Below are 115,343 nucleotides of genomic sequence, written 5' to 3' on the forward strand. Positions count from 1 at the left end.
GCTGGTCACCGATGCCATGCCATTGGTAGGTACGAACGACCGGCAATTCGTGCTGCAGGGAAGGCAGATCACGTTGCACGAAAATCGCCTGACCGGTCCCGATGGCACACTCGCGGGCGCGCACCTCACCATGATCGAGGCGGTGCGCAACGCTGTTGCGCTGCTCGGAATCTCCCTTGCAGATGCCCTCATCATGGCCTCGCGGACTTCAGCGGCATTCCTGGGCCTTGAGTCCGAGCTTGGACGGATCGCGCCCGGATACCGCGCCGACCTTGTCGCCTTCAATCCGAACTTTGAAGTCGTCGGCACGTGGATAGGCGGTGTCGGTTCGATGGACGACGCGAGCGAAGCTTCTCAAGGAGGCTAGATGCGAAACCATCCCATCATCGTGCAAAAATATGGCGGTGTCTGCCTTGAAACACCGGCGAAAATTCGCGCGGTTGCGCGCAGTCTCGCTGATCTGCATGGCCGTGGTCATCGTGTCGTGGCGATCGTCTCGGCCATGGGCAAGACCACCGACCAATTGATCCAGATGGCTTATCAGGTCAGCCCTGCTCCCAATCGCCGTGAACTCGACATGCTGCTAACGACCGGTGAGCGCATCAGCATGTCACTGATGAGCATGGCACTTGCCGATCTCGGCGTGCCCGCGATCAGCTTCACCGGCAGCCAGGCCGGCGTGATGACCGACGACTCCCATTCCTCCGCGCGCATTCTGGATGTACGGCCCATTCGCGTGCGCGAGGAACTTGATCGTGGGCGCGTTGTGGTGTTGGCAGGATTTCAGGGCGTGAACCCGGCGACCCGGGAGATCACCACGCTGGGCCGGGGCGGCAGCGATACCACGGCCGTTGCGATGGCCGCAGCATTGAAGGCCGAACGCTGTGAAATCATCAAGGAGGTCGACGGAATTTGTTCGGCCGATCCGCGCATCGTGCCGGACGCAAAACCCCTGCGGCAAGTGGACTTCGCATCCCTGTCGGAGATGTGCTTCTGGGGTGCAAAGGTCCTGCATTTTCGCAGCGTAGAGCTGGCGCAAAGTCAGGATGTACCTCTGGTTCTCAAGCGGTGGGGTGGCGTTGAACACAGTACGCAAGTGATGAAAGAGGTTGCAGGCATGGAAAATGGAAAAGCTCTGGCCGTCAATTCGATCGCGCGCATTGAGCATGTGGAAATCGATTCCAAAGATCTCAATCATGGTTTCGAGAAGTTCGCGCAGCATCTCAAGCAGAACAGTCTGTCCTGGCCGCAACTCCTCGACTCCGGCTTCACCGCTGGAAAAACCAGCATAACCGTGGCCTGCGATTCAGAGTGGCTTGATGCGCTGTTGCGCACGCTGGAGCAGAGCCAGGATCTGCGCAAGCAGCGCGAGGCTTCAAGCGCGGTGACTCTCACCTGCTTCGGTGCCATTTTGCCGGAATTGCCGTTCACCGCGTTGCAGGTTCTCGCACATCACGGGATTGTCTCCGACAAGTACGCGATGTCGCCAAATTCGGTCAGCCTGTTTGTCCCCGTGGAGACTCGGGAAGCCGCGGTTAAGGCGTTGCATTCGCTTGTCCAGCAAACATAGGTTCAGCGGCGAGAGCAGCCAGCCAAGTCCGGCCGATAGCCGAGTGTCCCTGGCACAAGTCTGGTCGTGGCTCCCCCCCGTCGACGCGACCATCGCACAGGCACGCACGTCGTAAGCCTCGCTTAGTTCGAGCAAATGTGAACGTCGGCTCCTTGCGGACATTGAGGCCGCCCCAGCGAACGAAACCAACGCTCCTCAACCCTAACCTTCGTGGAGACCGCGGCGTGGGCGGTCCATCCGCCCACGCCGCCAATGCGCCCTCGTTATGTGATCGCGATCGGGCAGCCGTTGCTTCCCGTTGCGCCCTTTATCGGGGCAGGAGTGAAGCTGTAGACGAACTGGTACTTCCTGTCGGCGATGAGCTCGTCGAAGATCAGGTTCTCATGGTTGAGTATCCCGTGCTTCGTCTGCAACTCGCTATGGACCGCGAAGGCGAGCGACTTGTCTGGATTGGGCACCACTTCGACCGCCCAGGTGTCAGCCGCGGTCAGCGCGAGGTCCTTTTCGATCACCCATCTGGCGGCGTCGAGACCGATGCCCGGCTCTCCGCTATTGTAGCGATCATTGTTCTTCATCCACAGCGAACCCCAGCCGGTGTGGAACATGATCGCGTCGCCCGGCTTGATGTCGCTTTCGGGAATGTTCTGCTTCTGCAGCGCCGCCTTGATATCGGCTGTGGTAATCTCCTGGCCGGCGTCCATCATCCCGCCCTTGAGCGCGACCATGTCGATCAGATGAGCGCGGGTGAAGAGCGGCTTGAGCTTCTCGGTGCCGAGCTTCTTGAGACCGTACGCGTCGCCGATCTCTGCGGCGGTGAAGCCGTTGTAGAAACGCATCTCGCTCTTGTCGCCGTCCTTGCCCATCTGGATGCCGATGTGGCCGAGACCATCGAACTGCGTGCCGGTCTGGCCGATCTCAGTGGCGAGAAACTCGTCATGATACACAAGCTTGTTGTCGCCGAACGGGCCGCCGGTCGGCCCCCCGGGAATGCGCAGCGAGAACGCGCGCGCGCCGAACAGCGGCATGCCCTGTTCGTAGACACGACCGATCTTGTAGATCTTGCCATCCTTGATCCATTTCACCGCGTCGAGGACCTTCGCCGGGGTGATGTGGTTGGATGCGCCGGCCTCGTCGTCCTTGCCCCATTTTGAGGGCCACCAGGGCCTGTCTACTCCCTTGGGCATGGAGGTGGCGGTCTGCGCCTGCGCTGCGGTGACCGGCGCGAGCGAGAACTTGCCATGCATCGCGCCTGCGAGCGCCGCTCCCGCAGCGCCGGCCAGGCCGGCTGTGCGGAGCAACGTGCGGCGATCGGTTGCCATCTCGCCTTTCTGCTCTTCGCCCCTGACTTCATCGTCCATCGTTCCCTCCCAGATTGTGCCCAGGAAGCTGGGCTTAAAGATTTATTTTCGACAATGCTCCTCCTCCGCTAGGCTGTTGTCCAGCGACAAAAATAAGACGGTTGAGATGAGGGCGCCGATGAGCCTGTTCGAGAACGACAAGTCAGCCGAGCGGCTGCCGGTATCGCTGATCACCGGCTTTCTTGGCAGCGGCAAGACCACGCTGCTCAATCGGCTGCTGCGCCACGACGCCATGGGGGACAGCGCCGTCATCATCAACGAATACGGCGAAACCGCTCTCGACCATCTCCTGGTCGAGAGCATCGACGGCGAGGTGGCTGTGCTCGCGAGCGGTTGTATTTGCTGCACAATCCGCAGCGACCTCGAAGAGACGCTGCGCGCGCTCCTGGTGAAGCGCGACCGCGGCGAGGTGCCGCCATTTCGCCGTATTCTCATCGAGACCACAGGTCTGGCAGATCCTGCCCCGATCGTTCAGCTTCTTCTGAACAATCCATTGGTCTCGCATTTCCTGCGGCTCGATACAGTCGTGACCACAGTCGATGCGGTCAACGCCGTTCATCAGCTCGATCGTCAATACGAGGCGGTGAAACAGGTAGCGCTTGCAGACCGCCTGCTGATCACCAAGTCTGATTTGGTCAGCAACACTGCCGCATTGTATCAGCGTCTCGGCCGGCTCAATCCCGGCGCCAGGATCGAACGCGTAATGCATGGCGAGATCGATCCGGCGGCGCTATTCGGCGCCGGCCTGGTCGATCCCGAGAAGAAAGCGATCGACGTTGCGCGCTGGCTCAGCGAGCAGGCATTCGCAGGATCCTGCGAGGCGGTGCACGAGCACACAGGTCACGACCATCACAGCCACGATGCATCGATCACCAGCTTCTTGCTTGCCTTCGACGAACCGCTCGACTGGATGGCCGTTTCGCGCTGGCTCGCATATCTGCGCAGTGCGCGCGGGGAGGACCTGCTGCGGGTCAAAGGGATTCTCAATCTTCTCGGGGAGCCGACGCCGATCGTGATCCACGGCGTGCACCATGTCTTCCATCCGCCGGTGGCGCTCCCCGCATGGCCCGATGCCGACCGCCGCTCTCGTATCGTGTTCATCACCCGCGGCATCGCGCGCCAAGAGGCGCTCGATCTGTGGGAGGCGGGCCGAGCGGCTGCCAGCGGTTAGTTACAGCGCGGCCGACGTAGTCAAAAGCTGATTGCAAGATCGTAGCCGTTTGATGCGACAAGCTACGGCCGCGCGGCGATCGATTTCACCAAGAAGTACCTGCCTCGCTTTCAAGAGCCAGATTCTGACGGAAGACTACCACCGGTACGCCTGTAACCTCTGACGAACTGCCGTTTTGGCTTGAGCGCGGCGTGCGTTACTTCTATGTCCATTCCGATCCGTTCCTTCGCGTCGGTCTGGCAAATGTCAGAAAAATGCTGGGACGGTAATTCCGCACGCATGGAGAAGGTCCGGCCGTGGCATTTGAACTTTTCAATCTCGCAGGCAAGCGCGCCCTCGTCACCGGATCGTCGCAAGGGATCGGGCTTGCGCTGGCGCGCGGGCTCGCCGAACACGGCGCTTCCGTCATCCTGAATGGCCGCGATCGCAGCAAGCTTGACGCCGCGGTAGCGAGCCTGACGGCCGGCGGGCACAAGGTTGCCGTGGCCGGTTTCGACGTGACCGTCGCCGAGGCCGTTCGTGAAGGCGTTGCCAGCATCGAACAAACGGTCGGACCGATCGACATCCTCGTCAACAATGCCGGCATGCAGTTTCGCTCGCCGCTGGAGGATTTTCCGGCGGAGAAATGGGAGCTACTGCTCAGGACCAATGTCTCCAGCGCTTTCTACGTCGGTCAGGCCGTGGCGCGCCATATGATCCCGCGCGGAAAGGGCAAGATCATCAACATCGCTTCGGTGCAGAGCGAACTGGCTCGCCCCGGCATTGCGCCGTATACGGCGACCAAGGGCGCGATCAAGAACCTGACGCGCGGCATGTGCACCGATTGGGCGAAGTACGGCCTCCAGGTCAATGCGATCGCGCCGGGCTACTTCAAGACTCCCCTGAATCAGGCGCTGGTCGACGATCCCGCCTTCACGGCCTGGCTGGAAAAGCGGACGCCGGCCTCACGCTGGGGCAATGTGGACGAACTGATCGGCGCCGCCGTCTTTTTGTCGGGAGATGCATCGTCCTTCGTCAATGGGCATACGCTCTATGTCGATGGCGGCATCACCACCAGTCTGTGATCAAAGATGCGCGGTTAAGGCGCGCGCTGTGCCGGCGCCGCAGTGATCGCGTCCATCGTCTGAGGAGAAAGCCATGAAAGCCGTCGTCATTCACGCTGCGCGCGATCTGCGGGTCGAGGAGCGCGAGCCAGAGAAAGTGGGGCCGGGTCAGGTCGAGGTCGCCATCGAGGCGGGCGGCATTTGCGGCTCTGATCTGCATTACTTCAACCACGGCGGTTTCGGCACGGTGCGGATTCGCGAGCCGATGATCCTGGGTCACGAGATCGCCGGCACGATCAAGGCGACCGGCGCCGGCGTATCTCAATTCGCGGTCGGCGACCGCGTGGCCATTTCGCCAAGCAGGCCCTGCAATGCCTGCCAGTACTGTCTGCAGGGTTTGCAAAATCAGTGCCTGAACATGCGCTTCTATGGCAGCGCCATGCCGATGCCGCACATTCAAGGCGCATTTCGCCAGCGTCTCGTCGCCGAGGAATGGCAATGCCACCGGGTGGGCGAGGGCGTTTCGATCAACGAAGCCGCCTTTGCCGAGCCGTTCGCCGTTACCCTGCATGCGGTCGCTCGCGCAGGCTCGCTGCTGGGTAAACGCGTTCTCGTCACCGGCTGCGGTCCAATCGGCGCGCTGACCATCATTGCCGCGCGTGCGCACGGCGCGCGGGAAATCGTGGCGACCGACGTGATGGATGCGGTGTTGAAAAAGGCAGAGCAGATCGGAGCCGACAGCGCCATCAATGTGGCGAAGGAGCCGGAGCGGCTGGGTGCCTTTGCTGCCAACAAGGGCTATTTCGACGTGCACTTCGAAGCATCAGGCAATGAGCGGGCGATCCGCTCGGGCCTCGATGTGTTGAAGCCGCGCGGCGTGCTGCTGCAGCTCGGGCTCGGCGGCGACATATCCATTCCCCAGAACACGGTGGTCGCCAAGGAGATCGAGGTCCGCGGCACCTTCAGGTTCCACGAAGAGTTCGGCTTGGCCGTCGACCTCATCAACCGGCGGGCCGTCGACATGAAGCCGCTGCTGACGGGTTGCTATGGGCTCGAGGAGGTGCAAACGGCCTTTGAATTGGCAGGTGACCGCAGCCGGTCCATGAAGGTGCAGTTGAGCTTCTGACGGTTGGCCGCACCGGCCCGCTAGCCACGCCGGCGCTCGCGTAGTTTGCGGAAGTCGTCTCCGGCGTGGTGCGAGGAACGCGTCAGCGGCGTGGCGGAGACCAGCAGAAAGCCCTTGGCGTAGGCGACCTTCTCATAGGCCTCGAATTCGTCAGGGGGCACGAAGCGCATGACAGCGTGGTGCTTGCGCGTGGGCTGGAGATACTGGCCGATGGTCAGGAAATCGACGTCGGCGGAACGAAGGTCGTCCATCAACTGCAGGACTTCGCTGCGCTCTTCGCCGAGGCCGGCCATGATCCCGGACTTGGTGAAGATCTGCGCGTCGAGTTCCTTCACGCGCTGCAGCAGCCGCACCGAATGGAAATAGCGCGCGCCAGGCCGCACCGTCAGATATTTCGATGGCACCGTCTCCAGATTGTGGTTGAACACATCGGGTTTCGCCGCAACGACGGTTTCGAGCGCGCCCTTCTTGCGGAGAAAATCCGGAGTCAGGATTTCGACGGTCGTACCCGGGCTTGTAGCGCGGATGGCGGCAATCGTCGCAGCGAAATGCGCGGCACCGCCGTCGGCAAGGTCGTCACGATCGACCGAGGTAACGACGACATGCTCCAGTCCCAGCTTGGCCACCGCTTCGGCGACCTTGTTCGGCTCATCGGCGTCGAGCGGACCGGGCAGACCGGTGCGGACGTTGCAGAACGCGCAGGCGCGCGTGCACGTATCGCCCATGATCATGAAGGTCGCGTGCTTCTTCGCCCAGCACTCGCCAATATTGGGACAACTGGCTTCCTCGCAGACGGTGACGAGTTTGTTCTCGCGCACGATGCGCTTCGTCTCGGCCCATTCGGCGGAGCCGGGTGCTTTCACGCGGATCCACGCAGGCTTGCTCTGTATGGGCGTGTCGGGGCGGTTGGCCTTTTCAGGGTGGCGTTGCCTCTCGGGCCGCATCTTCTCTCGCGGATCGTTATTGAGGAGGTCGAGCACGACAGTCATTTGGTCAGCCCTGTGAATGCACCGTCGCGGACATTCAGCTATCCAAGCGAACTTCGTCAATTCGATTCTTCGTCCTCTCATCAGCACCCCTCTCACGACCGGTCGCCGCGTTGTGCGGGCACTCTCGGTTCGTGCGCGCGGGCCGGTTTCCGATTTCGAGCCTTGCATTTGGAACCCGTCGCCACGCCTGTCCGACATTTCGGGTGATCCTTCCGGCCCGTTTTCCGGAGCTTCGGACAGATCCGGACCGATCGCATCGGAGGGCGCGACGGCTTGCATCGCAATCTCAAGCAAAATGAAAGGCATGCGCGCGATTGGCTGCGCATTGCGTGGTCTGGCACGAATGCTGCTTGGGTATGCAAAAGAAGCAAAAGCTCAAGAACAAACGATGCGAGGGGACGTTCAGATGCCAGCCAGTATTCAACTGATCACCTAGAGCGACAGGCGGTACCGCCTGTGTGGCATTGCGCTTCCGCACGCCCGCGGAACGCAATGAGCGTTGACGCTTGACTTCGGCTTGGCATGCAAAGGGAGAAGGTAATGAAGGTCGCGGACGCGCAAGATCTGGATCCGCAGGAAACCCGGGAGTGGCTGGATGCCTTGTCGGCAGTCCGGGGCCATCGCGGCAATGACCGGGCCGAGTTCGTCGTCAACGCGGTGCTGGACGCCGCACGGCGTGGCGGCCTTCAGGTAGAGCAGTCGCTGACGACGCCCTACTGCAACACGATCCCGCCGGATCGGCAGCCGGCACTGCCGGGCGATCGCGCGATCGAGCACAAGCTTCGCTCGATCATCCGGTGGAACGCCCTTGCGATCGTTCTGCGCGCCAACAAGGAGAGCTCGGAGCTTGGCGGCCATATCGCGAGCTTTCAGTCGGCTGCGACGCTCTACGATATCGGCTACGGCCACTTCTGGCACGCGCCGACAGACAGCCATGGCGGCGATCTGATCTTCGTGCAGGGGCACTGCTCGCCTGGCATCTACGCGCGCGCCTTTCTCGAAGGGCGGCTGAGCGAGGAACAGCTTCTCAGCTTCAGGCAGGAGACCGGCGGCGAGGGCTTGTCGAGCTATCCGCACCCTTGGCTCATGCCGGATTTCTGGCAGTTCCCGACGGTGTCGATGGGACTGGGGCCCTTGATGGCGATCTATCAGGCCCGGTTCCTGAAGTATCTCCAGAACCACAAGCTGGCCGAGACATCGAATCGCAAGGTCTGGGCCTTCATGGGCGACGGCGAAACCGACGAGCCGGAATCGCTCGGCGCGATTTCGCTCGCCGGCCGCGAAAATCTCGACAATCTGATCTTCGTCATCAACTGCAACCTCCAGCGGCTCGACGGGCCCGTCCGTGGCAACGGCAAGATCGTCCAGGAGCTCGAGAGTGTTTTCCGCGGCGCCGGCTGGAACGTCATCAAGGTGCTGTGGGGCTCGGGCTGGGATCGTCTGCTCGAAAAGGACACGAGCGGATTGCTGCTGAAGCGCATGGAGGAGTGCGTCGACGGCGAGTATCAGGATTTCAAGAGCAAGAGCGGCGCCTATATCCGCGAGCACTTCTTCGGCAAGTACGATGAACTGAAACAGCTTGTCGCCGACATGAGCGACGATGAGATCTGGAAGCTCGCGCGCGGCGGCCATGATCCGGAAAAGGTCTTCGCGGCCTACGCAGCAGCGGTAAACCACAAGGGCCAGCCGACGGTGATCCTGCCGAAAACCGTCAAGGGCTACGGCATGGGCGAATCCGGCGAAGGCCAGATGATCGCGCATCAGGCTAAGAAGATGACGCAGGACGCGCTGCGCGGCTTCCGCGACCGCTTCCAGGTGCCGGTTGCCGACAATGACCTGGCGAAGGTCCCTTTCCTCCGCCTGCCGGAAGACAGCCCGGAGATGAAGTATTTCCGCGCACAGCGCGAAAAGCTCGGCGGCAGCCTGCCGCAGCGCCGGCGCAAGTCTGCCTCCCTGCAAATTCCGCCGCTGTCGACGTTCCAGCGGCTGCTCGACGCTACCGGCGACCGCGAGATCTCGACCACGATGGCCTTCGTGCAGATGCTCGGCACCCTCGTGCGCGACAAGGCGATCGGCAAGCACATCGTGCCGATCGTGCCGGACGAATCCCGTACCTTCGGCATGGAGGGCATGTTCCGCCAGCTCGGCATCTATTCGTCGGTCGGCCAGCTCTACCGGCCGCAGGATGCCGATCAGCTGATGTACTACCGCGAGGACAAGAGCGGGCAGGTTCTGCAGGAGGGCATCAACGAAGGCGGCGCCATGTCGAGCTGGATCGTCGCCGCGACGTCCTACAGCACGAACAACGTGCCGATGATTCCGTTCTATATCTACTATTCGATGTTCGGTCTGCAGCGCGTCGGCGACCTCGCCTGGCTCGCCGGCGACATGCGTGCACGCGGGTTCCTGCTCGGCGGTACCGCCGGGCGCACCACGCTCAACGGCGAAGGGCTGCAGCATGAGGACGGCCACAGCCACGTCCTCGCCAGCACTATCCCGAACTGCATCTCCTACGATCCGACCTTTGCCTATGAGGTCGTGACGATCGTCCGCGAAGGCATGCGCCGCATGTACGAAGCGCAGGAGGATGTCTACTACTACATCACGCTGATGAACGAGAACTATCCGCATCCCTCGCTCGCCGACGCCGGCAAGAGGGCGGAGGAGGGAATTCTCAAGGGACTCTATCTCCTGAAGAGCGGCGGCGAGACGCCGAAGAAGGGGCTTCGCGTCCAGCTCGTCGGCTCGGGAACGATCCTGCGCGAGGTGATCGCGGCCGCCGGTCTGCTGAAGGCGGACTTCGGCGTCACCGCTGACGTCTGGAGCGCGACCAGCTTCAACGAACTGCGCCGTGACGGTATGGCGTCAGAGCGCTGGAACCTGCTGCACCCGACCGAGCCGCGCCGCAAGAGCTGGGTGGAAACGCAGCTTGATGGACATCCCGGGCCGGTCGTGGCCTCCACCGACTACATGCGCAACTACCCCGATCAGATTCGGGAATATGTGCAAGCGGCCGGGCGTCGATACGTCGTGCTCGGCACGGACGGTTTTGGCCGCAGCGACTATCGCGTAAAGCTGCGAAAATTCTTCGAGGTCGACCGGCATTACGTCGCCGTCGCTGCGCTCAAGGCGCTCGCCGACGACGGAGCGATCAAGCCGGCAGTCGTGGCCGACGCCATCGCCAAATACAAAATCGACGCCGGGCGTGCTGCGCCCTGGACCGTGTGAGCCAGCGGAGCCGAGGACAGAGCGATGAGTGGTCTGATCGACATCAAGGTTCCCGACATCGGTGACTTCAAGGACGTCCCGGTAATCGAGGTCTTCGTCAAGCCGGGCGACAGGGTGAAGGCCGAGGATCCGCTGGTTGCGCTGGAGTCGGACAAGGCGACCATGGAGGTGCCGTCGCCGCGCGAGGGCGTGGTGAAGTCGGTGATCGCCAAGGTTGGCGACAAGGTAAGCGAAGGCGCTGTGATCGTGCAGTTCGAGGGCGCCGGCGCGGAGCAGGCCGAGGCTCGCCCTGTCGTCAGCGCTCCGCCGTCGCCGGTCAGCGCACCGGCTGGAGTCGCCGAGGTGCGCGTCCCCGATATCGGCGACTTCAAGGACGTTCCGGTCATCGAAATCTTCGTCAAACCCGGCGATAGCGTGAAAGCGGAGGATCCGCTGATCGCGCTCGAGTCGGACAAAGCGACGATGGAAGTGCCGGCGCCTCTCTCGGGCACCGTGCGCGAGATCAAGGTCAAGACCGGCGACAAGGTCAGCGAAGGCTCGATCATCCTGTCGCTCGCAACTGGGGCAGCACCTTTGCAGGCCGACATCCCTCCCGTGTCACCGCCTGCGTCCTCGTCGGCCACCGCCGCTGGAACGGCGGTGGTCGGCGCCTTTGACGAAAAAAGCTTCGCGCTCGCCTATGCCGGTCCGGCGGTGCGCAAGCTGGCGCGCGAACTGGGCGTCGATCTCGGCAAGGTGAAGGGCTCGGGCAATCACGGCCGTACTCTGCGTGAAGACGTCGAGGCCTTCGGTAAGGGCGGCGCGGCGCCGGCCAAGCCGCAAGCAGCGACCGCAAGCGGAGGCGGCGTTGGCGGCATTGACCTTCTGCCCTGGCCCAAGGTCGATTTCGCAAAATTCGGGCCGGTCGAGCGCAAGGAGCTCGGCCGCATCAAGAAGATTTCCGCGGCCAATCTGCACCGCAACTGGGTCGTCATCCCGCACGTCACGACCCACGACGAGGCTGATATCACCGATCTCGAACAATTCCGTGTTCAGATGAACAAGGAGCTGGAGAAGAGCGGCGTAAAGCTCTCGCTCCTGCCGTTCATGGTCAAAGCCGCTGTAGCGACGCTGCAGAAGTTCCCGGAATTCAATGCGAGCCTCGATGGCGACGCGCTCGTCTACAAGAACTACTGGCACATCGGCTTTGCCGCTGATACGCCGAATGGCCTGATGGTGCCGGTCATCCGCGATGCCGACAAGAAATCGGTGCCGGAAATCGCCAAGGAGATGAACGCCCTCGCCAAGCTCGCGCGCGAAGGCAAGATCAAGCCCGACCAGATGCAGGGCGGGACTTTCTCGATCTCCTCGCTCGGCGGCATCGGCGGCATCTATTTCACGCCGATCATCAACGCGCCCGAGGTCGCGATCATGGGCGTCTGCAAGGGCTACTGGAAGCAGCACTCCTCCGACGGCAAGACATCGGACTGGCGGCTGACGCTACCGCTGTCACTGTCCTGGGATCACCGCGTCATCGACGGCGCCGCGGCGGCGCGCTTCAACGTGTACTTCGCCAGCGTGCTCGCCGATTTGCGGCGCGTGCTGTTCTGAGATCGGGGGAAGCAGCATGGCTCAGCAGATCGAAGTGAAGGTCCCCGATATCGGCGACTTCAAGGACGTTGCGGTGATCGAGGTCATGGTGAAGCCCGGCGAGACCGTCGCGGTCGACACCAGCCTCATCATGGTCGAGTCCGACAAGGCGTCGATGGAGATTCCGTCCTCGCATGCCGGCGTCGTCAAGGAGGTCAGGGTCAAGGTTGACGACAAAGTCAGCGAAGGCTCGACAATCCTCGTGCTGGAGGCGGAGAGCGCGGCGGCCGCGCCCAAACCCGCGCCAGCAGCGCAGCCGGCGGCGACCGCCAGCCCGCCGCCGGCTGCACCTTCCGCCGCGTCCTATTCCGGCAAGGCGGATATCGAATGCGACATGCTGGTGCTGGGTGCCGGTCCCGGCGGTTACTCGGCTGCCTTCCGCGCCGCCGATCTCGGCATGAAGACCGTGCTGGTAGAGCGTTACGATACGCTCGGAGGCGTGTGTCTCAATGTCGGCTGTATCCCGAGCAAGGCGCTGCTGCATACGGCGTCCGTGATCGACGAGGTCAGGCATCTCCCCGACCATGGCATTTCTTTTGGAGCACCGCAGATTGAGCTTGGCAAGCTGCGCGCGTTCAAGGACGGCGTGATCAAGAAACTGACGGGCGGCCTCGCCGGCATGGCGAAGGCACGCAAGGTCGAGGTTGCGACCGGCGTCGGCGCCTTCCTCGACCCGCATCATCTCGAGATTGTCTCGGCCGGAGGCAAGAAGACGGTCAAGTTCGCCCACGCCATCATCGCTGCCGGCAGCCAGGCCGTGAAACTGCCGTTTCTGCCTGAGGATCCGCGCATCGTCGATTCGACCGGCGCGCTGGAGCTGAAATCGATCCCTAAGCGCATGCTGGTGATCGGCGGCGGCATCATCGGACTCGAAATGGCGACGGTCTATTCGACGCTCGGCGCGCGCATCGACGTTGTCGAAATGCTCGACGGCCTGATGCAGGGGGCCGACCGTGACCTGGTCAAGGTCTGGGAGAAGATGAACGCGGGCCGTTTCGAGAAGGTCATGCTGAAGACCAGGACGGTGGGCGCGAAGGCGACCGAGGCCGGAATCGAGGTGAGCTTCGAGGGCGAGCAGGCGCCCGCCGGATCGCAGGTCTACGACCTCGTTCTCGTGTCGATCGGCCGCAGCCCGAACGGCAAGAAGATCGGCGCTGAAAAGGCCGGAATCGCGGTGACCGAGCGCGGCTTCATCGATGTCGACAAGCAGATGCGCACCAACGTGGCGCACATCTTCGCGATCGGAGACATCGTCGGGCAACCCATGCTGGCGCACAAGGCTGTGCATGAAGCCCACGTGGCCGCCGAAGTCGCCCACGGCGAAAAGTCGTATTTCGACGCGCGACAGATTCCCTCCGTCGCCTACACCGACCCTGAAGTTGCCTGGGCCGGCAGGACCGAGGAGCAGTGCAAGGCCGAGGGCATCAAGATCGGCAAGGCGGTCTTTCCATGGGCGGCCTCCGGCCGCGCCATCGCCAACGGTCGCGACGAGGGTTTTACCAAGCTGCTGTTCGACACCACGACACACCGCGTCATCGGCGGCGGCATCGTCGGGACGCATGCCGGCGACCTGATCAGCGAAATCTGCCTTGCGATCGAGATGGGCTGCGAGCCGGCCGATATCGGCAAGACCATTCACCCGCATCCGACGCTTGGAGAGTCCATCGGCATGGCGGCCGAAGTGTTCGAGGGTCATTGCACGGACCTGCCGCCGCAGACGAAAAAGTGACTGTGAAGTAAAACGGCGTACAGTCAGGGCGCGGTTGAATGAAGGAGACAGTCATGGCTTCAAGAACGTGGCGAGTTCTTATCCTTCTCGCATTTGTTCTGCTTTCGCCCAAATTGGCGTCGGCGCGGGAGGCGCATTGGCCCCAAGTGCTTACGCTCGGCACCGCGTCGGAAGGCGGCACTTATTACGTCTATGGCGAAGGGCTGGCTCGATTGCTCTCGCAAGAACTCGGCATCGCGGTGGTGGCGCGACCAACTGGCGGCCCGGTCGATAATATCAAGCTGCTTGAGACCGGTGAAATTCAGCTGGCCTTCGTCACACAAGGCGTGGCGCTGCAAGCCTGGAACGCCAACGCTGCCTGGACCGATGGGCGGCAGTACCGGAACATGCGCGCCATGTTCGCGATGTACGATACGCCGTTTCAGTTTCAGGTGCTCAGTGACTCGCCGATTCAATCGTTTGCCGAGTTCGCCGGCAAACGTATCGGTGTCGGCCCCGAGGGCGGCACCACTGCTGCCTACTTTCCCGAGTTCCTCAAAGCCCTGAAACTCGAGGCCACCCTGGTTCACGGCGATTGGGCGGAGCTCGCGGAGAAGTCGGTGGCGCGAAGCATCGACGCGCTCGCGGTAGGCGCCGGCGTGCCGGCTCCGATGCTTATCGACATCGAGCGAAAGGCGAAGGTGCGCTACCTGCCTCTCACGCGGCAGGAGATCGCAACGCTGCGCCTGACGATGCCGGAACTCTCGGCATCCGTTGTCGCGGCAGGTACGTACCCTACCTTGCGGCGCCGTTACGACACGGTCGGCCTGTTCAATTTTGCCGTCGCGCACAAGGATTTGCCGGACGATCTGGTCACAGCCATCGTCAACACAGTGTTCGCCAATAACGATCGGATGATCGAATTTCATCCGGCGGCGGCGGAAACGATCCCCTCGAACATCACGCGCAACAATTTCATCCCGCTGCATGGCGGCGCGGTCAGTTGGTATCGCAGCAGGCTTACGCCCGGAGTTGTGAATGCGGACTGAGAAAAAACTTAGGGAGGAATGAGATATGGCAACGGCAGCAGCAACGACAGGCGGTCACCATTCCGTAAAATGGTATCAGCACCTCTATGTGCAGGTTTTGGCTGCAATCACGGCCGGCATATTACTGGGCCATTTTTATCCTCAGCTTGGCGAGCAGATGAAGCCGCTTGGCGATGCGTTTATCAAATGTATCAAGATGATTATCGCCCCGATCATCTTCTTCACGGTTGTGCATGGTATCGCCAGCATGCGCGACATGAAGAAGGTCGGACGCGTTGGTTTGAAGGCATTGATCTATTTCGAAGTGCTGACGACGGCTGCGCTGATCATCGGGCTTATCGTTATCAATTTGTGGAAGCCTGGCGTCGGCATGAACGTCGATCTGTCGACCGTTGACACAAAATCGATCGCGGCCTTCACCGCAAAAGCGAAGGAGCAGGGCACGGTCCAGTTTCTGATGGACATTATCCCGTCGACAGTCGTCGGCGCTTTTGCCCAAGGCGAAATCCTCCAGGTGTTGTTCTTTGCAATCCTGTTTGCATTTGGGTTGCAAGCTCTCGGTCAACACGGTGAGGGCGTGTTGCGGCTGATTGATGTGGTGAGCCACGTGTTCTTCAAGATCGTGGGCTACATCATGAAAGTTGCGCCGATCGGAGCGTTCGGCGCAATGGCGTTCACGATCGGCAAGTATGGGGTGGCGACGCTGGTTTCGTTGGCCAACTTCATGTTGGCGTTCTACGTAACATGCTTGTTGTTCATCTTCGTCGTGCTCGGCGCCGTTGCTGCCCTTTGCGGCTTTTCGATCTTCAAGTTCATCCGCTACATCAAGGAAGAACTCCTGATCGTGCTTGGCACTTCGTCGTCGGAATCGGTGCTGCCGCGTATGATCGCCAAGACTGAAAATCTTGGCTGCGAAAAGTCGGTTGTCGGCCTGGTCATTCCTACCGGCTATTCGTTCAACCTCGATGGCACTTGTATTTACCTGACAATGGCGGCGATCTTCCTGGCGCAGGCGACCAATACGCCCCTAACGATCTGGCAAGAGCTCGGCATCATTGGCGTTCTGCTCCTTACATCCAAGGGCGCCGCTGGTGTCACGGGATCCGGCTTCATCGTCCTGGCCGCAACACTTGCATCCGTCGGGACGATTCCGGTCGCGAGCATCGCCTTGATCCTTGGCATTGACCGCTTCATGTCGGAGGCGCGCGCGCTCACCAACCTTATCGGAAATGGCGTTGCGACAGTCGTTGTCGCCAAATGGGAAGGGGCGCTCGATGAAAGAATGCTCCATCAACGTCTGAACCAGGAGAGCGATGTCGAAGCTGATGATCCGGAGTCCGTAAAGATTGCGGATGACGAGATAGAGGCCGGCGCGCCTCGGCCAGTCGTCGCTTGACCTTGAAAACGGAAGCGCAGGGAACACCGAACGAGGAGCTGATCATGACTGAAGTAGTAATTGTGTCTGCCGCGCGGACGCCGGTTGGCTCCTTCAATGGGGCATTCGGATCGCTGACCGCGCATGAACTTGGGGCTGTGGCGATCAAGGGGGCGCTCGAGCGCGCCAAAGTCTCGCCGGAAGAAGTCGATGAAGTGATCCTTGGCCAGGTCCTTGCCGGCGGCGAGGGACAAAATCCGGCGCGGCAGGCTGCCATGGCGGCCGGCATTCCGCAGGAGAAGACGGCGTGGGGGATGAACCAGCTCTGCGGTTCTGGCCTGCGGTCGGTGGCCCTCGGCCTGCAGCAGATCGCCAACGGCGATGCGAAAGTCATCGTCGCCGGCGGCATGGAATCCATGTCGATGGCGCCGCACCTGTCGCACATGCGGAACGGCACCAAGATGGGTGATACCAAGTTCATCGACTCCATGCTGAAGGACGGCCTGCTGGATGCATTCCACGGCTATCACATGGGAGTCACAGCGGAGAACATCGCCGCCAAATGGCAGATCACCCGGGAGGAGCAGGATGCGTTTGCCACCAGCTCGCAGAACAAGGCCGAGGACGCGCAGAAGGCCGGCAGGTTCAAGGACGAGATCGTTCCCGTTACCGTCAAGACCAGAAAGGGCGACGTCATCGTCGACCAGGATGAGTATATCCGCCCCGGCACGACACTGGACGCGCTGGCAAAGCTGAAGCCCGCCTTTAACAAGGAAGGCTCGGTGACCGCCGGCAACGCCTCGGGTCTCAACGACGGCGCGGCCGCGATGGTGTTGATGAGCGCTGACGAGGCCAGCAAGCGTGGTCTCACGCCGCTTGCCAGGATCGTGTCCTGGGCGACCGCGGGCGTCGATCCCGCGGTGATGGGATCGGGGCCTATTCCGGCATCGCGTAAGGCGCTCGAAAAGGCCGGCTGGAAGGTCAAAGACCTCGATCTCGTCGAGGCCAACGAAGCCTTCGCGGCGCAGGCGATCGCCGTCAACAAGGACATGGGCTGGGATCCCTCGATCGTGAACGTGAACGGCGGCGCCATCGCCATCGGTCATCCGATCGGTGCGTCCGGCGCGCGCGTTCTGACGACGCTTCTGTTCGAGATGCAGAAGCGCGGCGCGAAGAAAGGCCTTGCCACGCTGTGCATTGGCGGCGGCATGGGCGTCGCCCTGACAGTCGAGCGCTAGACCAGCGGACCGGCTCCGGGCGTCGTGACCGGCGCCAGATGCGGACGGCGCCAAGCCGTCCGCGAACGACAACGGCTCCCCAAGAGCCGGCCAATACAAGATCAACCGATCAAGATCAGGAGGAGACGATGTCCAGAGTTGCGGTTGTGACCGGCGGAACGCGAGGCATAGGTGAGGCGATCTCGATTGCGCTCAAGGCGGCCGGCTACAAAGTCGCTGCAAGCTATGCCGGCAATGACGAAGCGGCCACGAAGTTCAAGAGCGAGACCGGCATCAACGCCTACAAATGGGACGTGTCGAACTACGAGGCCTGCGTCGCAGGTCTGAAGCAGGTAGAGGCGGACCTCGGCCCCGTGGAGGTGCTGGTCAACAATGCCGGCATCACCAAGGACGGCATGTTCCACAAGATGACGCCGGACCAATGGTACGCGGTCATCAACACCAACCTGAACTCGCTGTTCAACATGACGAGGCCGGTGTGGGAAGGAATGCGTGAGCGCAAGTTCGGCCGCGTGATCTGTATCTCCTCGATCAACGGCCAGAAGGGCCAGATGGGCCAGGTCAACTACTCCGCCGCCAAGGCGGGCGACATGGGCTTCGTGAAGGCGCTGGCCCAGGAGGGAGCTCGCTCCGGCATTACCGTCAACACGATCTGCCCCGGTTATATCGCGACCGAAATGGTCAAGGCGATCAACCCGGAAGTCGTGGCCAAGAACATCCTTCCCCAGATCCCGGTCGGTCGTCTGGGCGAACCGCACGAGATCGCGCGCACCGTCGTGTTCCTGGCATCTGATGATGCCGGTTTCATCACGGGCTCGACGATATCCGCAAACGGCGGCCAGAGCATGGTCTGAGCCCCGCCATGTCGATGCAGCCACGAGGGGATCTGACGACACGAACGCTCGCCATGCCTGCGGATGCGAATCCGAGCGGTGACATTTTTGGCGGCTGGGTGCTTTCGCAGATGGATATCGCGGGTGGCAACCATGCAGGCCAGCGTGCGCAGGGGCGTGTCGCAACGGTTGCGATCGAGGCGATGCATTTCATCAAGCCGGTGCACATCGGCGATGTTCTCTGCGTCTATGCCGCGGCCGAGCGTGTCGGGCGTACGTCGGTGGCGATTCGCCTGGAGGCCTGGGCACTGCGCAGCCGGTTAGGGGACCGTGTCAAGGTGACGGAGGGTATCTTTACATTCGTCGCGCTCGACGGCGAGGGACGTCCTGCGCCGATCACGCCTGATCGACAAGAGGAAGCATCTCAACCGACAACGCCGCTTCAAACCCGGGACTGCACCAACAACCGATGAAGGAGAGGGAAATGTCCGACAACAAATCGAAGACAAACGACGCCGACTGGGGCTTTGCGGGGCTCGATTTCGCCAAGCTGGTCGAGTCTTGCCAGATCAGCGGTGTCGACATGATGGCGTTGATCGACACGGAGAAGAAGAACATCGACGCGCTCATAGAGGTCAATCGTTCGGCATATGACAGCTGGCGAAACCTGATGACCCGGCAGGCCGAGGTTTTTCAGGAAACCATGAAAGCGATCGTTGCCGAGGCAAGCGACGAATCTGTCGCGGGACGCCGCACTGAATTGGCCAGGCAGGGATTCGAGAAGGCTCTGGCCAACATGCGCCAGCTTGCCGAGACGGCGGCCGAGTCCCAGAAGCAAACGATGGAAATATTGCACCGGCGTTTCGAGGACGGCATGGCGCCCATGCGCAATGCCGGGCGGAGACCGTGAGGTCCTTCAAAGCAGGAGAGAGGTCGCTCGCACGGCCTCTCGAACAACGGAATCAAGCTGAGGAAACACGATGAACCAGGATCTGAGGGAAGCCGCACTCGAATATCATCGCCTGCCGAGGCCGGGAAAGATTTCCGTGGTGCCGACCACGGCCATGGCGACACAGCGCGATCTGTCGCTGGCGTATTCGCCGGGCGTGGCGGAGCCTTGCCTGGTCATCGCCAAGGACCCGTTGCAGGCCGATGAGCTGACCGCGCGCAGCAATCTCGTGGCTGTCGTTACCAACGGCACGGCCGTCCTTGGCCTTGGTAATATCGGTCCGCTGGCGGGCAAGCCGGTCATGGAAGGCAAGGCGTGCCTGTTCAAGAAGTTCGCCGGGATCGACGTGTTTGATATCGAACTTGCGGAGGAGGATCCTGACGCACTGATCGAGACCATCGCCAGGATGGAGCCGACCTTCGGCGGCATCAACCTCGAGGATATCAAGGCGCCGGAATGCTTCTACATCGAACAGAAGCTCCGCACTCGCATGAAGATTCCGGTCTTTCACGATGACCAGCATGGCACTGCGATCATCGCCGCCGCGGCAATCCTCAACGGCCTGAAGCTGGTCAAGAAGGACATTGCCGACGTCAAGCTGGTGTGCTCCGGCGCCGGCGCAGCGGCGCTTGCATGTCTCGATCTCATAGTCAGTCTTGGATTGCGGCATGATCGTATCATCGTGACCGACGCAAAAGGTGTGGTGTATGCGGGCCGCACCGAGGGCATGGATGACAACAAGGCGCGCTATGCCGTAAAGACGGACGCGCGAAAGCTGGACGAGATCATCCAGGACGCGGATATCTTCCTCGGCTTGTCGGCCGGCAACGTGCTGACATCAGGTATGGTCAAGAAGATGGCGCGAGATCCCCTGATCTTCGCCATGGCCAACCCGATCCCGGAAATCATGCCGGAGGACGCGCTGGCGGTTCGTCCCGATGCGATCATTGGAACGGGGCGGTCGGACTACCCCAACCAGATCAACAATGTTCTATGCTTCCCGTTCATCTTCAGGGGCGCGCTGGACTGCGGGGCGACCACGATCAATGAGGAGATGAAGCTTGCGACCGTCCGCGCGCTGGCGGACCTGGCCATGACGGAAGTGCCCGAGGTGGTGGCCGCCGCGTACAAGGGGGAGAAGCTTCGCTTCGGCCGCGACTATCTCATTCCAAAGCCGCTCGACCCGCGGCTCATCGAGGTCGTCGCGCCGGCGGTGGCCAGGGCTGCGGCCGACAGCGGTGTCGCCAAGCGTCCGATCGCGGACATGGAAGCCTATCGCCAGCAGCTGAGCCGGTTCGTTTATCAGTCCGGCAACGCGATGCAGCCGGTCTTCTCGGTGGCGAAGGGCAGCGGCAAATCCCTGCTTCTGGCGGAGGGTGAGGACGAGCGCGTGCTGCGCGCTGCGCAGGTGGTCGTTGACGAGAGGATCGCAAGGCCCTTGTTGGTCGGCCGGCCGTCGACGATCGAGGATCGGATCAAGTCGTTCGATCTCCGGCTGAGGCCGGGCATGGACTGCGACATCATCGATCCACATGATGCGGAGATCTATTCCAAATGCGCGGAAGTGTACCACTCGCGCAGAAAGCGCGACGGCGTATCGGCCGGCCTCGCTCTCTCGGAGACCCGAAGCAATGCGACCGTGCTCGCCTCGCTCCTTCTCGCAAGAGGCGTCGGTGACGCGATGCTGTGCGGGGTCATCGGCAGGACATCTGATCATCTGGCCGCCATTCGCAACGTGATCGGCACCCGCGACGATGTGCGGACGCTCGCCGTGATGCAGATGCTGATTCTGCCGCAGCATCAGCTGTTCATTTGCGACACCCATTGCCATCTTAATCCGACCGCCGATCAGGTCGCCGACATCGCCTTGCTGGCGGCGGCGGAGGTCAGGCGCTTCGGCATCACGCCGCGGGTGGCCTTGTTGTCGCATTCGAGCTTCGGCAGCTCCGCCGTTCCGGAAGCCAACAAGATGCGGGAAGCACGGGCGCTCATTCGCCAGCGGGCTCCCGATCTGGCGGTCGAGGGCGAAATGCGCGGGGACGCCGCACTGTCGCCATCCGTGCTTCACCACGAGTTTCCCGATTCAGGTTTCGAGGGACCGGCGAACGTGCTGGTGATGCCGAATCTCGACGCCGCCAACATCTCCTACAATCTGCTCAGGATGGCGGCGGGCCAGGGACTGACGGTCGGCGGCATCCTGCTGGGGGCGGCAAAGCCGGCCCACATTCTCACGCCATCGTCCACGGTCCGGCGAATCGTGAACATGGCCGCCGTCGCGGTGGCAGACGCAGTCTCCGATAGAGCCTGATCCGGAGGACGCGTTTGGACGAGCTGTGAACTGATCGGTTGAGGCCATCATGAGCAAGCCGCAGTTGGGAAAATCCCGGATTGTCATCGTCGGAGGCGGAGCCGGCGGATTGGAGCTTGCGACGCGCCTGGGCGACAAACACGGACGCAAGGGAAAGCTCGACATCACACTGGTCGAGCGAAAACGCACGCATGTGTGGAAGCCGAAGCTCCACGAGATTGCCGCCGGGAGCATGGATATCTCAGCTCACGAGGTCGATTATCTCGCGCAATCCTACTGGCACGGCTTTCGCTACCGGATCGGGGAGATGATCGGGATCGATCGGGATCGCCGTCAGGTGCAGGTGGCGCCCTATTTCGATGCTGAAGGCCGCGAGGTCACGCCGAAGCGGACCTTCGACTATGACGTCCTCGTCGTTGCCGTCGGAAGCCAGAACAACGACTTTGGCACGCCTGGAGTCGTGGACCATGCGATCAAGCTCGAATCGCAGTCGGATGCACGGCGGTTCCACGAAAGAATGGTCAATGCGTGTATCCGCGCGCATGCCCAATCGTCACCTCTGGGAGCGCATCAATTGAAGGTCGCAATCATCGGGGCCGGTGCGACCGGCGTCGAACTTGCGGCCGAGCTCCACAGAACGACGCGTGAAGTGGTGGCGTACGGCCTCGATCAGGTCGATCCTCAGAAGGACATCAGGATTACGCTGATTGAAGCCGCCGAACGGGTGCTTCCCGCCCTGCCGGAACGAGTCTCGAAAGAGACGGAGAAGTTGCTTGGCAAGCTTGGAGTCGATGTGCTGGTCGGCGCCAAGGTCTCCGAGGTCGGGTCCGACCATGTGAGCCTGACGGACGGCCGGATGATTCCCGCTGAATTGATCGTCTGGGCCGCGGGCGTCAAGGCGCCCGATTTCCTCAAGGACATCGCGGGTCTCGAAACCAACCGCATCAATCAGCTCGTCGTCCGGCCGACACTGCAAACAAGCCGCGACGACGGCATCTTTGCCATCGGCGACTGCGCGGCCTGCTCGTGGGGTGAGCGCGGCAACGTACCGCCGCGCGCGCAGGCGGCCCACCAGCAGGCCTCGCATCTCTATTCCCAGATTCCGCGTTATCTGCGGGGCGAGCCGATCAAGGACTACAAGTATAAAGACTTCGGATCTCTGGTGTCGCTCGGCGAATTCAGCACGGTCGGCTCGATGATGGGAGCGCTTGTGGGCGGCAACCTTGTCTTCGCGGGCATCTTCGCAAGGATGATGTACCTGTCTCTCTACAAGATGCACGAACACGCGCTGCACGGCTCGGTGAAAGTTGCGCTCGACACGTTGGCCCGCCTGATCACCCGGCGGACCGAGCCGCACGTGAAGCTTCATTGATGGCAGGTCGCAAACGGGATGAGCATCGCATCGACTGTTGCGTGTTCGACCGACCTCGATGCGCTGCGTCGAGAACGTAGGGGAAGCTGATGGAGGCCGTGTTTCTCGCGCGCATACAGTTTGCCGCCAACATCACGTTCCACATTCTGTTTCCGTCGATCTCGATCGCGTTGGGCTGGGTACTGCTGTTCTTCAGGTTGAAGCATCTGCGCGCAACCGATCCGCAGCAGAAGCTCGATTGGCTCCGTGCCTACCGCTTGTGGACCAAGGTGTTCGCCCTGACATTCGCGCTCGGGGTCGTCAGCGGCGTCACCATGAGCTTCCAGTTCGGCACCAACTGGCCGGGCTACATGGAGCGCGTCGGCAATATCGCCGGCCCGTTGCTCGGCTATGAAGTGCTGACCGCATTCTTTCTGGAAGCGGGTTTTCTCGGCGTGATGCTGTTCGGTCACCGCCGCGTCGGAGAGATGGTTCACCTGGGAGCGACCTTCCTCGTCGCGCTCGGGACGCTGATGAGTGCGTTCTGGATCCTGGGCCTTAATTCCTGGATGCAGACGCCGGCGGGATACGAAGTCATCGATGGGGTGTTTCACGCCAAGAACTGGCTGGAGATCATCTTCAATCCGTCCTTTCCGTATCGTTTGGTTCATATGACGCTGGCATCCGCGCTGACCTGCGCGTTCCTGCTTATCGGGATCAGCGCCTGGCAGCTCCTGAAAGGCGTAGCGACGGCCAGTGCCTCTCGCGTGCTGCGGACCGGGCTCATTTTCGCTGCCCTGATCGCGCCCGCACAAATGTTGGCGGGTGACCTTCATGGGCTCAATACACTCAAGCATCAGCCGCAGAAGATCGCGGCCATGGAGGGTATCTGGGAGACGACGCGCGGTGCTCCATTGCTGCTGTTCGCGATCCCGGATGATGCGGCGAGAACGAACCGTTTCGAATTGCCTGTGCCGAAGCTCGCGAGCCTGATCCTCCGCCATGATGCAAATGGCGAAATCAAGGGGCTGAACGAGTTTCCATCGGCCCATCCGCCGGTCTTTCCGGTGTTCTGGTGCTTCCGGATCATGGTGGGGACCGGCATCCTGATGTTGCTGGTCAGCTGGATCGGTCTGTGGAGGCACTGGCGCGATGGCTGGGATTTCGCCCGGATGCCGCGACCAATGCTCAAGCTGTTTGCTGGAATGACCTTTGCCGGTTGGGTTGCAACCATTGCCGGATGGTATGTCACGGAAATCGGACGCCAGCCTTTCATTGTGTCGGGTCTCATTAGGACGGCCGATGTCGCCTCACGGGTCCCGTCGTCAAGCATTGCCTTGACGCTCGCAATCTACACTGCGCTCTATCTGGCCTTGCTCGCCGCGTATGTCGGCGTGCTGAAATACATGTCGGAAGCTGCGGAAAAGCCCACCGGCCCTATCACATCGAAAGACCTCGCGGAGAGCACGCACCAGTATCAGCGCCGGGGAGAATTCGCATGAGTTCGATGTCGTTCGACGAACTACTCCCGCTCATCTTCATCGGGTTGATGGGGGTCTCGCTGCTCGTCTATGTCGTGAGCGACGGATACGATCTCGGGGTCGGCATGTTGATGCATCGAGCGACTCCCGAAGAGCGGGATACCATGGTCGCATCCATTGGCCCGTTCTGGGATGCCAACGAAACGTGGCTGGTCCTTGGCGTCGGCCTGCTCCTGGTTGCCTTCCCCAAGGCGCACGGACTGGTCCTGTCGGAATTGTACCTGCCGACCGCTCTCATGCTGGTCGGGCTGATCTTGCGCGGCGCTGCCTTTGATTTCAGGGTCAAGGCCAAGGCCGACCGGAAGGCGATGTGGGACCGCCTGTTCATCGCCGGGTCAATGCTCGCGTCCGTATGTCAGGGCTGGATGCTCGGCCGCTATATCAGCGGCTTCGGCGAGGGCTGGAACTATCCGATCTTTGCTGGCGCAATTGCGATAGCGCTGCCGATGGCATACGCGCTGCTCGGTGCGACATGGCTGGTGATGAAGACAGACGGGCAACTCCAGGACAAGGCGATCGAATGGAGCAAGATCGCCTGGCCACCGATGGTCCTTGGCTTGATCCTGATCTCGATGGCAACGCCGTGGATCAGCGAGACCGTTCGTGTCAGGTGGTTTACCTTGCCCGCGATGATTGCGGTGGCGTCGATCCCAATCACAACGGGCGTTGCGCTGCTGGCGGCGCGCCTCCTGCTCGGTTCGCCAGCCGTGCGTGGCAGCCTGTGCTGGCTGCCCTTCGCGTTGCTGGTGCTCGTCTTCTTCCTGAGTTTCCTCGGCCTCAGCTACAGCATCTATCCCTTCGTGGTGATCGACAGGCTTACCGTCTGGCAGGCCGCCAGCAGCCCCGAGTCGCTCAAAATCATCCTGATCGGGGTTTGTGTCACGTTGCCCGTCATTATCGCCTACACAGGATTTTCCTATCGCGTATTCCGGGGCAAGACCATAGAGTTGGACTATGCGTGAGTGGTCGTCTGGGGTGGCCGACGCTCCTCGGTTTGTCCTGGTTCACAAGATGACGGAGCTTCCATCCCTGGTGAACATCAAGAGGAGTCCCGAAGTCAGTTCAGTGGTATCGGGCTCCATACGTTGGCTTGTTCGTGGAACAGCTGCCCTTGCCCTGGTCGCTGCCGCTTCGTGGCTTGGATATGCCGTGTCATTCCAGCGCGGACTGGACCATTTGCACGTCGCTGCTCAGCAGCGGCTAGCGGTGGAAGCGGCCAGGCTCGACGGTCATCTCTCCAGATTTGAATATTTGCCGTCACTGCTTGAGACGTCCCCGAGCGTTTTACGACTGCTTGGCGATCCTGCTGATGCCGCGCTGCAGCAATCGGTTAGCCTGTACCTGAAGTCGATCAATCTGCTTGCGGGAGCTGACAACCTCTACGTCCTGGGCGTCTCCGGCGAGACGCTGGCCGCAGCCGATTTCGACAAACCGGGTACGCCGTTTGGCGAGAACCTGTCCTATCGCCCATATGTGAGCGAGGCTCTCTCGAAAGGCCGAGGAGCGTTTTTCGGTGTCGGCATTACCAGCGCCCGCGCTGGCTACTATCTCTCCTATGCCCTGAAGGAGGGCGGAGTGACGAGGGGCATCGCCACCGTCAAGGTCAACCTCGATTCGTTTGAGCGCGCGTGGCGCGACATTGACAGCGATATTCTTCTGCTCGACGAGCGCCGGGTCGCGATACTTTCCTCTCGCGACGAGTGGCGCTTTCGTCCAATGGAGCCGCTGTCGCTTCAGATGCACGACGAGATTTCGCGATCCAAGCCATACGGAAACCACGAGCTCAGGCCGCTTCGATGGACTTTTGTTGCTCAGTTCTCGGACGGCGCTGCACGCGTCACCGTAGAAAACGGCGCGGCCTACACCGTCAGCGAACGGCCAATCAACCACGGTCAGTGGAAGCTGATCCTTCTCGATGACGAGGCGCCAACACGGCAGACCGCGCTTATCATTGGCGCGATGTCGGGTCTCGCCGCCATTGTTGCGTTGCTGGTGGCCGGTCTCGTTGAGCAGCGCGGGCGAGCGATCAAGCAACGATTGGCCAACCAGGCGGCATTGCAGGCCGCAAACGACATGCTTGAGATCAGGGTGCAGGAACGAACCGCCGAACTGCGGGCTGCGCAGGATGAGCTTGTCCATGCCGGCAAGCTGGCCGCCCTCGGCCAGATGTCGGCCGGAATGGTGCACGAATTGAACCAGCCGTTGGCTGCGCTGCAGACCGCTGCCGACAATGCGATCTTGCTCGTTGATCGTGGGTCGATCGGCGATGCCCGTGGAAATCTCACCCGGATTGGCGAATTGATACGCCGGCTTGGGCGCCTGACCGGTCAGCTGCGGATTTTCGCGTACAAGTCGAGCAGCCCGCTTGACGTGGTCTCCGTTGAACAAGCCGTGGCTGAATCCCTCAAGATACTCGCCGCGCGCATCAAGGAGGGGCGAGTCGACGTCGTGACGGACATCGATGCGAATCTCTGCGTCGTTGCCGATCAGACGCGGTTGGAGCAGCTGTTGTGCAACATCGTGGCGAATGCGCTGGACGCTGTAGAGAGCGTGGAACAGAAGTCCGTCCTGATTCGAGCGACCAGGGAAGACGGGCAGATCCCTCGTTGCCGCATCGCCATCAGCAACAGCGGTCCGGCCATCGCGCCCGACGTTCTCCAGCGCATGTTCGAGCCGTTTGTGACGACCAAGCCTGCAGGAAAAGGGCTCGGCCTTGGTCTGATGCTCTCCAATCACATTGCGCGCTCTTTTGGTGGTGAGTTGCGTGCGCGAAACCTGATGCCGCGTGGTGCCGAATTTGTCGTGTTCCTTCCATTGGCCGACCCAACAGAGGCTTCGAATGAGCGATGACCAATCAATCGGAGTGATCTACGTCGAGGACGATGACGATGTCCGGATCGGCGGCGTTCAGGCGCTCGAGCTTGCAGGATTTTCCGTTTCGGGATTCGTCTCGGTTGAATCCGCTAATGGAGCCGTTCGCTCCGAAATGCCGTTTGTCGTGGTCTGCGACGTGCGCCTGCGCGGCAAGAGCGGCCTTGACTGGCTGTCCGATCTGCGCCGACTGGACCATGATCTGCCGGTGATCCTGATCACCGGGCATGGCGATATTTCCATGGCCGTGCAGGCAATGCGGAACGGTGCCTACGATTTCATCGAGAAGCCATGCTCCTCGGAGCAGCTCGTCTCGGTGGTGCGTAGAGCGGCCGAAAAGCGACGGCTCACCCTGGAAGTACGCTCGTTGCGATCTGTCCTGGCGGACCGCCAGGGCATCGAGGCGAGCTTGCTGGGACGGTCGCCGCAGATACAGGAAGTGCGCAGGCTCGTATCCACATTGGCCGCGACCAATGTTGACGTCACGATCTATGGCGAAACCGGAACCGGCAAGGATGTAGTTGCGCGCTGCCTCCACAATCACAGCGGCCGACGCCGCGGCAATTATGTTGCGGTGAACTGCGGCGGCCTCCCCGAATCGCTGGTCGAGAGCGAGTTGTTCGGCCATGAGGTGGGAGCATTTACCGGCGCCACCCGTCAGCGTATCGGAAAGATCGAATATGCGAATAGCGGAACGCTGTTCCTCGACGAAATCGAAAGCATGCCGCTGAGCGTGCAGGTGAAGTTGCTGAGGTCGCTGCAGGACCGATCGATCGAGCGCGTCGGCTCGAACAAGCCAATTTCCGTGGATTGCCGTGTCGTTGCGGCGAGCAAGGCGAATTTGCTCGAGCTGAGCGAGAAAAAGCTGTTTCGCGCCGATCTCTACTATCGCCTCGGCGTCGCATTCGTCGAACTGCCGCCGCTCCGAGAACGGCGCGAGGATATTCCCTTGCTGTTCGAGCACTTCACGCTGGATGCCGCCAGACGGTTCGAGCGCGACGCGCCGCTATTGGACGAGCAGACGCTGTCCGTCTTGCTGGCCTATTCGTGGCCGGGAAACGTACGGGAGCTTCGCAACGTCGCCGATCGCTTCGTGGTTGGCGTGCTCGACGGCAAGGCCATCAACAAGTCCGGACTTGGCGCGTCGGATGTGTCGTTGCCTCGACAATTGGAAAACATCGAGCGGTCGATCATCGAGGACGCGTTGCGGCGCAAGCAGGGCGACGTTCAGGCGACTGCAATGCTTTTGGGTATCCCGAAGCAGACGTTATACGACAAGATCAAGCGTCTTTCCGTCAACGTTGACGGGATCAGAGAGGGGACAGTTGTTCGCTCCAGCTCCTGACGACAAAGAGCGGCCATTGCGAAGCCCCGGACCGGCTTGACGGCAGAAGCCATGGGACCGTCGAACAGCAGACAAGCTCTCGGCGCGTACGAGAGAAGGGCGCCAGACAGAAGCTGCCCGAACAGGAAACGAACGAGATCTTCAATCTGAGTGAGGGGTAAGTGATGAACCGACCATTCAACGTTCCTGACGAATTCGTCGATGGGTTCATGAAGGCGGGTGCGAGCCTGTGGCGATCGCTGGGGTGGGTGCCGAATGCCGATCGCGACGGCACGGCGTTCAGCTCAACCCTGAGTTCGTCAGGGCGTATCGCCGAGTTGCAGGCCGACCATTTGATGCGTCTTTACCAGCTCACGGAAAACGTCTTCAAATCGGCTGCAGGAATGCAGACCGATGCGACGCTCGAACCCGTGCGCGGCGATCGCCGGTTCAACGGTGCGGAATGGCGGGACAATTCGCTCTACAGTCTGTTGAAGCAATGCTATCTCTTGAATTCGCGCTATTGCACTGACTTCGTCGAAGCGCTGGATCTGGACGAAAAGGAAAAGCATCGGCTGCGCTTCTTCACGCGCCAACTCGTCGAGGCGATGAGTCCGACCAATTTTGTCACCACCAATCCCGACGTCATCAAGCTCGCGAAGGATACCGAAGGCCAAAGCCTCAAGGCAGGCCTGGACAATTTGATGTCAGATCTTGGCAGGGGCAGTCTGACGATCACGGACGAGGGCGCTTTCGAGGTCGGAAAGGATGTCGCGGCATCCAGGGGCGCGGTGGTATTCGAGAACGACCTGTTTCAACTCATTCAATATGAACCGGCGACGGAGCAGGTGGCTGTGCGGCCCTTGTTGATCGTGCCGCCCTGTATCAACAAGTTCTACATTCTTGACCTTCAGCCAGCCAATTCCTTCGTGCGGTTTGCGGTCGAGCACGGCATGACGGTCTTCATCGTTTCCTGGCGCAACCCGGATGCCTCTTGCGGGCATTTTGGGTGGGATGATTACGTCGAGCATGGCGCAATGCGCGCTATCGAGATCGCCCGTTCGATTTCCGGCGCCGACAAGGTCAACGTCGTCGGCTGGTGCGTCGGCGGCACGATCCTGTCGTCTGCGCTCGCTATCCTGCGGACGCAAGGCGACGAATCGGTCGCCAGCGTGACACTGCTGACGACCATGCTCGATTTCCGCGAACCGGGTGATCTCGGCGTATTCGTGGACGAGGAGAGTGTGTGGCAGCGTGAGCAGACCATCGGGAATGGAGGCATCTACCGCGGCGCCGAGCTCGGATTCGTCTTCCAGACCCTGCGCTCGAAAGAGCTGATATGGCCGAACGTGATCAATAATTACCTGAAGGGGAAGTCGCCCGAGCGTTTCGATCTTCTGTTCTGGAATGCCGACGTAACCAATCTGCCGGGACCGATGTATTGCTGGTACATCAGGAACATGTACCTGGAGAACAATCTCCGGGAACCGAACAGACTGACGATGTGCAACACGTCAGTCGATTTGGGGCGGGTCGATCTGCCTGCCTATGTTCTGGCGACCGTCGAGGATCATATCGTGCCGTGGCGGTCGGCCTATCGAACAACGGGCCTGTTCGGCGGCGACACGCGCTTTGTCCTCGGCGCGAGCGGACATATCGCCGGCGTGATCAATCCGGCGTCGAAGAACAAGAGAAGCTATTGGGTGTCGGACAATCGATGCGACGATCCGGCGACGTGGCTGGCTGGCGCCGATGAAAAGCCCGGCAGCTGGTGGAACGACTGGATTGCCTGGCTCAAGCCATGGGCGGAAGAGCAACTGCCGGCGCGCACGCAACTCGGCAGCAACCTCTATCCTCCCGGTGAATCCGCGCCCGGCCGTTATGTGAAGGAAAAGGCGGCCTGACGGGAAGCGAGACCTCGTTTGGCCGTTTCGTGCAATAGGCCCGCCGAATCTACGGTTGATGGGGAGGGCCCCGTCGGGTACTTGGCGGAATCGGCGTTTGGGGTTAGTTTGCTGCAATGTTCGTTCGCTTCACGAGGTCGATTCGCGCTAAAGCGGGGTGGTTTGTCGCCCTGCTATATCTGTTTTGCGTGCTCGCGCCGGGCGTTGCGCTTGCTGTTGGCGATGCCGCGTCGTGCCTCTTGCATCAGATTCCCCCGGCCGCCGTGCATGTGCACGAGGACGCCTCGCACGAGCACCATGAGGTGCACGGGAACCAGCAGTCGAGCCACCACGCCGACGCAGACCGCACCGAACACGATCATGCAAAGCACGGGCACGGCAAAACTTTGCCGGGACCTTGCTGCGCCATGCTCTGCCTGTCCGCGCTCCCAGCCGATTTGCCCGGTCTGGCCAAGCCCTCGCAGCCAACCTCGATCTGCGTCTTAGAGAGGTTCCAGCGCTTGCCGGGCGAACCGCCCCCTCTGCACTATCGTCCTCCCATCGCCTGATCTGAAGTAACCAAACGTGGGCAGTGGTGCGCGCATCAGCGCGCGCCTGCCTGTGGTGAATCAGAGATCAGGGATACATTCATGTCTGCGCAGCTCGGGGCGAACTTCGCCGCCGTTCATTCGGCCGTGCAACAATTCAATAGACGCAAATCCGGAATCCTTCTCGTGGGAGTGGCCCTCGCGGCCGTCACTCTGGGAGGATGCATGGCGGCTACTGTTGCGCTAATTGGCAGCGATCCCGCGGACCCCAGCGTCAAGGTAGCCGGGGTCGGATACCGCTCAACAATTGCTCCTTACACCAGCCTTCGCCCGACCGCTCCGGCCCCGTGGCGCCAGCAGAACGAACGCGTCACTCCGGCCCCCAAGTCTGGCCAACAGGAGCGCGAACAATGAATCGGATTTTTCGAATTGCGCTAATCCCAGCAGGTCAGCTTCGATTGAGGCCGGCGTACCTGGCTGCACTTCTTTCAACTGTTGCTTTGACGGGATGCGCGTCCTTCTCGGCCGATCGCGGAATGAATGTCGTCGCCACCGTTGCCGACGAGACGATCAAGAAGGATGTGGTGTCCATTCGCACGGCCGATGATGCAAAGTGGGCGAGGACCGCCGTTCAAAGCCTTCTGCGTCGAGCCCTGACGGTGGATACCGCCGTCCAGGTCGCGCTCCTCAACAATCGGGGCCTGCAGGCGGCATACAACGAACTGGCATTGGCCGAAGCCGAGTTTGTCGGGGAAAGCCTGCCGCCCAATCCAACCTTCGCGATTTCTCGCATCGCAGGCAACGGCGGGTACGAGATCGAGCGTCAGGTCGTCGGCGACATTCTGGCGCTGGCCACCCTGCCGTTCCGGTCGGAGATTGCTCGTCAGCGCTTCCACAAGGCTCAGTTACGTGCGGCAGAGGAGACGCTGCGGCTCGCCGCCGAGGTCAGGCGCGCCTATTACGGTGCGGTCGGGGCCAACGAGCTTGTCGTCCTGTTTACCGATGCCAAGTCCACTGCGGAATCCACGGCGCAGCTCGCTTTGAAGCTCGGAGAGACCGGATCGCTGAACAAGCTTGATCAGGCCCGCGAACAGGTTTTTTACGCCGAGGTCACGGCCGATCTTGCGACGCTTCGTCAGGATGCGACAAGCTCCCGCGAGCGCCTGATCCGCCTACTTGGACTGTGGGACGGCGACCTGGGCTTCCGGCTGCCAGAGAAGTTGCCGGCCTTGCCGCGCCGGCCGTTGTCGCTGCCGCTCATCGAGGTAGATGCCGTCGCACATCGGATCGATCTGCAGATGGCCCGCATCGAGTTGGGTCTTCTTGCGAAGTCGCTCAAGCTCACGGAGGCAATTCGGTTCGTCACGCTTCTCGATCTTGCGGGGATCGACAAGAAAACCCGCGAGCCGGAAGGCGCTCCATTCCGGGAACGCGGTTTCGACATTCAATTCCAGATCCCGATTTTCGATGGCGGCGAGGTGCGCGTCCGGCAAGCCACTGAAATCTACAACCAGGCATTCAATCGTCTGACCGAAAAAGCGGTGGACGTGCGATCGGAAGCGCGCGACGCATACCGCGTCTACCGATCGCGCTACGACATCGCTAGCCATTACCAGCGCGAGATCCTTCCCTTGCGCCAGATCATCACTGAGGAGATGCAGCTTCGCTTCTCCAGCATGCAGATAGACGTGTTCGCGCTATTGACGGAAGCGCGGCAGCGTCTGGCCTCACTGCGCGCTGCAATCGACGCCAAGCGGCAATTCTGGCTGGCGCAATCCGACCTGCAGACCGCCGTTAATGGCGGTGGCTCTGGCGCGACAAGAGAAACTCCAACGACGACAGCCGCGGCAGCGCCGGCGGCCAACGCCGGACACTAGAGGAGATCGACGATGTTTTCACGCAGAGGATTTCTCGGCACCGCGGCTCTTGTCGGCGCAAGCGCCGTGACCGGCCGTGTCCAGGCCGCAGCCATTCCCGAAGCGCCGACGATGGACAAGGCGGTGATGCAACCGCCGCTGCATCCGACGTCGGGCCCCGAGTATCGCCCGGTCGTTACGCTCAACGGCTGGACGCTGCCGTGGCGCATGAACGGCGACTGGAAGGAATTTCATCTCGTCGCCGAGCCCGTGGTGCGCGAATTCGCCGAAGGCATGAAGGCCAATCTATGGGGCTATAACGGCCAGGCTCCAGGGCCGACCATCGAGGCGGTGGAAGGCGACAAGGTTCGCATCTTCGTCACCAACCGCTTGCCCGAAGCCACCACCGTACATTGGCACGGCATGATCTTGCCGTGCGGTATGGACGGCGTCGGCGGCGTTACCCAGCCGCACATCCCGCCCGGAAAAACCTTCGTCTACGAGTTCCAGCTCAAGCACAGCGGAACGTTCATGTACCACCCGCATTCCGACGAGATGGTGCAGATGGCGATGGGCATGATGGGCATGTTCGTCGTTCATCCGCGCGATCAATCGTTCCGGCCGGTCGACCGCGACTTCGTCTTCGTGATGAGCAGCTATCTGATCGACCCCGGCACCTATTTGCCGAAGGTCAACGAGATGACTGACTTCAATATGTGGACCTGGAACAGCCGCGTGTTTCCCGGCATCGATCCGCTGCCGGTGCGCCTTGGCGATAGAGTGCGCGTTCGGATCGGCAATCTCACGATGACCAACCATCCGATCCATCTGCATGGTCACAAATTCGTGGTCTCGTGTACGGATGGCGGATGGGTTCCGGAAAGCGCGCAATGGCCGGAGACAACGACTGACGTGCCAGTCGGCGCTGTCAGAGCATTCGACGTGCTGGCGGATAACCCCGGTGACTGGGCGTTCCACTGCCACAAATCACACCACACCATGAACGCCATGGGCCACGACATGCGCAACATGATCGGCGTGTCGAAGAAGGACCTCGCCAAGGCCGTCGGCAAACTCGCACCCGACGCGATGGTGATGGGTTCGACCGGCATGTCGATGGGCACCATGGAAATGCCCGCCCCGGACAACACGCTGCCCATGATGACCGGCACCGGCCAGTTCGGCCCAATCGAGATGGGCGGCATGTTCACGGTGATGAAGATCCGCGAGGGAATGGCGCGCGACGACTACTCCGATCCCGGCCCCTACAAATTCCCGCCCGGTACCGTCGCCTGGGAAGTAGCTGCGCCTGCAGCCGCGCCCGCGCGGCAAGAGACGCCGGCAACTTCCCCGCCGGCAACGAAAAACAAGGACCACAAGTCCATGCACAAGGGAATGAAGATGTAGCAACTGTCCCGCGACTGCCTTGAACCGACGACCCTCGAACCGACAACGAGTAAACGACTATGAAGAACATGACCACGACTACGCTGGCGCTGACTGCACTCGTCACGCTGGCTTGGCCCGCAAACGGCCACGACAAGAGCGCCCACGAAAGTTATTCGGCAGGCGAGCCCGGCAATCCCAAGAAGCGATCTCGTACCATCGAGGTCAAAATGAGTGAGATGGAATACAATCCCTCGCGCATCGAGGTGAAGCGCGGCGAACAGATTCGCTTCGTGATCCGCAATGTGGGCAAGGAAGACCACGAATTTCTGCTCGCTACCACGGAAGAAAATCTGAAGCACGCCGAGGACATGAAGAAGAATCCACACATGGAGCACGACGATCCGAACGGCGTTCGACTCAAACCGAGCAAGTCGGCGGAGATCGTCTGGAAGTTCACCAAGGCCGGCACGTTTGAATATTCGTGCCTGATCCCCGACCACCGCGACTACGGCATGATCGGCAAAGTCACGGTGAAGTGAGACGAAGGCTCCAAGCCTCAAGAAGGAGACAACCATGAAGAAACCAATTCCCACGCTGGCGGCCGCGATGTTCGCCACGATCTTGTCGCTGCCCGCTGCATATGCGCAAGGCAACGCCGCTCAAGGCGAGGTCAAGAAGATCGACGCGTCGGCCGGCAAGATCAGCCTCAAGCACGGACCGATCAAAAGCCTCGGAATGGACGAGGGAATGACGATGGTCTTTCGCGTCAAGGACCCCGCCATGCTCAAGCAGGTCAAGGTCGGCGACAAGGTCGAGTTTGAAGCCGAGAACGCGGATGGCGCGTACACCGTGACGAAGATGCAAAAGAGCAAGTGAGCGGAGCCCACTGCGCTATCGTCATTCCGGCTGCGCCGCGAAGCGGCGCATCCGGGTCGACGCTATCAAGACGGCGTTAAAAGCCCGCAAAAGCAAGGTGAACCACATGAACGAAATGCGATACCGTATTGCCCGACGATCGTTTCTGGGCCTGATCGCTGCGGCAGTTGCAGGACAGATGGTCGGGCGGACCTTTGCCGCTGCACCCGCCATCACCGTCCATAAGGATCCAAACTGCGGCTGCTGTTCGCGCTGGATCGACCATCTCCGAAGCACTGGTTTCTCGGTCGATGTGCACGAAACTGCTGATCTCGCACCGATAAGGCAGCAGCGCGGAATTCCGCGAGAGCTGGCTGCTTGCCACACTGCCGCAGTGAGCGGCTATGTCCTCGAAGGGCACGTGCCCGTGCTCGCAATTCAGCGCTTGCTGGCAGAGAGCCCCAACGCCAGGGGCCTCGCTGTTCCGGGCATGCCAATTGGTTCGCCGGGAATGGAGGGCGGCGAGCCTCAGCCTTACACGGTCGTGCTTTTCGGACCGGCTGGGCAAACCCCTTACATGCGGTTCATCGGAAATCGGCAGCTTGACAAATAGGTCTCCGGACCAGGCACTTTGAATCGGTCGGCATCGCTGAGATCGGCGCTTTAGCTGCGCTCTAAATGATCCTCAACGTTCTAACTGCGTTGCAGCATTCTCCGCCCTAGAACAGGCGCTATCGCTCGCGGCCAGAGGTTGAAGAAGAAAACAAAAATGATCGCAACGATCCAGCCGTAGACCATGCTCGCGACAAGACCGTAGATAAAGCTACCGACCGTGATCAGGTTGAAATTGGGAAAAAGAGCCGGCAGAAGTGCATGGCCTTTCAAATCCGGAAAGGCCAGCCAAAGCACCACGCACATTACGTAAATCACCTGAAACAACATGCAGGTGGCAAACATGGTTCGCACATAAGCAAGCTTGGTCATGTCCGTTCTCCCGTTTTAGGTATTCTCTCACGGAACGAACGCACCACCTTGATGGAGATCAATTTTGTCTGCCGCCCATGGCCTCCTTGACGCAGGAGACGAAGGCCACCTTCATTTTTTCTTCCCCTTTCCATGACGGCCCGGCGCAGATCCAAGAGCCTGTTGCGATGACCTGGCTTCCTCTGGCCTGGAGGCGTGAGGTCGTAGTCCACACCGTAGGTCATGACGGCATGTCGGATCCGGGTGTTCTTTGATCCACGCCAAAACTTCTTCGGTGGCCGCCGGAATGGGCCCACTTCCCTTCACCTAGCGCGACAAGCTAGCCGCTACTTGGTTGCGGTTTCTCGTACGAACCTAACCCGATTTGGACATAGCTACCTATCGTGGACCAAGCCTCTGCAGGCCCAGACGATTCTGTGCCAATCTGATAGGTAGGAAGGAGGTAGACCAACGGCTGATGAAGCAGGTTGGGCGTCGTTTATCCTGTTCGTGCGACAATGCCGCGAATCAACGATCAATAAGAAGAACCGTAGTCGGGTCGAATGTGGAGCGGTAGTCCGATGGCCGCCGAAGCGGACTAATGCGCAACAATGGATCAATGCCGCTGATTTGCCCGACGTGTCAAAGTTTTTCGCGGGATCGCTCAGGGCATCGACCAATTTGCTACTTTGCATGGGGTTGCTTTCGATATTTTGGTTGGAGCGGCTTGCCGAGCCGTAGCTCGCGGGCAGCGCCCGCCTTCGCCCAAGTGGGCTACGGCGCGGCAGCCTTCACTCGCTTCGCGAGCGAAGGTGGGCCCGGCAGGACTCGAACCTGCAACCAGACCGTTATGAGCGGCAGAACACTGCGTTTTTGTTCGATTTCGATCGCGTTTGTTGCGTTCCAACCAGGTTGTTTCTGGTGCGAAGCTGGTGCGGTTCTCGGTTGCGGCCCTTGGCGAGTAGGCAACGCGTTCCGCGACCGCATGAGAAGCGAAAAGCATCTACTCAAATCGAGACTTTCCGCTTGTGACCCAAAGCATCGCAATCGGCGCAGCCATGCTTTCTGCACCTCGCGTAAGACGAAGATGGTGTACGGCCGCCGAGCTCAAACGGTTCCTCCTGCAGCAGCCGAAGAACAGGTGACCTCGCACAGTGGTATCTCCCGCCGCTAATGCACCCGCGCGGCGTTTCCGCCGGGCTCTTCCACCCGAGACCGATGGGCCGATTACGCGCACCTCAATGGAGGTCGACACGCGCAGGTCTGTGACCGCCTAGGCGGCTGTAGTCAGTCGCGACGTCCTGGCCGGATCAGCAGCGGCGCGGCGCGCCGCTACCGCCATCCAGTCCCGCAACAGTCCCTTGTCCTCCTTGGAAAACGACGCCCGCCGCTTAAGATCGTCGAACGTGTCATCGGGATGGCATCGCTCGAAATCCTCTCGGATCAGCGATTCCAGGTAAATCCGTTCCTCCTCATTGGTTGGGGAGAGACCGTAACAGGAGCTGGTCGGCATGGCTGACCTTCGGTACTCGATTTCGGCATGATCCTGCTGTTTCAGTTATCCTTCCGTGCCGCGGACGATGGTTCTGCTCCGTGTCCGCCGATGGTCGCCGAACGGGCGGCGAGTGTCGAAAGTCGGCCGTCGGGCGCGTTGTGCTCTCGGAGCATCTTTTGATAGAGCCTCACGTAGTCCGTTGTCATTCGGGCGGCGGAGAAGCGCTCCTCGAAGCGCGCACGGATCGCCTTGCGGTCGAGGGCCAGCAGCCCGGGAATGGCTCGCACCGCCTCGTCGACGTCAGACACGATGCGGCCGGTTAGTCCGTCCTCGACGATCTCAGGGACCGACCCGCGGCGGAAGGCAAGCACCGGGGTACCACATGCCATAGCTTCGATCATCACGAGACCGAATGGTTCGGGCCAGTCGATCGGGAACAGTAATGCGGCAGCTTGGCCGAGAAATTCGTTCTTTGTGGTTTCGTTGATCTCGCCGACGAATTCGACGCCGCTTCCTTGCAGCATCGGAGCGATAACGTCGCGGAAATAGCCGTCATCTGCTTTATCGACCTTTGCCGCGATCTTGAGTGGAAGGCGGGCCGCCCGTGCAATCGCGATAGCACGGTCCGGCCGTTTCTCTGGGGAGATGCGCCCAAGAAATGCGAGGTAGCAGCCTTTCGGTTCGAAATTCGGCGTCAGTAGGTCGAGCGGCAGGCCGTGATGAACTGTCCCGACAAAGTTTGCGCTTGGCAGCGGCATCCGCTGCGCATTTGAAATCGATACCAGCGGCATGTCCGAGAAACGCCGGTAGAAAGGCATGTGGTCGGCAAGGTCCTGTCTGCCGTGAAGGGTGGTTAGCGTGCGCGCACGCTCCGGGCGAAACTGCGGGAAGTGCATGTAGTCGATGTGGAAGTGGAGGAGGTCGAAGTCGTCGGCGCGCTCACGCACCTTGTCGAGCATAATCATGTGGTGGGGCACTGCGTCGCGGACGTTCGGCTCGAGGCGTAAGGCGCGAGGCGTGCAGGGTACAAGTTCGGCAGAGGTGATGGAATCCTCGCTCGCGAACAGTGTCACTTGGTGTCCTTGCCGAACCAACTCCTCCGTCAGGTATGAGACGACCCGCTCCGTTCCTCCATAGAGCCGCGGCGGCACGCTCTCGTACAGCGGGGCAATCTGAGCAATCCTCATTTCAGTCCGTCCTTCGTTACTCTGGGCCGGGCTTGCCAATGGCCGCCCCGTTGTTCACGAGCTTGGCCGCGCCACCAGAGGTGCCGCGGCCCCGGATCTCACTGAGACTCCGACGATTCAGCGACATTGCTTTGACTTCTGAGTTGAGAAAGCTCCTCGGCCAGTCTGTGCTCGACGAACCGCCGCTCGTTTTCCGTCAAGTGCGTTGCGAGCAAGCGGCGATACCGCCGAACATTGGCCTCACTGCTCCACCGTGACTTCGCCGAGATGGCGATGCGGGGCTGGCGATTTCTCGCTGCTTGCTGTGCTTGGGCGCTGAACCGTACGGCAGCGGCTCCGACCCCAGGCGCATTCTCCTCCTCGTCGAGCTGCCGCAACGCTGCGAGGATGTCCTCGAGATGCATGGGAGCCGCGAGCCCCGGAATCTTGCGAAGGGCTGGGCAGGAATCGACGGCGTACAGGTCCGAAGCCCAGGAGGAGAGAATGACCCGTTTCTCAGGAGGCGACAGCACCTCGTCATTCAGGACATCGGCTGGCGAATTATAGTGGGATACAGGATGAAATCGGGCATCCACGCTGCCCGTCAAACGATCAGGGCGGCTCATGTCTTGATCTCCTCTTGTTCCTTTCTCCAGGCGATGGCGGACGGCGGCGCTGACACCGCCGTCCTGGCACGTTAGTTGGTGGTGTTGATGGCGATCCGTTTGACACTCTGGCTGGCCTGCTCGGTCTTCGGCAGGTTCACCGTGAGAATGCCATTGCGGAAGTTGGCTTCGGCTTTGTCTTCCTGGACGCCATCGAGCGGGATACGGCGCTCGAACGAGCCGTAGTAGCGCTCGCTATAACGCCCGCCATTGTCGTGTTCGGCCTTCTTCTCACCGCGGATCGACAGGACGCCGTTGGCGATTTCGACCTGGACGTCCTTTTCGCTCAGTCCCGGAAGCTCGGCGGAAACCGTCACGGTCTTGTCGGTTTCGTTGAGCTCGATGCGCGGCCAACCGAACTGGCCTTCCATCAGCGGGGCGCCGAGCCGGCCGACGCTGCCGAAGCTGCCAAACCCGCGGAAGACGTCGTCGAAAAGACGATTCATCTCGCGGTGAAGCGTCAGAAACGGATCGTAAGCCTCGCCCCTCGTGAGCTGCTGGTTCTTATTCCACGGAATTAGATCGCGAATTGCCATGTTGGACTCCTTTCTGTCAGGTGCGCCGGCTGTGCGGATGCCGCCCCCGTGCGCACCAATGTCGTTAGACACCGACGGCGTCAGGCCGCCTGCTTGTGGGTGATCTGCTCGGCGCCGCCGATCGGAATGCTGCGGGGCTTCATGGCCTCGGGCAGCTCGCGGGCGAGCTCGATCCGCAGCAGCCCGTTATCAAACGCCGCCGTCTTCACCTGCACATAGTCGGCTAGGTTGAATTGGCGCTTGAAGCCTTTGGCCGGGATGCCGCGATAGAGATAATCGCGTTTCGCCTCGTCGGCCTTGCGGCCCTCGACGGTCAGCACGTTCTGCTCGGCCGTGATCGCGATCTCGTCCGGGCTGAAGCCGGCGAGCGCGAGCGAGATCTGGTAATGATCTTCGCCCAGCCGTTCGATGTTGTAGGGCGGATAGTTTTCCTCGACGGTCCTTTGTGTCTCGTCGAGCAGGTCGAAGATGCGATCGAACCCGATGGTCGATCGCCATAGGGGGGTGAAATCGAAGTTCCTCATAGCCAAGTCCTCCTAAGAGCAAGATGGATACGAAGGAGCGCAGGACACCGGTCCGGCGCCCAGTTCAGTCTGCCGGACCCGATCTGGCATCCGGCGCCGCAGCCTTGCGGCAAAAACAGAACTAGGAGAAAGGGCAATGGTTTCAAGGTTCTTGCTGAAATTTTTCTGGCCGAAGGTTACGCCGCCAGGCGCTGCAGTCCCGCTTCGGCCTCGCGGGCGAGACGCGTGCCCTGCGGCGCTCCTTGCCGGAAAGGCCGTCCCGCTCCAGCAAGCTTCGGCAATGCACAATGACCCGCCGTTCGCTCTCGATCAGGAAGCATGTACCGCGTCAGGGAGGGCGGATCGGGCAGCTCGGAGCCTTGGGGCCGGTGTGCCAATTCGAACATTCTTGCACTCGAGGCGCGACCCGCGAGCAGCGCCGATCGCGCCGCTTTGGGACTCAGCTCACTCGCGGGAGGCTGCGCTCATGCTCGGATGGAATTTGGAAGAGACCGGGCTGCATATTGTACGGCAATAGCAAGGTATCGGTCTTGAAAAGCGGCGCGCTCGGCTTCCAGCTCATCCAGCGCATCGACTCTAAATAGGGAATGGGTGGGAGCGGAAGCAAGTTGCCAGCCCTGTCGAGCGCCGGTCTGGGCGTGCTGTCCATGCCCCATGCGCCAAGCGGCAGAAACATCGTCGCCATGGCAAAGGCGCCTGCGACGATCCTGCTGGCGCTGCGTCCGGAAGTCTCCGCACGAGCGGAGCCGAGTGTGTACGACCTGATCATCTCATCCTCCTGTCCTTGGAAAACTGATCCATGCGATCGTGAGAAGGCTGAGGGCGAACATGAGCCAATGCATTACAGTCGCCCCGCTCTTGCGCGATCGATCTCGAATGCGAGTGCTCATCTGAAGCTCCCTGGTGCTTGTGTTTTCCTTTATCCTAGTGGTTGGGGAGAGAGCCCGGCCGTCTCCGGCCGGTCTCGTGCTTGATCAGAAGTCCATCGGCGGCGCGGCGGCGGCCGGCTCGGACTTCTTTGGCTTGTCGGCGACAAGTGCTTCCGTGGTAATCAACAGAGCTGCGACGGAAGCCGCGTCTTGCAACGCGGTGCGCACGACCTTGGCGGGATCGATCACGCCGGCTTTCACCAGGTCCTGGTACTCGCCGGTTGCGGCGTTGAAGCCCCAGTTGTAGCTGGAGTTCTCGAGCAGCTTGCCGACCACCAGCGAGCCGTCCTCGCCCGCATTCTCGACGATCTGCCGCGCGGGCATCTGGATGGCGCGGCGCACGATCTCTACGCCGGCCTTCTGGTCGTCATTTGCCGTCTTGAGTCCGCTCAGTGCCTTCAGCGCGCGAAGCAGCGCCACGCCGCCGCCCGGCAAGATGCCTTCCTCGACCGCGGCGCGGGTGGCGTGCATCGCATCATCCACCCGGTCCTTGCGCTCCTTGACCTCGACCTCGGTCGCGCCGCCGACACGGATCACGGCCACACCGCCGGCCAGTTTCGCAAGCCGCTCCTGCAGCTTTTCGCGATCGTAGTCGGAGGTGGTCTCCTCGATCTGCGCTTTGATCTGGGCAACGCGGGCCTCAATGTCCTTCTTGGCGCCGGCACCATTCACGATGGTCGTGTTCTCCTTGTCGATCACGACCTTCTTGGCGCGGCCGAGCGTCTTGAGCGTGACGTTCTCCAGCTTGATGCCAAGGTCTTCCGAGATCGCCGTGCCACCGGTGAGGATCGCGATATCCTCCAGCATGGCCTTGCGGCGATCGCCAAAGCCCGGAGCCTTTACCGCCGCGACCTTCAGCCCGCCGCGCAACCGGTTGACCACCAGGGTTGCCAGCGCCTCGCCCTCGACATCCTCGGCGACCACGAGCAGCGGCTTGCCGGACTGCACGACGGCTTCGAGCAGCGGTAGCATCGGCTGCAGGCTGGATAGCTTCTTCTCGTGGATCAGGATGTACGTGTCTTCGAGCTCGACCCGCATCTTCTCGGCGTTGGTGACGAAGTAGGGGGATACATAGCCCCTGTCGAATTGCATGCCTTCCACCACCTCGAGCTCGGTATCGAGGCTCTTGGCTTCCTCTACCGTAATAACGCCTTCGTTGCCGACCTTCTGCATGGCATCGGCCAGGAAGCGGCCGATCTCGGTATCGCCGTTGGCCGAGATAGTGGCGATCTGAGCGATCTCCTCGTTGGAAGTGACCTTCTTCACATGCGCCTTCAGGTCCTTCACGATAGCCTCGACGGCGAGATCGATGCCGCGTTTCAGGTCCATCGGGTTCATGCCGGCGGCGACCGATTTCGCGCCTTCCTTCACGATGGCCTGGGCCAGCACGGTCGCGGTTGTCGTGCCGTCGCCAGCGAGGTCACTGGTCTTGGAGGCGACTTCGCGCACCATTTGCGCGCCCATGTTCTCGAACTTGTCCTCCAGCTCGATTTCCTTGGCGACAGTGACACCGTCTTTGGTGATGCGCGGCGCGCCGAAGGATTTTTCGAGCACGACGTTGCGTCCCTTGGGGCCAAGCGTGACCTTCACTGCATTGGCCAGCGTATCCACTCCCCGCAGCATCCGTTCACGGGCTTCGGTGGAGAATTTTACTTCCTTGGCAGCCATGTCTCTGCTCCTTTCTCGTTCGATGACTGCAGCTTCGGAAAGCGTACTCAGGCGGCCTTCCTGGCCGAGCCGGCCTTGTCGACCACGCCCAGAAGGTCGCTCTCCTTCATGATCAGGTAGTCCTGGCCGTCGATCTTCACCTCGGTGCCGGACCACTTGCCAAACAGCACGCGGTCTCCCAGCTTGACGTCGATTGGGATCAACTGGCCTTGCTCATTCCTCGCGCCCGGCCCCGCGGCGACGATCTCGCCCTCCTGCGGTTTTTCCTTCGCGGTATCGGGAATGATGATGCCGCCGGCGGTCTTCTCCTCGGCGTCGATGCGGCGCACGAGCACGCGGTCGTGCAGTGGACGGAAATGCATGCGCATCCTCCTTGTCAGGTCAGCGATGTCTAAAAAGCCGGGTCCGGAACCGGCCCCCAGGCGCAAAACGACCTAGGAAGAGAAAAAAAGCGCTTCAAGGGGTACGGCAAAAATTTTTTGTCACTCCGGACCTCCGACTGCCAAGGCCCCTTGAACGGCCATTTCCGCTCACCCAGCTTATCGGCGCCGAGGTCACCACTGGGGGCCGCCAGGCACATTTTGTCGGGGAGAAACCATGCAGCTTTTGCGTTTGCTCGGACGACTGACCGTCGTCTCGGGGCTGGTGTGGGCGCTGTGGGGAGCGCCGGCCGTCGCCCAGATTCCAGATCTGACCACAGGTCGCGTGGCGACCCTTGCGCCGCTCGTCAAGGAGGTCACGCCGGCGGTCGTCAACATTTCGGTGCAGGGGCGAGTGAAGGAAGACAACCCGCTCTACCAGGATCCGCTCTTCCGTGAGTTCTTCAACGTCCCCAAGCAACTGGAGAAGGAAGTCAACGCCACTGGCTCGGGCGTGATCGTCGATGCGCAGCGAGGCTATGTACTGACGGCGAACCATGTCGTGGCCAACGCCACGGCGGTGCAGATCAGAACCAAGGACGGCCGCAAGTTTGCCGGCAGAGTGGTCGGCCGCGACGCGCCAACCGATATCGCGCTGCTGCAGATCAGGGAGCCCGCCGAGTTGAAAGCCATTGCGCTCGGCGACAGCGATGCGCTACAGGTCGGCGACTTCGTGATTGCGGTCGGCAATCCCTTTGGCCTCGGCCAAACCGTCACCTCGGGCCTGGTCAGTGCGCTCGGGCGCACCGGGCTCGGCAAGCACGGCTATGAGGATTTCATCCAGACCGATGCGGCGATCAATCCCGGCAATTCCGGCGGCGGGCTGATCAACCTCCGAGGCGAACTGGTCGGCATCAACACCGCGATCATCTCGCCCGGTGGCGGCAATGTCGGCATCGGCTTTGCAGTGCCGATCAACATGGCGCGCAAGGTGATGGAACAGCTTGCGCAAACCGGCCGGGTCGAGCGCGGGCGTATCGGCATTGCACTGGAGGATCTGGAAGCGCCGGCCGCCGGTTCGGTGCAGGGCGCCCGCATCAAGGAAGTCAGCCCCGGCTCACCGGCCGAGCGCGCAGGGCTGCGCCGCGGCGACATCATACTCAAGGCCAACGACATCCCAATTCGCAGCGCAACGCAGATGCGCAACCTAATCGGACTGACTCAGGTCGGACGGCAGGTGCGGCTGACGATCGAGCGCGGCCGCACCACCGAAAGTGCCACGGTGGAGATTGTTCCGCTCAGCGATCAAAGGCCGCGAGCGCGAGGGCCGGGGTGAACCGTCGTCTGCGATTGGGTCCCTATGCAGAAGTGATTGTCGTGGAGAGACCGTAGCGCGATCGCATGTGGAGCGGCAGTTTAAGGACCGTAGAACTGATGAGATGAGCGACGAAACGATGCGTTTCTGGTGCGGTAGCTCGACAGCCGGCCAAATGATGATCTGATAAGTGATCGTTTCGTGCGATGAGCCCGCCGAATCTGCGACCAGAAAGGAGATGCCATCGTCAAATCGAATGTGCAGCGGTAGGTTGATGGCCGCTGAAGCAGAGCGATGAGCGACGATCGAACAGTGCCCCTGATTTGCCCGACGTGTCAAAATGCTTTCGAGCGATCGCTCAAAGTCACCGGCTACTTTGCATGGGGTTGTTTTCGATATTTTTGTTGGGGGCGGTGGCTGTCCGGCCCGCCTTCGCCCAAGTGGGCTTCGGCGCGGAAGCCTTCACTCGCTTCGCTCGGAGAGGTCAAGGGCTGGCCTGCCTAGCCGTAGCTCGCGAAGCGAGCGAAGGCTGGTGGGCCCGGCAGGACTCGAACCTGCAACCAGACCGTTATGAGCGGCCGGCTCTAACCATTGAGCTACAGGCCCCGCCGCGGAGCGGCCGCGGGAAGGGCGGCCGGCAACGGTGCTGGCATCGTTTACAGGCATGACAGCGATACGGCAATGCCGGGTTGGGAGCCAAGAACAGGCTTTCATCGGGCCCCGCGCTTGCCTACAACCTCCATTGCATCATTCGTCACCGAACGCTTGAGGCTAGAAATGAAACTCGCTGGGATCGTCTGGGCCGGCCTGCTCCTGTTCGCCGGCGCCGCCGCGGCGCAGGAGGGAGGCAAGGCCATTACCAAAACCACAATCAGCCTGGGGACCGCGACGCCGGGTGGTGGCTTCCCGGTCTATGGCAATGCGTTCGCGGAAATCCTGAATGCGGCCGATCCGGGGCTCTCGATCGAGCCGCGCAATACCAAGGGCTCCAACGAAAACATTCCGCTGCTGGAATCCGACCAGCTCGACATCGCGCTGATCGCGGGAGAGCCCGCCTACGAGGCCTTCATGGGCATCGGCCGGCCAGCGACAAAGCTGAAAATCCTGACCGCGATGTATTCCAGCCCCGGCATGTTCGTGGTGCGGGCGGACAGCCCCTACAAGACGATCAAGGATCTGGTCGGCCAGCCGGTCGCCTTCGGCGCCAGGGGCTCGGGCCTGCCGATCCTGTCGCGTTACATCCTCGACGGAATCGGGCTGAAGCAGGACGAGGACTTCAAGTCGATCTATCTCGACCGTGCCGGCGACGGTCCGGCCATGGTGCAGGACGGGCGCGCCGCCGCTCTGTGGGGCGCCGGCATCGGCTGGCCGGGTTTTGCCGCGATGGCGCAGGCGCCCGGTGGCGCCCGGTTCATCGCGCCGGACGCGGCCGAGATCGCGCGCGTCCGCGCCAAGCACACCTTCCTCAAGCCATTGACGGTCCCGGCCAACAGCTATCCGAACCAGCCAGCAGCCATCGATTCCATCGGCTCATGGAGTTTTGTGCTCGCCCGCGAAAGCCTGCCTGATGACGTCGCCTACCGCCTCGCGCGCACCCTGCATGGGCAGGAGGCCGCGCTGTGCAAGAAGTTGCCGCAGGCTTGCGAGACCACGGCGGCGAACACCGTTGCCGCCGCACCGAATGCGGCGCTGATTCATCCCGGGGTGATGAAGTATTTTAGGGAAGCAGGAATAGTGAAATAGGCGAATAGCGAGTGGCGAATAGCGAATGGTTCGCTTTCGCCACTCGCCACTCGCGTCCTATTTCTTCGCCATCGCGCACGCCGGGTCCGGCGGGCCGAACGCTTCGTCGCCCGGGATCTTGGCGAGGATCTGATAATAGTCCCACGGATATTTCGATTCCTCGGGCTTCTTGACCTGCACCAGCCACAGGTCGTGCACCATCAGATTGTCCTCGCGCAGTTTGCCGTTGCGGGAGAAAAAATCCTCGATCGGCTTTTCGCGCATCTTCGCCGCGACCTTCAGCGGCTCGTCGGTGCCGGTCTCCTTGATGGCGTTGAGATAGCTCGTGACCGACGAATAAACACCGGCCTGCCACATCGTCGGCATCCGGTTCATCTTGGCGAAATAGCGCTTTGACCATTCGCGGGTCTTGTCGTCCATGTCCCAGTAGAACGATGTTGTCAGCAACAGGCCTTGCGCTGCCGGTAACCCAAGCGAATGGATGTCGGTGATCAGCGCGAGCAATGCCGCCATCTGCTGACCGCCCTTGAGCACGCCGAACTCCGCGGCGGTCTTGATCTCGTTCATGTTGTTGGGCGGACCGGCCGCGATGCCGATGATCTTGGCCTTGGACGCCTGCGCCTGCAGCACGAAGGATGACAAATCAGGCGTGGCGAGCGGCGGGCGCACCGAGCCCAGCACCTTGCCGCCATTGGCGGTGACGACGCTCGAGGCATCGCGTTCGAGCGAATGGCCGAACGCATAGTCGTCGGTGATGAAGAACCAGCTATCGCCGCCGCGCTTCACCACCGCCTGCGCGGTGCCGACCGCGAGCGAACGGGTATCGATCACCCACTGCATCGCGTAAGGCGAACAGGATTTGCCGTGGAAGTCGGCGGTGAGGGTCGAATGCGTGATGAACAGCTTCTTCTTCTCATTGGCGATGCCTTGCACCGCAAGCCCCACCGCGGATACCGGCACGTCGACGATCAGATCGACCTGATCGACGTCGTACCAGCGCCGGGCGATGCCGCCGCCGATGTCGGGCTTGAGCTGGTGGTCGCCGACGATGATGCTGATCGGCTTGCCCACCACCTTGCCGCCGAAATCGTCGATCGCCATTTGCGCTGACGTGACCGAGCCCTGGCCGGTCGGCGTCGCCGCCGGGCCGTTCATGTCGGTGAGGACGCCGATCTTGACCACATCGTCTGAAATTTGTGCGAGCGCCGCGGTCGATGCCAGCATCGCGGCCGCAAGCACGGTAAGCCTGGATAGGTTCCTGGCGAACATCCCTGTCTTCTCCCTGGAATCGGCGCGTTGGCCGTTGGTGTTTTTCGGGCGGTTGCCCCGCCAATTGGTCTCATTTGCAACTATTTTGCCCCCGCGTCAATGTGGCCGAATGGAGCGGTTCGCCTCCCGAGCGGTATCTGGTTCTGTTTCCTTTCGGCGCGATTCAGGGCATAGGGCGAACCATGACCACGCCGCAGCGCCTGCCGACCTCCCTTACGCCGCTTGATAGGGCGCTCGCCGCCCTCCTGCAGGGCGTAGGGCCCGTCGCGCCGGCAGAACTAACGCTTGTCGAAGCGCTGCGTTGCATTGCCGCCGAGATGCCGCCGCTTCAGGCTCATCCGCCCCGCGACGTCGCGGCGGTGGACGGCTACGCATTTTTTGCGCGCGATCTCGTCGGCGCATCCTCCTATTCGCCGTTGCCGTTGTCGACGCCGCCGATCTGGGTCGAGGCCGGCGATGCGATCCCGGAGGCTTGCGACTGTGTACTCGATTCCGCTTCCGTCGATGTGTCCGGTCCGCTGCCGCAGGTGCTGGAGGAGGCGATCCCGGGGCAGGGCGTCCGCCGGGCCGGCGGCGATATCGCCGCGGGCAGTTTTGTCGTGGACGCCGGGCGGCGTGTGTTGCCGCGCCATCTCCTGATCGCGCGCGCTGCCGGCCTGGAACGCTTGAAGGTCCGTCGTCCGCGGCTGCGCATCGTCAATGTTCCCGGTCGCAATGTGACGGCGGACCTGATCATCGAGAGCGCGCGAGCTATCGGCACCGAGATCGTCTCTTCCACTGCCGCAGGCCGCGATGCCGGATCAATTGCGGCGGCACTGGATGACGGCGCATGCGATCTGCTCCTGATCGTCGGCGGCTCCGGCGTTGGCCGCACCGATGCGGCGGTGACGGCATTGGCTGCGCGCGGCAAAATTCTCGCCCACGGCATTGCCCTGCAGCCCGGCCGCACCTCGGCCGTCGGGCGCGTCGGCAATACGCCCGTCGTCGTTTTGCCGGGCGCGCCGGATCAGGCGCTAGCCGCATGGTGGACGCTGGCGCTTCCCGTGCTCGATCGCCTCTCGGGCCGCCGCCCGCGCAAGACAGTCAATTTGCCGCTGGCGCGCAAGATTGCATCCAGCGTCGGTATCGCCGAGATCGTGTTGCTGCAGCGGAAGCAGGATATGTGGGCCGCGCTAGCGGTGGGCGAATTGTCGCTGGATGCGATCGCCCGCGCCGAAGCCTGGCTCGTAGTATCAGGCGGCTCGGAAGGATTTGCGGCAGGCAGCCCAGTCGATGCCTATATGTTGCGGGAGTGAAATGAGTTCAGGCATGACCAATACGTCCTCGCCGAGAGATCGCGACAATAACGAGCAGGATCAGTTCCTGACGATCCTGTCGCGTGAGGATGCGCTGGCGCGTTTCGAAGCCGCCTTGTTCCCGCGTCCGGTGCCGGGAGAGAAGCGTCCGCTCGCTGACGCGCTCGGCTGCGCGCTTGCCGAAGACGTGACGGCGCCGGTCGACGTGCCGCCGTTCGATCGCTCCAACGTCGATGGCTTTGCGGTGCGTTCCGCCGATCTCGCTTCCGCCGGTGAAGCTTCACCGGTGCGCGTGATGCTGAACGATGAGGTGATCGCCTGCGGCACTGCGCCGACACGGCCGGTCTTGTCCGGAACAGCCACGCCGATCGCGACCGGCGGTCCGGTGCCGCGCGGCGCCGACGCCGTCGTCATGGTCGAGCATACGCAGCCAATGGGATATCGCGCGATCGAAATCCGCCGCGCCGCTTCGCCCGGGCAGTTCGTGTCCTATGCCGGTTCCGATATCGCCCGCGGCGAGGTTCTGCTGCGCGCCGGCACTGTCATCGGCTCGCGCGAGATCGGCATGCTGGCGGCCTGCGGAATCGCGAATGTGGCCGTCGCGCGCAGGCTGCGCGTCGCCATCATCTCGACCGGTGACGAACTGGTGCAGCCCGGCCAACCGCTGCGGCCGGCCGCAATTTACGACACCAACGGCGCGATCGTGACGGCGGCGATCTCGGAGAACGGTGGCGAGGCTCGCTTTTTCGGCGCGATCCCCGACGACGAAGCGCAACTCGAAGCCGCGATGCGCGAGGCGCTCGCGAGCAGCGACATGCTGGTGCTGTCAGGCGGCACTTCGAAAGGCGCGGGCGATGTCTCACACCGCATCATCGGCCGCCTCGGCAAGCCCGGCATCATCGCCCATGGCGTGGCGCTGAAGCCCGGCAAGCCGCTGTGCCTGGCGGTATGCGACGGCAAACCAGTGATCATCCTGCCGGGATTTCCGACCTCGGCGATGTTCACCTTCCACGACATGATCGTGCCGGTGCTGCGGCGAATGGCCGGCCTGCCGCCGCGTTCGGACGCCAAGGTCAATGCGCGCATGCCGGTGCGGATCGCATCCGAACTCGGCCGCACCGAATTCGTCATGGTGTCGCTGGTCGAAGGGGCGGACGGGCTGATTGCGTATCCTACGGGCAAGGGTTCCGGCGCCATCACCTCGTTCGCGCAGGCCGACGGTTTTCTAAAGATCGATGCGCTCGCGGACCAGATGCCGGCGGGCAGCGAGGCTGAGGTGACGCTGTTCACGCCGCATGTGCGGGCGCCCGATCTCGTCATCGTCGGCAGCCATTGTACCGGGCTCGACCTCGTCACCGCGCCGCTGGCGCATGCCGGGCTCGTCGTGCGCTCGATCGCCGTCGGCAGCCTCGGCGGGCTCGCGGCCGCCAAACGCGGCGAATGCGATTTTGCGCCGATCCATTTGTTCGACGAGAAGAGCGAAACCTACAACACGCCCTATCTTGCCGAGGGTTTGGAACTGGTGCCCGGCTGGCGTCGCATGCAGGGCATCGTGTTTCGCAGGGGCGACCGGCGTTTCGAAGGCTTGAGCGCCGAGGAGGCGGTGCGCGCGGCAATCGCCGATTCCGCCTGCATCATGGTCAACCGCAACCAGGGCGCCGGCACGCGCATCCTGATCGACCGGCTGCTCGGTGGCGCGCGTCCCGATGGTTACTGGAATCAGCCGCGCTCGCACAATGCGGTAGCGGCAGCCGTTGCGCAGCATCGTGCCGATTGGGGCATGACCATTGCGCCGGTCGCGCATGCGTCAAACCTGGGTTTCATTCCCTTTGCCGAAGAGCATTATGATTTCGCGCTGGTGACGGCTCGCAAGCAACGGCCGGCCGTGCAGGCGTTTCTCGATGCGCTGGCGTCGGAGGCGGGCCGCACGGCGCTGCAGCAGGCGGGTTTCCGGCCGGCCTGACGCGCTCGCGAAGTGTAAGAAGCCGCCAACAGAAGCGGCTCGGGGCAGGGGTGGGAATGGCAACACCGCTATCGATTGCGATTGTTGGCGCCGGCATGGGCGGGCTTGCGACCGCCGCGGCGCTGCGGCGGGTCGGCATCGACGTCACCGTGTACGAGCAGGCCACGCAATTCGCGCGGATCGGGGCCGGCATCCAGATCGGCTGCAACGCCATGAAGGTGCTGCGCGGGCTTGGACTTGAAGCACGGCTGCGCGAACAATCCTTCTATCCGCGTTCCTGGAACAATCGCGACTGGCGCACCGGCGACGTCAAGTTCGACATGATCTTCGGCGAGAGCGCCGAACAGAAGTTTGGCGCGCCCTATCTCTTGGCGCATCGCGGCGATCTGCATGCCGCGCTCGCAAGCGCCGTTCCCGATCGATGCGTCAAGCTCAATCACAAGCTGGTCGGCCTTGATGAGACCGGCGAGGGCGTCCGGCTCGCCTTTGCCAATGGCGCAACGGTGACGGCCGACGCCGTGATCGGCGCCGACGGCATTCATTCGCTGGTGAGGGACATTCTGTTCGGCGCGTCGCCGGTCAGCTTTACCGGGCGCATCGCCTACCGCACCACCTATCCCGCCGCGCTGCTCGGCGGTGCAAAAATCGACGACTGCACCAAATGGTGGGGCGAGGACCGCCATATCGTCATCTACTACGTCAAGCCGGACCGCAGCGAGATCTACCTCGTCACCAGCCAGCCGGAGCCGGATTTCCGGATCGAGTCATGGTCGGCGAAGGGCGATGTCGTCGAGTTACGAAAGACCTTCGTTGGCTTCCATAGCCAGGTCGAACAGGTGCTTGCCGCATGTCCTGACGTGCACAAATGGGCGATCGTCGATCGCCATTCGCTGGAACGATGGGCAGATCGCAACGTCACGCTGCTCGGCGATGCCTGCCATCCGATGACGCCCTACATGGCGCAGGGGGCGGCGATGGCGATCGAGGATGCGGCCGTATTGTCGCGCTGCCTTGACGGAGTGGAGCGGGAAGGCGTCGCGAAGGCGTTTCGCCGCTTCGAGGCGACGCGCAAGGCCCGGACGGAACGTATTCAAGCGACCTCGCGTGCCAACACCTGGCTCAGCGGAAAGACCGATACCGACTGGGTCTATGGTTACGACGCCTGGACGGTGCCGCTGGCGGCGTAAGTTCTCGTTAGGCTTGAATGCGCAACAACTCGCTGATGATCCGGGGCTTCATCCAGCCGACATTGTCGACAATCTCCCGGCGCAAGGCGTCCTGTTCGGCTTCGTATCGCTCGCGCGTGATGCCGCGGCCGCCGGTCGCGGTAATTCCGAATGCTTCCAGCGCGGCATCATGGCGCCGCTTCCATTCGATCACGCGCCTGGTCATGACTTCCGTAACCGCCGGCACCGTGCCGGGATGGCCTGCCAATTCGCAGGCCTCCTTGGTGCGGACATCCGCGGCCAGCATGAGCACGTTCCAGTCGTCGTACCCGATGAGGTTCATCTGGGCATACAGAAACGCACCATGTTCGCCGTCCCAGATAGTGTGGTCGATGACCAGAAAAGGCACGGCGCGGCAGTAGCCGTAGCGCGTGGTCATGTCGCGGTTGAAAGCCTCGGTGCGCTGATCCAGCCGCTGCTTGGCCGCGGCGAAGAGAGCGATGTAGTCATCTGCCGTCGGCAGAATGTTGCGCGCATCATCCGGTGCAAAGCCAACTTCCCGCAGAAATTTGCCGATCTTTGGATCGTCCCAGAGTTCTTTGGGGAAAACGCGGGTCACACCGTCCGCGTCCGGCGCCGGACGCATCGTCTCCTTGAATTCGGCAAAGCTTTGCTGGTTCGTGCCGAAAGTCGTCCTGCGTCCGAACATTGCCACGCCTCGCGTTAAATCCGCCGCGGCTATTGTATCGGCGAGTACATTAAATCGTATTTAATCCGAATCTGAAATCACGACCGGTTTCGTCAATACATAGAGCCCGGTGTTACTTGCGAGGCAGGTAAAGGAAGTGGTTACGCTGTTCGGCCTCGGCCAGCGTGCGCTGTGCTGCGGGCGTCAGGATTTTCACAGTCGCCGGCACCTCGACGATCTTGTCGCTACCCGTCCACATTCTGGCAAGCTCGCGCATCCGAGAAACGAGCAGCGCGATATCCAGGACGAAATCGATCACCCTGACGAAAAAGGCCAAAAGACCCCATACGATCTGGCTCATCGGCAAGTCTCGAGCCTGCGGGACATGGACGGTAGTCGTAAACGTCCGTGATCGAGTTCAGTCCGGCAGGACGCCGCTCCCGCCAGCGTGACGCGCTGCAAGTCGTACCGCGTGAACCTGGCAGGTGCGCGCCGCGACCAAGCGGGTGGAAGGGAGCGCGACACGCATCAGTCGAAGCGCTCGATCGCGCGGAATGATCCCATGACGCTGTCCGGACACCTGAACTTCCGCAAGATCGCGGCCCTCGTCGCCGCCGCCGGCACTCTGTTCTGGATCTATACCTTCCATGCGATCTACCCGACGCCTGGCAGCGACGGCGGTTTTCATCTGATAGCTATTCTTCTGCTTAGTGCGATCTTCGGAATATTCTTTCTGCCGGCGTGGTTCCTCGTCGCCATCGGTCGGTTGCCGAAATTAGCCACCGCCTGGGGCCTGTGCGGCCTGATCGCATTCGCGGTGATCTGGACGGACTTCTGACGGAATTTCCGAAATCCTCGTTCTTCTCAGGCTTCCGGAGCCTCGTCCGCCGCGGCCAGCCGTTCGGCTTCGGCGATGTCATCCACCGTGTTCGCATTGAAGAAGGGATCGAGCGGCTCGGTCCGCCAGGCCACAGTGGCAAGCTTATAGCGCGCGGTCCAGCGGTCGATTTTCCTGATGTCCTCGACGACAAGCGCATGGCGCAACTCGTCGCGCAAGGCGACGCTCCATAACCCGATGACCGGATGCGATTGGCCGCTGGAAGCGGCGACCGCGAGCTCTGCATTTTCATCAATCAGCGCCTGATGCAGGCGCGAGGCCAGATCGCGCGGCAGGAACGGACAGTCCGCGGCTGCGCTCAGCACCAGAGCCACCTCGGGCCGGTTCGCCGCCATCCAGTCAAGCGCGGCCAGGATGCCGGCGAGGGGGCCAGGGAAATCGGCGACGCCGTCGGCGATCACCGGTAGCCCGAACGCAGCGAAGCGGGCGGGATCGCCGTTGGCATTGAGGATCAATCCGTCGCATTGCGGCGCAAGCCGCGCGATCACGCGATCGAGGATGGTGCGACCGGCGATCGTGCGCATCGCCTTGTCGCCGCCGCCCATCCGCCGCGCCAGCCCGCCGGCAAGCAGAACGCCAGGAATCTTACTCGTCACGTTCTTCGCCCTTGCGCTTGTGCCGCGCGGATTCCTCCTCGACATAGTCGAGGTTCTGATCGAACACGATCCGCTCCTGTCCCGACAATACGATGAAGCGTTTGCCCCTCGTGCGGCCAACCAATGTCAGTCCGACCTGCCGCGCCAGTTCGACACCCCACGCCGTAAAGCCCGAGCGCGAGACCAGAATGGGAATGCCCATCCGCACCGTCTTGATCACCATCTCGGAGGTCAGGCGGCCGGTGGTGTAGAGGATCTTGTCGGCGGGATCGACGCCGTGGCGATAGATCCAGCCCGCGATCTTGTCGACGGCGTTGTGGCGGCCGACGTCTTCGGTGTAGCAGACGGGCGTGCCTTCCTTGCACAGCACGCAGCCATGGATCGCGCCGGCTTCCAGATAGAGCGAGGGCATAGTATTTATCGTACGCGTCATCTCGTAGAGCCAGGAAGTACGCAACTCGGCCTTCGGCAGCGCCACGCTTTCGACGGCTTCGAGCAGATCGCCGAATGCGGTGCCCTGTGCGCAGCCTGAAGTCTGCGTACGCTTCTTCAGCTTGGCCTCAAAATTGGTGTGATGCTCGGTGCGAACCACCACCACCTGCAGGTCGTCGTGATATTCGACCTCGGTGACGACATCGTCGTACTTCAGCATGTTCTGGTTCAGGAGGTAGCCGAGCGCCAGATACTCCGGATAGTCGCCGATCGTCATCATGGTGACGATCTCCTGCGCGTTCAGGTACAGCGTCAGCGGCCGCTCCACCGGCACCCGGATTTCGACCGCAGCACCCGTCTGGTCGGTTCCGGCAACGCGCTCCGTCAGCCGCGGATCCTCAGGATTCGGCACGATCAGGGGGGCGGGCGCTTTTTCCATCTTCATCATAGGATACAGCGTAGCATGACATTATCTGTAGGCTGATATAAGCACCGGAGCTAGCAAGTCACGGTTTACTCCGTCATGGCCGGGCTTGTCCCGGCCATCCACGTCTTTCTTTCGGCGATAGAACCAAGACGTGGATGCCCGGGATCAGCCCGGGCATGACGATCCATGAAGAACTGCCGGCGGAGAACGTAATGAAAGTAATAGGCCTCGCGGGATGGAGCGGCGCCGGCAAGACCACCTTGCTGACGCGGGCGATCCCGCAATTCGCAAAACAGGGGCTACGGGTCTCCGTCATCAAGCACGCCCATCATGCCTTCGATGTCGACGTGCCCGGCAAGGATTCCTGGCGGCACCGCGAGGCCGGCGCGGCCGAAGTTCTGGTGTCGTCCGGCCGGCGCTGGGCGCTGATGCATGAGCTGCGCGGCGCGCATGAACCGCGACTGCCGGAACTGCTGGCGAAGATGTCGCCGGTGGATCTCGTCGTCGTCGAGGGCTTCAAGCGCGAGCCGCATCGCAAGATCGAGGTCTATCGCGCCGCGAATGAAAAGCCGCTGCTGTTCCCCGACGATCCCGGCATTGTCGGCATCGCGACCGATACGGCGGTTGAAACCAAGCTGCCGACTGCCCATCTCGACGATATCGAGGCCGTGGCCGCGATGATGTTGCGGTCGGCGATCTCGCTCGAAGACGTGCTGGCCAAATGCGAAGCTGAGGGCTGATCAGGCACATGGCGCAATTGTCCGACGATTGCTTTGCCTTCGGCGGTCCGATGATGTCGGTCGATGAGGCCGTGGGCCTCATCGCCACGCGCGTGACGCCGGTCGTGGATATCGAGACGGTAGCGCTCGCCGGCGCCGATGGCCGCATTCTTGCGCATGAAATGTTGGCGCCACTGCCGCTGCCGCCCTTCACCAATTCCGCCGTCGATGGCTATGCGGTTTCAAGTCGCGACCTGCCGCAGAACGACGAACAGGCATTTGCTATTGTCGGCCGCGTCCAGGCGGGCAGTTCCGCATCCGCACCGCTCAAGCCGGGGCACGCGATGCGCATTTTCACCGGCGCGCCGATGCCCGAAGGCGCCGACACCGTGTTTATGCAGGAGGACGTCCGCGTCGACGGCGACAAGGTCGTGCTTCCCGCCGGCCTCAAGCCCGGCGCCAATGTACGCCCCGCGGGCGAGGATATCCCTTCAGGCTTTGCGGCCTTGCAGCCCGGCCAGCGGCTGCGGCCGCAGGATGTCGCGCTTGCCGCGGCGTTCGGCCTGACCGAGCTCGATGTCGTCAGGCGCCTGCGCGTCGCCGTGTTCTCCACGGGCAACGAGATCGCTTCGCCCGGCGAAGCGCGCGCCGCGGCGCAACTATTCGACTCCAACCGCTTCATGCTGATGGCGATGTTGTCGCGACTCGGCTGCGACGTCAGCGATCTCGGCATCATCAGGGACGATCGCGCTTCGCTGGCCCGCGCGCTGCAGGAGGTCGCCGGCAGCCATGATTTGATCCTTACAACCGGCGGCGTCTCGACCGGCGAGGAGGATCATGTCAAGGCAAGCGTCGAAAGCGTCGGCCGGCTGGTGCTGTGGCGGATGGCGATCAAGCCGGGACGGCCCGTCGCGATGGGCATCATCAACGGCACCCCCTTCATCGGATTGCCGGGCAATCCGGTGGCGAGTTTTGTCACTTTCGTTCACGTGGTGCGGCCGACCATCCTGGCGCTTTCGGGCGGGCGGCCGGAGCCGATTTTGCCGATGCCGGTTCGCGCCGCCTTCAGTTACAAGAAGAAGATCTCACGCCGTGAATATGTTCGCGTCAGCTTGCGCAAGGCGACCGACGGCGGGCTGGAGGCGGTGAAGTTTCCGCGCGAAGGCGCCGGGCTTTTGTCGTCGCTGGCGGACACCGACGGCCTAGTCGAACTCGGCGAAGACGTCACGCAGGTTACGCCCGGCCAGACGGTCGGGTTCCTGTCCTATGCAAGCCTGATCAACTGAGTCCGTTGACGATGCAGGCCCCCTTCGCCATGGTCGGCGCATGACGACGACAAAACTCGATCTCGCCGGACTGAAATGCCCGCTGCCGGCCCTAAAGACGCGCAAGGCACTGAAGACGCTGCCGCCGGGCGACCGGTTGGAAGTGCTCTGCACCGATCCGCTGTCGGTGATCGATATCCCGAATCTCATTCGCGAGACCGGCGACAAGGTCGAAATCACCGAGCGCAGCCAGGACCGCATTGTTTTCTTGATAGAAAAAGCAAATGGGTCAATAGAAAAGGCGAATGCCTGAGCAGTGAGGGCCGCACGCGTCAATTAGACGAGTTCACTGCGGCGCGTGATTGCCGGGTGCGACAATCGGACCTACAACTCCCGGCATGAACCTCCCGACATCGAAGGCGAGTGCGGCGATATCCCCTGCGGACGAACCGGCGGCCAAGCCAGGCAAATCGGCTGGCGGCCCCGAGTTCGGCGCGCTGGCGCAGGCCTCGATCCTGATCGTCGACGACGAGCCCGGAATGCGCAATTTTCTGGTGCGCACGCTGGGGCCGCGCTGCAAGCACGTGGAAGAGGCCGCCGATACTGACGAAGCCTCGCGCAAGCTCGACAAAAATCGATTCGACGTCGTCATCCTCGACAACATCATGCCGGGCAAGAACGGTGTCGACTGGCTGGCGGAGCAGCGGGCCGTCGGCTTCTTTGCCGACGCCATCCTGATCACGGCCTACGCCGATCTCGACACCGCGATCCAGGCGCTGCGCGCCGGTGCGGTCGATTTCGTGTTGAAACCGTTTCGCTCGAACCAGATCCTGAACGCTGTGGCCCGCTGCCTCGACCGTGTCAGGCTGCAGCGCGAGAATTATGTTCTTCGCTATGCGCTGCGCGCATCCTCCGACCGCACCTTCCTGCGTGACAATCTGATCGGAGAATCGCCGGCGGCCCGAAGCGTGCGGGAAACCATCGCCCGTGTTGCCCGCCTGCCGACGTCGATCCTGCTCACCGGTGAATCCGGCACCGGCAAGGAAGTTGCCGCGCGCTCGATTCATTCGCTGTCCGACCGCGCCGACAAGCCGTTCGTGCCGGTGAACTGCGCGGCGATTCCGCCTGAAATGATCGAGGGCGAGCTGTTCGGCCACATCAAGGGCGCCTTCACCGGCGCGGACAGCGGCCGCGAGGGTCTGTTCCTCTATGCCCATGGCGGCACGCTGTTCCTCGATGAAATCGGCGAACTGCCGCTGCCGATGCAGAGCAAGTTGCTCCGCGTGCTGGAGGACCGCCGCGTCCGTCCCGTCGGCTCCGAGCGTGAAGTGCCGGTCGACCTTCGCCTCATCTTTGCGACCAATGCCGATCTGCAGAAGGAAGTGGAGAGGGGGCGCTTCCGTGCCGATCTGTATTACCGCCTCAACGTCATGCAGATTCATCTGCCGCTGTTGAAGGATCGCGGCGATGACGTGCAGGAACTCGCCACCATTTTCATGAACAAGCTCTCGATACAGCTCGGCATGCCGCCGGTTGCGATCGACAGCTCAGTGCGCGCCGCACTGGCGAGTTACGATTGGCCGGGCAATGTGCGCGAGTTGCGCAATCTGATCGAGCGCGCCTTGATCCTCGGCGCGTTCCCGGACGATTTCGCCGGGCCGCCGCGCAATGACGGGCAGGCCGCCAGCGCTGACAGTCTCGCGGATCTGGAGCGTCGGCACATTCTTTCGGTGCTGAAGGAGACCGGCGGTAACCGCGAGGAGGCGGCGCGGCGGCTCGGCATCTCGCGCAAGACAATCGATCGCAAACTTGCGTTATGGAATGGCTGACCGGGCAGGCAGCATCGACGCGCCGGTACGCGGGCAATCCGTCCGCTTCCGCCTGCTTGCCATTGCACTGCTGCCGATGCTGGTCATCCTGCCGCTTCTGCTTGGCGTAGCCATCTATCGCTGGAATGCGAGATTTGACGCCACGCTGATTTCGAAGGTGAACGGCGATCTCACCATCGCGCATCAATATCTCGCCCGCATTCTGGAAAAGACCGGTGTTCAGATCCGAGGGCTCAGTCTCTCGTTCCGCTTCCGCGAGGTGGAAGAGCGTGAAACCCTCGCCGCCGTGGTGGATTTGCTCGAACAGTCCCGTAAGGAGATCGGCCTCGACTTTCTCTATCTGATGGACGCCGCTGGCAAGGTCGTCGCCTCGTCACCCCCGCTCAAGGGTGCGCCGAGGGCCGACTGGCCGATCATCAGGTCGGCATTGTCGGGCGAATCCATGTCGACGGGCATCGACATCTTTACCAACGACGAACTTGCGGCGATCTCGCCCGCGCTGGCCGAGCGGGCGCGTCTCGATCTGGTGCCGACGCCAAACGCGGTGCCGACCGATCGCAGCACGGACACGAGCGGCATGGTGGTGCATGCTGCTGCCCGCGCAACGGCGCCCGGAGGAGGGCCGGCCGCGCTGGTCGGCGGGATTCTGCTGAACCAGAATCTCGAGTTCATCGATACGATCAACGACCTTGTCTATCGCGAAGCGAGCCTGCCCGAGGGCAGCCAGGGCACGGCGACGCTGTTTCTCGACGACGTGCGGATATCGACCAATGTCCGCCTGTTCGAGGGACGGCGCGCGCTCGGAACGCGGGTGTCGGCGGCAGTCCGTTCGGCGGTGCTGGGGGAAGGGCGTACCTGGCTGGACAGCGCTTTCGTCGTCAACGACTGGTACATCTCGGCCTACGAGCCGCTGGTCGACACCTATGGCAAGCGCGTCGGCATGCTCTATGTCGGATTTCTGCAGAAGCCGTTCAACGATGCGAAGTTCGAGACGCTCCTGATCATCGCGCTCGCCTTCATCGTGATCACGGGGGCGACGGTGCCGATTTTCCTGCGCTGGGCGCAATCGGTCTTCATGCCGCTCGAACGGGTCACGGCGACCATCGGCGAAGTCGAGAGCGGCAACCTGTCCGCCCGCACCAAACTGCCGGCGTCGGGCGATGAGATCGGCCGTGTGGCGGTTCACCTGGATACGCTGCTGGACCAGATTCAGGAGCGCGATCGCCAGTTGCGCGAGTGGAACGAGGAGCTGAACACGCGGGTCCGCGAGCGAACGCGGGACCTCGAGCATGCCAATCTGAAGCTGGAGGCGACGACCAAGCAGCTCATCATGTCCGAGAAGCTCGCCGCCATCGGCGAGATCACCGCGGGCGTGGCGCATGAGATCAACAATCCCATCGCGGTGATGCAGGGCAATCTCGACGTCATCCGCAGCGTGATCGGCGCCGACGTCGACAAGGCCAAGGTCGAGTTCCGGCTGCTGGATGAGCAGATCCACCGCATCAGCCAGATCGTCATGAAACTTCTCCAGTTCGCCCGGCCGGAGGAATATGCCGGCTATGTCGAGCGCCATGCGCCGGGAAGCGTCGTGCTGGATTGCTTGCCGCTGGTCCAGCATCTCCTGAACAAGACCGAAATCAATGTCGTGCGGGAAGATCGGGCGAGCCGCCTGGTCCTGATGAACCGCACGGAGTTACAGCAGGTCGTGATCAACCTGATCGTCAACGCCATCCACGCCATGCCCGACGGCGGCACGTTAACTCTCCGCTCCTTCGACGCCGATCGCGATGGGAACCCGGGCATTGCAATCGAAGTGGCCGACACCGGCATCGGCATGAGCGCGGACATCATGGAGAAGGTGTTCGACCCCTTCTTCACATCTAAGCGCCGCGAAGGCACCGGCCTTGGCCTATCGATCAGCCAGACGCTGGTGAAGCGCCAGCGCGGCCAGATCACCGTCGAAAGCCAGATCGGCTCGGGGAGCACATTCCGCTGTGGCTGCCGGAAGCGAGCTGATCGGACATTTTGTCCGGAGGCGGTCTGGACATTTTGTCCGCCGACGCGGGAGCCATCCCGCTAAGTGATTGATTTTCTGTATCGCGCCATTTGGCACGTCGATTGCTGTCTTTCCTTCTCGGGGAGTGGGGTGGGGAGGGCGCGATGACCGAGTGTTCGCTCGCAAAGTTGGCGACTGCGCAAACGCGTTCGGTTGCTTGCTGCTTTCCTGACCCGCTTGCGCCGCACTTCAAACGACTTTGCGTCGACACCCACTCCGATCGGTCGCATGCGCATCACAGGCCCTGCGCATACGGTTGGCGCCTCGCGGCCCCCTCATCCCATCCTTCAACTTTCCAACGATGTGCCGGTAAGGCCACGAACCCGGAGGTTTTTCTATGAGTACAGCCGATGCCACGCTTGCACCGTCAGGTGCGCTCGGGCTCCTCGACAAGGAGCGAACGATCGCGACAGCCGGCTTCAACCGCTGGCTGGTGCCGCCGGCCGCGCTCTGCATCCATCTCTGCATCGGCATGGCCTATGGCTTCAGCGTGTTCTGGCTGCCGCTGTCGCGCGCGATCGGGCTGAGTGCGCCGAAGGCCTGCCAGGACATGACGCTGGTGCAGGAGCTCTTCACCACCACCTGCGACTGGAAGGTCGCCAGCATGGGCTGGATGTACACGCTGTTCTTCGTGCTGCTCGGCATTGCCGCCGCAGTGTGGGGCGGCTGGCTCGAGCGCGTCGGCCCCCGCAAGGCGGGCTTCGTCTCGGCGATGTGCTGGTGCGGCGGGCTCTTCCTCGGCGCGATCGGCATCTACACGCACCAGCTCTGGCTGCTGTGGCTCGGCTCGGGTGTGATCGGCGGCGTCGGTCTCGGCCTCGGTTACATTTCGCCGGTGTCGACGCTGGTGAAATGGTTCCCGGACCGGCGCGGCATGGCGACCGGCATGGCGATCATGGGCTTTGGCGGCGGCGCCATGATCGGCGCGCCGCTGGCCAATCTCCTGATGAACTATTTCAAGACCCCAACCTCGGTCGGCGTCTGGGAAACCTTCGTTGCGATGGGCGTGATCTACTTCGTGTTCATGATGATCGGCGCCTTCCGCTATCGCATTCCGCCGGCGGGCTGGCGGCCCGAGGGCTGGACGCCGCCGACCAAGGCCAATGCGATGATCTCGCAGAACCACGTTCATCTGAAGGACGCGCACAAGACGCCGCAGTTCTGGCTGATCTGGTGGGTGCTCTGCCTCAACGTGTCGGCAGGCATCGGCGTGATCGGCATGGCTTCGCCGATGCTGCAGGAAATCTTCGCCGGCAAGCTGATCGGATTGCCCGATGTCGGCTTCAATCAGCTCGACGCGACGCAGAAGGCGACGATTGCAGGCATTGCGGCCGGCTTCGCCGGACTGCTCTCGCTGTTCAATATCGGCGGCCGCTTCATCTGGGCCTCGCTGTCGGACAAGATCGGACGCAAGAACACTTACTACACGTTCTTCATCCTCGGCATCGTGCTCTACGCGCTGGCGCCGACCTTCGCGGCGATGGGCTCGAAGCTTCTGTTCGTGCTCGGCTTCGGTATCATCCTTTCGATGTATGGCGGCGGCTTCGCCACCGTGCCGGCCTATCTCGCCGACATGTTCGGAACGCAGTTCGTCGGCGCCATTCATGGCCGTCTGCTGACGGCCTGGTCGACGGCCGGCATCATCGGTCCCGTGGTCGTGAACTACATCCGCGAGTTTCAGCTTGCGGCCGGCGTTCCGCGTGACCAGCTCTACAACACCACGATGTATATCCTGTGCGCGATGCTGATCGCGGGCCTGATCTGCAACTATCTGATCAAGCCGGTCGATGCGAAGTGGCACATGAGCGATGCCGAGGTCGCCAAGCTGCAGGCCGCGACGGCGAACGCCGGGGCTTCGGGCCCGTCAGGCTCCTATGGCATCGGCTTCGGCGGGCTCGACGCCAAAGCCGCGCTGTTCTGGGCCTTCGTCGGCATCCCGCTGGCCTGGGGCGTGTGGAAGACGCTGGAAAGCGCCGTCAAGATCTTGTGACCTTTCACGGCGTCGCGGGCAGGCGGCCCGCGACGCCGTTCTCGATCCGTCTTTTTTCAATGCCGGATTCAAATCGAGCTATCAAAAATCCAGATCAATGCGCATTCGCAATCGCAGCATGAGACGGCTTTATTGATCTCTGGACTAAATTGGCGTTCTCATCCGCCCATCAGGCAAACGGATAGAACGTGGTCGCTCCGGTGGGGACAGGATCGAAAGCTCGCGGCCTGTGTTGCCTTAAATAGCTGATAAATCTCTTGGCATCTGGCATGCCACGAATTAGAGTTCTTCCAGATTGTCAGGGAACGAGACGTTTCGATGGATCACGACGTACACGACCTACAAAAAGTCCGGGCGTTCGACCATCCGGGTGCGGGACGGAAGCGCGCCAAGGCGACACCGAAGGGCCGTCAGGTCGACCCCACCGCCGCCCACGAGATCGAACTCCTGCTCGGCGACCGGCCGCGGCGGCGCGACCTCCTGATCGAGCATCTGCACCTGATCCAGGACAAGTATCACCAGATCTCGGCGGCGCATCTGGCGGCGCTGGCCGACGAGATGAAGCTGTCGTTTGCGGAAGTGTTCGAGACCGCGACGTTCTATGCGCATTTCGACGTGGTGAAGGAAGGCGCGCCCGACATCGCGCCGCTCACAATCCGGGTCTGCGATTCCCTGACCTGCGCCATGATGGGCGCGGAGAAGCTGCTGCATGAATTGCAGGACAAGGCCGGTCCCGGCATTCGCGTGGTGCGCGCGCCCTGTGTCGGCCGCTGCGATACTGCGCCCACCGCCGAAGTCGGTCATCACTTCGTCGATCATGCCACGGTGGCGAACGTGTTCGCTGCCGCCAAGGCCGGCCACACCCATGCGCATCTGCCCAAATATGTCGACTATGACGCCTATGTTGCTGATGGCGGCTACAAGCTGCTGAACCGTCTGCGCTCCGGCGCGATGACGAAAGAAGATCTGCTGAAATCGCTCGACGACGCCTCGCTGCGCGGGCTCGGCGGCGCCGGCTTCCCGACGGGACGGAAGTGGCGCGCGGTGCTCGGCGAGCCCGGCCCACGGCTGATGGCGATCAACGGCGACGAGGGCGAGCCCGGCACCTTCAAGGATCGCTTCTATCTCGAAACGGACCCGCATCGCTTCATCGAGGGCATGCTGATCGGCGCCCATGTGGTCGAGGCCACCGACGTCTACATTTACCTGCGCGACGAATACCCGGCCTCGCGCGAAATCCTCGAACGCGAGATTGCAAAACTGCCGCCTGGCGGTCCCGTGCTGCACATGCGCCGCGGCGCCGGCGCCTATATCTGCGGCGAGGAATCCTCGCTGCTCGAATCGATCGAGGGCAAGCGCGGCCTGCCTCGGCACAAGCCGCCTTATCCGTTCCAGGTCGGCCTGTTCGGCTTGCCGACGCTGATCAACAACATCGAGACGCTGTGGTGGGTGCGCGACATCGTCGAGAAGGGCGCCGACTGGTGGAAGAGCCACGGCCGCAACGACCGTCATGGCCTGCGCAGCTATTCGGTTTCAGGCCGCGTGAAGAATCCCGGCATGAAGCTGGCGCCCGCAGGCGTCACCGTGCGCGAACTGATCGATGAGTTCTGCGGCGGCATGGCAGATGGGCACACCTTCCACGCTTACCTTCCGGGCGGCGCGTCGGGCGGCATTTTGCCGGCCTCGATGGACAACATCCCGCTCGATTTCGGCACGCTGGAAAAATACGGTTGCTTCATCGGCTCGGCCGCCGTCGTCATCATGTCCGAGCAGGACAGCGTGAAGGGCGCGGCGCTGAACCTGATGAAATTCTTCGAGGATGAAAGCTGCGGCCAGTGCACACCGTGCCGGGTCGGCACCCAGAAGGCGGCGCTGTTGATGCAGCGTCCGGTCTGGGACCGTGAATTGCTCGATCAATTGAGCCAGGCGATGCGCGATGCCTCGATCTGCGGGCTTGGACAAGCCGCCTCGAATCCGCTGACGTCAGTGATCAAATATTTTCCGGAAGAATTCGTGCCGAGAGAGGCCGCGGAATGACCAAGATTCAATTCGAGCTCGACGGCAAGCAAGTCGAGGCCAATGCGGGCGAGACCATCTGGCAAGTGGCAAAACGCCACCAGAAAGAGATCCCGCATCTCTGCTATTCGCCTGAGCCCGACTACCGGCCCGACGGCAATTGCCGTGCCTGCATGGTCGAGATCGAGGGCGAGCGCGTGCTGGCCGCGTCTTGCAAGCGCACCCCGAGCGTCGGCATGAAGGTAAAGACCGAGAGCGCGCGCGCGGTCGCCGCGCAGAAGATGGTGATGGAACTTCTGGTCGCAGACCAGCCGGCGCGCGAGACCTCGCACGATCCCGATTCGAAATTCTGGAACTGGGCCGAAAAGGTCGAGGTCACCGAGAGCCGTTTCCCGGCCGCCGAGCGCTGGTCGAGCGACACCAGCCACCCCGCAATGAGCGTCAATCTTGATGCCTGCATCCAGTGCGGCCTCTGCGTGCGCGCCTGCCGCGAGGTGCAGGTCAACGACGTCATCGGCATGGCCTATCGCAATGCCGGCGCCAAGATCGTGTTCGACTTCGACGATCCCATGGGCGAATCGACCTGCGTCGCTTGCGGCGAATGCGTGCAGGCGTGCCCGACCGGCGCGCTGATGCCGTCGGTGATGCTCGACGAGAAGCAGACCCGCGTCACCTATGCGGACAAGAAGGTGGACTCGCTGTGCCCGTTCTGCGGCGTCGGCTGCCAGGTCACCTATCAGGTCAAGGACGAGAAGGTCATCTATGCCGAAGGCCGCGACGGCCCGGCCAACCATAACCGCCTTTGCGTCAAGGGCCGCTTTGGCTTTGACTACATCCACCACCCGCATCGGTTGACCAAGCCGCTGGTGCGGCTGCCGAACGCGAAGAAGGACGCCAACGACCAGGTCGATCCGGCCAATCCGTTCACGCATTTCCGCGAAGCGTCGTGGGAAGAGGCGCTGGATATTGCGGCCAAGGGCCTCGTGAAAATTCGCGACGAGAAGGGCGTCAAGGCGCTCGCCGGCTTCGGCTCGGCGAAGGGATCGAACGAGGAAGCCTACCTGTTCCAGAAGCTGGTTCGTACCGGCTTCGGCTCGAACAATGTCGACCATTGCACCCGGCTGTGCCACGCCTCCTCGGTGGCGGCGCTGTTCGAAGGTCTGAGTTCGGGCGCGGTGTCGGCGCCGTTCGCAGCCGCAATGGACGCCGAGGTCATCATCGTGATCGGTGCCAACCCGACGGTGAACCATCCGGTCGCCGCGACCTACATCAAGAACGCGGCGAAGAAGGGCGCGAAACTCTTCGTGCTGGATCCGCGCAGGCAGGCGCTGTCGCGTCACGCGACGAAGCATTTGCAGTTCAAGCCGGGCTCCGACGTCGCCATGCTCAATGCGATGATCAACACGATCATCACCGAGGGCCTGACCGACGACCAGTACATTGCGGGTTACACCGAGGGATTCCAGGACCTCGAGGAGAAGATCAAGGAGTTCACGCCGGAGAAGATGGCGCCGATCTGCGGCATCGATGCCGAGACCCTGCGCGAGGTCGCCAGAACCTACGCCCGCGCGAAGTCCTCGATCATCTTCTGGGGCATGGGCATCAGCCAGCATGTCCACGGCACCGATAACGCGCGCTGCCTGATTGCGCTTGCCCTGATCACCGGCCAGGTCGGCCGTCCCGGCACTGGGTTGCATCCGCTCCGCGGTCAGAACAACGTGCAGGGCGCCTCCGACGCCGGCCTGATCCCGATGTTCCTGCCCGACTACCAGCCCGTCGGCCGCGACGACATGCGCGGCAACTTCGAGAAGCTGTGGGACCAGGACCTCGATCCCGTCCGCGGCCTCACCGTGGTCGAGATCATGAATGCGATCCACGCCGGCGAGATCACGGGCATGTATATCGAGGGCGAGAACCCGGCGATGTCCGACCCCGATCTCCAGCATGCGCGCCATGCGCTCGCCATGCTCGATCATCTCGTGGTGCAAGATCTCTTTGTCACCGAGACCGCGTTCCACGCCGACGTCATCCTGCCGGCCTCTGCGTTCGCGGAAAAGGACGGTTCGTTCACCAACACCGATCGCCGCGTGCAGCTCGCGCGCCAGGTGATCAAGCCGCCGGGTGACGCGCGGCAGGATCTCTGGATCATCCAGGAGATCGGCAAGCGCATGGGGCTGCCGTGGAATTATTCGGGTCCCGGCGACGTCTACACCGAGATGGCGCAGCTGATGCCCTCGCTCAAGAACATCAGCTGGGAACGGTTGGTGCGCGAAGGAGCCGTCACCTATCCGGCGGATGATCCGAGCAAGCCCGGCAATGAGATCATCTTCACGACCGGCTTCCCGACCGCGAGCGGCCGCGGCAAGATCGTGCCCGCCAAAGTGATCCCGCCGGATGAGCTGCCCGACACCGAATATCCGATGGTGCTGTCCACGGGGCGCGTGCTCGAGCACTGGCACACCGGCTCGATGACGCGGCGTGCGCAGGTGCTCGATCAGATCGAGCCCGAGGCGGTGGCGTTCATGTCGCCGAAGGACATGCGGCGCTTAAGCGTCTGGCCCGGCGATTTCATCCGCCTGGAGACCCGCCGCGGCGCCGTCGAGGTCAAGGTGCGCTCCGACCGCGACGTGCCGGAGAACATGGTGTTCATGCCGTTCTGCTACGCGGAGGCGGCTGCGAACCTGCTCACCAACCCCGCGCTCGATCCGTTCGGAAAAATCCCCGAATTCAAGTTCTGCGCCGTGCGCGCGGAAAAGGTGGCGCTGCAGTCGGCGGCGGAGTAGGGCGGCGGTCCTTCGACGGACCACAAAAGTCAAATCCGACCTGATCATGCACATGGCGGCAAGGGCCGTTGTCGAACCCGCACAAGTGACGGCGGGCTCACTGGTGGCTACGCGGCCGGAATAAACGCATATCCCTGCCCATCTTCGACAATTCTACCAATGCCTGGTCGATCTAGGTGAGCGCCGGCTAGCCACGTATGTGTATCCGCTGCGTTTTGGAGCAGCTTGATCCGGCTAGCCCTCGCTATGGACTCGTCATCGTCATGGGCCCAAGTAAGCTCGGGACGGGCAAACTGCGCAGCAGGAACGTGGATCAGGTCGCCGCAGAATAAGATCTCGTCCTCGTCAGTGCTGAGGAGATAACCCATATGGCCCGGAGCGTGCCCAGGTATTGCCACCGCCAGCAAATGATCGGCCAGCCGGTCTCCTCCGTTAATTGGGGCAAGGAGCGGACGAAACTCAGCTAGATTTGGCTCGGCAAGGAACCCCCCAACGGCTTCCTCCCCTATCACGATCTTGCTCAGGTTGTTAAATACCCGTCGACCGTCAGGCGTCAGAAGGCCATTGATGTGGTCGCCATGAGCATGAGTGAGGGCGACCGTCGTGATTGATGACGTGTAGATGCCTGCCTCCGCCATCGCCTCCCCGAGGTGACCCATGGAGGGCTCCCAACTCCCGCCCGCTCCACAATCAATCAAAACGCGGTCGATGCCAGAGCGATCGAATAGGAAGCAGTTGACCGACAATCGAACTAGAGAATTGTCCCGGTGAGGCGATTCAGTCTGCCTACGTATTCTGTTGTTGGGATACTTGAGGGATTCGGCGGGCAGGTCGACATATCCATCAGAGAGTGACCAAATCCTCCATGACCCCGAAGCGCAGCCCAAGGTGTTGGCGCTTTGTGACAGAAATTCCACGGACAACCTGCCAAGTGGGTGATTCACTTTTTAAAACGGCACCGAACCGCTAGGTTTTCGAAGTCATGACTTTCTGAGCGATCTTCCAGGTTCCGTTGACCTTTAAGCATGACAACAGGTCGGTGAAGTAACGAGGCGGAATCTGTAATTTCAACTTCACAAGCGCGAGCTCTCCCTCAACGTCTATTGACAGGATCTGATCCTGGCGTTTGAGGCCCTGTTCTTTTGGTGCCTTCAAATTGCGGACGGCTGCCAGCCAGGTCGCAATTGGCGTCACGCTCACGTCGCCGTCGTCGCCGACCTTGGTCACGGAACTCAGGGGATGAAATATGGACGCAAACTTGTCTGCATCCATTTCATAAGCACCGTCAAAATACGTCTGCGCTAGAGAGCGCAAGGCATGAGCATCGGCATCCATAAGCTTGTTATCCGTAGGGTTGTTGTTTGGAACGGGAGGAGACTGCGCATAGCTGATCGTCCGGTCTCCAAGCATCAAACCAGGAGCGCTGACGAGCGTAGCTCCAAAAGTCACGCTGGCAGATCGGCTCAAAAATGCCCGTCGATCCATTTTTGACATTTTTGCTCTCCCTAAAAGTGAGTTTCAGTTGCGCTCTTCAGAAGCCGGCAAAAACGTACGGAAAGTTGCCTCAAATCTTGCTGTGGCCAAATCTAGGACAACGTGGCTTATGAAACTAGCCATGTTGCATGGCATGGGCTTATGAGTGATATTCATAGATCATGAGAAACGAACTGAACGAACTTGCCACGTTTGCAGTCGTCGCCAGTGAACGAAGCTTTACGCGAGCTGCGGCAAAGATTGGTGTGTCTCAGTCGGCCCTGAGCCACACGATCCGGGGACTTGAGCAACGGCTCGAGTTGCAGCTTCTTGCTCGAACGACCAAGAGCGTCGCACCAACCGCCGCAGGGGCAGCTCTTTTGAAAGAACTGTCTCCGGCACTTGAGCAAATTGCTCGTGCTATCAACGAAGCCCGAAACGTTCGGCACCGAGCTGCAGGGCGCCTTCGAATTGTAATGTCCCGGTCGGCTGCTGTGATGGTATTGTTGCCGCGGCTCACGGCATTCGCGGAAGCCTACCCTGACATCGTTCTTGATGTTGTTACTGTCACTGGCCCTGTAGACCTCGTTGCGGGCGAGTTCGACGCCGGTATTCAACTCGGCGAGTACATTCAAAAGGACATGATCGCGGTGCGGGTCACGCAAGAGCTGCGATTGGCGGTGATCGGATCGCCTGGCTATTTTTCATCACGAAACATTCCTCGGAAGCCCAAGGATCTAAATGACCATCGATGCATAGGCCTGCGTCTTCCAGGCGGTCCATATCGGTGGGAATTCGAGAAAGGACGAAAGGCGATCACTGTTGGCGTGAATGGCCCGCTCATAATCGATGATACCCACCTGGTGATTCAGGCGGCACTCGCTGGCGCCGGCCTAGGACTCGCATTCGAAGAGCAGGTCGCAGAGCATGTTGCGAAGCGTCGCCTTATTCGCGTGCTCGAGGACTGGACGCCGCCAATTCCCGGATTCTTCATGTATTACCCCAGTCGTAAGCATCAGCCGGCTGCTCTGTCTGCACTATCGAACGCGCTGCGAGCCTCTTAACAACCAGCAGTGTCTGGGTGGCCACCACGTCACGAACTGCCTGCTCATCACTTCGCCGGAAGAACAAAGGTCTGGCCGGGATAAATCAGGTTGGGATTTCGGATCTGTTCCCGGTTCGCCTTGTAAATCACGGAATAGCGCGTGCCCGCGCCGTACGAGAGCTGGCTGAGACGCCACAGGCTGTCGCCGCGGGAGACCGTGGTAGTCGTGATCTTCGGCACGACCACGGCGGAGGACGAGCCGCCGTCTGGCAAAACAATGCCGCCCGCGGCCGCAAGCTGTGGCTGTTGTGGGGTGCCCGAGTCGGCGCGCTTGGGCTGCCCCGACACGGATGCGGTCACCGCGGTGTCGGGAACGTTGAACGGCACCTCGGCGCGTGCACGCACCGAGCCTGAGCTCGACGCTTCGTCCAGCCTGACACGGTAGCTGCCCGGCGAGACCCCTTCGTTGATCGTGACCGCAAAACGTCCATCCGCGCCGGCCGTCACCGAGGTAACGAAGCTGTCGTTGAGATAAAGCCGCAAGCCTGCGCCGGGGCGCGCCTGGCCGCTCACATGGAATTTGCCGCCCGGCTCGATCTCGACGGCCTCCACAACCACGGCGCCGGCCGCCGGCTTTGACCCAGCCGGCTGCGACAGCACGACAGTGGGCTTGTCCGGCGTCACCAGCGCCACCATCGGCCGTTCGGTCGATTTCGGCTCCAGCGCCGTTGTTACGCGCTGCTTCGACGTCGTCTGTTTGCCGTCCGCCTGTTTGGCGCGCAGCGTCAGGTCGTAAGTGCCTGACGGAAGTCGAGGCGGGATCATGACGAATTGTCCGGATGGATCCGCGACCGCGCGATCATGCACCTCGCCGTTACGCAGCAGCTCCACCGTTGCGCCTGGCGCCGCCCGACCCGCGATGACCGCGTCGCCTGAGGGCTCGATACGGGCAATGTCGAACGTCGGCACGCCGTCGCTGTTCTCCGGCGATGGTGGCGGTCCGATCAGCGCGTCCACGACGGCGTTAGCTTCCGCTTTCGCCGCTGCCAGTGGGGCCGGACTCTGTTTTAGCCCGTCAGACGAGGGTCCTGAGATCGCCGGCGCATTTGTTGCGGCGGTGGTATCAGCCGGCGCGTCGCGGCGAACGTAGAAGATGGCGGCGGCAGCCGCCACGCCACAGGCCGCAACAAGAGCAATGATGGGGATGATTGTTCGGCTCGCCGATATGGCAGTCATGGTACTCGTCCGTCTGCCGGATCGTTGGCTCGGCGGTACTCTATACCGTATCGGACGGGGAGGGTACCGGGAAAATGCGGGCCTTCGGCTCGCTACCCTACAACCAGCCGGCGCGGCGAAAGCGCCAGAACAATCCCGCGCACACGAGCAGGATGGTGCCGATCACGCCGAAATAGCCGTATTCCCACTCCAGTTCCGGCATATGCTTGAAGTTCATGCCGTAGATGCCGGCGATCGCGGTCGGGACCGCGATGATGGCGAGCCATGACGCCAGCTTCTTGGATACCGCAGTTTCCTGCGCCTGGCCGACTAGCAGGCTCGCCTCGAAGGCAAACGCCAGCACCTCGCGAAGCGAGTCGATCCGCTCCTGCACGGTACGGACATGATCAGTGACGTCTCGGAACAGCGGCCGCATCGCCGGCCGCACCATCGGCAAATTGTCGTGCTCGAGCCGGCGGCAGACCTCGACCAGCGGGCCGACCGCATTGCGCAGGCGCAACAGGTCGCGACGCAGCATATACAGCCGCTCGATCTGCGCCCGCGTCATCGCGCTTGCGAGTACCTGTTCCTCCATCGCTTCGACTTCTTCCTGGATGGTCTCGATCACAGGTGAGTAATTGTCGACGATGAAATCTAGGATGGCGTAGAGAATGTAGTCCTCGCCGCGGGCGAGCGCGCGTGGGCAACTCTCGCAGCGCTCGCGAACCGCCTTGTAGGACGTCGAGGCGCCGTGGCGCACCGAGACGATGTATCCCTCGCCGACGAACAGATGCGTCTCGCCGAATGCGATGCTGTTGCCATCGAGCTGCGCGGTCCGCGCCACGATGAACAGCGCGTCGCCATACTGTTCGATCTTCGGCCGCTGATGCGCATGGTCGGCATCCTCGATCGCAAGGTCATGCAACTCGAACTGCTACTGCACGCGGCGCAGTACGGCGATATCGGGTTCGTGGAGTCCGATCCAGACCACGTGGTCGGGCTTGCTGCGCCAACCCGAGGCTTCATCGATGGCGATGTTGGCGATACGCCGACCTTCGACGTAGACGCCGGCCGCGACCACGCCATCGGAGGTGACCGGCTCGGTTTTTACAATGCCTGGCGATGCGACGTTCATGGCTTCCACCCTCGACTGGTTGCTGCCGAAACTTGCTTCGCGGCGTTATTTTCCAAGAGGCTAGCACCACGAAATCCGCCGTCAATGCGATCGGGGCAAAGATATTCCCGCAACCCATTTCGACGATTGGTGAACCCTGCGGATCTTTATGCCGTACCTATGTGAAAGGGCCGCCGTGCCTCTCGAAATCCTATGTGCGTCGCCGCATGTTCGATTATCCGGCGCGCGGTTCGCGCCACATCGGGAGCATGGAACATGACTCTTCTCTATTCGTATGGTCCGGCTGGTGGCTTCTCCATTGGCCGCCCGTTCCGTCGCGTACGGAGCGCACTGAGAACAATCCACCGCGCGATCGCCGTCGCAAGGATCCGCCGGCTGCGCAACGAACTGCGGCTGCACGCCGCGACCCGCGCGAACTGGGCACGCTCGCACCAACCCGACGCAGACGCGCATGGTGACCGGTTTCCGCGCCAGCCGCTGCATCTCGGCGAAAATGGGATTTTTGACATGCGACAAGTTTCATCCGTATCGACCGCGCTGTTGCGCGCACTGGCCCGCTTGCTGACATGGTTCGGCAACGAACCGATCAGAGCCTATCGCCCGGAAGCCTATTATATGCGCGGTCCTGGACCGGCGTGGCGGGCAAAGCACGGCGAGGGCTGACCAGGATCTCATCGGAAAGATCGGCGATAGCGGCCTCGACCAACGACTTTGCCGTTCCGTCCAACGGCACGAGCGGCAGGCGCGTATCGGGCCGGATCAGGCCGAGCAGCGCCAGCGCACATTTCAGAGCCGCTGGATGATCAGCGGCCAGCAATTCGGCGATTGGTTGTAGTTGGTATGTATGGAGCGCTCGGCATAATACCGGGACGATGTTGGCTACCGCCGAAACGCAGCCGTGGCCGCCGGCGGTCATATAAGCCGACGCCGTGGCGTCATCGCCGGTCCGTAGACGGAAGTTCGGCGGCAGCCGCGGTCGCAGGCGGGCAGGGCGCGCGATATTGCAGGTGCCGTCCAGCAACCCGATAAACTGCGCTGACTCGGCCAGCCTCGACAGCGTCGTGTCGGTCAATTCGCGGACGGTCCGTGCTGGGATATCGTGCAGGATCATCGGCAGCGCGGTGGACGCGGCGATGGCGCGGAAATGCGCGGCCACGCCCTCCTGCATCGGCTTGTTATAGTAGGGCACGACAGACAGCACGGCATCGGCGCCGGCACGCTCGGCCCGCATCGTCAATTCGATCGCGCGATCGGTTGAGTTTGATCCAGCGCCCGCAACGACGCGTGTGCGGCCTTGTGCAATCTCGACGGCGCAACGATTGCGGCCGTCGACCTTCACATACCACTGCCGGGGATTATGGGTCTCTGCGTTCGCCGGGACGACAGCGCGGTCTTTATAGGATTCCTATAACGTCGCCATCCCTCCCGTCTCGAAAACCTATGCGCCAGGTGGCACGTCACCACCATCCAATATGCCGGTCACCCGTTCGGCCGGCGGTTACGTCGCATAGGAACATCCCATGGTGGACATTGTCATGCTGGCGCTCGGGCTCGGCTTCTTCGTGGCAGGCATCGGTTACGCCTACGCCTGCGAACGGTTTTAGAGGAGCGCGCCATGATCTTTGATTTCTCGCTTGCCGGCCTCGTCTCGCTCGGCCTGTTGTTCTACCTGACCTACGCGCTGCTGCGGCCAGAACGGTTCTGAGTTCGTCATGACAACGCTCGCCGCCATCATGCTGGCATTCGTTGCGACCACGGCGTTGCTCGTCGTTCTCACCAACCTGTTGTTGACTGCACGGAAATCTTGAGGCTTTGCTATGACACTCATCGGCTGGATTCAGATCATTCTCTACTGCGCCGTCGTCGTCGCGCTGGTAAAGCCGCTCGGCTGGTACATGACGCGCGTCTTCAACGGCGAGTCCACCTTTCTGTCTCCGGTGCTGCGCCCGGTCGAACGCGGGCTGTACTGGATCGGCGGCGTCGATGAGACGCGCGAGCAGCATTGGCTGACCTATACGGTGGCGATGCTGCTGTTCCATGTCGGCGGCTTCCTCATCATCTACGGCCTGATGCGGCTACAGGCGCTGTTGCCGCTCAATCCGGCGGAGCAATCCGCCGTCGCCCCGGATCTGTCCTTCAACACGGCGATCTCGTTCATCACCAACACCAACTGGCAGAACTACGGCGGCGAGAGCACGGTATCGTACCTGGTGCAGATGCTGGGGCTGACGCATCAGAACTTCCTGTCGGCGGCAACCGGGATCGCGCTGGCGGTGGCGCTGATCCGCGGCTTTTCCCGCTCCTCGATGCGCACCATCGGCAATTTCTGGGTCGATGTAACCCGCTGCGCCCTCTATGTGCTGCTGCCGATCTGCATCGTCTACACGCTGTTCCTGGTCTGGCAGGGCATGCCGCAGACGCTCGGCGCTTATGTCGAGGCGACGACACTGGAGGGTGCCAAGCAGACGATTGCGGTCGGTCCCGTCGCATCGCAGGTCGCGATCAAAATGCTCGGCACCAATGGCGGCGGCTTCTTCAGCGCCAATGCCGCGCATCCCTTCGAGAACCCGACTGCACTTTCGAACTTCGTGCAGATGATCTCGATCTTCGCGCTCGGCGCCGCGCTCACCAACGTGTTCGGCCGCATGGTCGGCAACGAACGCCAGGGCTGGGCGATCCTCGCTGTAATGGGCGTGCTGTTCCTCGCCGGCGTTGCGGTCACTTATTGGGCCGAAGCTAACGGTACCTCGACGCTTGCCTCGCTCGGCCTGACCGGCGGCAACATGGAAGGCAAGGAGGTTCGCTTCGGCATTGTCGCTTCATCGCTCTTCGCGGTCATTACGACGGCGGCCTCGTGCGGTGCGGTCAATGCGATGCATGACAGCTTTACGGCGCTCGGCGGCATGATCCCGCTGATTAACATGCAGCTCGGCGAAATCATCGTCGGTGGCGTCGGTGCTGGTCTTTACGGCATGCTGCTGTTTGTGGTGCTGGCGATCTTCGTTGCCGGCCTGATGGTCGGTCGCACGCCGGAATATGTCGGCAAGAAGATCGAGGCGCGCGAGGTCAAGATGGCGATGCTTGCCGTCCTGGTGCTGCCGCTGATGTATCTCGGCTGGACCGCAGTCGCGGTGGTGTTGCCTTCGGCGGTGGCGTCGATGGCCAATGCCGGGCCGCATGGTTTTACCGAGGTGCTCTACGCCTTCACCTCGGCGACCGGCAATAACGGATCGGCCTTTGGCGGCCTGACCGGCAACACCTTCTTTTACAATCTGACGCTCGCCAGCTCGATGTTCGTCGGTCGCTTCTTCATGATCGTTCCGGCGATGGCGTTGGCGGGCTCGCTCGCTTCCAAGAAATCGATTCCGCCTTCGGCCGGCACGCTGCCGACCACCGGCGGCCTGTTTGTCGGTCTCGTTGTCGGCGTAATCCTGATCATCGGCGGTCTCACCTTCTTCCCGGCGCTGGCGCTCGGGCCGATCGTCGAGCATCTCGCGATGAGCGCCAACACTCTGTTCTGATCGAACGTCTTTCGGAGTTACGTCCATGGAAACCATGAAACTACAGAAGAAGGCGACCGCTTCGGCGATGCTCGATCCCGCAATCGTATTGCCCGCGATCCGCGCGTCCTTCGTAAAGCTTGATCCGCGCCTGATGGTGAAGAATCCCGTGATGTTCGTGGTCGAGATCGTGGCTGCACTTACCACCGTCATCTTCCTGCGCAATCTGGTGATGGGCGGCGAGGGCCTCGCTTTCACCTTCCAGATCATCCTGTGGCTGTGGTTCACGGTGCTGTTCGCCAATTTCGCCGAAGCCGTTGCCGAAGGCCGTGGCAAGGCCCAGGCGGAATCGCTGAAGAAGACCCGCACCGAGAGCAAGGCCAAGCTGCTGGAAGGCCCCGACAGGTCCTATCGGCTGGTGTCCGGCACCAGCCTGAAGGTGGGCGATATCGTGCTGGTCGAAGCCGGCGACAACATTCCCTCCGACGGCGAGGTGATCGAGGGTGTGGCGTCCGTGAACGAGGCCGCGATAACGGGCGAATCCGCGCCCGTGATCCGCGAATCCGGCGGCGACCGTTCGGCGGTGACCGGCGGCACGCAGGTGCTGTCCGACTGGATCCGCGTCCGCATCACGGCAGCCCAGGGCTCGACCTTCATCGATCGCATGATCAAGCTGGTGGAAGGCGCCGAGCGGCAGAAGACCCCGAACGAGATCGCGCTCAACATCCTGCTCGCGGGCCTGACCATCATCTTCGTGTTCGCGACGGTAACGATCCCGAGCTATGCGGCCTATGCCGGCGGCTCGATCTCGGTCGTGGTGCTGGTGGCGCTGTTCGTGACGCTGATCCCGACCACGATCGGGGCGCTCTTGTCCGCCATCGGCATCGCCGGCATGGACCGGCTGGTGCGCTTCAACGTGCTCGCGATGTCCGGCCGCGCGGTGGAAGCCGCGGGCGACGTCGATACGCTGCTGCTCGACAAGACCGGCACCATCACGCTTGGCAACCGACAGGCGACGGCGTTTCGTCCCGTTCGCGGCGTCACCGAGCAGGAACTGGCGGATGCAGCGCAGCTTGCCTCGCTGGCCGACGAAACGCCCGAAGGCCGTTCCATCGTGGTTCTGGCGAAAGAGAAATACGGCATCCGCGGCCGCGACATGAACGAGCTCGCCGCGACCTTCATTCCCTTCACCGCGCAGACGCGCATGAGCGGCATCGATGCCGGCTCGTCCTCCGTCCGCAAGGGCGCGGTGGATGCGATCCTCAATTATGTCGATGGCGGCGGCGTTCGGGCGGTCGCCTCCGGCAACGCGGTTCGTGCGCTGCAGACGGGCGCCATGTCCGAAGTAGGACGCGAAATCCAGGCCATTGCCGACGAAATTTCCAAGGCCGGCGGTACGCCGCTTGCGGTTGCCAAGGATGGCCGGCTGCTCGGCGTCATCCACCTCAAGGATATCGTCAAGGGCGGCATCCGCGAGCGCTTTGCGGAATTGCGGCGCATGGGCATCCGCACCGTGATGATCACCGGCGACAACCCGATGACGGCCGCTGCCATCGCGGCCGAAGCCGGCGTCGACGATTTCCTGGCGCAGGCTACGCCCGAGGACAAGCTGAAGCTGATCCGCGACGAGCAGGCCAAGGGCAAGCTGGTGGCGATGTGCGGCGACGGCACCAACGATGCGCCGGCGCTGGCGCAAGCCGATGTCGGCGTTGCCATGAACACGGGCACGCAGGCCGCGCGCGAGGCCGGCAATATGGTCGACCTCGATTCCAATCCGACCAAGCTGATCGAAGTGGTCGAGATCGGCAAGCAACTCCTGATGACGCGCGGCGCGCTCACCACGTTCTCGATCGCCAACGACGTCGCAAAATATTTCGCGATCATTCCCGCGATGTTCCTGGCGTTCTACCCGCAGCTCGAAGTGCTCAATGTCATGCATCTCGCCAGCCCGCAGAGCGCGATCTTGTCGGCGATCATCTTCAACGCGCTTGTTATCATCGCGCTGATCCCGCTGGCGCTGAAAGGCGTTGCCTATCGCGCGATCGGGGCAGGCGCGCTGCTGCGCCGTAACCTGCTGATCTATGGCTTAGGCGGCATCATCGTTCCCTTCATCGGCATCAAGGCCATCGACCTCGCGGTTGCCGCCTTGGGCCTGGCCTAACCCTAACCGTCATTGCGAGGAGCGAAGCGACGAAGCAATCCACTCTTCCTTTGCCGCACCATGGATTGCTTCGCTTCGCTCGCAATGACGAGAAACAGGAGACACAAAATGCTTCGCGAAATCCGCCCCGCCATTCTCATCCTGCTGCTGCTCACCGCGATCACGGGCCTTGCCTATCCGCTCGCCATGACCGCCATCGCCGGCGCGATCTTCCCAAAGCAGGCGCAAGGCAGCCTGATCGAGAAGGACGGCAAGGTGATCGGCTCGGCGCTCATCGGGCAGGAGTTTAAGCAAGACAAATATTTCCATGGTCGCCCGTCCGCGACTTCGGCTCCGGACCCGGCTGATACCACCAAGACAGTCTCCGCCCCCTATAACGCCGCCAATTCCGGTGGCTCGAATCTCGGTCCGACCAGCAAGGCGCTGGCTGACCGGATCAAGGAAGACGTCGCGAAGCTCCGGGGCGAAAACCCGTCCGTGCCTGTGCCGGTCGATCTCGTCACGACGTCCGGCAGCGGGCTCGATCCCGATATTTCGCCCGAGGGTGCGCAATTCCAGGTCCCGCGGGTCGCCAAGGCGCGCAACCTGCCGGAAGCACGCGTCCGTGAACTGGTCGCGGAGCACACCCAGAGCCGCATGGCAGGATTGCTTGGCGAACCCCGCGTTAACGTATTGGCGTTGAATCTTGCTTTGGACCAGACCTCAAAATGAGACCGGCTAGGCCCATTGCGGCGTGAGGGCTATATAGCTGTATGGTCCAAACCCGCCGCGACCCCGAACAACGTCCTTCGCCGGAGGCCTTGCTGGAGGCCGCCCGGCGCGAGGACAGCCGCGCCGGCCGGCTCAAGATTTTCGTCGGCGCTGCGCCCGGCGTCGGCAAGACCTATGAGATGCTGCAGAGCGCCCATGCCAAGAAAAAGGCGGGCGCGGATGTCGTCGTCGGCATCGTCGAAACCCACGGGCGGGCGGAAACCGAGGCGCTGCTGAAAGGCCTCGACGTGCTACCGCGCAGGCGGCTTGCCTACAGGGAGCAGACGCTCGAGGAGATGGACCTCGATGCGCTGATCGCGCGGCGGCCGCAGATCGCCCTCGTCGATGAGCTCGCCCACACCAATGCCCCGGGCAGCCGCCATCCCAAGCGTTATCTCGACGTCGAGGAATTGCTGTCGCGCGGCATCGACGTCTATACCGCCGTCAACATCCAGCACATCGAAAGCCTCAACGACGTGGTGGCGCAGATCACGCATGTGCGGGTGCGCGAGACGGTGCCGGACAGGGTGTTCGACCGCGCCGACGCCATCGAACTGATCGACCTCACGCCTGACGATCTGATCCAGCGCCTGAAGGAGGGCAAGGTCTACGTCCCCAAGCAGGCCGAGCGCGCGCTGGAGCATTATTTCTCGCCCGGCAACCTGACCGCGCTGCGTGAACTGGCGCTGCGCCGCACCGCCGAGCGCGTCGACGAGCAGTTGCTCACCCATATGCAGGCCAACGCTATCGACGGACCGTGGGCCGCGGGCGAACGCATTCTGGTCTGCGTCAGCGAAGACCCGCGCGCCGCCGGCCTCGTGCGCTATACCAAGCGGTTGGCGGACCGGCTGCACGCGCCGTGGACGGCGATCAGCATCGAGACGCGGCGCAGCCTGCAACTGACCGACGAGCAGCGTGACCGGCTCGCCGACACCATGCGGCTCGCCGAAGCGCTCGGCGGCGAGGCGTTGACCATTCCCGGCGTCGGCCGCCGCATCGCCGACGACGTCATCCAATTCGCCCATGCCAACAATGTCACCCAGATCATCATCGGCAAGTCGACCCGCTCATGGTGGTTCGAACTGACGCGTGGCTCTGTCGTGCACGATCTGGTGCGGCGTTCCGGCAACATCAGCGTCCACGTCATCGCCGGCGACGAGCAGGGCGTGGCGAAAGCGGCCGTGCAGACCGCGGCACGGCAGGAGCCGTTCAACGCGCAGCCCTATTTGATGGCGCTGCTGTTCGTCGCGATCGGTCTTGCCGCCGCCACACTGATCCAGCCGATGTTCGGCGGCATCGAGAACGTCGATCTCGTGTTCCTCACCGCCGTCGTCGGCGTCGCTGCGCGCTTCGGCCTGTGGCCGTCGCTGCTGGCCAGCGTCGCGGCCTCGCTATGCTATAATTTCTTCTTCCTGCCGCCGGTTTATACTTTCACCATCACCGACCCGACCAATGTCGCGGCGTTCTTCTTCTTCATGCTGATCGCGATTCTGGTTTCCAACGTCGCCGCGCGAGTGCGCTCGCAGGCCGATACGGCGATCGGCCGGGTGCGCACAACCGAATCGCTTTACGCCTTCAGTCGCAAGCTGGCTGGCACCGCGACGCTGGACGACGTGCTGTGGGCGACCGCCTATCAGATCGCATTGATGCTGAAGGTGAGGGTGGTGCTGCTGCTGACCGAGGACGGTGTGCTGACCGTGAAGTCCGGCTATCCTCCGGAGGACCAACTCGACCAGGCCGACCTCGCTGCCGCCAACTGGGCCTGGAGCAATGACCGTCCGGCGGGCCGTGGTTCCGACACGCTGCCGGGCGCGAAGCGGCTGTTCCTGCCGATGCGAACGGGCCGCGGCGCGATCGGCGTCATCGGCATCGACGACGACCGCACCGGACCATTGCTGACACCGGACCAGCGCCGCCTGCTGGATGCGCTGGTCGATCAGGGCGCGCTCGCGATCGAGCGCGTGCTGCTGGTCGAGGACATGGACCGGGTCAAGCGCACGGTGGAGTCCGACCGGCTGCGCGGTGCGCTGTTGACCTCGATCTCGCATGATCTGAAGACGCCGCTGGCATCCGTGCTTGGCGCCGCCTCCACCCTGCGCGATCTCGGCTCCAGCCTTGATGACGCGCAGAAGAACGAACTGCTTGCTACCATGATCGACGAATCCGAGCGGCTCAACCGCTTCATCGCCAATCTGCTCGACATGACCAAGCTAGAATCCGGCGCCATCGTGCCGAACACCGCGCGGCATGACGTCAGTGAGATCGTCGGCAGTGCGCTGCGCCGCGCTGGGAAGATTCTTGTGCATCACAAGGTGTCGCTGGAGCTTAGCCCCAATCTGCCGATGCTGGAGCTCGACGCCGTGCTGTTCGAACAGGTGCTGTTCAACCTGCTGGACAACGCCGCTAAATATGCGCCGCCCGGCACCACAATCTCGGTCAGAGGAATGCGCGATCAAGGCGTAGTCTCGCTGCAGATCCGCGACGAGGGCAGCGGCATCCCGCCTGCGGAACTCGAAAGCGTGTTCGACAAATTCTACCGCGCCGAGAAGGGCGATCATGTCCGTCCCGGCACCGGCCTTGGGCTTGCGATCTCGCGCGGCTTCGTCGAGGCGATGCAGGGCACGATCTCGGCTGCCAACCGCAGCGACCGCAGCGGGGCGGTGATATCAATCCGGCTGCCGGTACCTGCCACCGGCGTAGCGTTTACAAGCGAAGTGGACGCCGGTTCGCGTGAAGAAAACGCGTCAGAACATAAAGAAGGAGGCTCTGTTCTGACACAATCAGAACAGAGGCTCTGACGCACTGGATACCGCCGCATGAATGCTCCCGCGATCAAGGTTCTGGTCATCGACGACGAGCCGCCGATCCGCAAGCTGCTGCGGATGGGGCTGAGCACGCAAGGTTATGACATCCTCGAAGCCTCCAACGGCAAGCTGGCGCTGGAGAAGCTCGCCGAGAACCCGGCGCTGATCATCCTCGATCTGGGCTTGCCCGATATCCAGGGCCACGAATTGCTGCGCATGATCCGCGGCCGCAACGAAAGCGTTCCGATCGTGGTGCTGTCGAGCCGCGGCGACGAAGCCGGCAAGGTGCAGGCGCTCGATCTCGGTGCCGACGATTACCTCACCAAGCCGTTCGGGATGGACGAATTGCTGGCGCGGATGCGTGCGGCGCTGCGGCATCAATTGCAGGTGCAGGGTGAGCGGCCGGTATTTCGCGCCGGCGATCTCTCGGTCGATCTGGTCCGCCGCATCGTCAAGGTCGGCGAGCGCGAGGTCAAACTCTCGCCGAAGGAGTACGAATTACTGCGCGTCCTGGTGCAGCATGCCGGCAAGGTGCTGACCCATCGTTTCCTGTTGAAGGAGCTGTGGGACGAACTGACGGACGCGCAATATCTGCGCGTCTATGTGCGCCAGCTTCGCCAGAAGATCGAGGCCGATCCGGAGCGCCCGCAATTCGTGCTGACTGAAACCGGCATCGGCTACCGGTTGCGCGCGCCGGATTGATCAGATCGCAGCACTCATTTGCGGCGAGATTGATCGCGCAAGCGCACATAGGCGGGTCGGGCCAGGCAGGCGTCCAGCCATCGTGTCAGCTCCGGGTAAGCCGACAAGTCCATTCTTGCCATTTTTCCCCACGTCAGGATGCCCGCGACGTTAAGGTCGGCGACTGTAAAGCTGTTCCCCGCCAAATAGCCGCGTGCGGCCAGGGCGTCGTTCAGCACACCCAGGGGCTTCTTCAGCAGCAATTCGTTCCGCGCTGTCACGGAGGGGTCGCGCGCAAACTCCGCCAGCAATGCGCGGTGCTCCAGAAAATTGAGTAGCAGGTGTTCAATCTCCAACACCGCCCAGAAGCTCCACTGCGCGGCGAGGCCCAGCACTTCCGGGCCGGCGCAATGCATCGGGCCGTCATACTTTTGCGCGAGGTAGAGATTGATCGCCATCGATTCCCACAGCACCAGATCGCCATCGACCAGAGTCGGAATTCGTGCATTTGGATTCAATCGCAGATATTCTGCGGTCTGCAGATCGTCTGCACGCGTAGTTTTTTCCACTATCTGATAAGGCTTCCCGACTTCCTCGAGCATCCATAGACACCGCATCGCGCGCGATCTCGGATTTCCATAAAGCTGCAGCATCGTTGGGCTCCCGTAATGCGGGTTTAGTCTGGCGGCAAGCAAATCTACCGGCTTTCCATCGCTTCCGATAGCTGGCCACAACCGTCCGCGCGTTGGTCTGCCACGGGGCAGCTTGCCGCATGCGATGTAACGACAACGTGGTATGCTTTCATCTGGGGATCTGACCCGGACTTCGCACGCCCACGTGAATCAGAGCAGGAGGACGTACGGCCATGGCTGAGAGTGTCATGTATCACGAAGGTAACAGGCAATTGCAGGATCGGTTCGACAGCCGCCGGATTTCGGACCGGCTGGAAGAGAAACTGATGCGCAAGGAATTCATCGCTGACGACAAGCAGTATATCGAAAGCCTGCCGTATTTCTTTCTGGCAACGGCGGACGCCGAGGGCCGGCCCGATTGCTCGTTCAAGGGCGGAGCGCCGGGTTTTGTGCGCGTCACCGGGCCTTCCGAGCTCGCATTCCCCGACTATGACGGCAACGGCATGTTCAAGAGCCTCGGCAACATTGTCGCCAATGCCAATGTCGGTCTGCTGTTTATTGCCATGCACGACAAACCGAAACGTTTGCGGATCAACGGCAGCGCCACGGTGAGCGACAACGATCCGCTGCTCGCGGAAACCCTCGGCGCGCAGCTTATCGTTCGCGTGACCGCGCGCGCGATCTTTCCGAATTGTCCGCGCTATATTCCGACGATGGGTGCGATCGAGCCATCGATCTATGTGCCCCAGGCCGGCCAGGACGCCCCGGAGCCGGCGTGGAAGGGATTTGCGGACTTCAAGGACTGTATCCACCCGCGGCAGCCGACATTCAAGGGCTAGCGGCAACCGCGCAGGAAATCGTGAGGTCTCGGAAGCGGAGCTAGAACCACGGCTCCTCATAGACCGGCTTGCCGTCGATCAGCAGCCGCTTGATGGCGGCGCGTCCGGAGGGGAGGACTGCCGCGACGACCAACAGCTTGCGCTGGTTGCGGAGATCTTCGAGCTTCCGGCCTTCACCCTCGGGAACGAAATAGCTTTCGAGGTTGTAGTTGATCGTGAGCTTTTCGCAGAAGACATCCGACTTCGAGCCGCAGCTAGCGCCATAGGTGACGCGGCCACGGATCAACACCTCGTGGCTCGCAACCGCGACGGGGGCGGTATGGACCGAGATCGGCTCATGGACGCCGTCGCGATTGGGCGTGAGCTTGACATACACCAGCGGATTGCGTTCGCCGGAGGGCTGGTTCTGAAGCGGGCCCGCCGGCAGTTGCGTAATGTCGTAGCCTAGGACGACGTAGTCGCCGCGCAGGAAATCCCTGGGGTCGACGGGGCGGGTCTGCAAGGTCACTTCCGTGCCGTCACGCAGGACCTGCATCCGATCGACGATCATCACGCCCAGCAGCGCGATCTGAACCAGCGCGGCGACGCCGAATAACACGAATTTTGGAATGCGCGACCAGAGAGCAGCGAGGGATGTAACGGAGCCTGTGATCATTCGCGGGCCCTCGGCACAAAGCGATTGAGGACCAGGGCAAGGGCAACAGCGACGATGCCGGCCGCGGCGAGGAATATCGAACGATTCAACAGCGATCCCTTCACCGCCCATGTGATGGCCGCGATAACGCCCGCGATGCCGAGCCAGCCGGCGACGATCCGCGGACGGGTGGTGTCCAGCATACCGGAAACAACAAGGCAGAGCATGGCGCACAGCAGAGCGGCATAGGCCAGCCATGGTTCGCTCGATTGCTGAGGCGTCCATGCGGCCGCGGCAGCAAGGACAAGCCCGATCGCGCCTGCGGCGAAGGCCGTGCCGATCCGGCGTGCCGTCGCGGCGGTGGCAACGGCGAAGATCACGCCGGTGACGCCACATGAGACGATCCAAAGCGGCTGGTTTGCCAACCCCGTGTGGCTGCGGAAAACCTCGTTGGCCATCACCGCTTCCAGGATCGCGACGCCCGCCAGCGCAAGAGCGCCGTAGGTCGACAGGACGGATCCTGCGCGAGCCGGGCGCTCCCAGGTTGAAGCGGCAAGCGCCAGTCCGCCGCCGAACAGCAATGCTGCGCCATTGGCGAGCATGAACGACGGCCGGATATGAAGATGAGGCTCAAACGAAGCAGCAAGCCACCACGGAAGTGCCGCGACGGCTACGAGATGCGCCGCCACGCGCGAGTTCCAGGCCAGAGCGAGGCCGCCCGCGATAAGCCAGAACGCCGCGAATGCGAAATGCGGAACATCGGTTTCGATGGTGCGCATCCAGCTCCAAATGATTGCGGCAGCGAGCGCCACCGCCAGTGCGCCGCGCGAGCCGGTTAGCGCCGCCGCCGCGAGCGCACCCATTGCCCACAGCAGCATGCCGCCCGCAAAGTCGCCGCCCAGGTGATACATCTGGCCGACCAACGCGATCGCAGCACCAAAGATGATCGCACCCACGGCAGCGCAAAGATCGGCGAGCACCGCCTGGCCGGCGCGAGCGAACCAGCCGCCGAAGCCATGGGCGACGAGAACGCCGGCAAACAGCATTGCCAAACGCAGCGGCCGCGCGAGTTCAATCCAATGAGCCGCGACGAATGCCAGGAATGCCGCGGCAATCAAAAGACCGCCGACGATGGCCACCACCACCGCGATGTTGACGCCGGAGGCAAGCGGTGGAAGCGTGACCCGGATGGCGGTGCCAACCGCCGGCGTGATCACGCCATCGGCTTCCCATCGCGCAAGATCAGCTTCTAGGCGCTGCCGATAGGCCCGGTCAAACATCATGGCGGCCGATCAGTTCGCACGCCGTGTGATGGCGTCAAAACAGGTGATGCTTGGGTGCGGTGACGCAAGCATCAAGATCGACTTCAGGCACGGCATTGATGGCCCCCAATGGCCACACCAAGCTATCATCTTTGCGGTTGCATTGGAATGGCCACCTCGCCCTTTAGATCGCCGTCATCTCGCCCTTGGTGCAGGCTTCCCGCAACTTGAACTTCTGGATCTTGCCCGATCCGGTTAGCGGGAAGGCGTCGACGACGTACCAGTGTTTCGGCGTCTTGTGCGGGGCGAGCGCGGCGCGCATGTAGTCGATCATCTCATCCTTGTCGATGACGGCCCCCGGCGCCGGGCGGATGAAGGCTGCGACTTCTTCACCCCATTTCTCGTGGGGCAGGCCGATCACGGCGACTTCACCGACCTTGGGGTGCTTGAACAGCAGCTCTTCCAGCTCGCGCGGATAGATGTTTTCGCCGCCGCGGATGATCATGTCCTTGAGACGGCCTTCCACCGTGCAATAGCCCCGCGCGTCCATCGCGCAGAGATCGCCGGTATGCAGCCAGCCGTCGGCGTCGATCGCGGCCGATGTCGCGTCGGGCATTTCGAAGTAACCGATCATCACGTGATAGCCGCGGGTGCAGAACTCGCCGATGGTGCCGATCGGCACCGTCTCGCCGGTGTTCGGGTCGATGATCTTGGTTTCCATATTGGGCAGCGGTAGGCCGATCGTGTTGGCCTTGTCCTCGACGCTATCGGTGGTGCGGGTTTGCGCCGCGACCGGGGAGCACTCGGTCTGGCCGAACACGATCGTAAAGGGCGCGCCGAGCTTTTCCTCCAGCAGCCGTACCAGCGAGGCCGGCACCGTGGAGCCGCCGGAGCAGATCGCCTTGACTGCCGAAAGATCGGTCGCCGCGAATGTCGGATGCTCCAGCATCGCCACCAGCATGGTGGGCACGCCGAGCATCGCATTGCCGCGGTAGGTCCCGAGCATTTCCAGTACGAGGCCGGGCTCGAAGGCCTCGACCAGCACCTGGGTCGCCGCTTTCGATACCGCGCCGATCACGCAACAGACGCAGCCGCCGGTGTGAAACAGCGGCATCGTGGTGACGAAGACGTCGCCGGCATCGACACCCATCCGGTCGGCGGTGTCGGCGCCGTTGTTGAGCAGTCCGCGATGACGGAGCAAGGCGCCTTTCGGGAAACCCGTCGTGCCCGAGGTGTACTGGATCATGACGGGATCGTCGGGAGTAACGTCCGGCAGCTTGATGTTGTCGTCGTCGCCTGCCGCGATGAAAGCGTTCCAGTCGTCGAAGCAGATGATCTCGCGCAGTTCCGGGCAGTTCGCTGCCACCGCCTGCACTGTCTCCAGCATTGGATTGCCACGAAAATCGTTGACGACGAAGACGCCGGCCGAGCGTGATTGCTTCAGCACATATTCGACTTCCCTGGCGCGGAAGGCCGGGTTGACGGTGACGAGCACCATGCCGGCGAGCCCCGCGCCGAATTCCAGCATCATCCATTCCGGAATATTCTGCGCCCAGACCGCGATGCGCTCGCCCTGCTTGAAGCGGGTCAGCAGCGCTCGGGCGGTCCGCTCCGCCTCCCGATAGAACTCCGCATAGGTCCATTGCCGCCGCAGCGCGGGGTCGGGAACGCCCGCAATCAGGGCCAGACGATCGGGCGCCGTCTCGGCCGCCTTGCGCAGGAGATCGCCGAACGTCATCTCGCGTACTGCAGGCGTGGCCGGTCCTGCGACGTGCGACTTCGTCAATGCCATCAAATCCTCCCCGGTCCGGCGCCATTGTTGCCGGTGGCGTCAGTTCCCAGGGAGAAAATGCCTTTTGGTGCTGGGTAATGCAAGCGGGATAGGAAGTAGCCGAACAGATGGAAGCGTCAGGAAGGAGGCTAAGGCAGTAAGCCCGTCATTGCTGTCGAGCGAAGCGAAGCAATCCACCGCTCCACACGCGCGGAGAGATGGATTGGCTTCGCTCCTCGCAATGACGCGGATATACCTGCGCTAACCCGCCTTGCGGTGCCGGGCTGCGGACCGATGAGCCTTCTTCGCGGTGCGTCGCGCCGGTGCCCGCCGCGCGGTCGAGCCATGCCCGCGCCGTTTCGCCGCCTTGCCCTTCAGGCTCGCCTTCAGTGCATCCATCAGGTTGATGACGTTGTCGGGCTTTTCTTCGGGCTCGGGTAGCTTGATCGTCTTGCCGGACGCCTTGCGCCGCACCAGTGCCTTCAGCGCGTCCTCATACTCGTCCTTGAATTTCGAGGGATCGAAATGCGCGGCCTTGGTCTGCAGGATGTGGCCCGCGAGTTCGACCATGTCCTTGGTGATCTTCGGGGCCTTGATGTCCTCGAAGAAGTCGTCCTCGTCGCGCAGCTCGTATGGATAGCGCAGCGTGGTGCCGAGCAGTCCCTTGCCGAGCGGCTCAATCGCCATCACGTGCTCGCGGTTGGTCAGCACGATGCGCGCCAGCGCCACCCGATCCTCGTCCTTCATGGCGTCGCGGATCACCGCAAAGGCGTCTACCGCGGCCTTGCCGTCGGGGGCGAGATAGTAGGGATGGTTGTAGTAGCGCTTGTCGATTTCGTCCCGTGGCACAAAACTGTCGATCTCAATGGTGTGATTGCTCTCGATCTGAACGGCCTCAAGTTCCTCCTTTTCGATCTCGACATACTGGCCCTTTTTCAGCTCATAACCGCGGCCCTTCTGGTCGCTCTCGACGACATCGCCGGTCTCGGCGTCGATCATCTGCTGCTTCAGGCGGTTGCCGGTCTCCTTGTTGATCATGTGAAAGCGGGTTTTCTCGACCGATGTCGAGGCCGGGTACAATACGACAGGACATGACACCAACGAGAGTTTCAGCGAGCCTTTCCAGTAGGCGCGGGGGGCCATTGCAATCTCCGGGGGCGGGTTGGGTTTGGGAACTTCAACGGTTAGTATGGGTTTTCGTTCCGGAATGGCGGCGGGGCGATCCTGATCGTCGAGGTTTGGCCGTGGCGTTGAAGAAACTCAGCACGTACCGCAAGAAGCGCGATTTCGGCAAAACGGCGGAGCCCTCCGGCGACGTCAAGGTCGCGCCCGCAAAACAGCGGCGGTTCGTAATTCAGAAGCATGACGCGAGCCGGCTGCATTACGACCTCAGGCTGGAGTTCGACGGCGTCTTCAAGTCCTGGGCGGTCACCAAGGGCCCGTCGCTCGATCCGCATGACAAGCGGCTGGCGGTCGAGGTCGAGGACCATCCGCTCGACTACGGCGATTTCGAAGGCACCATTCCCGAAGGCCAGTATGGCGGCGGCACCGTGATGCTGTGGGACCGCGGCTATTGGGAATCCGATGATCCCGATCGCGGCTTCAAGAAGGGCGACCTGAAATTCACGTTGCGGGGGGACAAGCTGCATGGAAGCTGGGTGCTGGTGCGGATGCGCGGCGACCGCTATGGCGGCAAGCGCACCAACTGGCTGCTGATCAAGCACCGCGACGAGTTCGTCAGGGAAGGCGAGGACAACGACATTCTGAATGAAGACCGTTCGGTAGCCTCCGGGCGGACGATGACGCAGATTGCGCAAGGCAAGGGTAAGGCGCCAAAGCCGTTCATGCAGGCGAAGGAAACCAAGGCCGACGCGGTCTGGCAATCGAACCGCGGCGATGCCGCCGAGGCGCGGACCCTGCGGAAAACGGCCGCCTTGCGCGCCGTTCCGGAAACCAGAACGCGCGCGCCGGCGCCAAAACCCCAGCCGAAGAAGGTCGCGGCGATGCCGGACTTCGTCGCACCGCAGCTTTGCACCGTGGTCGAGCGGCCGCCGGGCGGCGAAGGCTGGTGCCATGAAATCAAGTTCGACGGCTACCGCGTGCAGTTGCGGGTCGAGGACGGGGAAGGCGCGCTCTATACCCGCAAAGGGCTCGACTGGACCGACAAGTTCAAGGCAATCGCCGTTGAGGCGGAATCGCTTTCAGATGTGCTGATCGATGGCGAGATCGTAGCTCTCGATCATAACGGCGCGCCCAACTTCTCCACTCTGCAGGCGGCGCTGTCGGACGGCGACAGCGAGAGCCTGATCTTCTATGCGTTCGACCTGCTGTTCGCCGATGGCGAAGATCTTCGCAAGCTCCCGCTTGGCGAACGCAAGGCGCGGCTGAAGAAGCTGCTTGAAGCGCAGAAGGGCAGGGACAAGCAGATCCGCTATGTCGAACACTTCGAAAGCAGCGGCGATGCCGTGCTGCAATCGGCGTGCAAGCTGGAACTGGAAGGGATCGTCTCCAAGAAGCTCGATGCAGCCTATCGCTCCGGCCGCACGGAAAGCTGGACCAAGGCGAAATGCCGTGCCGGGCATGAGGTGGTGCTGGGCGGCTGGAAGACCACCAACGGCAAATTCCGCTCGCTGATGGCCGGCGTCTATCGCGGCGATCATCTCGCCTTTGTCGGCATGGTCGGAACCGGCTTTGGGCAGGACAAGGTCCGCCGCATCATGCCGGCGCTGAAGGCGGCAGCCTCCGACAAGAGCCCGTTCGGCGGCAAGAACGCGCCGAAGAAAACCCGTGACGTGCATTGGCTGAAACCCGAACTGGTCGCCGAGATCGAATTCGCCGGCTTCACCGCGGACGGCAATATCCGCCAGGCCGCGTTCAAGGGCCTGCGGCAGGACAAGCCGGCCGAGGAAGTGGAGGCCGAAACCCCATCCAGGAAGGGCGTCGCGCAGCCGAAGCCGGGCAAGGCAGCGGCGGCGCGTTCAAAGCCCGCCGCCAACAAGGCTGGCGAGGTCATGGGCGTTGCGATTTCGAAGCCGGACAAGGAGCTGTGGCCCGATATCGGCGACGGCGAGGGCGTCACCAAGCTCGACCTTGCGCAATATTTCGAAGCCGTCGGCGAATGGATGATCGATCATATCCGGGGCTGTCCGTGCTCGATCGTCCGCGCGCCGGATGGCATCAACGGCGAAAAATTCTTTCAGCGCCACGCCATGCAGGGCGCGTCCAACCTGTTCGAGCTGGCCAAGGTTTCGGGCGACCGCAAACCCTATCTGCAGATCGACCGGATCGAGGCGTTGGCAGCGGTGGCGCAGATCGGCGGATTGGAGCTGCATCCCTGGAATTGCGCTCCCGATGCCTACGACACGCCTGGCCGGCTGGTATTCGATCTCGATCCGGCGCCCAATGTTGAATTCTTGGATGTCATCGAGGCGGCGAAAGAAATGCGCCAGCGGCTGACCGCCGTCGGCCTCGAAAGTTTCTGCAAGACCACGGGTGGCAAGGGGCTGCACGTGGTGACGCCGCTGCTCCATGGCGCGAGGGACAAGGTGACGTGGAAGGAGGCCAAGGCGTTCGCGCAGGGCATCTGCCAGTGGATGGCCAACGACGATCCCGAGCGCTATCTGCTCAACATGTCGAAGAAGCTGCGCAAGGGAAAGATCTTCCTCGACTATCTCCGCAACGACCGGATGTCGACAGCGGTTGCTGCGCTGTCGCCCCGCGCCCGCGAGGGTGCTACCGTCTCGATGCCGCTAACCTGGGCGCAGGTGCGCGGCGATCTCGACCCGAAGAAGTATACGGTGCGCACCGTGCCGGGGCTGCTGGCGAAGACGAAGGCCTGGGACGGTTACGATGAGGCGGCGACGCCGATCAAGCCGGCGATGAAGAAGCTGGCTTCAATGTAGGGTGGGCAAAGCGAAGCGTGCCCACCATTGTCAGTGCAACGAAAAAGGTGGGCACGGCGCTTTCGCGCCTTTGCCCACCCTACAATTTTGCCCTTCCGCTTACAGCTTCCCAAGCAACAAAAGGATCAACAGGATCACGATCACGAGGCCCAATCCGCCGCCGCCGTAATATCCGGTGCCATAGAACGGACCGCCGCCGATGCCGCTGAATCCGCCGAGCAGGGCGATGATGAGAATGATCAGGATGATGGTGCCGATAGACATAAGTCTCTCCTCAGCCCAACCGGGCGTTCTGCATGTTCTGCCCTTCATGCGGAACAACAACCGGGAGTCATCTAAGTTCCGCTTTGCGCGGTGATAATGCGCGCGGCTCTTCCATTCGAAGCGTGTGTAGTTACATGCAGTTAGATGAGAGAGGGATTTTGCGATGACCAAGCCGCTCGTGGTTTCCATCCCGCATAGTCTGGGACGCGAAGAGGCGATGCGCCGTCTCAAGACGGGGCTATCGCGCGCCGCGTCCAGCGTGCCGATGCTGAGCGTCGATGAGGAGCGTTGGGAAGACAACCGCATGATTTTTCGCGTGCGCGCCCTCGGGCAGGGCGCGGCGGGTCATGTCGATGTCGCCGATGATCATGTGCAGGTGGAAGTGGTGCTGCCATGGCTCCTGCAACGCTTTGCCGAGGCCGCACAGGCCGCCATCCGCAGCCGGGGCCAGTTGTTGCTGACCAAGAAAAACTGACGCACTAGCCGCGGCGGGGCCGTGGGGACGGCTTCGCGGCGCCGGTAAACCTGGCTTTCAACACGGCGACGGGCAGATGCGTCAGCAGGTCTGACAGACGCAATTGCGCAGCATCGGCATCGGCAAAACCTTCCACCGCATAGCCGCCGACATCAAGCGCGGCGTCGTAATTCTCCGGTCCCGGCCAATGTCTGCCGCCGTCGGTAAACGGCGCAAACCATCGAGTCGCGACGGTAATCGCGGCTTCGCGGCCTCGCCGCCGGGCGAAAGCAACAAAATGGTCGCGATGCGGCCCGCCCACTTCCAAGGGCTCGTACTCACCGTCCGTGAATACGTCGGCGAGTTCAGTCCGCAACGTGAGCAGATGCCGTGTCCAAGCCAGCTTCAGGTGCCCGTTCGGCCAACTCTGCGTCAGCCGATCCCAATCCCATTTCTCCAGTGCGCCGAGCCGGCCTGCGCGTTCGGCAAAGTCGACCGGCCGCCGGTTGTCGGGATCGACCAGTGAAAAATCCCATAGCTCGGTGCCCTGATAGAAGTCCGGTACGCCCGGCATCGCAGCTTTCAGCGTGATCTGGCTGAGCGAATTCAGCGCACCCAGCAGCGACAATCGCCGTGCAAGCGATTGAAGGGAGCTCAGAAACTCGTCCGAAAGCGATGGATCGAGAATTTTTGCGATGAAGCCTTTTAAGCCGTCCTCATAGGCAGCGTGAGGATTGAGCCAGCTCGTTTCCTGCTTACCCTCGCGCGCCGCTTTCAGCGCATATTCCTGCATCCGCTCCGGAAAGGAGGTGTCGTCCGGCTGCCACGCCCCCAGCAATGCCTGATAGAGCATGTATTCTGACGTCGCCGACGGCGCGCGCAACTCGCCGTCGACCAGAAGATGCGGCGCGTTGAGCAGCTTCCATCGCGCCACCGTGCTGGTCCATTCGCCGGGGATTTCGGCCAGCGCCATGATCCGCGCCCGCGCATCCTCGCCGCGCTTGGTGTCATGCGTCGCGGTCGCCGTCATCCCGTGCGGCCACTCCCTGGCGCGGGTCCGCATCATGTCGTGAAATTCGTCGGCCGAAAGCGCCTTTGCCGCTGGGTCGCCACCGACCTCATTGAGGGCCAGCAGGCGGTGGTAGCGATAGAACGTCGTGTCCTCCAGCGACTTCGCCATCATCGGGCCGGTGAACTGCTGCACCTTCAATGCGAAGCGCCTGACGCGCGGTGCGCTGTGGTGCGCCCGTTCGGGGTTGATCAGATCCATCGTCAGGGTGTCGCGGAGAAAGTCGAAGATGCCGTCGTCGGCGGCAAACCAGTCGGCGCGCGCCCGTTCGATCGCGCCTGATATCAACTGGCGATCATGGGCGGATGGGCCCGACGGCGCCAGATAGGTACGATAGACCGGAAAGTGCAGCACGTAGAGTTCGAGCGCCTGCCGCAGGCTGTCAGCGGAGTAGTCGCGGGTGGAGTAATGTCCGCTGGCAATCCGCGCCAACAGCCGCGTCAGCACCGTGAACTCGCTGGTCAGCAGCGTTTCCAATACCCGGCGTTTTGCTTCCCGCAGGATCGGTTCGAGTTTTGGCGACTGGTTGCTGATCTGCCGCCAGATCTCGTCAAGCGGCTCCAGGCCGCTTCCGTCGATCAGCACCTGGGTGATCGTGTTCATCCATTCATAGCCGGTGGTGCCGTGAACCCCGGAGAAGGACGGCAGCTTCTCATGCTCGCCGAGAATCTTCTCGATCACCACGTAGAACGGCCGGGTCTGCCCGCCATGGGCCTCGCGAACCAGCCGGCGCAGGCGCTGAAAATACTGCACGGGGTCACGCAGGCCGTCGATATGGTCGAGGCGGAGCCCCTGCAGCTTTCCCTCGGCAATCAATCGTTTGACCAGGCGATGGATCGCCTCGAACGTGCCGGGGTCCTCGACGCGCAGGCCAGCCAGCGTATTGATGTCGAAGAAGCGCCGGTAATTGATGTCGCTGGAAGCGAGCCGCCAGTGGCCGAGCTTGTAGTGCTGGCGTTCGAGCAGATGATGCAGCGCCTGCGTCGCGGCGCCGCGATCGGGGCCGGCGCGATAGGCCGAAAGCCCGCGTGCGATGATCTCGGCGGCTCCCGCAATGCCCTTCAGTTCGGCCTTGAAGCCAGGCGCTTCCTTGCGGTTGGGACGCCGCGGCCCCTGGTAGCGGAGGGCCAGTGCAAGCATGGCCTTGCCGGACGCGCTTTCTTCCGCATCCGCTTCCTTGAGGATCATCCGCAGGATTTCGCCGTAACGTTCCGGCGCAATCGGCAGCCGGTGCTCGAAATACCAGGCCGAGAAACTGCCTTCGCCAGCGTCGTAGCGCAGCTCGATCTCGCCGCTTTCCAACGCTTGGCCATACGACGAGCCGATGATCGGCAGCAGCACGCCGCCGCGGGCGCGGTAAGGCAACTGCTCCCAGTCGATGTCGAAGGATACGGCGTGTGGTGAGGCGGGACCCCACTCCAGCACGTCGAGCCACCAGGGATTGTCGTCAAAATGCACGCCGACATGGTTGGGCACGAAGTCGAGGATCAGCCCGAGATCGTGTTGCTGCAGCACCGCGCTCAGCCGTTCGAAGCCGGCTTCGCCGCCGAGTTCGGGATTGAAGCGGGCGTGGTCGGTGACGTCGTAGCCATGCGTGCTGCCCTTGCGGGCGCGCATGAAGGGCGAGGCATAGAAATGGGTGATGCCAAGCGCCTTCAGGTAAGGCACCAGGGAAGCAGCCGCGTCGAAATCGAAATCCGCCGACAATTGCAGGCGGTAGGTCGCGATCGGGATCGCCGGAGGCATTGTCCTATCCGATGCGCCAGAGCACCGTCCATGCCGGGACGCTGTCGCCCAACTCGCTGCCCCAGATCAGGGTTCCCCTGGTCTCAGCGGACGCATGGCTGATGGTCTGGTCCGACAGGTTGGCGGCAAGGCGAAGCGCCGTGCCGTCGCCCATGCGCCACTCGGCCGTCAGTAGCCCGTTGCCTGCCGCCTCAGCCTTCCCGAAGGCCGCGCCGGCCAGACGCGGCACGATCTCCTGCCGCCGAATCCGCAACAGTTCTCGCACCATGGTCAAGCGTTTCCGCCCGGCCGGCGCGTTGCGGCCGTCCCAGTCGAGGACGGCGGAATCGCGGGTCGATGCGGCAAGCGCGTCGGGGACTTCGTCGCCATATTCCGCGTAGGCCCACACCAATTCGACGCGGCGGCCCTTCCGGACCGCGTCGGCGAGCTCGCCGCCGAAATCACAGAAGAACGGGAAGGGGACCGTTGAGCCCCACTCCTCGCCCATGAACAGCATGGGAATGTGAGGTGCGATCAGCAGCACCGAAAGCGCCGCTTCGATCATCCGCGGGTCCGCGTTGCCTTCGAGCCGGTCGCCGAGTGCCCGATTGCCGATCTGGTCGTGGTTCTGCACGAAGTTGATGAAGGCCGTCGGCGCCAGATGGCCGCTCGGCTCGCCGCGCTTGCCGCGCCGGAACGCCGACATCTCTCCCTGATAGACGAAACCGGACGACAGCGCACGGGCGATGTCCGTCCTCGGCGAGCGCTGATAGTCGGCGTAATAGCCCTGTTTCTCGCCGGTCATCAGCACGCGCCAGGCGTGGTGATAATCGTCGTTCCACTGCGCGCGATACTTTCCGCGCGGCGGATCTTCCGAAGCATCCAGGATGCTGGCGCGGTTGTCGCCGTTCTCCAGCACGAGATGAATGTGCCGGCCGGTTTCCGCAGCGAGTTTGCCGGCGGCGGCGCTGATATCATGCAGCAGCGACAACCCGCCGGGCTCGACGATGGAATTGACGGCATCGAGCCGCAGCCCGTCGAAGCGATAGTCGCGCAGCCAGTGCAGTGCATTCTCGATCGCAAAGGCGCGTACGGGCGCCACGCGATAATCGATCGCGCTGCCCCACGGCGTGTGCGCGTCCGTGAAGAAGGAAGGGGCATAGCGGCCGAGATAATTTCCTTCGGGGCCGAAATGGTTGTAGACGACGTCGAGCATCACCATCAGCCCGCGCTGATGCGCAGCGTCGATCAGTGCCTTGAGATCTTCGGGCCGCCCATAGGCGCTGTCGGGCGCATACCACAACACGCCGTCATAGCCCCAGTTGCGAGACCCGGCGAAATCCGCCAGCGGCATCAATTCCAGCGCGGTGATGCCGGTCTCGACGAGATGATCGAGCCGGTCGATCATCGCGCGATAGCTGCCTTCTTTGGTGAAGGTCCCGACATGGGCCTCGACGATGACAGCCTCCTGCCACGGCCGCCCGTGCCAGTTCGCAGCTCGCCACGGATAGGCCGCATGATCGATGACTTCGCTCGGGCCAAAGACGTCATCCGGTTGAAACTCAGATGCCGGATCCGGCACGTCAATCTCGTCATCGATGCGGAATTTGTAGCGCGCGCCGGCCTTGACGCCGGCAATGTCGGCGGTGAACCAGCCGTCCTCGCCACGCCGCATCAAGTGAGGTTGCTCGAGCATCACCTCGACGCGTTTCGCCGCCGGCGCCCACAGCCGAAACCGCGTGCCGTAATTTGTCAGAAACGGGCCGAACTGCCGGTCATTCATGCCGCGCCTGCAAAGGCAAGCACCGACCGCGGCGGCGCGTTGGTTTCAGTGCCGGAAGCGAATTCGGCAAAACTCTGGACGGTTTCGGTCGTGTTCAGCACCTGCTGCCAGTTTTTGGTTTCGGACATCTGCGGAAATTTGAAAGCGATCTCTTCGGGCGCGGCGTTCAGCACGATAAAGATCGGCGCCTGGCCTTGTTCCAAGGGCCCCAGCACGTAGGCGAGGAATCGTCCTTCCGGAAAATTCCAGTCGGATTCCTGCATTTCCTCGGCCGCCGGTGTCAGCCACAGCACGCCGTAGGAGCCATCTTTGCGCCGCCCGGAAAGCCAGCGCTGGTAGCGCAGTTGCGGGAAGCGCCGGCGCAACGCCGTCATATGACCGACGAAATCGGTGAGGTCGTCGCCCGGCTTGCCGAGATTGTCCCAATTGACCCAGCCGATCTCATTGTCCTGGCAATAGGCGTTGTTGTTGCCGTTCTGCGAATTGCCGACTTCGTCGCCGGCCAGCAGCAAGGGCGTCCCTTGCGCGAGGAACAGGCAGGCGAGCTGGTTCTTGCGGAGCTGCCGGCGCAGCGCCGTTATCGCGACGTCGGTGGTCGGGCCCTCATAGCCGCAATTGTTGCTGTTGTTGTCGTTGGAGCCGTCGCGATTGTCCTCGCCGTTGGCTTCGTTGTGCTTCTCGTTGTAGCTGAACAGGTCCGCCAGCGTGAAACCGTCGTGGACGGTGATGTGATTGATGCTGGCGCGCGTCGCGCGGTTGTCGTGATGAAACAGGTCGGACGAGGCGGTCATGCGGCGCGATATTTCGCCGATCAGGCTGCCTTCGCCGCTCCAGTAACGCCGCATCGCGCCGCGATAGCGATCGTTCCATTCCGACCATTGTGAGGGAAACGCGCCGACCTGATAGCCGCCGAGGCCAAGATCCCACGGTTCGGCGACGAGCTTGACGGTGGCCAGCACCGGGTCCTGCCGCACGGCCGTGAGGAAGCCGGAATTGCGATCAAAGCCGTTCGGCCCGCGCGCCAGCGTGGTGGCGAGATCGAAGCGGAAGCCATCGACGTGGCAGACCTCGACCCAATAGCGCAGCGAATCCATCACCATCTGCAGCACGCGCGGATGGGTGAGGTTGACCGAGCTGCCGCAGCCGGTGAAATCGTCGTAGTAGCGCGGATGCTCTTTATTGAGCCAGTAATAGGACGCGTTGTCGATGCCGCGGAAGCACAGCGTTGGGCCGAGATGATTGCCCTCGGCGGTGTGATTGTAGACCACGTCGAGCATCACCTCGATGCCGGCGTCGTGCAGCCGCGCCACCGTGGTGCGGAACGCGTCGAGTGCGTTGTCCTGCGCATAGCGCGGCTCCGGCGCGAAGAACGCCAGCGTGTTGTAGCCCCAGTAATTCGCCAGCTTCCGTTCCACCAGCACCCGGTCGTCGATCAGTCCGTGGATCGGCAACAGTTCGATGGTGGTGACGCCGAGCCGCTTGAGATGGTCGATCATCGCCGGCGAGCACAGTCCGCCATAGGTACCGCGCCAGGCCGGCGCCACGTCGTCGCGCTTTTGCGTCAGGCCCTTGACGTGGGCCTCGTAGATGATGGTGTCTTCCCAGGCGATGTTCGGCCTTATCTCGCGGCGGCCCCAGTTGAAGGTCTCGTCGACCACGACTGCCTTAGGCATGCCGCGCGCATTGTCACGGCGGTCGAAGGAAAGATCCTCGCGCGCGCTCCCCGTGCGATAGCCGAAATGCGCGTCGCTCCACACCAGGCGGCCGGCGAGCCGCTTGGCATAGGGATCGAGCAAGAGCTTGTTGGCATTGAAGCGATGCCCGCGCTCGGGCGCGTAAGCGCCGTGGACGCGATAGCCGTAGAGCTGCCCGGGCGAGACGTCGTTGAGATAGCCGTGCCAGACGTCCTCGTTGCGCTCGGGCAGTTCGATCCGCTCGAGTTCGCGGCGGCCCTGGGCGTCGAACAGGCAAAGCTCGACCTTCTCGGCATTGGCCGAGAACAACGCAAAGTTGGTGCCCCTTCCGTCCCAGCTTGCACCTAAGCGGGCGGGGCTTCCCGCGGACAATCGCATGCGTCAGCTTTCCGGTACGAGAAATATCGCAGCCAGTGGCGGAATGGTGAGGCTGAGCTCGGGAATGCTGCCATCCAGGGTGTGGACTTCGCCGACATTGCCGACATTGCTGCCGCCATAATGCGCGGCGTCGGAATTGAGCACTTCCTTCCACTTGCCGGCGAACGGCACCCGGACGCGGTAATTCTGATAGACGTTCGGCGAGAAGTTGACGACCACCAGACAGCGTGCACGCGCGTCGAAACCCTTGCGCAGCCAGGCAAAGACGTTGTTGCCGGAATCATGGGTGATGACCCATTCGAATCCCGCCTGGTTGCAGTCCATCTCGTGCAGCGCCGGCACGGCGCGATAGAGCCGGTTGAGATCGCGGATCAGGTTCTGGATGCCGGCGTGCCGATGTTGCCCCAACAGGTGCCAGTCCAGCGATTGATCGTGGTTCCACTCGCGCTCCTGGCCGAACTCGCAGCCCATGAACAGGAGCTTCTTGCCGGGATGGCCGAACATGAAGCTGTAATAGGCACGCAAATTGGCAAACCGCTGCCACTGGTCGCCCGGCATGCGGCCGAGGATCGAGCGTTTGCCGTGCACGACTTCGTCATGCGACAGCGGCAGAATGAAATTCTCGGAAAACGCATAATGCAGGCCGAACAGCACGTCGCCGTGATGGTGCTTCCGGTACACCGGATCCTTGCCGATATATTTCAGCGTGTCGTGCATCCAGCCCATGTTCCACTTGAAGCCGAAGCCGAGCCCGCCATATTCGACCGGCTGCGAGACCTGGGGCCATGCGGTGGATTCCTCTGCAGCCGTGGTGGCTTCCGGAAAATGCCCGAACAGTTCGATGTTGAAGCGACGCAGGAATTCGATGGCTTCGAGGTTTTCCCGGCCGCCATGCCGGTTCGGAATCCACTCGCCGGCGGGGCGGCTGTAATCGAGGTAAAGCATCGAGGCGACGGCATCGACGCGCAGGCCGTCGACGCCGTAGCGATCGAGCCAGAACAGCGCGTTGGAAACCAGGAAGTTGACCACTTCGGTGCGGCCGTAATTGTAAATCAGCGTGCCCCAGTCGAGGTGGCGGCCCTGCATCGGATTGGCATGCTCGTAGAGCGCGGTACCATCGAAATAGCCGAGCCCATGCGGATCGTCGGGAAAATGTCCGGGCACCCAATCGAGCCATACGCCCAGCCCCTCGCGATGGCAGGCATCGACGAGGGCGGAAAAATCTTCCGGCGTGCCGAACCGGCTGGTCGGCGCGTACAGGCCGGTCGGCTGGTAGCCCCATGAGCCGTCGAACGGATGTTCGCTGACGGGCAGGAACTCGATATGGGTAAAGCCCATATCCTTCGCATAGGCTGGAAGCTGTTCGGCGAGATCGCGATAGCTCAGCCATTCGTTGCCGTTCTTGCGCCGCCACGAGCCGAGATGCACCTCGTAGATCGAGATCGGCGCCTCCAGTGCGTTGATGCCCGATGGCGCGGAGCGTGGATGCGGAATTTTGCTTTCGTCGACGACGATCGAGGCCGTCGACGGCCGGATCTCTGCCGCAAACGCCACCGGATCGGATTTCAGCGGCAGGCGCCGCCCGTCCGAGTCTGTGATGTCGAACTTGTAGCGGTCGCCGGCGCGGGCATGGGGCACGAACAATTCCCAATAGCCGACGCCGCGCACCCGCATCGGATGCCGCCGGTTATTCCAGAAATTGAAATCGCCGACCACGCTGACGCCCTTGGCGTTCGGCGCCAGCACCACGAAGGCGACGCCCTCGACGCCATCCAGCCGCATCGGATGTGCGCCGAGCTTGTCGTAGATCCGCCGGTGGGTGCCTTCGCCCAGCAGGTAGAGATCGAAGTCGCTGAGCACGGGCGGGAAGCGGTAGGGATCGTCGAGATCGACGACGTTTTCGCCGAAGCGGGCGCGGAGCTGGTAACGCTTCGACCCGTTCGGCAGCGCGCCCGCGAACAGTCCGGCATCGTGAATTCGTTGCAGCGGCGCGGTCTCGCCGTGCTCGCCGATCGCCTCCACATTGGAAGCTTCGGGCAGGAACGCGCGCACCACGCTGCGGCCGCCCTCGCTGTGCAGACCTAGATAGCGGAACGGATCGGAATGCTTGCCTTCGATGATCGCATAAGCCTCGGCGGATAGCTTGGTCATGCGGCCTCGAATGGTGGTTGCGACAACGTTCGGATGATTCCGGTCAGGGGCATGCGTAGCCAGTCCGGTCGATACAACAACTCGTGTTCGATTTCGTTCAAAGCCTTCTCGAGCAGGAAGAAGTTCAATATGGCCTCGGCAGTTCTTGAATCGTTCGGCCACAACCGTTGATCGGTCATGGCCTCGCTGTAGGCGGCGAAAAATGCGACGGTTGCCCGGTCGCGCCACTCGCCAAGCGCCGCACCGAGCTTGCCATGCTCATCGTGGGCTACTTTGAGCGCGCGCTCAAGGGCGGCCGTTGCCGAATAATCGATCGAGCGGATCAGGCTGGCGACATCGCGCGCCGCGGGCACCTTGCGCCGCCGTTCGGCAATCGTGCGCCGCGGCGTGCCTTCGAAGTCGACGATGAAGATGTCGTCCTTGACGATCAGCAACTGGCTGAGATTGAGGTCGCCATGGCAGCGGATGTTGGCGGCGTCGAACTCGCGCGGCAGCATCGTTTCAAGGCGATCGCGCAGGGCCGGCTGCAACGCCAGCACCTGGTCGGCCAGCGCCCGGTCGGCGGCGTCCTTCAGCGTTTCGCGCCGCTGCCTGAGCAGATCGAAGACGCGTCCGGCGCAGAGCGCCAAATCGTCGATCCAGCGCTGCACGTCGTCGCGGCCGGTCGGCTCCGGCGCGAATTCGGCCAGCTCGCTATTGCTGGCGAGCGCGACATGCAGCTCGGCGACGCGCCGTCCGGCCTGCGCGATGTAACGCAGATAGGGGATTTCTTCCTCGCGCTCGCCGGGGTGGATGCTTTCCGTCAGCAGCCGCTGCTCCTCGACGAACCGATCGAGATAGGCGGCACTCACGGTCCAGAGGTCGCCCTGATTGGCAACGAAGGCGTGAACGACGCCGACCGCGCTCTTCTCGTTGCCCTCAACCAATTCGGCGCTGCCGAGCAGCACGGGCGTGTTGGCAAAATGGGCGACGTCGGTGAGGAAGCGCCCCATCTCGATCTCGGGATTGGGGCCGGCCTGAAGCGTCCGGTAGATCTTGACGACGTAATCGTTGTCTACCAGCGCGGTGCTGCGAGGAAGATCGGACTCGACCATGCGGATGTGCTCGGGCTGCCGGATCGGCTTGTCGCCGAAGCGGCCGGTCGGACGGAATTCGAGTTGCAGGCCCTGTTCGCTCTCGTCGACCGTCAGCGATTGCTGCAGGTTGCGCAAGAACAGCGAGATGAAGATCTGGTCGGTGGCGACGTCGAGCAAGGTACCCTCGCGGGCGCCTTGCCGGACGGCGGCCAGCGCATGCGGATTGTAGCGCTCGCGGTCGAAGCGTACCCATTCGATCTGCATCGGCAGCACGTAGCGCGTCGTGATGCCGCGCTCCGTGGTCTCGAAGAAGGCGAGCCACGGCCGGTTGTCACCGATGTCGCAGAACGGTATAGCCGACGTCAGCGCCGGACGGATCGCTTTCTCCGACCGTTCCGGGTACCAGCGGCTGCGCGCCAGATGTCCCGGGAGCACGTCGCGCTCGAACACGCCGCGTTCGCGCGCCAGCGACACCCAGGTCGCGTTCAATGGCACCACCAGCGTTTCGAACTCGGGCACTGCGCGCTGCGGCACCGGCGCCGATTTGTCGCGCTCCTGCAGTTCGAACCAGTAGAAGCCGTAAGGCGCGAGCGTGATCATGTAGGGCAGCTCGCCGATCGCCGGGAAGCGCGTGCGGCCGAGCATTTCCAGCGGGATGCGGTCCTTGAAGGCGGAAAGGTCGAGTTCGGTCGCTTGCGCCGACCGCGACAGGTTGGCGACGCAGAGAATGACCTGGTCCTGATACTGGCGCACATAGCACAGCACCGCGCGGTTCTCCGGGCGAATGAAGGTCATGGTGCCTCGGCCGAAGGCCAGCGTCGACTTGCGGACCGCGATCAGCCGCTTGGTGGCGGAGAGCAGCGAGGAGAGGCTGCGCGACTGCGCCTCGACATTGACCGATTCATAGCCATAGACCGGGTCCATGATGGTCGGCGCGTAGAGCCGCGCGGGGTCGGCGCGGGAGAAACCGCCATTGCGGTCCGGCGTCCATTGCATCGGCGTGCGGACGCCGTTGCGGTCGCCGAGATAGATGTTGTCGCCCATGCCGATCTCGTCGCCGTAATAAATGATCGGCGTGCCCGGGAAGGAGAACAACAGCGAGTTCATCAGCTCGATCTTGCGCCGGTCATTGTCCATCAGCGGCGCCAGCCGCCGGCGGATGCCGACATTGATGCGGGCGCGAGGATCGTTGGCGTAGGTCGACCACAGGTAATCGCGCTCGACGTCGGTGACCATCTCCAGCGTCAGCTCGTCATGGTTGCGCAGGAACAGCGCCCATTGGCAGTTGCCTGGAATATCCGGCGTCTGGCGCAGGATGTCGGTGATCGGGAAACGGTCTTCCTGCGCGATCGCCATGTAGATGCGCGGCATCAGCGGGAAGTGATAGGCCATGTGGCATTCGTCGCCGCGGCCGAAATATTCCTGCACGTCCTCCGGCCATTGGTTGGCCTCGGCCAGCAGCACCTTGCCTTTTGCATAGGCATCGAGTTCACCGCGCAGCCGCTTGATGATGGTATGCGTCTCCGGGAGGTTCTCGTTGTTGGTGCCGTCGCGCTCGCAGAGATAGGGAATGGCGTCGAGACGGAAACCGTCGACGCCGGTATCGAGCCAGCGTTTCATCACCTGCACCAGCGCGCTGACCACGCGCGGATTGTCGAAATTGAGATCCGGTTGGTGCGAGAAGAAGCGGTGCCAGTAGAACTGGCCGGCTTCCGGGTCCCAGGTCCAGTTCGATTTCTCGGTATCGGTGAAGATGATCCGGGTGCCCAGATATTTCTGGTCGGTATCGCTCCAGACATACCAGTTGCGGGCGCTAGAATTCGGGTCCGAGCGGCGGGCGCGCTTGAACCAGTCGTGCTGATCGGAGGTGTGATTGATGACGAGCTCGGTGATGACCCGCAGCCCGCGCTTCTTGGCTTCCTGGATGAAGCGCTTGAAATCCTTCATCGTCCCAAAATCGGGATTGATGTCGCCGTAGTCGGCGATGTCGTAGCCGTCGTCACGGCCGGGCGAGGGGTAGAACGGCAGCAGCCACAGCGTGGTGACGCCAAGATCCTGCAGGTATCCCAACTTCTCGGTCAGCCCGGCAAAGTCGCCAATACCGTCATTGTTGCTGTCGGCGAAGGCCTTGACGTGGAGCTGGTAGATGATCGCATCCTTGTACCAGAGCTCGTCGGCCACGGTGTCGGCGGCTGGCATCTCCTTTGCTTCGAGCAACAGGTTGCCGTCCTTATCCAGCGGATAGGCGCCATCGATAGGGAGGGAGACGCCGGAATGAGAGCTTTCGGCGGTTTGCGCTTTTTTGTTCACGGTGATGCCATTGCCATGGAAATGACGTCCCCGTTTCGTTTTCAGAAAGGGAGACGTTCCGGACGTAGATAGAAAGCCGCTCGGCTTGCTTTGGTTCCAGCGGAACCGTTGCTGGGCCCGAGCGTTACCCACGGTCTATCTCCTTCCTGTAATTGGACAATTTCGCGACATCGGTTTGATGTTTGCGTGCAAAGTACGTGCCGAATGGATCTTTTTGCTCAAGCCAAAGCCCTGGGGATTCAGACCGAGTTCCTGGACGGTCAGGGTCACCGCCGTGTGACGGACGCCGCTGCGCTCAAAATAATCCTGGATGCCCTGCCACCGCAGGCGCCGGGACCACTGGTCGGTCACCCCGTGGTGGTGCGGTCCGGGCGACCGTCGCGAACCGAACTCCCGAAAGCCAAGCTCCCGGTGGAGTGGAAAATCGTTGCGGATTCGGGAGTTATCGCCAAAGGCGAGAGCTCGGATCACGCCATCGACTGGCCCAAGGACCTGCCGCTCGGTATCTACCGGCTGCAGGTGAAGGATGCCGCGACGACCGAGGACGTGCCGCTGATTTCGGCGCCGGAACGGGCGTTTGGCGGTGAGTTCGACCGCTGCTGGCTGCTCGCGGTGCAGCTTTATAGCGTCCGCTCGGCGCGCAACTGGGGCATGGGCGACTTCACCGACCTCGCCAGCCTGATCGAGCTTGCCGATCATCTCGGCGCCGATGGCGTCGGCCTCAATCCGTTGCACGCTTTGTTCGACGATCGTCCCGGCGATTGCAGCCCGTATTCGCCGAACAGCCGGCTGTTTCTCAATGCGCTTTATATCGATGTTGAAAAGCTTCCCGAATTTCAGCCCGATTCCGAAATCCGCGATGCGCTGGCGCCGTTGCGGGCAGGCGATGTCGTCGATTACGTCGGCGTCGCCGGGTTGAAGTGGCGCGCGCTTCGCGCCGCCTTCGCTGCCTTCAAGGCCAACGCCAAGCCAGGGCGCCGACAGGATTTTGACAAATTCCGCGCCGAGCGCGGCACGTTGCTGTCGCATTTTGCCTGCTTCGAGGTGCTCCGGCGCAAATTCGGCAAGCCGTGGTGGGAATGGCCGGAAGAATGGCGGCAGCCTGACGATGCCAGATGCGCCGCGTTGCGCCAGGGCGCGGACGCCGGTGAAATCGAATTCGTCGAGTTCGTGCAATGGACCGCGGACCGGCAACTTGGCGCCGCCAACGATCTGGCCAAAAAGCTCGGCATGAAGGTCGGGCTCTATCTCGACGTCGCGGTCGGCGTGCAGGCCGACGGGTTCGACGCCTGGAACGAACAGGTCGCAATATCCCGCCATCTTGGCGTCGGCGCACCGCCCGATCCGCTCAACACCGCCGGCCAGAGCTGGGGCCTTGCCGGCTTCAATGCGGTCGGGCTCGAGCAGCAGTCGTTTGCCCCGTATCGCGACATGCTGCGCGCCTCGATGCGGCATGCCGGCGCGATCCGGCTCGATCATGTTCTAGGGCTGAAACGGCTCTATCTGGTGCCGCAAGGCTTTACCGCACGCGACGGTGTCTACGTCCAGATGCCGTTCGAGGCGCTGCTCGCAGTGACCGCGCAAGAAAGCATGGCCCAGCGCTGCGTCGTGATCGGCGAAGACCTCGGCACCGTGCCGGAAGGGTTTCGCGACCAGATCGCTGATTGGGGTATCTGGTCATATCTCGTGATGATGTTCGAGCGCGACGACCACGGCTCGTTCCGCAACATCGATCATTATTTGACCAACGCGCTCGTCACCTTCAACACCCATGATCTCTCGACCTATGCCGGCTGGCGCGCGTTCGGCGACCTCAGGCTGAAGCGCTCGCTCGGGATCGATCCCGGCGAGAGCGACGAGGCGCGCTGGCACGCGCTTGCCATGCTGGATGACGTGCTGCGGCATCACGCCATCGACCGCAACGATCTTTACTCGGTTGCGAATTTCCTGGCGCGAACCAAATCACGGCTGCTCGCGGTCTCGCTGGAGGATCTGCTCGGGGTGGTCGACCAGCCCAACATTCCCGGCACCGTCAATGAGCATCCGAACTGGCGGCGGCGGCTTCCGGTGACGATCGAGGAAATGACGTCCACGGTCGACGTCGCCGCGCTGAAGGCGGCAACCCACGAGCGGTCACGCGCCGCGATCTGAAGAGATCATGCACGAGCAAGAAGGTAGAGCGGGATGATATCTGGAAGAAATGCCATCCCGCTGCGACGGTGAATCATCATGCCGTGCCCGATCGAAGATTATGGGCTGATCGGCGATTGCGAGACTGCGGCGCTGGTCGGCCGTGACGGGTCGATCGATTGGCTGTGCTGGCCGGCGTTCGATTCCGATGCCTGCTTTGCGGCTGTTCTCGGCACGCACAAGCATGGCCGCTGGCTGATCGCGCCGGCGGGGGAGGTCACCGGCACCTCGCGCCGTTACTGGGGCGACACCCTGATCCTGGAGACACGGTTCGAGACGGCTGATGGTACGGTCGACCTGATCGACTTCATGCCGCCGCGCGGCAACGCCTCCGACGTGGTGCGGCTGGTGCGCGGCGTGCGCGGGCGGGTCAGGATGCACATGCAGCTGGTGATCCGCTTCGGCTTCGGCATCGACATTCCCTGGGTCAAGAAGAGCGAGGATGGATCCGCGCTGCTCGCGATCTGCGGGCAGGATATGACGGTGTTGCGCACCCCGGTGGAAACCCGCGGCGAGGACCTGACGACGGTCGCCGATTTCGAAGTAGGCGAGGGCGACACCGTTCCCTTCGTGCTCACCTACGGCCCCTCGCATCTGCCCGTGCCCAAGCCGATCGATCCTGCCTACGCCCTGCAGGACACCGAAACGTTCTGGACCGAATGGTGCAGCCGTTGCACCTATGAGGGCGACCACCGTGATCTCGTGATGCGCTCCCTGATTACGCTCAAGGCGCAGACCTATGCGCCGACCGGCGGCATCGTCGCCGCGCCGACGACGTCGCTGCCGGAGAAGCTCGGAGGACAGCGCAACTGGGACTATCGCTTCTGCTGGCTGCGCGACGCCACCTTCACGCTGCTGGCGCTGATGAACTCGGGCTATACCGAGGAGGCTTCCGCCTGGCACCACTGGCTGTTACGCGCAGCGGCGGGTTCTCCATCCAATATGCAGATCATGTACGGCATCATGGGCCAGCGGCGCCTCTTGGAGTGGGAGGCTACATGGCTGCCCGGTTATGAGGGTGCAAAGCCCGTGCGGGTCGGCAACGCTGCGCATGCGCAGTTGCAGCTTGACGTCTACGGCGAATTGATCGACGCCTTTCACCAGTGGCGCGTGGCCAAGCTCGAAATGGACGAGACCAGTTGGGCGATGGAATGCGCTGTGCTACAGCACCTTGCCGCGCAGTGGGACAAGCCCGATCACGGTATCTGGGAGCGCCGCGGCGCGGGCAAGCATTATGTCTCGTCCAAGGTGATGACCTGGGTCGCGTTCGACCGCGGCATCAAGAGCGCCGAGACGTTCGGCTTCAAGGCGCCGCTTGTGAAGTGGCGGGTGCTGCGCGACGCCATTCATCGCGACGTCTGCACCAAGGGTTTTGATCCCGAGCTCAACGCCTTCGTCGAGTCCTACGGCTCGAAGATGCTCGATGCCTCCATCCTGTTGTTGCCGTCGGTCGGCTTTCTGCCGCCGGATGATCCCCGCGTGCGCGGCACGCTTGCCGCGGTCGAACAGCATCTGGTGCGCGACGGTTTTGTGCTGCGGCACGATCCCCGTGAAGTGGAAAAACAGCCGGCCGAAGGCGCTTTCCTTGCTTGCACGCTGTGGCTGGCGGATGCCTATGTTCTGGCAGGGCAGTTTGACAAGGCGCAGGAGCTGTTTGCCCGCGTGGTCGCGATCGCCAACGACCTCGGCCTTTTGGCCGAGGAGTACGATACCGCAGTCCGCCGCCAGACCGGCAATTTCCCGCAGGCGCTGACGCACATCGCGCTGATCAACACCGCGCATAATCTCTGCGCGGCAAAGAAGTCCACCGAGAAGCCGGCCATGCAGCGATCGAAATAGCCTTCCGTCATTGCGAGGAGCAAAGCGGCGAAGCAATCCATGTCACCGCGTGCCGGCGCTATGGATTGCTTTGCTGAGCCTGTCATCGGGCGCGCATTCGCGCGACCCGTTGGCTCGCAATGACGTGGATAGGCCGTAGGGTGGGCAAAGGCGCGCAAGCGCCGTGCCCACCATCTCACGTCTTGCTCGAAAAATGGTGGGCATGCTTCGCTTTGCCCACCCTACGAATCTGTACGGCGTGCGAGCTGAGTTACGGCAAGTCGCGCGAGCCGGCATCCGCCTGCGCCGCGGCAGGCCCGGGCTGGGGTGAACCTGCCTTCATGGGAGGAGGCGGCGCTCGGACACCGGCTCGCGCTTGCCGATCGTGCCTGCCGAGAGGACCGGATTCGCCGCCGGAAGACTTTGACAATTCCTCGATTTATCCTTCAGGCCGGCTTGATACGGCGGGAGCATAGCGTTTTCGAGCGAAAGCCCGCCCCGGCTTGATCCGGGGTGGAAGCCGGTTCGCGTGAAGAAAGCGCGTAAAAAAAATCCCTATCCGAGCCGCAGCATCGTCTCGATTGCGGCCGCAAACCCGTCGCGTTCGTTGCTGTCGGTGACATGGGTCGCGCGCTGCTTGATGCCGTCGGCCGCGTTGCCCATCGCAAACGAAACGCCGCTTCTGGCAAACATCGGCAGGTCGTTCTCCATGTCGCCGATGGTCGCTACCGCTGCGGGCGGAATGCCGAGCCGCCTGATCATAGCGTCCACGAAGGTGCCCTTGTCGTGGCCGGGTGGCGTAACGTCGAGATAGTAGGTCTGGGAACGCACCGCGGTCGCCTCTCGGCCGACGGCCTCCTTCATCGCGGCCTCGCAACGCTGCAGCAGGGCCGGATCCGAACTGGCGCCGACGATCTTGCAGGCCTCGTCAAGATACGGCGTGAAGTCGGCGACGATGGTCGGGTCGGCCTTGATGGCCCGCTTCTCGTGCGGGACGTACTCGCCGTCGGGATTGCGGGTGTACCAGCGCTCGTTGCTGAACAGCCAGATATCGACGCCGAATTCATTGAGCACGTCGAGGCTGCGCTGTGCCACGGCAGGGGCGATCAGATGCTGCTCGATCGGCTTGAGCTTGTTGTCGACGATCGAACTGCCATTGAAGGCGCCGACGGGAAGCGTGATCGTAAGCGGCTCGATCAGAAAGCCCATGCCGATGGTCGGCCGGCTGGAGACGATGGTGAAGCCGATACCGGCCGCATGCAGCTTTCGCACGGCCGCCTTGGCGCCCTCGGTCAGGATCTTGTCGTGCGTCAACAGGGTGCCGTCGACGTCGGAAACAACGAGTGCAATGCGGGTCATTGGGAAACCAGGTTCAATTGACTGACGATGCTATCGACGATTGCCTCGACCGGGGCATCGATCGATACCTTGATCGGGCGCTCGTCCACGCCCGGCGGCTCCAGCGTTCTGAACTGGCTGGCGAGCAGGCCCGATGGCATGAAATGCCCCTTGCGGGCCACAAGCCGTTCTGCGATCAGCTCCTGCGTTCCCTGGAGAAAGACGATGCGGACATCGTCGCGGCCGTGCACGAGAATGTCGCGATAGGCGCGCTTCAACGCCGAGCAGGCGATCACGGCGCACTCGCCGGCCGCTGCGAGGCGGTCGATCTCGTCGGCAATCGCGCGGAGCCACGGCCAGCGGTCTTCGTCGGTCAGCGGATGGCCGGCGCTCATCTTCGCCACGTTGGCCGGCGGATGAAACCGGTCGCCGTCCTCGTAGCGCCAGCCGAGGCGTTTGGCGAGATGATCGGCGATGGTGCTCTTGCCCGAGCCGGAAACGCCCATCACCACCAGCGCGCAAGGAGTCCTGTCGCTCAACCAAAATCCTCCGGAAGCGCGTCCCGGTCGACCAGCCAGATCGTCTCGCCGGTGGATCGCGCGCGGTTGGCAGGCAGATTCTCGCCTGCGACCAGGCGCGTCAAGATCGCGCGCTTGGCTCCGCCTGCAACCTCGAACAACATTTCGCGGCAGGAGGCAAGGGTGGGCAGCGTGAGGGTGATCCGCGGGACGAATGGTTCGACATTCGCCTTGGGGACGCCGACGACCCAGCGCGCGGTCTCGTCGAGCGCGGGATCGCCGGGAAATAGTGACGCGGTGTGGCCATCGGGGCCGGCGCCCATCAGCACGAGATCGAACAGCGGGCGTGCCGGATCGAGCGTGTCTGCGCCATAGAACGACCGCAACTCCTGTTCGTAGAGCGCGGCGCACCGGTCGGGATCGGTCGGATCGGCGGTCGCCGTCGGAATCGGATGGATGTTCGCCGCCGACGCACATCGGTCCAGCAAGGTTTTTCGCGCCATGCCCATATTGTTGAGTGGATCGTCGGCCGGCACGAAACGTTCGTCGCCGATGAACCAGTGCACGCGCTGCCACGGAATCCGGCTGCGATAGGCCTCGGTTGCGAGCAACTGATAAAGCTGCTTCGGGCTCGATCCGCCGGTCAGGCAAATCGCCACGCGGCCGCCGTTGGCCGCTATTCTCGCCAGCACTCGGTCAGCAGCGGCCGCGGCCAGGGCAGCCGGATCGGCAACCGCAATCACACGGCGATGGTCGTTCTCCGCCATCGCTCACCCGAGCTTTCGCCAGCTTCGACCGTCGCGGGTCAATAGTTCGTTCGCGTCCTCCGGACCTTCGCTGCCGGCCTTGTAGGTCCGCAAGCCTTCGGCCCCAACCTTCTTCCAGGCATCGAGGAACGGTTGCACCGCCTTCCAGCCGGCCTCGACGCTGTCGGCGCGCTGGAACAGGATATTGTCGCCGATCATGCAGTCATAGATCAGCGTTTCGTAGCCGGTGGAGGGCTCGGCCTTGAAATAGTCCTTGTAGTGAAACTTCATCTCGACGCCGTCGATCAGGATCGAGGGGCCGGGCACCTTGGTGTTGAACTGCAGCGCAATTCCCTCGTTCGGCGCAACGCCGATCACGAGGTAATTCTGCGCCAGTCGTTCTACCGGCGTGCAGTCGAACATCGCGAACGGAGCCTGCTTGAACTTGATCGCGACTTCCGTGCGCTTGACGCCGAGCGCCTTGCCGGTGCGCAAATAGAAGGGAACGCCGGCCCAGCGCCAATTGTCGATGATCAGCTTCAGCGCCACATAGGTCTCTGTCGCGCTGCCGGACGCCACATCTTCGATTCTGCGATAGTCGGCAATCTCGTTGTCTCCGATCCGGCCGGCCAGATACTGGCCGCGCACCGAATTTCGCAGCGCTTCCGCCTCGGTCTGGGCCTGGATCGCGGCCAGCACATCCGCCTTTTCGGTGCGCACCGAATGCGCGTCGAAGCGGATCGGCGGCTCCATCGCCACCAGCGACAGCAGTTGAAACAGGTGGTTCGGCACCATGTCACGCAGCGCGCCGGTCTGGTCATAGAAGCTGCCGCGATGGCCGACCCCGAGTTGTTCATTGACCGTGATCTGGACATGGTCGATGTGGTTGCGGTTCCAGATCGGCTCGAACATGCCGTTGGCAAAGCGCAGCACCAGTATGTTCTGCACCGTCTCCTTGCCGAGATAGTGATCGATCCGGTAGATCTCGTGCTCATCGACCAGCTTGAGCAATTCGCTGTTTAGCGCCTTGGCGGACGCGAGGTCGGTGCCGAACGGCTTTTCCACCACCAGGCGCCGCCATGCGCCGTTCTCGGCCAGCATGCCCGTGCGGCCAAGCTCGCGGCTGATCGGCAGGAATGCGTTGGGCGGCGTTGCCAGATAAAACAGCCGGTTGCCGCCGGTGTTTCGCGCGGCTTCGAGTTCGCCGAGCCGCTTGCTCATCGCGTCGAATGACGCTGGACGCTTTGGGTCGGCCTCGATGCAGGTGACGCATTCAAGCAGGCGCCGCGCGATCTTGTCGTCTACAGGGCGGGTCGCAAACTGGCGCAGGCCTTTCATCAGATCGTCGCGAAGGGCGTCACTCGACATCCCTTCGCGCGTGATACCGACCACGCAGAACTTGTCCGGCAATAGATCGGCTGCTGCGAGGTTATAAAGGGCAGGGACGACCAGCCGGTGCGCGAGGTCGCCGGTCACGCCGAAAATCACGAAGGAGCAGGGATCGGGTTTCTTCTGTGCTGTTTGACCGACCGCCATGACCGCTTCACGCCTTCGTATTGGGTTTCTTCGGCGGCTCCTTGTGGCCGCCGAAACCGGCCCGCATCGCAGACAGGATCTTTTCCGCAAAGGTGTGATCCTTGCGCGAACGGAAGCGCGCATAGAGCGCCGCCGTCAAGACTTCCGCCGGCACGGCCTCGTCGATGGCGGCGTTGACGGTCCAGCGACCTTCGCCGGAATCCTCGACAAAGCCGGAATAATTATCGAGCGTCTGGTTTTCCGCGAGCGCGGAGGAGGTGAGATCGAGCAACCAGGAGGGAATGACGCTGCCGCGCCGCCACACCTCGGCGATATCGGCAATGTCGAATGCGAAGCGATGCTCCGGCGGCAGCGCATCGATGTTGGCGTTCTTCAGGATATCGAACCCTTCGGCATAGGCCTGCATCAGGCCGTATTCGATGCCGTTGTGGATCATCTTGACGAAGTGCCCGGCACCGGAAGGGCCGGCGTGGATATAGCCCTGCTCGACGCGCGGATCGCGCCCTTCGCGCCCCTGTGTGCGCGGAATGTCGCCGGCGCCCGGCGCCAGCGTCTTGAAGATCGGATCGAGCCGGTCGACTACCGCCTTGTCGCCGCCGATCATCATGCAATAGCCGCGTTCGATGCCCCAGACGCCGCCGCTGGTGCCGACGTCGAGATAATACAGGCCGCGTTCCTTCAAGGCCATGCCGCGCCGGACGTCGTCCTGCCAGAACGTATTGCCGCCGTCGATGATGACATCGCCCGGCTGCATCAGCTTGGCGAGCGCCTCGATGGTCGCCTCGGTGATCTTGCCTGCCGGCAGCATCACCCAGGCGGTGCGCGGCTTCTCGAGTTTTGCCACGAAGGCTTCCAGCGTTTCCGCGCCGGTTGCGCCTTCGCCGGCCAGCGCGGCGACCGCCTTGGCGTCCTTGTCGTAGACCACGGCGGTGTGGCCGTTCTTCATCAGCCGGCGGACGATGTTGCCGCCCATCCGGCCGAGGCCGATCATGCCGAGTTGCATGTCCTGACTTTCCTTAACTTAGCGCTTCCGAAATCGCAGCATCGAGTGCGGCAAGGCCCGGTCCGAGACTGCCCTTGAGGTGGACGCGCAGCGCGCGCCGGCCGCGTTCGGTCAGCACGTCGAAATCGCCGCGCGCCTGCGCCGCCTTGATGATGCCGAAACTCGCCTTCTGTCCGGGCACTGGCAGGTCCTCGGCGTCGTCGGCCGTGATCTGCAGGAACACGCCGCTGTCGGGGCCGCCCTTGTAGGCCTGCCCGGTCGAGTGCAGGAAGCGCGGGCCGAATTCGGCGCACGTCGCCAGCTGATGCGCGTCGCGCACCGCAAGCCGCATCTTCTGCAGCGAGCCGATCGTGCCCGGATTGCGCGCGATGTAGGCGAGCAGGGCGACGTAGTCGCCGCTGTCCGCGCGCGAAAGCTGCGCTCTTATCCAGGAGCCGAGCGTGCCGTCGGCTCCGGCCTTGCGCAGCTCGGCTGCGTTGTGCTCGTCGGTATAGAGATCGGCCTCATCGGTCGAGACGACAGGCTTCTCCGCCGGCAGCGAACCGGTCTTTTCGAACGCGCCGGTCAGTTCGCGGGTTTTGATCTTGGCCGATTCCACGTCGGGCTGGTTGAACGGATTGATGCCGAGGATCGCGCCGGCCACGGCGGTCGCCATCTCGAACCGGAAAAATTCCTGGCCGATATGGTCGATCGATTTCATGACGATGCGGGCCACGGGATGTCCGGCCGCCTCCAGGGCTTTGAGCCGGTCGTCATGCGAGGCGTCGTCCTCGCCTTCGGTCCTGATATCGATGAAGAAGCGGTCGTTGCCGTAAAGCGAGGGGGCACCGAGCGGCTCGCCGTCGATCGGAATCAGCCCCTTGCCCTCCTTGCCGGTGGATTCGGCAATCAGTTGCTCGGCCCAGGCGCCGAAATCGGCAACCTTCTCCGACGAGGTGATGGTCACCTTGTCACGGCCTTCGAGGCCGGCCAGACCCATCGCGAGCCCAAGCTGCACGCCCGGGTTCTCGTGCGGCGGCACATCGGCGCCGCAGGAGCGCACCATCGCCAGCGTATGCGCGATCAGGCTGCGAACGTCGATACCGGCGGCCGCCGCCGGCACCAGACCGAACGGCGACAGCACGGAATAGCGGCCGCCGATCGTGGGATCGCCGTGGAAGATGCGGGCAAAGCCCTGTTTGATCGCATTCTTCTCCAGCGACGAGCCGGGATCGGTGACGGCGACGAAGCGATGGCCGGCCTTGTCCTTGCCGACCGTGTTGGCGACGCGATCGAAGAAGTAATCCTTCATCACGTTCGGCTCGGTGGTGCCGCCGGATTTGCTGGAGACGATGAACAGCGTATGGGCAAGGTCGACCGTATCCTCCATCGCGCGCACCTGCGCGGGATCGGTCGAATCCAGCACATGCAGCTTCGGAAAGCCGGACTTTTTGGCAAACGTCTCCGCCAGCACCTCCGGTCCGAGGCTCGATCCGCCCATGCCGAGCACCACGGCGTCGCTGAATTTCTGGCCCTTCACGCGCTCGGCAAAATCCTCGT

At 62.5% G+C, this 115,343-nt stretch carries 89 protein-coding genes, 1 tRNA gene and 3 pseudogenes (2 of these 93 cut by a window edge); 53 read left to right on the forward strand and 40 right to left on the reverse strand.

Annotated features, from left to right (window positions below):
- Both nagA and ACH79_RS18025 read left to right on the forward strand, forming a co-directional pair.
- Window positions 1-367, forward strand: the final stretch of a protein-coding gene (gene nagA, locus ACH79_RS18020; protein WP_161852193.1) for an N-acetylglucosamine-6-phosphate deacetylase. The gene continues 815 nt to the left of window position 1, outside the view; the window shows 367 of its 1,182 coding nt (coding positions 816-1,182); its start codon lies beyond the left edge, outside the window; its stop codon occupies window positions 365-367.
- The gene (locus tag ACH79_RS18025) at window positions 368-1,570 is read left to right on the forward strand and encodes an aspartate kinase (protein WP_161852194.1); all 1,203 of its coding nucleotides are present in this window, start codon (window positions 368-370) and stop codon (window positions 1,568-1,570) included.
- Window positions 1,571-1,833: 263 nt separating this feature from the next.
- On the opposite strand, the gene ACH79_RS18030 is transcribed toward ACH79_RS18025, so the two are convergent.
- The gene (locus tag ACH79_RS18030; RefSeq protein WP_161852195.1) at window positions 1,834-2,928 is read right to left on the reverse strand and encodes a cyclase family protein; all 1,095 of its coding nucleotides are present in this window, start codon (window positions 2,926-2,928) and stop codon (window positions 1,834-1,836) included.
- Between the two features lie 118 nt (window positions 2,929-3,046).
- On the opposite strand from ACH79_RS18030, the gene ACH79_RS18035 reads away from it, so the two are divergent.
- From ACH79_RS18035 to ACH79_RS18045, 3 genes are all read left to right on the forward strand, one after another.
- The gene (locus ACH79_RS18035; RefSeq protein ID WP_161852196.1) at window positions 3,047-4,099 is read left to right on the forward strand and encodes a GTP-binding protein; all 1,053 of its coding nucleotides are present in this window, start codon (window positions 3,047-3,049) and stop codon (window positions 4,097-4,099) included.
- 296 nt (window positions 4,100-4,395) lie between these two features.
- Window positions 4,396-5,163, forward strand: a complete 768-nt coding sequence (locus tag ACH79_RS18040) for an SDR family oxidoreductase (protein ID WP_161852197.1) — start codon at window positions 4,396-4,398, stop codon at window positions 5,161-5,163.
- Window positions 5,164-5,236: 73 nt separating this feature from the next.
- Window positions 5,237-6,268, forward strand: coding sequence for an L-idonate 5-dehydrogenase (locus tag ACH79_RS18045; protein ID WP_161852198.1), 1,032 nt, complete (start codon window positions 5,237-5,239; stop codon window positions 6,266-6,268).
- A gap of 20 nt (window positions 6,269-6,288) precedes the next feature.
- Here ACH79_RS18045 and lipA read toward each other — a convergent pair whose 3' ends face one another.
- Window positions 6,289-7,257, reverse strand: a complete 969-nt coding sequence (gene lipA / locus ACH79_RS18050; RefSeq protein WP_161852199.1) for a lipoyl synthase — start codon at window positions 7,255-7,257, stop codon at window positions 6,289-6,291.
- Window positions 7,258-7,797: 540 nt separating this feature from the next.
- Between lipA and aceE the strand changes: the two genes are divergently transcribed.
- The 16 genes from aceE to phaC all read left to right on the forward strand — a co-directional run bounded on the left by aceE (window position 7,798) and on the right by phaC (window position 30,565).
- Entirely contained in the window at window positions 7,798-10,485 is a 2,688-nt protein-coding gene (gene aceE / locus ACH79_RS18055; protein WP_210255657.1) for a pyruvate dehydrogenase (acetyl-transferring), homodimeric type, read from the forward strand.
- A 24-nt stretch (window positions 10,486-10,509) separates the two neighbouring features.
- Window positions 10,510-12,075 (forward strand): dihydrolipoyllysine-residue acetyltransferase, encoded by a 1,566-nt coding sequence (locus ACH79_RS18060; RefSeq protein WP_161852201.1) that lies wholly within the window; start codon window positions 10,510-10,512, stop codon window positions 12,073-12,075.
- Between the two features lie 16 nt (window positions 12,076-12,091).
- On the forward strand, window positions 12,092-13,843 hold the full coding sequence (gene lpdA, locus ACH79_RS18065; protein WP_161852202.1) for a dihydrolipoyl dehydrogenase: 1,752 nt from the start codon (window positions 12,092-12,094) through the stop codon (window positions 13,841-13,843).
- A gap of 38 nt (window positions 13,844-13,881) precedes the next feature.
- Entirely contained in the window at window positions 13,882-14,871 is a 990-nt protein-coding gene (locus ACH79_RS18070; protein WP_246738586.1) for a TAXI family TRAP transporter solute-binding subunit, read from the forward strand.
- A 25-nt stretch (window positions 14,872-14,896) separates the two neighbouring features.
- Window positions 14,897-16,267 carry a dicarboxylate/amino acid:cation symporter gene (locus tag ACH79_RS18075; protein ID WP_161852203.1) on the forward strand — a complete coding sequence of 457 codons (1,371 nt, stop codon included), beginning with the start codon at window positions 14,897-14,899 and terminating at the stop codon, window positions 16,265-16,267.
- A 44-nt stretch (window positions 16,268-16,311) separates the two neighbouring features.
- On the forward strand, window positions 16,312-17,484 hold the full coding sequence (locus tag ACH79_RS18080) for an acetyl-CoA C-acetyltransferase (RefSeq protein WP_161852204.1): 1,173 nt from the start codon (window positions 16,312-16,314) through the stop codon (window positions 17,482-17,484).
- 128 nt (window positions 17,485-17,612) lie between these two features.
- The gene (gene phbB / locus ACH79_RS18085) at window positions 17,613-18,338 is read left to right on the forward strand and encodes an acetoacetyl-CoA reductase (RefSeq protein WP_161852205.1); all 726 of its coding nucleotides are present in this window, start codon (window positions 17,613-17,615) and stop codon (window positions 18,336-18,338) included.
- 8 nt (window positions 18,339-18,346) lie between these two features.
- Entirely contained in the window at window positions 18,347-18,790 is a 444-nt protein-coding gene (locus ACH79_RS18090; protein WP_161852206.1) for an acyl-CoA thioesterase, read from the forward strand.
- Between the two features lie 11 nt (window positions 18,791-18,801).
- Complete coding sequence (gene phaP / locus ACH79_RS18095) at window positions 18,802-19,227, forward strand: phasin family protein (RefSeq protein WP_161852207.1); 426 nt, start codon at window positions 18,802-18,804, stop codon at window positions 19,225-19,227.
- A 70-nt stretch (window positions 19,228-19,297) separates the two neighbouring features.
- Entirely contained in the window at window positions 19,298-21,574 is a 2,277-nt protein-coding gene (locus tag ACH79_RS18100; protein ID WP_161852208.1) for an NADP-dependent malic enzyme, read from the forward strand.
- Between the two features lie 49 nt (window positions 21,575-21,623).
- A complete protein-coding gene (locus ACH79_RS18105; RefSeq protein WP_161852209.1) occupies window positions 21,624-22,946 on the forward strand; it encodes an NAD(P)/FAD-dependent oxidoreductase in 1,323 nt (440 codons plus the stop codon).
- An 89-nt stretch (window positions 22,947-23,035) separates the two neighbouring features.
- Window positions 23,036-24,427, forward strand: a complete 1,392-nt coding sequence (locus ACH79_RS18110) for a cytochrome ubiquinol oxidase subunit I (RefSeq protein ID WP_161852210.1) — start codon at window positions 23,036-23,038, stop codon at window positions 24,425-24,427.
- A gap of 5 nt (window positions 24,428-24,432) precedes the next feature.
- Window positions 24,433-25,428: a cytochrome d ubiquinol oxidase subunit II gene (locus tag ACH79_RS18115; protein WP_161856426.1), complete on the forward strand. Its 996-nt coding sequence runs from the start codon at window positions 24,433-24,435 to the stop codon at window positions 25,426-25,428.
- On the forward strand, window positions 25,421-27,316 hold the full coding sequence (locus tag ACH79_RS18120) for an ATP-binding protein (RefSeq protein ID WP_161852211.1): 1,896 nt from the start codon (window positions 25,421-25,423) through the stop codon (window positions 27,314-27,316). The genes ACH79_RS18115 and ACH79_RS18120 overlap by 8 nt, the downstream gene beginning before the upstream one ends.
- A complete protein-coding gene (locus tag ACH79_RS18125) occupies window positions 27,306-28,682 on the forward strand; it encodes a sigma-54 dependent transcriptional regulator (RefSeq protein WP_161852212.1) in 1,377 nt (458 codons plus the stop codon). The genes ACH79_RS18120 and ACH79_RS18125 overlap by 11 nt, the downstream gene beginning before the upstream one ends.
- 164 nt (window positions 28,683-28,846) lie before the next feature.
- Window positions 28,847-30,565: a class I poly(R)-hydroxyalkanoic acid synthase gene (gene phaC, locus ACH79_RS18130; protein ID WP_161852213.1), complete on the forward strand. Its 1,719-nt coding sequence runs from the start codon at window positions 28,847-28,849 to the stop codon at window positions 30,563-30,565.
- A 173-nt stretch (window positions 30,566-30,738) separates the two neighbouring features.
- Here the strand turns inward: phaC and ACH79_RS18135 are convergent, their stop codons facing one another.
- Window positions 30,739-30,927: a hypothetical protein gene (locus ACH79_RS18135; RefSeq protein WP_161852214.1), complete on the reverse strand. Its 189-nt coding sequence runs from the start codon at window positions 30,925-30,927 to the stop codon at window positions 30,739-30,741.
- Window positions 30,928-31,194: 267 nt separating this feature from the next.
- On the opposite strand from ACH79_RS18135, the gene ACH79_RS44005 reads away from it, so the two are divergent.
- The 6 genes from ACH79_RS44005 (at window position 31,195) to ACH79_RS18160 (ending at window position 35,805) form a co-directional block, all read left to right on the forward strand.
- Window positions 31,195-31,506, forward strand: a complete 312-nt coding sequence (locus ACH79_RS44005; protein ID WP_246738587.1) for a hypothetical protein — start codon at window positions 31,195-31,197, stop codon at window positions 31,504-31,506.
- Entirely contained in the window at window positions 31,503-32,969 is a 1,467-nt protein-coding gene (locus tag ACH79_RS18140; protein WP_161856427.1) for a TolC family protein, read from the forward strand. The genes ACH79_RS44005 and ACH79_RS18140 overlap by 4 nt, the downstream gene beginning before the upstream one ends.
- A gap of 12 nt (window positions 32,970-32,981) precedes the next feature.
- On the forward strand, window positions 32,982-34,355 hold the full coding sequence (locus tag ACH79_RS18145; protein ID WP_161852215.1) for a multicopper oxidase family protein: 1,374 nt from the start codon (window positions 32,982-32,984) through the stop codon (window positions 34,353-34,355).
- Window positions 34,356-34,414: 59 nt separating this feature from the next.
- A complete protein-coding gene (locus ACH79_RS18150) occupies window positions 34,415-34,876 on the forward strand; it encodes a cupredoxin domain-containing protein (protein ID WP_161852216.1) in 462 nt (153 codons plus the stop codon).
- Between the two features lie 34 nt (window positions 34,877-34,910).
- Window positions 34,911-35,213 carry a copper-binding protein gene (locus ACH79_RS18155; protein WP_161852217.1) on the forward strand — a complete coding sequence of 101 codons (303 nt, stop codon included), beginning with the start codon at window positions 34,911-34,913 and terminating at the stop codon, window positions 35,211-35,213.
- Between the two features lie 106 nt (window positions 35,214-35,319).
- On the forward strand, window positions 35,320-35,805 hold the full coding sequence (locus tag ACH79_RS18160) for a DUF411 domain-containing protein (protein ID WP_161852218.1): 486 nt from the start codon (window positions 35,320-35,322) through the stop codon (window positions 35,803-35,805).
- A gap of 80 nt (window positions 35,806-35,885) precedes the next feature.
- On the opposite strand, the gene ACH79_RS18165 is transcribed toward ACH79_RS18160, so the two are convergent.
- The 9 genes from ACH79_RS18165 to groES all read right to left on the reverse strand — a co-directional run bounded on the left by ACH79_RS18165 (window position 35,886) and on the right by groES (window position 43,500).
- A complete protein-coding gene (locus ACH79_RS18165) occupies window positions 35,886-36,176 on the reverse strand; it encodes a hypothetical protein (protein ID WP_161852219.1) in 291 nt (96 codons plus the stop codon).
- A gap of 1,252 nt (window positions 36,177-37,428) precedes the next feature.
- Window positions 37,429-37,668: a hypothetical protein gene (locus ACH79_RS18170; RefSeq protein ID WP_161852220.1), complete on the reverse strand. Its 240-nt coding sequence runs from the start codon at window positions 37,666-37,668 to the stop codon at window positions 37,429-37,431.
- A 41-nt stretch (window positions 37,669-37,709) separates the two neighbouring features.
- Window positions 37,710-38,837, reverse strand: coding sequence for a glycosyltransferase family 4 protein (locus ACH79_RS18175; RefSeq protein ID WP_161852221.1), 1,128 nt, complete (start codon window positions 38,835-38,837; stop codon window positions 37,710-37,712).
- 98 nt (window positions 38,838-38,935) lie between these two features.
- Complete coding sequence (locus ACH79_RS18180) at window positions 38,936-39,442, reverse strand: hypothetical protein (protein WP_161852222.1); 507 nt, start codon at window positions 39,440-39,442, stop codon at window positions 38,936-38,938.
- A 71-nt stretch (window positions 39,443-39,513) separates the two neighbouring features.
- The gene (locus ACH79_RS18185) at window positions 39,514-40,017 is read right to left on the reverse strand and encodes an Hsp20/alpha crystallin family protein (protein WP_202639264.1); all 504 of its coding nucleotides are present in this window, start codon (window positions 40,015-40,017) and stop codon (window positions 39,514-39,516) included.
- Between the two features lie 80 nt (window positions 40,018-40,097).
- Window positions 40,098-40,541: an Hsp20 family protein gene (locus ACH79_RS18190; RefSeq protein WP_161852223.1), complete on the reverse strand. Its 444-nt coding sequence runs from the start codon at window positions 40,539-40,541 to the stop codon at window positions 40,098-40,100.
- A 439-nt stretch (window positions 40,542-40,980) separates the two neighbouring features.
- Entirely contained in the window at window positions 40,981-41,310 is a 330-nt protein-coding gene (locus ACH79_RS18195; protein WP_161852224.1) for a hypothetical protein, read from the reverse strand.
- A 205-nt stretch (window positions 41,311-41,515) separates the two neighbouring features.
- Entirely contained in the window at window positions 41,516-43,138 is a 1,623-nt protein-coding gene (gene groL, locus ACH79_RS18200; RefSeq protein ID WP_161852225.1) for a chaperonin GroEL, read from the reverse strand.
- 47 nt (window positions 43,139-43,185) lie between these two features.
- Entirely contained in the window at window positions 43,186-43,500 is a 315-nt protein-coding gene (gene groES, locus ACH79_RS18205) for a co-chaperone GroES (protein WP_161852226.1), read from the reverse strand.
- Between the two features lie 235 nt (window positions 43,501-43,735).
- On the opposite strand from groES, the gene ACH79_RS18210 reads away from it, so the two are divergent.
- On the forward strand, window positions 43,736-44,833 hold the full coding sequence (locus tag ACH79_RS18210) for a trypsin-like peptidase domain-containing protein (RefSeq protein ID WP_161852227.1): 1,098 nt from the start codon (window positions 43,736-43,738) through the stop codon (window positions 44,831-44,833).
- Between the two features lie 509 nt (window positions 44,834-45,342).
- Here ACH79_RS18210 and ACH79_RS18215 read toward each other — a convergent pair.
- Window positions 45,343-45,418, reverse strand: a tRNA-Ile gene (locus ACH79_RS18215).
- A gap of 171 nt (window positions 45,419-45,589) precedes the next feature.
- Between ACH79_RS18215 and ACH79_RS18220 the strand changes: the two genes are divergently transcribed.
- Window positions 45,590-46,555, forward strand: a complete 966-nt coding sequence (locus ACH79_RS18220; protein WP_161852228.1) for a TAXI family TRAP transporter solute-binding subunit — start codon at window positions 45,590-45,592, stop codon at window positions 46,553-46,555.
- Window positions 46,556-46,612: 57 nt separating this feature from the next.
- Here ACH79_RS18220 and ACH79_RS18225 read toward each other — a convergent pair whose 3' ends face one another.
- Window positions 46,613-47,824, reverse strand: coding sequence for an ABC transporter substrate-binding protein (locus tag ACH79_RS18225; RefSeq protein WP_161852229.1), 1,212 nt, complete (start codon window positions 47,822-47,824; stop codon window positions 46,613-46,615).
- A 182-nt stretch (window positions 47,825-48,006) separates the two neighbouring features.
- Between ACH79_RS18225 and ACH79_RS18230 the strand changes: the two genes are divergently transcribed.
- The 3 genes from ACH79_RS18230 to ACH79_RS18240 are packed head-to-tail and all read left to right on the forward strand — an operon-like array spanning window position 48,007 to window position 52,269.
- Window positions 48,007-49,119, forward strand: coding sequence for a molybdopterin-binding protein (locus tag ACH79_RS18230; RefSeq protein ID WP_161852230.1), 1,113 nt, complete (start codon window positions 48,007-48,009; stop codon window positions 49,117-49,119).
- Window positions 49,120-49,132: 13 nt separating this feature from the next.
- A complete protein-coding gene (locus ACH79_RS18235) occupies window positions 49,133-51,082 on the forward strand; it encodes a molybdopterin biosynthesis protein (protein WP_161852231.1) in 1,950 nt (649 codons plus the stop codon).
- A gap of 56 nt (window positions 51,083-51,138) precedes the next feature.
- Window positions 51,139-52,269, forward strand: coding sequence for an FAD-dependent monooxygenase (locus tag ACH79_RS18240; RefSeq protein WP_161852232.1), 1,131 nt, complete (start codon window positions 51,139-51,141; stop codon window positions 52,267-52,269).
- 7 nt (window positions 52,270-52,276) lie between these two features.
- Here the strand turns inward: ACH79_RS18240 and ACH79_RS18245 are convergent, their stop codons facing one another.
- Both ACH79_RS18245 and ACH79_RS18250 read right to left on the reverse strand, forming a co-directional pair.
- Window positions 52,277-52,957, reverse strand: coding sequence for a hypothetical protein (locus ACH79_RS18245; RefSeq protein ID WP_161852233.1), 681 nt, complete (start codon window positions 52,955-52,957; stop codon window positions 52,277-52,279).
- Between the two features lie 112 nt (window positions 52,958-53,069).
- On the reverse strand, window positions 53,070-53,297 hold the full coding sequence (locus ACH79_RS18250) for a hypothetical protein (protein ID WP_161852234.1): 228 nt from the start codon (window positions 53,295-53,297) through the stop codon (window positions 53,070-53,072).
- Window positions 53,298-53,498: 201 nt separating this feature from the next.
- On the opposite strand from ACH79_RS18250, the gene ACH79_RS18255 reads away from it, so the two are divergent.
- On the forward strand, window positions 53,499-53,774 hold the full coding sequence (locus tag ACH79_RS18255) for a hypothetical protein (RefSeq protein WP_246738588.1): 276 nt from the start codon (window positions 53,499-53,501) through the stop codon (window positions 53,772-53,774).
- A gap of 26 nt (window positions 53,775-53,800) precedes the next feature.
- Here the strand turns inward: ACH79_RS18255 and mobA are convergent, their stop codons facing one another.
- Together mobA and fdhD are read right to left on the reverse strand one after the other, a co-directional pair.
- Entirely contained in the window at window positions 53,801-54,379 is a 579-nt protein-coding gene (gene mobA / locus ACH79_RS18260) for a molybdenum cofactor guanylyltransferase MobA (RefSeq protein ID WP_246738685.1), read from the reverse strand.
- A gap of 40 nt (window positions 54,380-54,419) precedes the next feature.
- On the reverse strand, window positions 54,420-55,310 hold the full coding sequence (gene fdhD, locus ACH79_RS18265; protein ID WP_161852236.1) for a formate dehydrogenase accessory sulfurtransferase FdhD: 891 nt from the start codon (window positions 55,308-55,310) through the stop codon (window positions 54,420-54,422).
- Window positions 55,311-55,501: 191 nt separating this feature from the next.
- On the opposite strand from fdhD, the gene mobB reads away from it, so the two are divergent.
- From mobB to fdhF, 8 genes and pseudogenes are all read left to right on the forward strand, one after another.
- Window positions 55,502-56,029, forward strand: coding sequence for a molybdopterin-guanine dinucleotide biosynthesis protein B (mobB, locus tag ACH79_RS18270; protein ID WP_161852237.1), 528 nt, complete (start codon window positions 55,502-55,504; stop codon window positions 56,027-56,029).
- Window positions 56,030-56,037: 8 nt separating this feature from the next.
- On the forward strand, window positions 56,038-57,294 hold the full coding sequence (gene glp, locus ACH79_RS18275; protein ID WP_161852238.1) for a gephyrin-like molybdotransferase Glp: 1,257 nt from the start codon (window positions 56,038-56,040) through the stop codon (window positions 57,292-57,294).
- A gap of 40 nt (window positions 57,295-57,334) precedes the next feature.
- Complete coding sequence (locus ACH79_RS18280; RefSeq protein ID WP_161852239.1) at window positions 57,335-57,586, forward strand: sulfurtransferase TusA family protein; 252 nt, start codon at window positions 57,335-57,337, stop codon at window positions 57,584-57,586.
- A gap of 85 nt (window positions 57,587-57,671) precedes the next feature.
- A complete protein-coding gene (locus tag ACH79_RS18285; RefSeq protein ID WP_161852240.1) occupies window positions 57,672-59,102 on the forward strand; it encodes a sigma-54 dependent transcriptional regulator in 1,431 nt (476 codons plus the stop codon).
- Window positions 59,095-61,118, forward strand: a pseudogene (locus ACH79_RS18290) (cache domain-containing protein). Before ACH79_RS18285 ends, ACH79_RS18290 begins: the two are co-directional and overlap by 8 nt.
- 377 nt (window positions 61,119-61,495) lie before the next feature.
- Window positions 61,496-63,148: an OFA family MFS transporter gene (locus tag ACH79_RS18295; protein ID WP_161852242.1), complete on the forward strand. Its 1,653-nt coding sequence runs from the start codon at window positions 61,496-61,498 to the stop codon at window positions 63,146-63,148.
- A gap of 318 nt (window positions 63,149-63,466) precedes the next feature.
- Window positions 63,467-65,185: an NADH-ubiquinone oxidoreductase-F iron-sulfur binding region domain-containing protein gene (locus ACH79_RS18300; RefSeq protein WP_161852243.1), complete on the forward strand. Its 1,719-nt coding sequence runs from the start codon at window positions 63,467-63,469 to the stop codon at window positions 65,183-65,185.
- Window positions 65,182-67,947: a formate dehydrogenase subunit alpha gene (gene fdhF, locus ACH79_RS18305; protein ID WP_161852244.1), complete on the forward strand. Its 2,766-nt coding sequence runs from the start codon at window positions 65,182-65,184 to the stop codon at window positions 67,945-67,947. Before ACH79_RS18300 ends, fdhF begins: the two co-directional genes overlap by 4 nt.
- Window positions 67,948-68,054: 107 nt before the next feature.
- Here fdhF and ACH79_RS18310 read toward each other — a convergent pair whose 3' ends face one another.
- Both ACH79_RS18310 and ACH79_RS18315 read right to left on the reverse strand, forming a co-directional pair.
- On the reverse strand, window positions 68,055-68,891 hold the full coding sequence (locus tag ACH79_RS18310) for an MBL fold metallo-hydrolase (protein ID WP_371419423.1): 837 nt from the start codon (window positions 68,889-68,891) through the stop codon (window positions 68,055-68,057).
- A 22-nt stretch (window positions 68,892-68,913) separates the two neighbouring features.
- Window positions 68,914-69,441, reverse strand: a complete 528-nt coding sequence (locus tag ACH79_RS18315) for a nuclear transport factor 2 family protein (RefSeq protein WP_246738589.1) — start codon at window positions 69,439-69,441, stop codon at window positions 68,914-68,916.
- Between the two features lie 161 nt (window positions 69,442-69,602).
- Between ACH79_RS18315 and ACH79_RS18320 the strand changes: the two genes are divergently transcribed.
- A complete protein-coding gene (locus ACH79_RS18320) occupies window positions 69,603-70,484 on the forward strand; it encodes a LysR substrate-binding domain-containing protein (protein ID WP_161852246.1) in 882 nt (293 codons plus the stop codon).
- A 47-nt stretch (window positions 70,485-70,531) separates the two neighbouring features.
- Here ACH79_RS18320 and ACH79_RS18325 read toward each other — a convergent pair whose 3' ends face one another.
- The 3 genes and pseudogenes from ACH79_RS18325 to ACH79_RS18335 all read right to left on the reverse strand — a co-directional run bounded on the left by ACH79_RS18325 (window position 70,532) and on the right by ACH79_RS18335 (window position 74,154).
- A complete protein-coding gene (locus ACH79_RS18325) occupies window positions 70,532-71,701 on the reverse strand; it encodes a LysM peptidoglycan-binding domain-containing protein (RefSeq protein WP_161852247.1) in 1,170 nt (389 codons plus the stop codon).
- Between the two features lie 97 nt (window positions 71,702-71,798).
- A pseudogene (locus ACH79_RS18330) lies at window positions 71,799-72,815 on the reverse strand (magnesium and cobalt transport protein CorA).
- Between the two features lie 586 nt (window positions 72,816-73,401).
- Entirely contained in the window at window positions 73,402-74,154 is a 753-nt protein-coding gene (locus ACH79_RS18335) for a dihydrodipicolinate synthase family protein (RefSeq protein ID WP_161852248.1), read from the reverse strand.
- A gap of 276 nt (window positions 74,155-74,430) precedes the next feature.
- Here ACH79_RS18335 and ACH79_RS18340 point away from each other — a divergent pair, with 276 nt between their 5' ends.
- The 6 genes and pseudogenes from ACH79_RS18340 (at window position 74,431) to ACH79_RS18365 (ending at window position 82,732) form a co-directional block, all read left to right on the forward strand.
- Window positions 74,431-74,520: a K(+)-transporting ATPase subunit F gene (locus ACH79_RS18340; RefSeq protein ID WP_161852249.1), complete on the forward strand. Its 90-nt coding sequence runs from the start codon at window positions 74,431-74,433 to the stop codon at window positions 74,518-74,520.
- Between the two features lie 112 nt (window positions 74,521-74,632).
- Entirely contained in the window at window positions 74,633-76,336 is a 1,704-nt protein-coding gene (gene kdpA / locus ACH79_RS18345) for a potassium-transporting ATPase subunit KdpA (protein WP_161852250.1), read from the forward strand.
- Between the two features lie 25 nt (window positions 76,337-76,361).
- Complete coding sequence (gene kdpB / locus ACH79_RS18350) at window positions 76,362-78,476, forward strand: potassium-transporting ATPase subunit KdpB (protein ID WP_161852251.1); 2,115 nt, start codon at window positions 76,362-76,364, stop codon at window positions 78,474-78,476.
- A 108-nt stretch (window positions 78,477-78,584) separates the two neighbouring features.
- Window positions 78,585-79,187 (forward strand): K(+)-transporting ATPase subunit C, encoded by a 603-nt coding sequence (locus tag ACH79_RS18355; protein ID WP_161852252.1) that lies wholly within the window; start codon window positions 78,585-78,587, stop codon window positions 79,185-79,187.
- Between the two features lie 41 nt (window positions 79,188-79,228).
- Window positions 79,229-81,916 (forward strand): annotated as a pseudogene (locus ACH79_RS18360) (DUF4118 domain-containing protein); the annotation flags it as partial.
- A gap of 126 nt (window positions 81,917-82,042) precedes the next feature.
- Window positions 82,043-82,732 (forward strand): response regulator transcription factor, encoded by a 690-nt coding sequence (locus tag ACH79_RS18365; RefSeq protein ID WP_057856708.1) that lies wholly within the window; start codon window positions 82,043-82,045, stop codon window positions 82,730-82,732.
- Between the two features lie 14 nt (window positions 82,733-82,746).
- Here ACH79_RS18365 and ACH79_RS18370 read toward each other — a convergent pair whose 3' ends face one another.
- Window positions 82,747-83,364 carry a glutathione S-transferase family protein gene (locus ACH79_RS18370; protein WP_161852254.1) on the reverse strand — a complete coding sequence of 206 codons (618 nt, stop codon included), beginning with the start codon at window positions 83,362-83,364 and terminating at the stop codon, window positions 82,747-82,749.
- 212 nt (window positions 83,365-83,576) lie between these two features.
- On the opposite strand from ACH79_RS18370, the gene ACH79_RS18375 reads away from it, so the two are divergent.
- Entirely contained in the window at window positions 83,577-84,182 is a 606-nt protein-coding gene (locus ACH79_RS18375) for a pyridoxamine 5'-phosphate oxidase family protein (protein ID WP_161852255.1), read from the forward strand.
- Between the two features lie 40 nt (window positions 84,183-84,222).
- Here the strand turns inward: ACH79_RS18375 and ACH79_RS18380 are convergent, their stop codons facing one another.
- The 4 genes from ACH79_RS18380 to ACH79_RS18395 form a co-directional block, all read right to left on the reverse strand.
- Window positions 84,223-84,837, reverse strand: a complete 615-nt coding sequence (locus ACH79_RS18380; protein WP_161852256.1) for a GDYXXLXY domain-containing protein — start codon at window positions 84,835-84,837, stop codon at window positions 84,223-84,225.
- Complete coding sequence (locus tag ACH79_RS18385; protein ID WP_246738590.1) at window positions 84,834-86,099, reverse strand: DUF2157 domain-containing protein; 1,266 nt, start codon at window positions 86,097-86,099, stop codon at window positions 84,834-84,836. Before ACH79_RS18385 ends, ACH79_RS18380 begins: the two co-directional genes overlap by 4 nt.
- 163 nt (window positions 86,100-86,262) lie before the next feature.
- Entirely contained in the window at window positions 86,263-87,870 is a 1,608-nt protein-coding gene (locus ACH79_RS18390; RefSeq protein WP_161852257.1) for an AMP-binding protein, read from the reverse strand.
- 240 nt (window positions 87,871-88,110) lie between these two features.
- Window positions 88,111-88,992, reverse strand: coding sequence for a Ku protein (locus ACH79_RS18395; protein ID WP_161852258.1), 882 nt, complete (start codon window positions 88,990-88,992; stop codon window positions 88,111-88,113).
- A 101-nt stretch (window positions 88,993-89,093) separates the two neighbouring features.
- On the opposite strand from ACH79_RS18395, the gene ligD reads away from it, so the two are divergent.
- Complete coding sequence (gene ligD / locus ACH79_RS18400) at window positions 89,094-91,751, forward strand: DNA ligase D (RefSeq protein WP_246738591.1); 2,658 nt, start codon at window positions 89,094-89,096, stop codon at window positions 91,749-91,751.
- 99 nt (window positions 91,752-91,850) lie between these two features.
- Here ligD and ACH79_RS18405 read toward each other — a convergent pair whose 3' ends face one another.
- Entirely contained in the window at window positions 91,851-92,015 is a 165-nt protein-coding gene (locus ACH79_RS18405; protein ID WP_065752791.1) for a DUF3309 family protein, read from the reverse strand.
- Between the two features lie 163 nt (window positions 92,016-92,178).
- Between ACH79_RS18405 and ACH79_RS18410 the strand changes: the two genes are divergently transcribed.
- Entirely contained in the window at window positions 92,179-92,490 is a 312-nt protein-coding gene (locus ACH79_RS18410) for a polyhydroxyalkanoic acid system family protein (protein ID WP_057856700.1), read from the forward strand.
- A 4-nt stretch (window positions 92,491-92,494) separates the two neighbouring features.
- Here the strand turns inward: ACH79_RS18410 and treY are convergent, their stop codons facing one another.
- The 5 genes from treY to treS are packed head-to-tail and all read right to left on the reverse strand — an operon-like array spanning window position 92,495 to window position 104,544.
- Window positions 92,495-95,284 (reverse strand): malto-oligosyltrehalose synthase, encoded by a 2,790-nt coding sequence (gene treY / locus ACH79_RS18415; protein WP_161852260.1) that lies wholly within the window; start codon window positions 95,282-95,284, stop codon window positions 92,495-92,497.
- 4 nt (window positions 95,285-95,288) lie between these two features.
- Entirely contained in the window at window positions 95,289-97,046 is a 1,758-nt protein-coding gene (treZ, locus tag ACH79_RS18420) for a malto-oligosyltrehalose trehalohydrolase (protein WP_161852261.1), read from the reverse strand.
- Complete coding sequence (gene glgX, locus ACH79_RS18425; RefSeq protein ID WP_161852262.1) at window positions 97,043-99,118, reverse strand: glycogen debranching protein GlgX; 2,076 nt, start codon at window positions 99,116-99,118, stop codon at window positions 97,043-97,045. The genes treZ and glgX overlap by 4 nt, the downstream gene beginning before the upstream one ends.
- Window positions 99,119-99,121: 3 nt before the next feature.
- Window positions 99,122-101,269: a 1,4-alpha-glucan branching protein GlgB gene (gene glgB / locus ACH79_RS18430; RefSeq protein WP_161852263.1), complete on the reverse strand. Its 2,148-nt coding sequence runs from the start codon at window positions 101,267-101,269 to the stop codon at window positions 99,122-99,124.
- Complete coding sequence (treS, locus tag ACH79_RS18435) at window positions 101,266-104,544, reverse strand: maltose alpha-D-glucosyltransferase (protein ID WP_161856432.1); 3,279 nt, start codon at window positions 104,542-104,544, stop codon at window positions 101,266-101,268. The genes glgB and treS overlap by 4 nt, the downstream gene beginning before the upstream one ends.
- Before the next feature lie 315 nt (window positions 104,545-104,859).
- Between treS and malQ the strand changes: the two genes are divergently transcribed.
- Together malQ and ACH79_RS18445 are read left to right on the forward strand one after the other, a co-directional pair.
- Window positions 104,860-106,806: a 4-alpha-glucanotransferase gene (malQ, locus tag ACH79_RS18440; protein ID WP_161852264.1), complete on the forward strand. Its 1,947-nt coding sequence runs from the start codon at window positions 104,860-104,862 to the stop codon at window positions 106,804-106,806.
- A 78-nt stretch (window positions 106,807-106,884) separates the two neighbouring features.
- Window positions 106,885-108,684: a glycoside hydrolase family 15 protein gene (locus ACH79_RS18445; protein WP_161852265.1), complete on the forward strand. Its 1,800-nt coding sequence runs from the start codon at window positions 106,885-106,887 to the stop codon at window positions 108,682-108,684.
- 534 nt (window positions 108,685-109,218) lie between these two features.
- On the opposite strand, the gene ACH79_RS18450 is transcribed toward ACH79_RS18445, so the two are convergent.
- The 6 genes in view from ACH79_RS18450 to ACH79_RS18475 are tightly spaced (at most 29 nt apart) and all read right to left on the reverse strand, a layout consistent with a single transcriptional unit that may run on beyond the window.
- On the reverse strand, window positions 109,219-110,022 hold the full coding sequence (locus ACH79_RS18450; RefSeq protein ID WP_161852266.1) for a Cof-type HAD-IIB family hydrolase: 804 nt from the start codon (window positions 110,020-110,022) through the stop codon (window positions 109,219-109,221).
- A complete protein-coding gene (locus ACH79_RS18455) occupies window positions 110,019-110,507 on the reverse strand; it encodes a gluconokinase (RefSeq protein WP_161856433.1) in 489 nt (162 codons plus the stop codon). Before ACH79_RS18455 ends, ACH79_RS18450 begins: the two co-directional genes overlap by 4 nt.
- Window positions 110,508-110,536: 29 nt before the next feature.
- On the reverse strand, window positions 110,537-111,286 hold the full coding sequence (gene pgl, locus ACH79_RS18460; RefSeq protein WP_161852267.1) for a 6-phosphogluconolactonase: 750 nt from the start codon (window positions 111,284-111,286) through the stop codon (window positions 110,537-110,539).
- A gap of 3 nt (window positions 111,287-111,289) precedes the next feature.
- Window positions 111,290-112,801: a glucose-6-phosphate dehydrogenase gene (gene zwf, locus ACH79_RS18465; RefSeq protein WP_161852268.1), complete on the reverse strand. Its 1,512-nt coding sequence runs from the start codon at window positions 112,799-112,801 to the stop codon at window positions 111,290-111,292.
- A 7-nt stretch (window positions 112,802-112,808) separates the two neighbouring features.
- Window positions 112,809-113,804 carry a phosphogluconate dehydrogenase (NAD(+)-dependent, decarboxylating) gene (gene gnd / locus ACH79_RS18470; protein WP_161852269.1) on the reverse strand — a complete coding sequence of 332 codons (996 nt, stop codon included), beginning with the start codon at window positions 113,802-113,804 and terminating at the stop codon, window positions 112,809-112,811.
- Window positions 113,805-113,817: 13 nt separating this feature from the next.
- Window positions 113,818-115,343, reverse strand: partial view of a bifunctional transaldolase/phosoglucose isomerase gene (locus tag ACH79_RS18475; RefSeq protein ID WP_161852270.1) — the 3' portion only. The gene runs 1,321 nt beyond the window's last position; the window shows 1,526 of its 2,847 coding nt (coding positions 1,322-2,847); the start codon falls outside the window, past its right edge; its stop codon occupies window positions 113,818-113,820.

It is taken from the genome of Bradyrhizobium sp. CCBAU 051011 (assembly GCF_009930815.1).
GTDB lineage: Bacteria > Pseudomonadota > Alphaproteobacteria > Rhizobiales > Xanthobacteraceae > Bradyrhizobium.

What these genes read in the sequence shown, in the direction of transcription:
- ACH79_RS18355 (WP_161852252.1), top strand. Translation starts at nt 78,585, where the DNA reads ATGCTTCGCGAAATCCGCCCCGCCATTCTCATCCTGCTGCTGCTCACC.
- ACH79_RS18385 (WP_246738590.1), bottom strand. Translation starts at nt 86,099, where the DNA reads ATGATGTTTGACCGGGCCTATCGGCAGCGCCTAGAAGCTGATCTTGCG.
- ACH79_RS18445 (WP_161852265.1), top strand. Translation starts at nt 106,885, where the DNA reads ATGCCGTGCCCGATCGAAGATTATGGGCTGATCGGCGATTGCGAGACT.
- lpdA (WP_161852202.1), top strand. Translation starts at nt 12,092, where the DNA reads ATGGCTCAGCAGATCGAAGTGAAGGTCCCCGATATCGGCGACTTCAAG.
- kdpB (WP_161852251.1), top strand. Translation starts at nt 76,362, where the DNA reads ATGGAAACCATGAAACTACAGAAGAAGGCGACCGCTTCGGCGATGCTC.
- ACH79_RS44005 (WP_246738587.1), top strand. Translation starts at nt 31,195, where the DNA reads ATGTCTGCGCAGCTCGGGGCGAACTTCGCCGCCGTTCATTCGGCCGTG.
- ACH79_RS18365 (WP_057856708.1), top strand. Translation starts at nt 82,043, where the DNA reads ATGAATGCTCCCGCGATCAAGGTTCTGGTCATCGACGACGAGCCGCCG.
- glp (WP_161852238.1), top strand. Translation starts at nt 56,038, where the DNA reads ATGGCGCAATTGTCCGACGATTGCTTTGCCTTCGGCGGTCCGATGATG.
- ACH79_RS18375 (WP_161852255.1), top strand. Translation starts at nt 83,577, where the DNA reads ATGGCTGAGAGTGTCATGTATCACGAAGGTAACAGGCAATTGCAGGAT.
- ACH79_RS18175 (WP_161852221.1), bottom strand. Translation starts at nt 38,837, where the DNA reads ATGAGGATTGCTCAGATTGCCCCGCTGTACGAGAGCGTGCCGCCGCGG.
- ACH79_RS18255 (WP_246738588.1), top strand. Translation starts at nt 53,499, where the DNA reads ATGACGCTGTCCGGACACCTGAACTTCCGCAAGATCGCGGCCCTCGTC.
- mobB (WP_161852237.1), top strand. Translation starts at nt 55,502, where the DNA reads ATGAAAGTAATAGGCCTCGCGGGATGGAGCGGCGCCGGCAAGACCACC.
- ACH79_RS18025 (WP_161852194.1), top strand. Translation starts at nt 368, where the DNA reads ATGCGAAACCATCCCATCATCGTGCAAAAATATGGCGGTGTCTGCCTT.
- kdpA (WP_161852250.1), top strand. Translation starts at nt 74,633, where the DNA reads ATGACACTCATCGGCTGGATTCAGATCATTCTCTACTGCGCCGTCGTC.
- ACH79_RS18155 (WP_161852217.1), top strand. Translation starts at nt 34,911, where the DNA reads ATGAAGAAACCAATTCCCACGCTGGCGGCCGCGATGTTCGCCACGATC.
- treZ (WP_161852261.1), bottom strand. Translation starts at nt 97,046, where the DNA reads ATGAATGACCGGCAGTTCGGCCCGTTTCTGACAAATTACGGCACGCGG.
- ACH79_RS18160 (WP_161852218.1), top strand. Translation starts at nt 35,320, where the DNA reads ATGAACGAAATGCGATACCGTATTGCCCGACGATCGTTTCTGGGCCTG.
- ACH79_RS18235 (WP_161852231.1), top strand. Translation starts at nt 49,133, where the DNA reads ATGACCAATACGTCCTCGCCGAGAGATCGCGACAATAACGAGCAGGAT.
- ACH79_RS18245 (WP_161852233.1), bottom strand. Translation starts at nt 52,957, where the DNA reads ATGTTCGGACGCAGGACGACTTTCGGCACGAACCAGCAAAGCTTTGCC.
- ACH79_RS18340 (WP_161852249.1), top strand. Translation starts at nt 74,431, where the DNA reads ATGATCTTTGATTTCTCGCTTGCCGGCCTCGTCTCGCTCGGCCTGTTG.
- ACH79_RS18370 (WP_161852254.1), bottom strand. Translation starts at nt 83,364, where the DNA reads ATGCTGCAGCTTTATGGAAATCCGAGATCGCGCGCGATGCGGTGTCTA.
- ACH79_RS18410 (WP_057856700.1), top strand. Translation starts at nt 92,179, where the DNA reads ATGACCAAGCCGCTCGTGGTTTCCATCCCGCATAGTCTGGGACGCGAA.
- ACH79_RS18080 (WP_161852204.1), top strand. Translation starts at nt 16,312, where the DNA reads ATGACTGAAGTAGTAATTGTGTCTGCCGCGCGGACGCCGGTTGGCTCC.
- ACH79_RS18250 (WP_161852234.1), bottom strand. Translation starts at nt 53,297, where the DNA reads ATGAGCCAGATCGTATGGGGTCTTTTGGCCTTTTTCGTCAGGGTGATC.
- ACH79_RS18035 (WP_161852196.1), top strand. Translation starts at nt 3,047, where the DNA reads ATGAGCCTGTTCGAGAACGACAAGTCAGCCGAGCGGCTGCCGGTATCG.
- ACH79_RS18135 (WP_161852214.1), bottom strand. Translation starts at nt 30,927, where the DNA reads ATGATCGTGTTCGGTGCGGTCTGCGTCGGCGTGGTGGCTCGACTGCTG.
- ACH79_RS18100 (WP_161852208.1), top strand. Translation starts at nt 19,298, where the DNA reads ATGAACCAGGATCTGAGGGAAGCCGCACTCGAATATCATCGCCTGCCG.
- ACH79_RS18285 (WP_161852240.1), top strand. Translation starts at nt 57,672, where the DNA reads ATGAACCTCCCGACATCGAAGGCGAGTGCGGCGATATCCCCTGCGGAC.
- treS (WP_161856432.1), bottom strand. Translation starts at nt 104,544, where the DNA reads ATGCCAGCCGCCGACACCGTGGCCGACGAGCTCTGGTACAAGGATGCG.
- ACH79_RS18185 (WP_202639264.1), bottom strand. Translation starts at nt 40,017, where the DNA reads ATGGCAATTCGCGATCTAATTCCGTGGAATAAGAACCAGCAGCTCACG.
- ACH79_RS18165 (WP_161852219.1), bottom strand. Translation starts at nt 36,176, where the DNA reads ATGACCAAGCTTGCTTATGTGCGAACCATGTTTGCCACCTGCATGTTG.
- ACH79_RS18300 (WP_161852243.1), top strand. Translation starts at nt 63,467, where the DNA reads ATGGATCACGACGTACACGACCTACAAAAAGTCCGGGCGTTCGACCAT.
- groES (WP_161852226.1), bottom strand. Translation starts at nt 43,500, where the DNA reads ATGCATTTCCGTCCACTGCACGACCGCGTGCTCGTGCGCCGCATCGAC.
- ACH79_RS18390 (WP_161852257.1), bottom strand. Translation starts at nt 87,870, where the DNA reads ATGGCATTGACGAAGTCGCACGTCGCAGGACCGGCCACGCCTGCAGTA.
- lipA (WP_161852199.1), bottom strand. Translation starts at nt 7,257, where the DNA reads ATGACTGTCGTGCTCGACCTCCTCAATAACGATCCGCGAGAGAAGATG.
- ACH79_RS18070 (WP_246738586.1), top strand. Translation starts at nt 13,882, where the DNA reads ATGAAGGAGACAGTCATGGCTTCAAGAACGTGGCGAGTTCTTATCCTT.
- ACH79_RS18325 (WP_161852247.1), bottom strand. Translation starts at nt 71,701, where the DNA reads ATGACTGCCATATCGGCGAGCCGAACAATCATCCCCATCATTGCTCTT.
- aceE (WP_210255657.1), top strand. Translation starts at nt 7,798, where the DNA reads ATGAAGGTCGCGGACGCGCAAGATCTGGATCCGCAGGAAACCCGGGAG.
- ACH79_RS18105 (WP_161852209.1), top strand. Translation starts at nt 21,624, where the DNA reads ATGAGCAAGCCGCAGTTGGGAAAATCCCGGATTGTCATCGTCGGAGGC.
- ACH79_RS18230 (WP_161852230.1), top strand. Translation starts at nt 48,007, where the DNA reads ATGACCACGCCGCAGCGCCTGCCGACCTCCCTTACGCCGCTTGATAGG.
- ACH79_RS18405 (WP_065752791.1), bottom strand. Translation starts at nt 92,015, where the DNA reads ATGTCTATCGGCACCATCATCCTGATCATTCTCATCATCGCCCTGCTC.
- ACH79_RS18190 (WP_161852223.1), bottom strand. Translation starts at nt 40,541, where the DNA reads ATGAGGAACTTCGATTTCACCCCCCTATGGCGATCGACCATCGGGTTC.
- mobA (WP_246738685.1), bottom strand. Translation starts at nt 54,379, where the DNA reads ATGGGCGGCGGCGACAAGGCGATGCGCACGATCGCCGGTCGCACCATC.
- ACH79_RS18140 (WP_161856427.1), top strand. Translation starts at nt 31,503, where the DNA reads ATGAATCGGATTTTTCGAATTGCGCTAATCCCAGCAGGTCAGCTTCGA.
- ACH79_RS18110 (WP_161852210.1), top strand. Translation starts at nt 23,036, where the DNA reads ATGGAGGCCGTGTTTCTCGCGCGCATACAGTTTGCCGCCAACATCACG.
- glgB (WP_161852263.1), bottom strand. Translation starts at nt 101,269, where the DNA reads ATGACCAAGCTATCCGCCGAGGCTTATGCGATCATCGAAGGCAAGCAT.
- phbB (WP_161852205.1), top strand. Translation starts at nt 17,613, where the DNA reads ATGTCCAGAGTTGCGGTTGTGACCGGCGGAACGCGAGGCATAGGTGAG.
- ACH79_RS18240 (WP_161852232.1), top strand. Translation starts at nt 51,139, where the DNA reads ATGGCAACACCGCTATCGATTGCGATTGTTGGCGCCGGCATGGGCGGG.
- ACH79_RS18145 (WP_161852215.1), top strand. Translation starts at nt 32,982, where the DNA reads ATGTTTTCACGCAGAGGATTTCTCGGCACCGCGGCTCTTGTCGGCGCA.
- groL (WP_161852225.1), bottom strand. Translation starts at nt 43,138, where the DNA reads ATGGCTGCCAAGGAAGTAAAATTCTCCACCGAAGCCCGTGAACGGATG.
- ACH79_RS18045 (WP_161852198.1), top strand. Translation starts at nt 5,237, where the DNA reads ATGAAAGCCGTCGTCATTCACGCTGCGCGCGATCTGCGGGTCGAGGAG.
- ACH79_RS18210 (WP_161852227.1), top strand. Translation starts at nt 43,736, where the DNA reads ATGCAGCTTTTGCGTTTGCTCGGACGACTGACCGTCGTCTCGGGGCTG.
- ACH79_RS18450 (WP_161852266.1), bottom strand. Translation starts at nt 110,022, where the DNA reads ATGACCCGCATTGCACTCGTTGTTTCCGACGTCGACGGCACCCTGTTG.
- ACH79_RS18115 (WP_161856426.1), top strand. Translation starts at nt 24,433, where the DNA reads ATGTCGTTCGACGAACTACTCCCGCTCATCTTCATCGGGTTGATGGGG.
- malQ (WP_161852264.1), top strand. Translation starts at nt 104,860, where the DNA reads ATGGATCTTTTTGCTCAAGCCAAAGCCCTGGGGATTCAGACCGAGTTC.
- fdhF (WP_161852244.1), top strand. Translation starts at nt 65,182, where the DNA reads ATGACCAAGATTCAATTCGAGCTCGACGGCAAGCAAGTCGAGGCCAAT.
- ACH79_RS18315 (WP_246738589.1), bottom strand. Translation starts at nt 69,441, where the DNA reads ATGTCAAAAATGGATCGACGGGCATTTTTGAGCCGATCTGCCAGCGTG.
- ACH79_RS18180 (WP_161852222.1), bottom strand. Translation starts at nt 39,442, where the DNA reads ATGAGCCGCCCTGATCGTTTGACGGGCAGCGTGGATGCCCGATTTCAT.
- ACH79_RS18225 (WP_161852229.1), bottom strand. Translation starts at nt 47,824, where the DNA reads ATGTTCGCCAGGAACCTATCCAGGCTTACCGTGCTTGCGGCCGCGATG.
- ACH79_RS18455 (WP_161856433.1), bottom strand. Translation starts at nt 110,507, where the DNA reads ATGGGCGTTTCCGGCTCGGGCAAGAGCACCATCGCCGATCATCTCGCC.
- ACH79_RS18395 (WP_161852258.1), bottom strand. Translation starts at nt 88,992, where the DNA reads ATGGCCCCCCGCGCCTACTGGAAAGGCTCGCTGAAACTCTCGTTGGTG.
- phaC (WP_161852213.1), top strand. Translation starts at nt 28,847, where the DNA reads ATGAACCGACCATTCAACGTTCCTGACGAATTCGTCGATGGGTTCATG.
- ACH79_RS18170 (WP_161852220.1), bottom strand. Translation starts at nt 37,668, where the DNA reads ATGCCGACCAGCTCCTGTTACGGTCTCTCCCCAACCAATGAGGAGGAA.
- ACH79_RS18060 (WP_161852201.1), top strand. Translation starts at nt 10,510, where the DNA reads ATGAGTGGTCTGATCGACATCAAGGTTCCCGACATCGGTGACTTCAAG.
- ACH79_RS18125 (WP_161852212.1), top strand. Translation starts at nt 27,306, where the DNA reads ATGAGCGATGACCAATCAATCGGAGTGATCTACGTCGAGGACGATGAC.
- ACH79_RS18280 (WP_161852239.1), top strand. Translation starts at nt 57,335, where the DNA reads ATGACGACGACAAAACTCGATCTCGCCGGACTGAAATGCCCGCTGCCG.
- ACH79_RS18320 (WP_161852246.1), top strand. Translation starts at nt 69,603, where the DNA reads ATGAGAAACGAACTGAACGAACTTGCCACGTTTGCAGTCGTCGCCAGT.
- phaP (WP_161852207.1), top strand. Translation starts at nt 18,802, where the DNA reads ATGTCCGACAACAAATCGAAGACAAACGACGCCGACTGGGGCTTTGCG.
- fdhD (WP_161852236.1), bottom strand. Translation starts at nt 55,310, where the DNA reads ATGATGAAGATGGAAAAAGCGCCCGCCCCCCTGATCGTGCCGAATCCT.
- ACH79_RS18380 (WP_161852256.1), bottom strand. Translation starts at nt 84,837, where the DNA reads ATGATCACAGGCTCCGTTACATCCCTCGCTGCTCTCTGGTCGCGCATT.
- ACH79_RS18295 (WP_161852242.1), top strand. Translation starts at nt 61,496, where the DNA reads ATGAGTACAGCCGATGCCACGCTTGCACCGTCAGGTGCGCTCGGGCTC.
- ACH79_RS18150 (WP_161852216.1), top strand. Translation starts at nt 34,415, where the DNA reads ATGAAGAACATGACCACGACTACGCTGGCGCTGACTGCACTCGTCACG.
- pgl (WP_161852267.1), bottom strand. Translation starts at nt 111,286, where the DNA reads ATGGCGGAGAACGACCATCGCCGTGTGATTGCGGTTGCCGATCCGGCT.
- ACH79_RS18195 (WP_161852224.1), bottom strand. Translation starts at nt 41,310, where the DNA reads ATGATCAGGTCGTACACACTCGGCTCCGCTCGTGCGGAGACTTCCGGA.
- ACH79_RS18090 (WP_161852206.1), top strand. Translation starts at nt 18,347, where the DNA reads ATGTCGATGCAGCCACGAGGGGATCTGACGACACGAACGCTCGCCATG.
- ACH79_RS18075 (WP_161852203.1), top strand. Translation starts at nt 14,897, where the DNA reads ATGGCAACGGCAGCAGCAACGACAGGCGGTCACCATTCCGTAAAATGG.
- zwf (WP_161852268.1), bottom strand. Translation starts at nt 112,801, where the DNA reads ATGGCGGTCGGTCAAACAGCACAGAAGAAACCCGATCCCTGCTCCTTC.
- ACH79_RS18220 (WP_161852228.1), top strand. Translation starts at nt 45,590, where the DNA reads ATGAAACTCGCTGGGATCGTCTGGGCCGGCCTGCTCCTGTTCGCCGGC.
- treY (WP_161852260.1), bottom strand. Translation starts at nt 95,284, where the DNA reads ATGCCTCCGGCGATCCCGATCGCGACCTACCGCCTGCAATTGTCGGCG.
- gnd (WP_161852269.1), bottom strand. Translation starts at nt 113,804, where the DNA reads ATGCAACTCGGCATGATCGGCCTCGGCCGGATGGGCGGCAACATCGTC.
- ACH79_RS18030 (WP_161852195.1), bottom strand. Translation starts at nt 2,928, where the DNA reads ATGGACGATGAAGTCAGGGGCGAAGAGCAGAAAGGCGAGATGGCAACC.
- glgX (WP_161852262.1), bottom strand. Translation starts at nt 99,118, where the DNA reads ATGCGATTGTCCGCGGGAAGCCCCGCCCGCTTAGGTGCAAGCTGGGAC.
- ACH79_RS18120 (WP_161852211.1), top strand. Translation starts at nt 25,421, where the DNA reads ATGCGTGAGTGGTCGTCTGGGGTGGCCGACGCTCCTCGGTTTGTCCTG.